This is a genomic window from Bradyrhizobium sp. 35, assembly GCF_023073215.1.
Taxonomy (GTDB): Bacteria; Pseudomonadota; Alphaproteobacteria; order Rhizobiales; family Xanthobacteraceae; genus Bradyrhizobium; species Bradyrhizobium canariense_D.
The window spans coordinates 55,801-169,187 of record NZ_JADPJC010000133.1 but is presented as its reverse complement, the minus strand read 5'-3'; the positions used below and the strand labels follow the sequence as shown (position 1 = coordinate 169,187).

The 113,387-nt window shown below is 64.2% G+C and carries 106 protein-coding genes, 3 tRNA genes, 2 pseudogenes and 1 riboswitch (2 of these 112 only partly in view); of the genes and pseudogenes, 64 read left to right on the top strand and 47 right to left on the bottom strand.

All coding sequences use genetic code 11. The features are described 5' to 3' along the window. Positions 1-167: the 3' end of a hypothetical protein gene (locus tag IVB36_RS27810; RefSeq protein ID WP_247393737.1), read on the top strand. Its footprint begins 343 nt before the window's first position; only the last 167 of its 510 coding nucleotides appear in the window; its start codon lies off the left edge, out of view; it ends in the stop codon at positions 165-167. Here IVB36_RS27810 and IVB36_RS27805 read toward each other — a convergent pair. Then, positions 164-1,024 carry a sulfite exporter TauE/SafE family protein gene (locus IVB36_RS27805; RefSeq protein ID WP_018459779.1) on the bottom strand — a complete coding sequence of 287 codons (861 nt, stop codon included), beginning with the start codon at positions 1,022-1,024 and terminating at the stop codon, positions 164-166. The two genes, IVB36_RS27810 and IVB36_RS27805, sit on opposite strands and share 4 nt — an antisense overlap. Positions 1,025-1,547: 523 nt before the next feature. Between IVB36_RS27805 and sdhC the strand changes: the two genes are divergently transcribed. The 11 genes and pseudogenes from sdhC (at position 1,548) to IVB36_RS40290 (ending at position 13,480) form a co-directional block, all read left to right on the top strand. Further along, positions 1,548-1,946, top strand: a complete 399-nt coding sequence (gene sdhC, locus IVB36_RS27800; RefSeq protein WP_018459778.1) for a succinate dehydrogenase, cytochrome b556 subunit — start codon at positions 1,548-1,550, stop codon at positions 1,944-1,946. Next, the gene (gene sdhD, locus IVB36_RS27795; protein ID WP_007598776.1) at positions 1,943-2,359 is read left to right on the top strand and encodes a succinate dehydrogenase, hydrophobic membrane anchor protein; all 417 of its coding nucleotides are present in this window, start codon (positions 1,943-1,945) and stop codon (positions 2,357-2,359) included. Before sdhC ends, sdhD begins: the two co-directional genes overlap by 4 nt. Positions 2,360-2,363: 4 nt before the next feature. Beyond that, positions 2,364-4,199 (top strand): succinate dehydrogenase flavoprotein subunit, encoded by a 1,836-nt coding sequence (gene sdhA, locus IVB36_RS27790; RefSeq protein ID WP_018459777.1) that lies wholly within the window; start codon positions 2,364-2,366, stop codon positions 4,197-4,199. A 42-nt stretch (positions 4,200-4,241) separates the two neighbouring features. After that, positions 4,242-5,024, top strand: a complete 783-nt coding sequence (locus IVB36_RS27785; protein ID WP_018459776.1) for a succinate dehydrogenase iron-sulfur subunit — start codon at positions 4,242-4,244, stop codon at positions 5,022-5,024. 189 nt (positions 5,025-5,213) lie between these two features. Continuing rightward, positions 5,214-7,123 (top strand): annotated as a pseudogene (locus IVB36_RS27780) (ATP-binding protein). A gap of 53 nt (positions 7,124-7,176) precedes the next feature. Then, complete coding sequence (locus IVB36_RS27775; RefSeq protein WP_026233875.1) at positions 7,177-9,132, top strand: ABC transporter ATP-binding protein/permease; 1,956 nt, start codon at positions 7,177-7,179, stop codon at positions 9,130-9,132. A gap of 127 nt (positions 9,133-9,259) precedes the next feature. After that, entirely contained in the window at positions 9,260-10,084 is an 825-nt protein-coding gene (locus tag IVB36_RS27770) for an FkbM family methyltransferase (protein WP_018459774.1), read from the top strand. Between the two features lie 22 nt (positions 10,085-10,106). Next, a complete protein-coding gene (locus IVB36_RS27765) occupies positions 10,107-10,493 on the top strand; it encodes a VOC family protein (RefSeq protein ID WP_007598770.1) in 387 nt (128 codons plus the stop codon). 72 nt (positions 10,494-10,565) lie between these two features. Then, a complete protein-coding gene (locus IVB36_RS27760) occupies positions 10,566-11,051 on the top strand; it encodes a pyridoxamine 5'-phosphate oxidase family protein (protein ID WP_018459773.1) in 486 nt (161 codons plus the stop codon). Further along, positions 11,051-11,293 carry a hypothetical protein gene (locus tag IVB36_RS27755; RefSeq protein WP_018459772.1) on the top strand — a complete coding sequence of 81 codons (243 nt, stop codon included), beginning with the start codon at positions 11,051-11,053 and terminating at the stop codon, positions 11,291-11,293. The genes IVB36_RS27760 and IVB36_RS27755 overlap by 1 nt, the downstream gene beginning before the upstream one ends. Before the next feature lie 185 nt (positions 11,294-11,478). Further along, positions 11,479-13,480, top strand: a pseudogene (locus IVB36_RS40290) (OmpA family protein). A gap of 77 nt (positions 13,481-13,557) precedes the next feature. Here IVB36_RS40290 and argG read toward each other — a convergent pair. From argG to IVB36_RS27715, 6 genes are all read right to left on the bottom strand, one after another. Continuing rightward, positions 13,558-14,895 (bottom strand): argininosuccinate synthase, encoded by a 1,338-nt coding sequence (gene argG, locus IVB36_RS27740; RefSeq protein ID WP_018459769.1) that lies wholly within the window; start codon positions 14,893-14,895, stop codon positions 13,558-13,560. Positions 14,896-14,988: 93 nt separating this feature from the next. Further along, positions 14,989-15,765 (bottom strand): phosphatase PAP2 family protein, encoded by a 777-nt coding sequence (locus tag IVB36_RS27735; protein ID WP_018459768.1) that lies wholly within the window; start codon positions 15,763-15,765, stop codon positions 14,989-14,991. Between the two features lie 56 nt (positions 15,766-15,821). Beyond that, positions 15,822-16,316, bottom strand: coding sequence for a hypothetical protein (locus IVB36_RS27730; RefSeq protein WP_018459767.1), 495 nt, complete (start codon positions 16,314-16,316; stop codon positions 15,822-15,824). A 157-nt stretch (positions 16,317-16,473) separates the two neighbouring features. Next, positions 16,474-17,676 (bottom strand): 23S rRNA (adenine(2503)-C(2))-methyltransferase RlmN, encoded by a 1,203-nt coding sequence (gene rlmN, locus IVB36_RS27725; RefSeq protein WP_018459766.1) that lies wholly within the window; start codon positions 17,674-17,676, stop codon positions 16,474-16,476. Positions 17,677-17,845: 169 nt separating this feature from the next. Continuing rightward, entirely contained in the window at positions 17,846-18,508 is a 663-nt protein-coding gene (locus IVB36_RS27720; RefSeq protein WP_018459765.1) for an invasion associated locus B family protein, read from the bottom strand. A gap of 117 nt (positions 18,509-18,625) precedes the next feature. Then, positions 18,626-19,465, bottom strand: a complete 840-nt coding sequence (locus IVB36_RS27715; RefSeq protein WP_018459763.1) for an SDR family oxidoreductase — start codon at positions 19,463-19,465, stop codon at positions 18,626-18,628. A gap of 214 nt (positions 19,466-19,679) precedes the next feature. Here IVB36_RS27715 and IVB36_RS27710 point away from each other — a divergent pair, with 214 nt between their 5' ends. From IVB36_RS27710 to IVB36_RS27700, 3 genes are all read left to right on the top strand, one after another. Continuing rightward, a complete protein-coding gene (locus IVB36_RS27710) occupies positions 19,680-20,654 on the top strand; it encodes an NADPH:quinone oxidoreductase family protein (RefSeq protein ID WP_018459762.1) in 975 nt (324 codons plus the stop codon). Between the two features lie 206 nt (positions 20,655-20,860). After that, positions 20,861-21,904 carry a hypothetical protein gene (locus IVB36_RS27705; RefSeq protein WP_247370620.1) on the top strand — a complete coding sequence of 348 codons (1,044 nt, stop codon included), beginning with the start codon at positions 20,861-20,863 and terminating at the stop codon, positions 21,902-21,904. 18 nt (positions 21,905-21,922) lie between these two features. After that, the gene (locus IVB36_RS27700) at positions 21,923-23,089 is read left to right on the top strand and encodes a TAXI family TRAP transporter solute-binding subunit (protein WP_247338184.1); all 1,167 of its coding nucleotides are present in this window, start codon (positions 21,923-21,925) and stop codon (positions 23,087-23,089) included. A 144-nt stretch (positions 23,090-23,233) separates the two neighbouring features. Here IVB36_RS27700 and IVB36_RS27695 read toward each other — a convergent pair whose 3' ends face one another. After that, positions 23,234-23,623, bottom strand: a complete 390-nt coding sequence (locus tag IVB36_RS27695) for a YkvA family protein (RefSeq protein WP_018459760.1) — start codon at positions 23,621-23,623, stop codon at positions 23,234-23,236. Positions 23,624-23,714: 91 nt separating this feature from the next. Continuing rightward, entirely contained in the window at positions 23,715-24,017 is a 303-nt protein-coding gene (locus tag IVB36_RS27690) for a 4a-hydroxytetrahydrobiopterin dehydratase (protein ID WP_018459759.1), read from the bottom strand. 154 nt (positions 24,018-24,171) lie between these two features. Here IVB36_RS27690 and IVB36_RS27685 point away from each other — a divergent pair, with 154 nt between their 5' ends. Further along, the gene (locus IVB36_RS27685; protein ID WP_018459758.1) at positions 24,172-25,617 is read left to right on the top strand and encodes a TAXI family TRAP transporter solute-binding subunit; all 1,446 of its coding nucleotides are present in this window, start codon (positions 24,172-24,174) and stop codon (positions 25,615-25,617) included. 103 nt (positions 25,618-25,720) lie between these two features. Further along, entirely contained in the window at positions 25,721-27,262 is a 1,542-nt protein-coding gene (locus IVB36_RS27680; protein ID WP_018459757.1) for an alkaline phosphatase D family protein, read from the top strand. A 10-nt stretch (positions 27,263-27,272) separates the two neighbouring features. On the opposite strand, the gene IVB36_RS27675 is transcribed toward IVB36_RS27680, so the two are convergent. Then, positions 27,273-27,674 (bottom strand): response regulator, encoded by a 402-nt coding sequence (locus tag IVB36_RS27675; protein ID WP_026233873.1) that lies wholly within the window; start codon positions 27,672-27,674, stop codon positions 27,273-27,275. A 156-nt stretch (positions 27,675-27,830) separates the two neighbouring features. Here IVB36_RS27675 and IVB36_RS27670 point away from each other — a divergent pair, with 156 nt between their 5' ends. The 7 genes from IVB36_RS27670 to IVB36_RS27640 all read left to right on the top strand — a co-directional run bounded on the left by IVB36_RS27670 (position 27,831) and on the right by IVB36_RS27640 (position 35,374). Next, positions 27,831-28,595, top strand: a complete 765-nt coding sequence (locus IVB36_RS27670; RefSeq protein ID WP_018459755.1) for a Crp/Fnr family transcriptional regulator — start codon at positions 27,831-27,833, stop codon at positions 28,593-28,595. A gap of 79 nt (positions 28,596-28,674) precedes the next feature. Beyond that, entirely contained in the window at positions 28,675-29,391 is a 717-nt protein-coding gene (locus tag IVB36_RS27665) for a prolipoprotein diacylglyceryl transferase family protein (RefSeq protein WP_247295794.1), read from the top strand. Beyond that, positions 29,372-30,802: a radical SAM protein gene (locus IVB36_RS27660; RefSeq protein WP_018459753.1), complete on the top strand. Its 1,431-nt coding sequence runs from the start codon at positions 29,372-29,374 to the stop codon at positions 30,800-30,802. Before IVB36_RS27665 ends, IVB36_RS27660 begins: the two co-directional genes overlap by 20 nt. Further along, complete coding sequence (locus IVB36_RS27655) at positions 30,799-31,068, top strand: hypothetical protein (RefSeq protein ID WP_018459752.1); 270 nt, start codon at positions 30,799-30,801, stop codon at positions 31,066-31,068. The genes IVB36_RS27660 and IVB36_RS27655 overlap by 4 nt, the downstream gene beginning before the upstream one ends. Positions 31,069-31,324: 256 nt before the next feature. Then, complete coding sequence (gene typA, locus IVB36_RS27650) at positions 31,325-33,151, top strand: translational GTPase TypA (RefSeq protein ID WP_018459751.1); 1,827 nt, start codon at positions 31,325-31,327, stop codon at positions 33,149-33,151. Positions 33,152-33,276: 125 nt separating this feature from the next. Further along, complete coding sequence (locus IVB36_RS27645; RefSeq protein WP_247393756.1) at positions 33,277-34,533, top strand: NAD(P)/FAD-dependent oxidoreductase; 1,257 nt, start codon at positions 33,277-33,279, stop codon at positions 34,531-34,533. Beyond that, positions 34,505-35,374, top strand: coding sequence for a type II restriction endonuclease (locus IVB36_RS27640; RefSeq protein ID WP_247370613.1), 870 nt, complete (start codon positions 34,505-34,507; stop codon positions 35,372-35,374). Before IVB36_RS27645 ends, IVB36_RS27640 begins: the two co-directional genes overlap by 29 nt. A gap of 7 nt (positions 35,375-35,381) precedes the next feature. On the opposite strand, the gene IVB36_RS27635 is transcribed toward IVB36_RS27640, so the two are convergent. Further along, positions 35,382-35,789, bottom strand: a complete 408-nt coding sequence (locus tag IVB36_RS27635) for a thiol-disulfide oxidoreductase DCC family protein (protein WP_018459748.1) — start codon at positions 35,787-35,789, stop codon at positions 35,382-35,384. A 42-nt stretch (positions 35,790-35,831) separates the two neighbouring features. Continuing rightward, positions 35,832-36,719: an alpha/beta fold hydrolase gene (locus IVB36_RS27630; RefSeq protein ID WP_018459747.1), complete on the bottom strand. Its 888-nt coding sequence runs from the start codon at positions 36,717-36,719 to the stop codon at positions 35,832-35,834. 262 nt (positions 36,720-36,981) lie between these two features. Between IVB36_RS27630 and IVB36_RS27625 the strand changes: the two genes are divergently transcribed. Beyond that, positions 36,982-37,491 carry a GNAT family N-acetyltransferase gene (locus IVB36_RS27625; protein ID WP_007598725.1) on the top strand — a complete coding sequence of 170 codons (510 nt, stop codon included), beginning with the start codon at positions 36,982-36,984 and terminating at the stop codon, positions 37,489-37,491. 175 nt (positions 37,492-37,666) lie between these two features. Next, entirely contained in the window at positions 37,667-38,203 is a 537-nt protein-coding gene (gene ppa, locus IVB36_RS27620) for an inorganic diphosphatase (RefSeq protein WP_007604168.1), read from the top strand. Between the two features lie 37 nt (positions 38,204-38,240). Here the strand turns inward: ppa and folD are convergent, their stop codons facing one another. Genes folD through IVB36_RS27605 form a run of 3 tightly spaced genes read right to left on the bottom strand, consistent with a single transcriptional unit; the run spans position 38,241 to position 39,791 of the window. Further along, positions 38,241-39,125: a bifunctional methylenetetrahydrofolate dehydrogenase/methenyltetrahydrofolate cyclohydrolase FolD gene (gene folD / locus IVB36_RS27615; RefSeq protein ID WP_018459745.1), complete on the bottom strand. Its 885-nt coding sequence runs from the start codon at positions 39,123-39,125 to the stop codon at positions 38,241-38,243. A gap of 10 nt (positions 39,126-39,135) precedes the next feature. Further along, entirely contained in the window at positions 39,136-39,480 is a 345-nt protein-coding gene (locus IVB36_RS27610; RefSeq protein ID WP_247393732.1) for a DUF167 domain-containing protein, read from the bottom strand. A gap of 20 nt (positions 39,481-39,500) precedes the next feature. After that, positions 39,501-39,791, bottom strand: coding sequence for a YggT family protein (locus IVB36_RS27605; protein WP_007598721.1), 291 nt, complete (start codon positions 39,789-39,791; stop codon positions 39,501-39,503). A 204-nt stretch (positions 39,792-39,995) separates the two neighbouring features. On the opposite strand from IVB36_RS27605, the gene IVB36_RS27600 reads away from it, so the two are divergent. Further along, positions 39,996-40,071, top strand: a tRNA-Ala gene (locus IVB36_RS27600). 108 nt (positions 40,072-40,179) lie between these two features. On the opposite strand, the gene IVB36_RS27595 is transcribed toward IVB36_RS27600, so the two are convergent. From IVB36_RS27595 to IVB36_RS27565, 7 genes are all read right to left on the bottom strand, one after another. After that, positions 40,180-40,992 carry an enoyl-CoA hydratase gene (locus IVB36_RS27595; protein ID WP_018459743.1) on the bottom strand — a complete coding sequence of 271 codons (813 nt, stop codon included), beginning with the start codon at positions 40,990-40,992 and terminating at the stop codon, positions 40,180-40,182. Between the two features lie 109 nt (positions 40,993-41,101). Continuing rightward, positions 41,102-41,896 carry a glutamine amidotransferase gene (locus tag IVB36_RS27590; RefSeq protein WP_026233871.1) on the bottom strand — a complete coding sequence of 265 codons (795 nt, stop codon included), beginning with the start codon at positions 41,894-41,896 and terminating at the stop codon, positions 41,102-41,104. A 127-nt stretch (positions 41,897-42,023) separates the two neighbouring features. Next, positions 42,024-42,803 carry an SDR family oxidoreductase gene (locus IVB36_RS27585; RefSeq protein ID WP_026233870.1) on the bottom strand — a complete coding sequence of 260 codons (780 nt, stop codon included), beginning with the start codon at positions 42,801-42,803 and terminating at the stop codon, positions 42,024-42,026. 231 nt (positions 42,804-43,034) lie between these two features. Continuing rightward, positions 43,035-43,523 carry a TerB family tellurite resistance protein gene (locus IVB36_RS27580; protein WP_085359631.1) on the bottom strand — a complete coding sequence of 163 codons (489 nt, stop codon included), beginning with the start codon at positions 43,521-43,523 and terminating at the stop codon, positions 43,035-43,037. A 287-nt stretch (positions 43,524-43,810) separates the two neighbouring features. After that, positions 43,811-45,220 carry an adenylate/guanylate cyclase domain-containing protein gene (locus tag IVB36_RS27575; protein ID WP_018459739.1) on the bottom strand — a complete coding sequence of 470 codons (1,410 nt, stop codon included), beginning with the start codon at positions 45,218-45,220 and terminating at the stop codon, positions 43,811-43,813. 50 nt (positions 45,221-45,270) lie between these two features. Beyond that, on the bottom strand, positions 45,271-46,638 hold the full coding sequence (locus tag IVB36_RS27570; RefSeq protein WP_018459738.1) for a cytochrome P450: 1,368 nt from the start codon (positions 46,636-46,638) through the stop codon (positions 45,271-45,273). A gap of 34 nt (positions 46,639-46,672) precedes the next feature. Then, the gene (locus IVB36_RS27565; protein ID WP_018459737.1) at positions 46,673-48,040 is read right to left on the bottom strand and encodes a twin-arginine translocation pathway signal; all 1,368 of its coding nucleotides are present in this window, start codon (positions 48,038-48,040) and stop codon (positions 46,673-46,675) included. 150 nt (positions 48,041-48,190) lie between these two features. Between IVB36_RS27565 and IVB36_RS27560 the strand changes: the two genes are divergently transcribed. Further along, positions 48,191-49,879, top strand: coding sequence for an MFS transporter (locus tag IVB36_RS27560; protein WP_018459736.1), 1,689 nt, complete (start codon positions 48,191-48,193; stop codon positions 49,877-49,879). 24 nt (positions 49,880-49,903) lie between these two features. Here IVB36_RS27560 and IVB36_RS27555 read toward each other — a convergent pair whose 3' ends face one another. Both IVB36_RS27555 and IVB36_RS27550 read right to left on the bottom strand, forming a co-directional pair. Continuing rightward, a complete protein-coding gene (locus tag IVB36_RS27555; RefSeq protein ID WP_018459735.1) occupies positions 49,904-50,116 on the bottom strand; it encodes a hypothetical protein in 213 nt (70 codons plus the stop codon). 180 nt (positions 50,117-50,296) lie between these two features. Then, positions 50,297-50,608, bottom strand: coding sequence for a hypothetical protein (locus tag IVB36_RS27550; protein ID WP_018459734.1), 312 nt, complete (start codon positions 50,606-50,608; stop codon positions 50,297-50,299). A 255-nt stretch (positions 50,609-50,863) separates the two neighbouring features. On the opposite strand from IVB36_RS27550, the gene IVB36_RS27545 reads away from it, so the two are divergent. After that, complete coding sequence (locus tag IVB36_RS27545; RefSeq protein ID WP_247295801.1) at positions 50,864-51,910, top strand: polysaccharide deacetylase family protein; 1,047 nt, start codon at positions 50,864-50,866, stop codon at positions 51,908-51,910. A gap of 75 nt (positions 51,911-51,985) precedes the next feature. Here IVB36_RS27545 and IVB36_RS27540 read toward each other — a convergent pair whose 3' ends face one another. After that, a complete protein-coding gene (locus tag IVB36_RS27540) occupies positions 51,986-52,369 on the bottom strand; it encodes a hypothetical protein (protein ID WP_018459732.1) in 384 nt (127 codons plus the stop codon). Positions 52,370-52,892: 523 nt separating this feature from the next. Between IVB36_RS27540 and IVB36_RS27535 the strand changes: the two genes are divergently transcribed. Next, positions 52,893-54,911 carry a hypothetical protein gene (locus IVB36_RS27535; protein WP_247393729.1) on the top strand — a complete coding sequence of 673 codons (2,019 nt, stop codon included), beginning with the start codon at positions 52,893-52,895 and terminating at the stop codon, positions 54,909-54,911. Between the two features lie 194 nt (positions 54,912-55,105). On the opposite strand, the gene IVB36_RS27530 is transcribed toward IVB36_RS27535, so the two are convergent. The 4 genes from IVB36_RS27530 to IVB36_RS27515 all read right to left on the bottom strand — a co-directional run bounded on the left by IVB36_RS27530 (position 55,106) and on the right by IVB36_RS27515 (position 59,196). Next, positions 55,106-55,181 (bottom strand) — tRNA-Thr (locus tag IVB36_RS27530). 100 nt (positions 55,182-55,281) lie between these two features. Beyond that, positions 55,282-57,081 carry a heme biosynthesis HemY N-terminal domain-containing protein gene (locus tag IVB36_RS27525; protein WP_018459703.1) on the bottom strand — a complete coding sequence of 600 codons (1,800 nt, stop codon included), beginning with the start codon at positions 57,079-57,081 and terminating at the stop codon, positions 55,282-55,284. 36 nt (positions 57,082-57,117) lie between these two features. Further along, positions 57,118-58,380 carry a hypothetical protein gene (locus IVB36_RS27520; RefSeq protein ID WP_018459702.1) on the bottom strand — a complete coding sequence of 421 codons (1,263 nt, stop codon included), beginning with the start codon at positions 58,378-58,380 and terminating at the stop codon, positions 57,118-57,120. Between the two features lie 69 nt (positions 58,381-58,449). After that, positions 58,450-59,196 carry a uroporphyrinogen-III synthase gene (locus IVB36_RS27515; protein WP_018459701.1) on the bottom strand — a complete coding sequence of 249 codons (747 nt, stop codon included), beginning with the start codon at positions 59,194-59,196 and terminating at the stop codon, positions 58,450-58,452. 163 nt (positions 59,197-59,359) lie between these two features. On the opposite strand from IVB36_RS27515, the gene tsaD reads away from it, so the two are divergent. From tsaD to IVB36_RS27500, 3 genes are read left to right on the top strand one after another with little or no spacing between them, the layout of a single operon-like run. Then, complete coding sequence (tsaD, locus tag IVB36_RS27510; RefSeq protein WP_018459700.1) at positions 59,360-60,433, top strand: tRNA (adenosine(37)-N6)-threonylcarbamoyltransferase complex transferase subunit TsaD; 1,074 nt, start codon at positions 59,360-59,362, stop codon at positions 60,431-60,433. Positions 60,434-60,435: 2 nt separating this feature from the next. Continuing rightward, positions 60,436-61,416, top strand: a complete 981-nt coding sequence (locus IVB36_RS27505; protein ID WP_018459699.1) for an NAD(P)H-dependent glycerol-3-phosphate dehydrogenase — start codon at positions 60,436-60,438, stop codon at positions 61,414-61,416. Positions 61,417-61,418: 2 nt separating this feature from the next. Next, complete coding sequence (locus tag IVB36_RS27500) at positions 61,419-61,832, top strand: EVE domain-containing protein (protein ID WP_026233864.1); 414 nt, start codon at positions 61,419-61,421, stop codon at positions 61,830-61,832. Between the two features lie 81 nt (positions 61,833-61,913). Here IVB36_RS27500 and IVB36_RS27495 read toward each other — a convergent pair whose 3' ends face one another. After that, complete coding sequence (locus IVB36_RS27495) at positions 61,914-63,008, bottom strand: adenylate/guanylate cyclase domain-containing protein (protein ID WP_018459697.1); 1,095 nt, start codon at positions 63,006-63,008, stop codon at positions 61,914-61,916. A 101-nt stretch (positions 63,009-63,109) separates the two neighbouring features. On the opposite strand from IVB36_RS27495, the gene IVB36_RS27490 reads away from it, so the two are divergent. Then, positions 63,110-63,565 carry an SRPBCC family protein gene (locus IVB36_RS27490; RefSeq protein ID WP_018459696.1) on the top strand — a complete coding sequence of 152 codons (456 nt, stop codon included), beginning with the start codon at positions 63,110-63,112 and terminating at the stop codon, positions 63,563-63,565. 11 nt (positions 63,566-63,576) lie between these two features. On the opposite strand, the gene IVB36_RS27485 is transcribed toward IVB36_RS27490, so the two are convergent. Beyond that, positions 63,577-64,746, bottom strand: coding sequence for a DNA topoisomerase IB (locus IVB36_RS27485; RefSeq protein ID WP_018459695.1), 1,170 nt, complete (start codon positions 64,744-64,746; stop codon positions 63,577-63,579). 400 nt (positions 64,747-65,146) lie between these two features. Between IVB36_RS27485 and acs the strand changes: the two genes are divergently transcribed. Then, the gene (gene acs, locus IVB36_RS27480) at positions 65,147-67,093 is read left to right on the top strand and encodes an acetate--CoA ligase (protein ID WP_247295805.1); all 1,947 of its coding nucleotides are present in this window, start codon (positions 65,147-65,149) and stop codon (positions 67,091-67,093) included. Between the two features lie 443 nt (positions 67,094-67,536). Further along, on the top strand, positions 67,537-68,052 hold the full coding sequence (locus IVB36_RS27475) for a L,D-transpeptidase (protein WP_018459693.1): 516 nt from the start codon (positions 67,537-67,539) through the stop codon (positions 68,050-68,052). A 54-nt stretch (positions 68,053-68,106) separates the two neighbouring features. On the opposite strand, the gene IVB36_RS27470 is transcribed toward IVB36_RS27475, so the two are convergent. Beyond that, positions 68,107-68,697, bottom strand: coding sequence for a thermonuclease family protein (locus IVB36_RS27470; protein ID WP_026233862.1), 591 nt, complete (start codon positions 68,695-68,697; stop codon positions 68,107-68,109). A 57-nt stretch (positions 68,698-68,754) separates the two neighbouring features. Then, positions 68,755-68,964, bottom strand: coding sequence for a DUF1674 domain-containing protein (locus tag IVB36_RS27465; RefSeq protein ID WP_018459691.1), 210 nt, complete (start codon positions 68,962-68,964; stop codon positions 68,755-68,757). Positions 68,965-69,150: 186 nt separating this feature from the next. Here IVB36_RS27465 and IVB36_RS27460 point away from each other — a divergent pair, with 186 nt between their 5' ends. From IVB36_RS27460 to purH, 3 genes are all read left to right on the top strand, one after another. Continuing rightward, on the top strand, positions 69,151-70,497 hold the full coding sequence (locus IVB36_RS27460; RefSeq protein ID WP_026233861.1) for an RsmB/NOP family class I SAM-dependent RNA methyltransferase: 1,347 nt from the start codon (positions 69,151-69,153) through the stop codon (positions 70,495-70,497). A gap of 156 nt (positions 70,498-70,653) precedes the next feature. After that, positions 70,654-72,372 (top strand): heparinase II/III family protein, encoded by a 1,719-nt coding sequence (locus IVB36_RS27455; RefSeq protein ID WP_026233860.1) that lies wholly within the window; start codon positions 70,654-70,656, stop codon positions 72,370-72,372. A gap of 59 nt (positions 72,373-72,431) precedes the next feature. Next, positions 72,432-72,513, top strand: a riboswitch (ZMP/ZTP riboswitch). A gap of 22 nt (positions 72,514-72,535) precedes the next feature. Then, on the top strand, positions 72,536-74,128 hold the full coding sequence (purH, locus tag IVB36_RS27450) for a bifunctional phosphoribosylaminoimidazolecarboxamide formyltransferase/IMP cyclohydrolase (protein ID WP_018459688.1): 1,593 nt from the start codon (positions 72,536-72,538) through the stop codon (positions 74,126-74,128). 163 nt (positions 74,129-74,291) lie between these two features. Here purH and IVB36_RS27445 read toward each other — a convergent pair whose 3' ends face one another. Then, complete coding sequence (locus IVB36_RS27445) at positions 74,292-75,680, bottom strand: MFS transporter (RefSeq protein ID WP_018459687.1); 1,389 nt, start codon at positions 75,678-75,680, stop codon at positions 74,292-74,294. A 99-nt stretch (positions 75,681-75,779) separates the two neighbouring features. On the opposite strand from IVB36_RS27445, the gene ggt reads away from it, so the two are divergent. Beyond that, positions 75,780-77,531: a gamma-glutamyltransferase gene (gene ggt, locus IVB36_RS27440; RefSeq protein ID WP_018459686.1), complete on the top strand. Its 1,752-nt coding sequence runs from the start codon at positions 75,780-75,782 to the stop codon at positions 77,529-77,531. A 111-nt stretch (positions 77,532-77,642) separates the two neighbouring features. After that, positions 77,643-78,938 carry an MFS transporter gene (locus IVB36_RS27435; RefSeq protein WP_018459685.1) on the top strand — a complete coding sequence of 432 codons (1,296 nt, stop codon included), beginning with the start codon at positions 77,643-77,645 and terminating at the stop codon, positions 78,936-78,938. A 10-nt stretch (positions 78,939-78,948) separates the two neighbouring features. Here IVB36_RS27435 and IVB36_RS27430 read toward each other — a convergent pair whose 3' ends face one another. After that, entirely contained in the window at positions 78,949-79,614 is a 666-nt protein-coding gene (locus tag IVB36_RS27430) for a glutathione S-transferase (protein WP_018459684.1), read from the bottom strand. Between the two features lie 151 nt (positions 79,615-79,765). Between IVB36_RS27430 and IVB36_RS27425 the strand changes: the two genes are divergently transcribed. The 4 genes from IVB36_RS27425 (at position 79,766) to panE (ending at position 83,612) form a co-directional block, all read left to right on the top strand. Beyond that, positions 79,766-80,362 carry a DUF2239 family protein gene (locus IVB36_RS27425; RefSeq protein ID WP_018459683.1) on the top strand — a complete coding sequence of 199 codons (597 nt, stop codon included), beginning with the start codon at positions 79,766-79,768 and terminating at the stop codon, positions 80,360-80,362. Positions 80,363-80,448: 86 nt separating this feature from the next. Beyond that, entirely contained in the window at positions 80,449-81,798 is a 1,350-nt protein-coding gene (locus IVB36_RS27420) for an MATE family efflux transporter (protein ID WP_026233859.1), read from the top strand. 89 nt (positions 81,799-81,887) lie between these two features. Then, positions 81,888-82,502, top strand: a complete 615-nt coding sequence (locus IVB36_RS27415; protein WP_018459681.1) for a 2-hydroxychromene-2-carboxylate isomerase — start codon at positions 81,888-81,890, stop codon at positions 82,500-82,502. 186 nt (positions 82,503-82,688) lie between these two features. Next, positions 82,689-83,612 carry a 2-dehydropantoate 2-reductase gene (gene panE / locus IVB36_RS27410; RefSeq protein WP_247393726.1) on the top strand — a complete coding sequence of 308 codons (924 nt, stop codon included), beginning with the start codon at positions 82,689-82,691 and terminating at the stop codon, positions 83,610-83,612. Positions 83,613-83,624: 12 nt separating this feature from the next. Here panE and IVB36_RS27405 read toward each other — a convergent pair whose 3' ends face one another. The 4 genes from IVB36_RS27405 to IVB36_RS27390 all read right to left on the bottom strand — a co-directional run bounded on the left by IVB36_RS27405 (position 83,625) and on the right by IVB36_RS27390 (position 87,191). Further along, positions 83,625-84,218, bottom strand: coding sequence for a c-type cytochrome (locus IVB36_RS27405; protein ID WP_018459679.1), 594 nt, complete (start codon positions 84,216-84,218; stop codon positions 83,625-83,627). A gap of 216 nt (positions 84,219-84,434) precedes the next feature. Then, positions 84,435-85,715 (bottom strand): PQQ-dependent sugar dehydrogenase, encoded by a 1,281-nt coding sequence (locus IVB36_RS27400; RefSeq protein ID WP_085349220.1) that lies wholly within the window; start codon positions 85,713-85,715, stop codon positions 84,435-84,437. A 339-nt stretch (positions 85,716-86,054) separates the two neighbouring features. Next, positions 86,055-87,041 (bottom strand): NAD(P)-dependent oxidoreductase, encoded by a 987-nt coding sequence (locus IVB36_RS27395; protein WP_018459677.1) that lies wholly within the window; start codon positions 87,039-87,041, stop codon positions 86,055-86,057. A 75-nt stretch (positions 87,042-87,116) separates the two neighbouring features. Then, positions 87,117-87,191 (bottom strand) — tRNA-Gly (locus tag IVB36_RS27390). A gap of 276 nt (positions 87,192-87,467) precedes the next feature. Here IVB36_RS27390 and trxA point away from each other — a divergent pair. Together trxA and IVB36_RS27380 are read left to right on the top strand one after the other, a co-directional pair. Continuing rightward, on the top strand, positions 87,468-88,391 hold the full coding sequence (gene trxA / locus IVB36_RS27385; RefSeq protein WP_247393723.1) for a thioredoxin: 924 nt from the start codon (positions 87,468-87,470) through the stop codon (positions 88,389-88,391). Between the two features lie 31 nt (positions 88,392-88,422). Then, the gene (locus IVB36_RS27380) at positions 88,423-89,100 is read left to right on the top strand and encodes an LON peptidase substrate-binding domain-containing protein (RefSeq protein WP_247393720.1); all 678 of its coding nucleotides are present in this window, start codon (positions 88,423-88,425) and stop codon (positions 89,098-89,100) included. A 12-nt stretch (positions 89,101-89,112) separates the two neighbouring features. On the opposite strand, the gene IVB36_RS27375 is transcribed toward IVB36_RS27380, so the two are convergent. From IVB36_RS27375 to IVB36_RS27360, 4 genes are all read right to left on the bottom strand, one after another. Then, positions 89,113-91,614, bottom strand: coding sequence for an EAL domain-containing protein (locus IVB36_RS27375; protein ID WP_018459675.1), 2,502 nt, complete (start codon positions 91,612-91,614; stop codon positions 89,113-89,115). Positions 91,615-91,905: 291 nt separating this feature from the next. After that, positions 91,906-92,499: a cytochrome b/b6 domain-containing protein gene (locus tag IVB36_RS27370; RefSeq protein ID WP_018459674.1), complete on the bottom strand. Its 594-nt coding sequence runs from the start codon at positions 92,497-92,499 to the stop codon at positions 91,906-91,908. Between the two features lie 47 nt (positions 92,500-92,546). Then, the gene (locus tag IVB36_RS27365) at positions 92,547-92,825 is read right to left on the bottom strand and encodes a PepSY domain-containing protein (RefSeq protein WP_007598654.1); all 279 of its coding nucleotides are present in this window, start codon (positions 92,823-92,825) and stop codon (positions 92,547-92,549) included. Between the two features lie 221 nt (positions 92,826-93,046). Continuing rightward, positions 93,047-93,397 (bottom strand): hypothetical protein, encoded by a 351-nt coding sequence (locus IVB36_RS27360; protein ID WP_018459672.1) that lies wholly within the window; start codon positions 93,395-93,397, stop codon positions 93,047-93,049. Positions 93,398-93,503: 106 nt separating this feature from the next. Here IVB36_RS27360 and IVB36_RS27355 point away from each other — a divergent pair, with 106 nt between their 5' ends. Both IVB36_RS27355 and IVB36_RS27350 read left to right on the top strand, forming a co-directional pair. After that, the gene (locus IVB36_RS27355; RefSeq protein ID WP_247295815.1) at positions 93,504-94,034 is read left to right on the top strand and encodes a TetR/AcrR family transcriptional regulator; all 531 of its coding nucleotides are present in this window, start codon (positions 93,504-93,506) and stop codon (positions 94,032-94,034) included. Between the two features lie 61 nt (positions 94,035-94,095). Next, complete coding sequence (locus tag IVB36_RS27350; RefSeq protein WP_018459670.1) at positions 94,096-94,293, top strand: Trm112 family protein; 198 nt, start codon at positions 94,096-94,098, stop codon at positions 94,291-94,293. 118 nt (positions 94,294-94,411) lie between these two features. Here the strand turns inward: IVB36_RS27350 and IVB36_RS27345 are convergent, their stop codons facing one another. Continuing rightward, entirely contained in the window at positions 94,412-95,632 is a 1,221-nt protein-coding gene (locus IVB36_RS27345) for a ubiquinone biosynthesis hydroxylase (protein ID WP_018459669.1), read from the bottom strand. Positions 95,633-95,771: 139 nt separating this feature from the next. On the opposite strand from IVB36_RS27345, the gene tesB reads away from it, so the two are divergent. Beyond that, the gene (gene tesB, locus IVB36_RS27340; RefSeq protein ID WP_018459668.1) at positions 95,772-96,635 is read left to right on the top strand and encodes an acyl-CoA thioesterase II; all 864 of its coding nucleotides are present in this window, start codon (positions 95,772-95,774) and stop codon (positions 96,633-96,635) included. A 40-nt stretch (positions 96,636-96,675) separates the two neighbouring features. Here tesB and IVB36_RS27335 read toward each other — a convergent pair whose 3' ends face one another. Beyond that, positions 96,676-97,566, bottom strand: a complete 891-nt coding sequence (locus tag IVB36_RS27335) for a DUF4339 domain-containing protein (RefSeq protein WP_018459667.1) — start codon at positions 97,564-97,566, stop codon at positions 96,676-96,678. Between the two features lie 238 nt (positions 97,567-97,804). Between IVB36_RS27335 and IVB36_RS27330 the strand changes: the two genes are divergently transcribed. From IVB36_RS27330 to xth, 13 genes are all read left to right on the top strand, one after another. Next, entirely contained in the window at positions 97,805-98,143 is a 339-nt protein-coding gene (locus IVB36_RS27330) for a P-II family nitrogen regulator (protein WP_007598647.1), read from the top strand. Positions 98,144-98,268: 125 nt separating this feature from the next. Further along, complete coding sequence (locus IVB36_RS27325) at positions 98,269-99,570, top strand: ammonium transporter (protein ID WP_018459666.1); 1,302 nt, start codon at positions 98,269-98,271, stop codon at positions 99,568-99,570. Between the two features lie 41 nt (positions 99,571-99,611). After that, positions 99,612-99,926 (top strand): metalloregulator ArsR/SmtB family transcription factor, encoded by a 315-nt coding sequence (locus tag IVB36_RS27320; protein WP_018459665.1) that lies wholly within the window; start codon positions 99,612-99,614, stop codon positions 99,924-99,926. After that, positions 99,923-100,297, top strand: coding sequence for an SRPBCC domain-containing protein (locus tag IVB36_RS27315; RefSeq protein WP_018459664.1), 375 nt, complete (start codon positions 99,923-99,925; stop codon positions 100,295-100,297). The genes IVB36_RS27320 and IVB36_RS27315 overlap by 4 nt, the downstream gene beginning before the upstream one ends. Positions 100,298-100,339: 42 nt before the next feature. Further along, entirely contained in the window at positions 100,340-100,942 is a 603-nt protein-coding gene (locus IVB36_RS27310; protein ID WP_018459663.1) for an ATP-dependent Clp protease proteolytic subunit, read from the top strand. A gap of 435 nt (positions 100,943-101,377) precedes the next feature. Continuing rightward, positions 101,378-101,716, top strand: a complete 339-nt coding sequence (locus tag IVB36_RS27305; protein ID WP_007598642.1) for a P-II family nitrogen regulator — start codon at positions 101,378-101,380, stop codon at positions 101,714-101,716. 38 nt (positions 101,717-101,754) lie between these two features. Then, the gene (locus IVB36_RS27300) at positions 101,755-103,203 is read left to right on the top strand and encodes an ammonium transporter (protein WP_018459661.1); all 1,449 of its coding nucleotides are present in this window, start codon (positions 101,755-101,757) and stop codon (positions 103,201-103,203) included. 205 nt (positions 103,204-103,408) lie between these two features. Beyond that, the gene (locus IVB36_RS27295; protein WP_039801002.1) at positions 103,409-105,007 is read left to right on the top strand and encodes a caspase family protein; all 1,599 of its coding nucleotides are present in this window, start codon (positions 103,409-103,411) and stop codon (positions 105,005-105,007) included. 119 nt (positions 105,008-105,126) lie between these two features. Then, complete coding sequence (locus IVB36_RS27290) at positions 105,127-105,531, top strand: GFA family protein (protein ID WP_018459659.1); 405 nt, start codon at positions 105,127-105,129, stop codon at positions 105,529-105,531. A 310-nt stretch (positions 105,532-105,841) separates the two neighbouring features. Next, positions 105,842-107,056 (top strand): aminotransferase class I/II-fold pyridoxal phosphate-dependent enzyme, encoded by a 1,215-nt coding sequence (locus tag IVB36_RS27285; RefSeq protein ID WP_026233857.1) that lies wholly within the window; start codon positions 105,842-105,844, stop codon positions 107,054-107,056. 9 nt (positions 107,057-107,065) lie between these two features. Further along, on the top strand, positions 107,066-109,540 hold the full coding sequence (locus tag IVB36_RS27280; RefSeq protein ID WP_247393717.1) for a DNA translocase FtsK: 2,475 nt from the start codon (positions 107,066-107,068) through the stop codon (positions 109,538-109,540). Between the two features lie 151 nt (positions 109,541-109,691). Continuing rightward, a complete protein-coding gene (locus IVB36_RS27275; protein WP_018459655.1) occupies positions 109,692-110,447 on the top strand; it encodes an outer membrane lipoprotein carrier protein LolA in 756 nt (251 codons plus the stop codon). Positions 110,448-110,590: 143 nt separating this feature from the next. Beyond that, on the top strand, positions 110,591-111,406 hold the full coding sequence (gene xth / locus IVB36_RS27270) for an exodeoxyribonuclease III (RefSeq protein WP_018459654.1): 816 nt from the start codon (positions 110,591-110,593) through the stop codon (positions 111,404-111,406). Positions 111,407-111,526: 120 nt separating this feature from the next. Here the strand turns inward: xth and IVB36_RS27265 are convergent, their stop codons facing one another. Beyond that, positions 111,527-111,970, bottom strand: a complete 444-nt coding sequence (locus IVB36_RS27265) for a cyclic nucleotide-binding domain-containing protein (protein WP_007598631.1) — start codon at positions 111,968-111,970, stop codon at positions 111,527-111,529. A 58-nt stretch (positions 111,971-112,028) separates the two neighbouring features. After that, entirely contained in the window at positions 112,029-112,715 is a 687-nt protein-coding gene (locus IVB36_RS27260) for a response regulator transcription factor (protein ID WP_007598630.1), read from the bottom strand. Positions 112,716-112,917: 202 nt separating this feature from the next. On the opposite strand from IVB36_RS27260, the gene IVB36_RS27255 reads away from it, so the two are divergent. Further along, positions 112,918-113,387 carry the 5' portion of a L,D-transpeptidase family protein gene (locus tag IVB36_RS27255; protein ID WP_026233855.1) on the top strand. Its footprint extends 100 nt past the window's final position, so the window shows 470 of its 570 coding nt (coding positions 1-470); its start codon is at positions 112,918-112,920; the stop codon falls past the right edge of the window.

Below are 113,387 nucleotides of genomic sequence, written 5' to 3'. Positions count from 1 at the left end.
CGGTTGAGAGGGTCGAAAAGGAAGAAGCGCTAGCGGCTCCCGTCGATTTTGAGGTCTTTGCGGCCCGCATTCAGGCGTTGGTTGAGGCCGACCTCCTGGAGGCGCAAGGCAATCTTCAAATGTGGGGCCACAGCGAAGTGAGATTGAAGGACCGGTCCGTCAATTAGTGCCCACCCACCAGGCTCATCACAAACCTGCTGCCGACGATGAACAGATAGCACCCGAACGCGACTTCCAGCGTCCGCTTCGACATTGCATGCGCAGCCTTCACACCGAGCGGTGCCGTCACAAGGCTCATTGGCATCACCAGGACCGCGCCGATCAGCGAGACGTAACCGAGCGCGAACGGGACCTGCAGGGCTGCAACGGCCGGGTAGCTCACCGCCGCAGGCCAACCGGCATAGATGTAGCCGAGCGCGCCGGGGATCGAGATCAAGACCGCGAGCGCCGACGATGTCGCCACTGCCTGGTGGATCGGGCGGCCGTAGAACGTCATCAGCAGGTTCGAGAACAGGCCACCGCCGATGCCCATCAACGTCGACAAAATGCCGACGCAGAAGCCGTAGATCCGCATCAAGGGGCCCTTCGGCAGATCATCGCCGAGCTTCCAGCTCTCGCGCGCGAAGATCAGCCGTACCGCGGCCGACCAAGCGACGGCGACGAACACGATCTTGAACAGTCGCTCCGGCGCGTAACGCGCGACCACGCTGCCGGCGACGACGCCGATCAGGATCGGCAGCCACCAGACCCGGAGGATCGCAAGATCGACGGCGCCGCGCCTGTAGTGCGCCTGGAACGAACGGATCGAGGTCGGAATGATGACAGCGAGCGAAGTGCCGATGCAGAGCGGCATGCGCACCTCGAGCGGCACACCGGCGATGCGGAAGCACTCGTAGAACACCGGCACCAGAATCGCGCCGCCGCCGATGCCGAACACGCCGGCCAAAAATCCGGAGAGCGCGCCGGTTGCGATCAGCAGCAGCGCGAGTTCGGCGATCTCCTTGATATCAAGTCCTGCAATCACCCCTGACCTGCCCCGGCGATGGGTCGCAACTTCTCCGATGCATCGCTCGGAAACGGCTGCCCGCAATGCTCTAGGCGATCTGATTTGTCGGGTCGACCGCCGCATCTCCGGTCCGGGGTGGGATGCGGACTGCGCATATCCGCCCGTCTCGCGAAAAATCGGCGCGCTTCGCGGAACTTGGAGATTGCTTGCCGACCATCCCTACCGGTTCGAACGTCATGAACTGACTGGCTCGAACCCTGGCCGGCCCGCAGCGGCTTGGAGCCGTTCCAATAGTAATTTCAATGCGTCTCGGGTTCTCATTACAAGAGGTGAATTTATATTCTATCTTTAGCCGGTGCGCCACCCCTCTGGTATACCAAGTCTCCGATTGGCCTTGTTACATCAAGGGCCTAGAGCTGAACTCAAGTTCGGTTTATGGCGATTTGGTGATTGCGCAGGTGAAATCGACTCCGTAAATAGAGCCGACCTTTCGCGATCCCCGCGCGCCCCATGCTGGGCCGCAATAAAGCAATTGAAGCCCATGACCGCACGGATCGAACGACCGCTTTCGCCGCACATTCAGACCTACCGCTGGACCCTGACGATGGCGCTTTCCATCGTCCATCGCGCCACCGGAATTGCCCTCTACGCCGGAACGCTGCTGCTGGCCTGGTGGCTGATTGCGGCGGCCTCCGGCCCCGCCGCCTATAGCCACGTCCAAGCCTTCACCGGCAGCATCATCGGCCGCCTGATCGTGTTCGGCTACACCTGGGCGCTGATGCACCACATGCTCAGCGGCATCCGGCATTTCGTCTGGGACCTCGGCTACGGCTTCAAGGCCAATGAGCGCGAAGCGTTGACCTGGGGCGCCCTGATCGGCGGCATCGTGCTCACGGTCCTCATTTGGATCATCGCCTACGCGATCGGAGGCGGACGATGAGTTTCGACGAATCCCACGGCGCCCCGAAGGGCTCCTCCATGCGCACCCCGCTCGGCCGCGTGCGCAATCTCGGCGCGGCGCATTCGGGCACCTCCGATTTCTGGCGCCAGCGCATCACCGGCGTCGCCATGACGCTGCTGATGATCCCCGTGATCGTGATCGTGATGATGCTGCTCGGCCGCAACCAGGCCGGCGCCGCACAGATTCTCGGCTCGCTGCCGATCGCGGTGATCCTGCTGCTCTTCATCTTCGCCAGCGCCTGGCACATGAAGATCGGCATGCAGGTCGTGATCGAGGACTACATCCATAACGAGAAGCTGAAGCTCATCTCGATCATGCTCAACAACTTCTTCTCGTTCGCCGTGGCGCTCGCCTCGACCTACGCGATCCTGAAACTTTCCTCCGGAGTCTAAACCCATGGCCACAGAGACCAATGGCAAGGGCAACGGCGCTCCCGCCACCAACGGCAAAGCCTATCCGATCGAAGATCACACCTATGATGTCGTCGTGGTCGGCGCCGGCGGCGCAGGCCTGCGCGCCGTGGTCGGCTGCAGCGAAGCCGGTCTTCGTACCGCCTGCATCACCAAAGTGTTTCCGACCCGCTCGCACACCGTCGCGGCGCAGGGCGGCATCTCGGCGTCCCTCGGCAACATGCACAAGGACGACTGGCGCTGGCACATGTACGACACCGTGAAGGGGTCGGACTGGCTGGGCGACCAGGACGCGATCGAATACATGGTGCGCAACGCGCCCGAGGCGGTCTACGAGCTCGAGCATTGGGGCGTGCCGTTCTCGCGCACCGAAGACGGCAAGATCTACCAGCGCCCGTTCGGCGGCATGACCATGGACTACGGCAAGGGCCAGGCGCAGCGCACCTGCGCCGCCGCCGACCGCACCGGCCACGCCATGCTGCACACGATGTACGGCCAGTCGCTGCGTCACGCGGCCGAGTTCTTCATCGAGTTCTTTGCCATCGACCTGATCATGGACGACCAGGGCACCTGCCGCGGCGTTATCGCGCTCAAGCTCGATGACGGCACGCTGCACCGCTTCCGCGCCCAGACCGTGATCCTCGCCACCGGCGGCTATGGCCGCGCCTATGCATCCTGCACCTCGGCGCACACCTGCACCGGCGACGGCGGCGGCATGGTGCTGCGCGCCGGTCTGCCGATGCAGGACATGGAGTTCGTGCAGTTCCACCCGACCGGCATCTACGGTTCGGGCTGTCTCGTCACCGAAGGCGCGCGCGGCGAAGGCGGCTATCTCGTCAACTCCGAGGGCGAGCGCTTCATGGAGCGCTATGCGCCCTCCGCCAAGGATCTGGCCTCGCGTGACGTCGTCTCGCGCGCGATGACCATCGAGATTCGCGAAGGTCGCGGTGTCGGCAAGAAGAAGGACCACATCTTCCTTCATCTCGACCATCTCGATCCCGCGGTGCTGGCCGAACGCCTGCCGGGCATCTCGGAATCCGCAAAGATCTTCGCCAATGTCGACGTGACGCGCGAGCCGATCCCAATTGTGCCGACCGTGCATTACAACATGGGCGGCATCCCGACGAACTATCACGGCGAAGTCCTGACCAAGAAGGACGGCGACGACAACGCCATCATCCCCGGCCTGATGGCGATCGGCGAGGCCGCCTGCGTCTCCGTGCACGGCGCCAACCGCCTCGGCTCCAACTCGCTGATCGACCTCGTCGTGTTCGGACGCGCCGCGGCGCTGCGCCTCGCCGAGAAGCTCACGCCGAACGCCAGCCAGCCGGAATTGCCGGCGAATTCGTCCGACCTGGCGCTCGGCCGGCTCGACCACTACCGCTACGCCTCCGGCGGCACGCCGACCGCGAAGCTGCGCGAAGGCATGCAGCACGTGATGCAGAACAATTGCGCGGTGTTCCGCACCGGCGACATCCTGAGCGAAGGCCAGAACCTGATCGAGAAGGTCCATAGCGGCATCATCGACATCGCCGTATCCGACCGCTCGCTGGTGTGGAATTCCGACCTGATCGAGACGCTCGAATTCGACAATCTGATCTCGCAGGCGGTGGTGACGATGAACTCGGCCGCCAACCGCACCGAGAGCCGTGGCGCGCATGCCCGCGAGGACTTCTCCGAGCGCGACGACAAGAACTGGATGAAGCACACGCTGGCCTGGCTGGAAGATTCCGGCAAGGTCAAGATCGAGTACCGCCCCGTTCACGACTACACCATGACCAACGACGTCCAGTACATCCCGCCCAAAGCTCGCGTTTACTAAACGGCGCGCGTGTACTGAGCGAACAGCGAAAGCTTTATCGAAATGGTTGAATTCGCACTTCCGAAGAACTCCAAGATATCAGGCGGCAAGACCTGGCCGAAGCCCGCGGGCGCGACTGAGGTCCGTGAATTCCGCGTCTATCGCTGGAATCCGGACGACGGCAAGACTCCCAGCGTCGACACCTATTACGTCGACACCCATGATTGCGGGCCGATGGTGCTGGACGGCCTGATCTGGATCAAGAACAACATCGACCCGTCGCTGACCTTCCGCCGCTCCTGCCGCGAAGGCGTCTGCGGCTCCTGCGCGATGAACATCGACGGCCAGAACACCCTGGCCTGTACCCGCTCGATGCACGACGTGAAGGACGGCGCGGTGAAGATCAATCCGCTGCCGCACCAGCCTGTCGTGAAGGACCTCATCCCCGACCTCACCAATTTCTATGCACAATACGCTTCGGTCGAGCCGTGGCTAAAGACGACCTCGCCGACGCCGCAGAAGGAATGGAAGCAGAGCCACGAAGACCGCGAGAAGCTCGACGGCCTCTATGAATGCATCCTCTGCGCCTGCTGCTCGACCTCTTGCCCGAGCTATTGGTGGAACAGCGAGCGCTACCTCGGTCCCGCCGCGCTGCTCCAGGCCAACCGCTGGGTATCGGATTCGCGGGATGAGGCGACCGGCGAGCGGCTCGACAATCTCGAGGACCCGTTCCGCCTCTATCGCTGCCACACCATCATGAACTGCGCCAAGGCCTGCCCGAAGGGCCTCAACCCGGCGGAAGCCATCGCCGAGCTCAAGCTCAAGATGGTCGAGCGCCAGATCTAGGCGTCATTCATGCTGCGATCCCCGGCCGGAACGGCCGGGGCATTCTACGACGGGCAGGTGTTCGAGTAGATTTTGCCTGCACCCCTGCGCGCGCAAGCAGGCGGGTTGCAACCTCTGGTTCCCGCCACAAGCCGCTTCCTTCCCGGCGCGAAATTCAAGTAAGCTCTCCGGCGTGGGACCGGAGCGACCGTGCAGGGCGCACAACGCAATTCGCTGAGATTGCTGCAGTGGATGATGGCTGCGTCCCTGGCGCTGCCGATTGCGCTGTTCGCGATCGCCGCCTCGATCTCCTACACCTCGACGAAAGATATCGCCGACCGCGAGATCGAGCGCACCCTCGATGTCGCGCATGAGCATGCGCTCAAGGTGTTCGAGACCATCGACCGCAGCCTCGCCGAGATCAACGAGGTGGTGCGCGGCATGCCCGACGACATCATCCGCTCGCGCGAGCCGGCCCTGCACCGCCGCCTGAAGCAACTCTCCGATTCGCTGCCGCAGCTCAAATCGGCATGGATCTTCGATGCGGACGGAAAGTCGCTGGTCAACAGCCTGGCCTCGCCGCCGCCGGCGCAGAGCTTTGCGGACCGCGACTACTTTGCCGCCCATGTCGACCAGACCATCGGCAGCTACATCGGTGTTCCCCTGACGCCGCGCCAGCCCTATCAGGGCGCGCGCTTCTTCGGGGTCAGCCGCCGCCGCGGCTCCGACGACGGCAGCTTCATCGGCGTGATCCAGGCCTCTGTCCTCCCGGAATATTTCGAGAGCTTTTATGCCCGGATCGGCTCCGACCCTGGCAGCTTCCTCGCCATGGGACGCACCGACGGCGTGGTGCTGGCGCATCTTCCGCGGCTGGATCGCGACCTCAGGCTCGATCCTAACGGGCCGGTCGGCCGCAGCATCGCAGCTCACCCCGAGCATGGCCTCATCACCATTGCCTGGCCATGGGACGAGGTCGAGCGCCGCATCGGCTACCGACGCATCGCCGAATACCCGATCTATGTCAGCGCGGGGTTGGAGACCTCGGCGATCCGCGCGCGCTGGTTCGCCACCATGGGCCAGCATCTGGTGTTCGGCATTCCCGCCACCGCGCTGCTGTTTCTGCTGCTGGCGTTCGCGTTCCGGCGCACCCAGCATCTCCAGGCCGAGGCCGCCGCGCGGCGCGAAGCCGAGGAGGCGCTCAAGCACAGCCAGCGCCTTGAGGCGCTCGGCCAGCTCACCGGCGGCGTCGCGCACGACTTCAACAACCTCCTGACCGTGATTCGCGCCTCCGTTGACCTGCTGAACCGGCCGCAGCTGAGCGAGGAGCGGCGCCAGCGCTACATCACGGCCATCGCAGACGCGGTCGGGCGCGCAGCCAAGCTGACATCGCAGCTGCTCGCCTTCGCGCGCCGCCAGACCTTGAAGCCGGAGGTGTTCGACGTCGGCGCGCGGTTGCAGTCGCTGCACGACATGCTCGCGACGCTGCTCGGACCCGCGATCGAAATCGCGATGCGGCTGCCGGCCGAGCCCTGCCTCGTCAATGCCGATGCAAGCCAGTTCGAGACGGCGTTGATCAACATGGCGACCAATGCGCGCGATGCCATGCACGGCAAGGGCAGGATCGTCTTCAACGTCGAGGCCGCGGCGACCATTGCGGACACGCGGGCTCCCGTCTCGGGCAACCCTGATCTTTCAGGCGGCCGTGACCTTGCTGGCAAACACGGTTTCGTCGGCATTGCCGTCAGCGACACCGGCATCGGCATTCCGGCAACGCGGCTCGAGCGCATCTTCGAACCGTTCTTCACCACCAAGCAGATCGGCCACGGCACCGGTCTCGGCCTATCGCAGGACTCGCCGAGCTGGTCATGGATGCCGATCGCTTCGATGTCGTTTTCTCGGACATCGTGATGCCCGGCATGACCGGGCTCGATCTCGCGCAGGCGGTCCGCGACCGCGGCATCGGCGTGCCGGTCGTGCTGACCACCGGCTACAGCGAGGCGCTGTCCCAGGACGGCAAGGTCGATTTCGAGCTCGTGCAGAAGCCCTACGCGATCGATCAGCTATCGCGCGTGCTGCACCGGGTCGCGCGGCGCCGGGTGCGCGACGGCGCCGCCGAGTGAGCTGACGCCCGGAACCTACGGGAACCTTTTGATTTAGCTTGCGTTATCCGGCCATGCAAAAGCCGGTCAGAAAACGCGAATCGGGCAAGAAGCCGCCCATCGTCGAAATCATCGGCGAGACCGGCGGGGAAGTGGCTCCGCCGCCGCCCGAGCTGGTCGAGCCCGACCCGGAGCTGTCGCCTGAAGAGGCCGAGCAGGCCCGCAAGGACTATCTCCTCACCCGCTTCTGGATCAGCGCGCGCGGCTTCTGGGGCGGCAACGGCGACCGGCTTGCGTGGCTCTACTCCGTCGGCCTCGGCCTGCTGATCGTCCTCACCGTCGGCTTCCAATACGGCATCAATGTCTGGAATCGGGCGATCTTCGACGCGATCGAGAAGCGCGAGGCGTCCACCGTCTTCCATCTCACCGCGGTATTCTTCCCGCTCGCGATCGGCAGCATCGTGCTCGGCGTGGCACAAGTGTTCGCGCGCATGGGCATCCAGCGGCGCTGGCGGGCGTGGCTGACGGCAAGCGTGCTGACGCGCTGGCTTGGCAACGGCCGCTATTACCAGCTCAATCTCGTCAGCGGCGACCACAAGAATCCGGAATACCGGATCGCGGAGGATCTGCGCGTCGCGACCGATTCTCCGGTGGATTTTCTCGCCGGCGTGACGTCCGCGCTGCTGTCGGCCGTGACCTTCATCGTCGTGCTCTGGACGATCGGCGGCGCGCTCACCGTCACCCTTGCGGGATCGTCGGTGACCATTCCCGGCTTCCTGGTGATCGCCGCGATGCTCTATGCGGGAATCGCATCGGGCTCGATCCTGGTGATCGGCCGCCAATTCGTGCAGGTCTCCGAGGACAAGAACCAGGCTGAGGCCGATTTCCGCTACACGCTGACGCGCGTGCGCGAGAACGGCGAGAGCATCGCGCTGCTCGGCGGCGAGGAGGAGGAGCGCGACGGCATCGACCGCAATTTCACCAACGTGCTGCGGCAATGGGCGCGGCTCGCGGGTCAGCACATGCGCACCACGCTGGTGTCGCAGGGATCGAGCCTCGTTGCGCCGGTCGTGCCGCTTCTGCTGTGCGCGCCGAAATTCCTCGACGGCAGCATGACGCTGGGTCAGGTGATGCAGGCGGCTTCCGCCTTCACCATCGTGCAGAGCGCGTTCGGCTGGTTGGTCGACAATTATCCGCGGCTCGCCGACTGGAATGCCTGCGCTCGCCGCATCGCCTCGCTGATGATGTCGCTCGACGGCCTCGAGCGCGCCGAGCTGGGCGACGGCTTCGGCCGCATCAAGCGCGGCGAGACCAGCAATGACGCCATGCTGGAGCTGAAGGATCTCTCCGTCACGCTCGATGACGGCACCGCCGTGGTCGGCGAGACCGAGGTGGTGATCGAGCGTGGCGAGCGGCTGCTGGTGGCCGGCGAATCCGGCACCGGCAAGAGCACGCTGGTGCGCGCCATCGCCGGGCTCTGGCCATGGGGTGGCGGCAGCGTCAATTTCCATCCCGACCGGCGGCTGTTCATGCTGCCACAGCGACCCTACGTGCCGTCGGGCTCCTTGCGTCGTGCCGTCGCCTATCCCGGCGCGGAAGACGACTGGACGGTCGAGGAGATCGGCGAGGCCCTGCACAAGGTCGGCCTCGACCATCTCAAGGAGAAGATCGAGGAAGAAGCACCCTGGGACCAGACGCTGTCCGGCGGCGAGAAGCAGCGCCTCGCCTTCGCGCGGTTGTTGCTGCACAACCCGGATATCGTCGTGCTCGACGAGGCGACCTCGGCGCTCGACGAGAAGAGCCAGGACAAGATGATGAAGATGATCACCGACGAACTGCCGAAGGCCACCATCGTCAGCGTCGCGCATCGTGTCGAGCTGGAAGCCTTCCACAGCCGCAAGATCGTGCTGGAGCGCCGCAAGGGCGGCGCAAAACTCGTCAGCGATATCGACCTGATCCCGCGCAAGGGCAAGCGCAAGCTGCTCGGCCGCTTCCTGCGCCAGCGCAAGGCGCCGAAAAAGGCGGCGTGAGGGGCGGTCTCTTTTCTTCGTCGTCCCGGCGAAGGCCGGGACGACCCAGAGATTGTTGCCCGGATCGAGCGTTGGAGTCCCCGGCAAAACCGGCTATGCATGCGCCGCTTGCAACGAGGACTTTGACTTGGCGACCGATAATGCCCCTTCGTCCGCGCCGTTCGGCGCGTTTGCGCCGAACGCGGCGCAGGCCGCGATCATTCGCCTCGCGACACAATCGGGGCTGAAGCGCGGCGCGTTCCGGCCCTGGCTGTCGCGATTGGTGAACCTGCTGCGCGGTGGTCCCATCGACGTGCAATACCAGGGCGCATCGTTCCGCTTCTATCACCAGGGCAGCGCCACCGAGCGCGGCGCGCTGTTCAATCCCGATTACAATCTCGACGAGCTCGACTTCCTGCGCCAGCACACCCCGGAGGGCGGCGTGTTCGTCGACGTCGGCGCCAATGTCGGCACCTTCGCGCTGGTGATGGCGCGACAGGTCGGGCCATCAGGCAAAGTGATCGCCATCGAGCCGCATCCGATGACGTTTGGACGGCTGTCGTTCAACCAGGCCGCGTCGAAAGCGACGCAGGTGCGCCTGGTGCAGGCGGCCGCCGGCGACAGCGACGGCGAGCTGATGATCGAGAGCGGCGGCGACAATCTCGGTGCCACGCATGTCGTCACCGGCACGGCCAGCGCCGAGGCGATCAAGGTGCCCTCGCTGCGGTTGACGCGCATTCTCGGCGAGGCCGGCGTCACCAAGGTGGACGCGCTGAAGATCGACGTCGAGGGCTTCGAGGATCGCGTTTTGATCGGCTTCTTCCGCGACGCGCCGCAATTGCTATGGCCGCGCGCGGTGGTAATCGAGCATTTGTCGCAAAAGGAATGGCGGGACGATTGTATCGCCGACATGGTCGCGCGCGGTTTCGTGGTTGCGCGCAAGACGCGGAGCAATACGTTCCTGTCGCGCTGACGACGAACAACGGATGTTACGAATGATCGACCATATGGGCTTCCCGGTCTCCGACTATGAGCGCGCCAAGGCGTTCTACGCCAAGGCATTGGCGCCGCTCGGCTACAGCCTGATCATGGAGGTCACGCAGGAGCAGACCGGACACGATCCAGCCGCCGGCTTCGGCGCCGACGGCAAGCCGGATTTCTGGATCGGCGGCGAGGGCGCGCTGAACAAGCCGGTGCATGTCGCGATTCTGGCGAAGGACCGCGCCACGGTGGACGCGTTCTACAAGGCGGCGATTGCAGCGGGCGGGCGCGACAACGGGCCGCCGGGCATCCGGGCGCATTACCATCCGACCTATTACGGCGCCTTCGTGCTCGACCCTGATGGACACAACATCGAGGCGGTTTGCCACGCGCCGGAATAGATAAGTTCCATCCTTCGGCCGGAACCTCGTTCCGCGCGCGCCGTTGTCGTCCCTTGCAAGAAGGAGCACGACATGGCCAACGACAATGCCCGCGACGTCGACCGCGTATGGGATCTGATGAAGACGATCGGATTCGCGATGCTGGTGACGCGCGATGGCGACAAGCTCCGCGCGCGGCCGATGAGCGCCTATCTCGACCGCAACGCGAACACGATTTATTTCCTCACCGACGCGCGGCGTCACAAGGACGAGGAGATCGCGCGCAATCCGTCCATCAACCTGTCGTTCGCAGATGCCGGCAGCCAGAAATACGTGTCGCTGACGGGCACCGCAATGATCTCCAATGACCGTGCCAAGATCAAGGAGCTGTTCTCGACGCCGGCCAAGGCGTGGTGGGACTCTGCGGAAGATCCGAACATCCGCGTGCTCAAGGTCACGCCTGACGATGCCGAGTTCTGGGACTCGCCCGGCACCGTGATTTCCTATGTGAAGATGGCGGCCGCGGCGGTGACGAACACGCGCCCCGATCTCGGCGACAACCGCAAGGTCTCTATGTAATGCCGATCGAGCCGCCCGAGATACCGCCGTCGACGCCCGGTACGCCCACCGAACCGCCGCCGGGGATTCCGCCGAGCAATCCGCAGCCTGAAATCGCACCGCCGGTGCGCGAGCCCGGCTCGCCAGCGCCGCCCGACGAATTGCCGGGCCGCATGCCTGAAGAGATTCCATCACGCGGACCGAACGGACCGCTCACGCCGAATCCCGCGACGGATGCAAGTCCGCCGCGGGATCGCGCATGAGGCGACGCATCAGATCCGAGGCAATTGCAACCTGCGTCTGAATGCGCAATGAACGTCACCATAGTGAGGTGATTTGCGTGCAGAAATAAATCGGGCCGCGTCCGCTTCGTCCGCCACAATCCGGCCTAACGCGTAGCTGTTCATCCGAACACTTCGTCAAAGAACCTTCCGGGGAAGTTCACCACATGACCAACCTTCGTTTCGTGCTGCTTGCCACCACGGCTCTGACCGCGATGCAATTCGCAAGCTCCGCATCGCATGCACAAGGCGCGCCGCCGCTTGTCGTCGCGCAGGCGCAGCCACAAGAGACCGGCCCTGACGGAAAACCGAAGCAGCCGCCGAAGGGACCACCAGCGGCCGCGCCGCCTGCGGCGCCCGCGCGCCCGGCCGCACCGCCGCCCGCAGCTGAAGCAACCTGCGCCGCCCCCGGCTGCGGCTCCGCAACAGCACGCGCCGACACCGCCGCCTCCGGCACCGCCTTCCGCGCGCCCGGCTCCCCCGCCGCCAGCACCGCCGTCCGCCGCGGCTCCGCAGCACGCACCGACGCCGCCTGCGGCAGCAACTCCGCAGGGACGCCCAGCGCCGGCGCCCACGGCAACACCGTCGCCTGCGCCGGCCGCTCCGACCGCGCGACCGGGTGCTCCGGCTGCACCTGCAGCCACACCGTCACCGACGGCGACTCCTGCGCCGACCGCGACGCCGGCTCCAGGCAGCACGCCGGGCACGCCGCCGACTGGCCGCCCCGGTACGCCGCCTCCCGGCGGACGTCCTGGTGCGCCCCCGGCTGCAGGGTCACCTGCTCCAGGCGCCACGCCCGCGCCGACGGCCACGCCGACTCCCGGTGGCACTCCGACGCCGCCGCCCGGCCGTCCAGGTTCGCCTCCTGCGCCTAGTGCAACTCCGGCTCCGACAACGACGCCGGCCCCCGGTGGCGCCGTGACACCGCCCCCTGGACGCCAGGGTGGTGCGCCTCCTGCTGGTGCACCCGCTGCCGGAGCTCCGCCGACCCAGCCGCAGGCAGGCGCCCCGCCCCGGCCGCCGGCTCCCCCCGCCGGCGCCGCTGCACCGAGCACCGTGCCGGGCTCGGCGGCTGCGACCCCGCCGCCCAACAGGGCGCAATACGCGGCGCCCACGGTTGCGCCGGCGTTCCGCGCCGCGCCCACGACGACCACGCCCCTGCCGCCACCGCCGCGTCCGCCGCAGCGTGACCTGACGCCGCTCGCGATCGGTGCAGGTGTCGTCGCCGGTGCCGTGATCGGCGCCACCATCGCCGACTACCGCAACCAGCGCCGCGAGTCGGTCGAAGGCGGCCGCACCGTCTACACCGAGCCGGACCGCATCATCATCCGCGATCCGGGTGGGCAGACCTACGTCCGCGGCAACGATCTCTATCGCTTCCGCTATGGCGCCCGCGACATCCGCACCGAAACTGTCGGCGCCGATACCCGCACCGTGGTGATCCGTCCCGACGGCAGCGAGATCATTACCGTTGTAGGTCAGGACGGTCGGCTGCTGCGGCGAATCCGCAGGGACCCGGCCGGGCGCGAGCTCGTCATCATCGACAACAGCTACCGCGATCCGCAGTCGGTCGGCGGTTTCTATGTCGACGCGCCGCCGCCCGTCGTCAACATGCCCTACGATCGCTATATCGTCGACGCCCAGGAGGCCTCGCCGGACGTGATCTACGAGACGATGGTGGCGCCGCCGGTGCAGCGGATCAACCGTCGCTACACGCTCGACGAGATCCGCTACAGCCCGAATGTTCGCATGCAAATGCCGAGCATCGACCTCAACACGATCAACTTCGAGACCGGATCGTGGACCATCCCACCGGACCAGGCGGCGAAGCTGCAGTCGATCGCGGACGGTCTCAACCGTGCGATCCAGGCCAACCCGCGCGTGGTGTTCCTGATCGAAGGTCACACCGACGCGGTCGGCAACGACGTCGACAATTTGTCATTGTCGGACCGTCGTGCGCAGTCCGCGGCCGAATTGCTGACCCAGCAATTCGGTGTGCCGTCTGAAAACCTGACGTCGCAAGGCTATGGCGAGCAGTACCTGAAGGAGCAGACGCAAGGACCGAGCGCGATCAACCGGCGCGTCACCGTCCGCAACATCACGCCGTTGCTCAACGGCGGCCAGGCCTCGCTGCCGCCGCCCCCGCCCGGCACCGCGCCGCCGCGCTGAGGCGACACACAAATGCAAAATGGCCGGGAGCAATCCCGGCCATTTTTTGTTTTGTTTCGTAGCCCGGATGGAGCGTGTCAGCTCTTGTCGCTCTCCAGCCGGAAGATCTGCGAGCCTTCGCTGCCCGAGAGCAGGCCCGTGTCGCTGTAGAGCTTCAGCTTGGCGCGGGTATCGTTGATGTCGAGGTTGCGCATGGTGAGCTGACCGATGCGATCGGCCGGCGTGAACGCCGCGTCCTCGACCTTCTCCATGCTGAGCCGCTCCGGCGCATAGGTGAGGTTCGGGCTTTCGGTGTTGAGGATCGAGTAGTCGTTGCCACGGCGCAGCTCGAGCGAGACCTCGCCGGTGACGGCGCGCGCGACCCAGCGCTGCGCGGTCTCGCGCAACATCAGGGCCTGCGAATCGAACCAGCGGCCCTGGTAGAGCAGGCGTCCGAGGCGCATGCCGCTGATGCGGTACTGCTCGATGGTGTCTTCGTTGTGGATGCCGGTGACGAGGCGCTCATAGGCGATGTGCAGCAGCGCCATACCGGGCGCTTCATAGATGCCGCGGCTCTTGGCCTCGATGATGCGGTTCTCGATTTGGTCGCTCATGCCGAGGCCGTGGCGGCCGCCGATGGCGTTAGCTTCGAGGAACAGCGCGACGGGATCAGAGAAGGTCTGGCCGTTCAGCGCGACCGGCTGGCCTTCCTCGAAACGCACCACAACCTTCTCGGCCTTGACGTTGCAGTCGTCACGCCAGAACGGCACGCCCATGATCGGGTTGACGATCTTGATGCCGCTGTCGAGACTTTCAAGATCCTTGGCCTCGTGCGTCGCGCCGAGCAGATTGCTGTCGGTCGAATACGCCTTCTCGGCGCTCATCTTGTAGGCAAAGCCCTGCGCCGTCATGAACGCCGACATCTCGGCGCGGCCGCCGAGCTCGTCAATGAACTGCTGGTCGAGCCAGGGCTTGTAGATGCGCAGGCCCGGATTGGTCAGGAGGCCGTAGCGATAGAAGCGCTCGATGTCGTTGCCCTTGAACGTCGAGCCGTCGCCCCAGATGTTGACGCCGTCCTCCTTCATCGCCGCGACCAGCATCGTGCCGGTGACGGCGCGCCCGAGCGGCGTGGTGTTGAAATAGGTGATGCCGCCGGTCGAGATATGAAAGGCGCCGGACTGGATAGCGGCGATGCCTTCGTGGACGAGCTGCGTGCGGCAATCGACCAGCAGCGCTTTCTCCGCGCCGAACTCCATCGCCTTGCGCGGGATCTCGTTGTAATCGGCCTCATCCGGCTGGCCGAGATTGGCGGTATAGGCGTAGCAGCGCGCGCCCTTCTGCTTCATCCAGAGCAGCGCCGCGCTGGTATCGAGGCCGCCCGAAAAAGCGATGCCGACTTTCTCCCCCTTGGGCAGGCTTTTCAGGATCGTGGTCATGGGGCTTCCAATCGGTCTCGAAGGGCTGATGTCGTTTCACGGGTTGACCGCGCGAATATCAAATTTCGCGGGGCTCGGCACCCCTTTAATGGCTCAAACTGACGGCTCGGCACCCGTCTTGCGTCCGAACAGGCGCTGGCGGAGCCGGTAAGCGGGCATGTTCAGCCGAGTCAGGGCGGCATCGACCGCCTCGTCGGAAAACCGGGTCCGCGGCCAGCGGTAAATCAGCGCGTAGGCAAACCAGATCACGACGAAGGTGACGAGGCCGGCGATCGACACGTCGGTGAAGAAATGGCCGCCAAAGGCCATCCGCAGCCCGCTGGTCACGAGGCCGAACACCACGGCTCCGGCATAAGCGAGCGGTCGCCACGCCGGCGGTGCCAGTGCGGCCGGCGCCAGCGTCCAGAACGCGGTCGCGCCCTCGCCCGAGAAGAACGAGCAGTTGCGCGCGCAGCCCCCGCGCGGATCCCACCACGGCACGAATTGCTGGTCGCCGGCGAACTGCGTCACCACCACCGGGCGCGGCCGGCCCCAATAGGACTTGAAGGCGAGATTGGTGAGGATGCCGGCCGACATGATGATCGTGACCAGCAGGAAGACGATCGCGCGACCGGATACCATCAGCGGGCGGTCGGGCCGGACCATCTTGACCACGAGCGCGATCAGCGCAGGCAGCACGAACGCCCAGGCGACCCACATCGCGGCGTCGCGCGCGAAGCCGGCCCAACCGTTCAGCTTGAGCGGAAACGTTTTCGTCTCAGGGTCGAAGAACAGCGCGGCGAGCTTGAGATCAAGCTCGGGATAGAGGCCGAAAACGACGCCGATCACGAGCCACAGCGCCAGGGCGATGAAGAGTCCAGTCCGGTTCATGGCGCGCGGTTTAGCCCAGTGGGAAAGGGATGAAAACCCCGTGACAAGTCAGAAAGTCACCGCGCATCCGGCCGCGAATTCGACGGCAGCGGCGGAGGCGGTTGGCGCGCAGGCGGCGGATTGCGCCAAGCGCCGGCATTGCGGCCGGCGATCAGCCAGTAGACGACGCCGGCGACGATGCCCGCGCCGGTCATGATCTCCAGATGCCGCCGCACAATGCCTTCGAATTGCAGCGTGTCGGAATGAAACGGGACCAGGCCGAGATAGCAGGCGAGCCCCACGACGCCTCCGCCCACGGCATAGGCGAGCGCGCTGCGGATGTAGAGCGCCTCGGTGATCGCCACGATCACCGCCGCCGGCACCAGCGCAAAGCCCGAGACGAAGATGAAGCCGAACCCGAGCAGGATATCGATCGTGCCCTGATCGACGGGACCGGCGCCGAGATCGGCGAACTCCGGAAACAACAGCGCGACGACAACGATCATGCCGCCGACGAAACAGGCGGCGAGGAAGCCGATGAAGATGACGACGAGGCGGCCGATCAGGGACATGATGGGAACGAATTGGTGACTGACGGCGTCGCCACATCCACAATCGTCATGCCCGGGCTTGACCCGGGCATCCACGACTTGCTCTCTCGTGGCTCGACGTGGATGGCCGGGTCAAGCCCGGCCATGACGGGCGTTGAGAGCGTCGCCATCATCAATATCAATCCGTCATCGCCATGGCCCGCAGCGTCTGGCGTTCACGGGCCGAGAGCTTTTCCGTCTCCGACTTGAGCTGGCCGCAGGCGGCGAGGATGTCGCGGCCGCGCGGAGTGCGCACCGGCGAGGAATAGCCGGCGTTGAAGACGTATTCGGAGAATTTTTCGATCTGGTCCCAGTCCGAGCACTCATAGGCGGTGCCGGGCCAGGGGTTGAACGGGATCAGATTGATCTTGGCGTGAATGCCCTTGAGCATCTTCACCAGCAGCTTGGCATCGTCGAGCGAATCGTTGACGCCCTTGAGCATCACATATTCGAAGGTGATGCGGCGCGCGTTCGAGGCGCCGGGATAGTCGCGGCAGGCCTGCAGCAATTCCTTGATCGGATATTTGCGGTTGAGCGGCACCAGCTCGTTACGCAGCTCGTCGCGCACCGCATGCAGCGAGATCGCGAGCATCACTCCAATCTCCTCGCCCGCGCGCACGATATTCGGGACCACACCCGAGGTCGACAGCGTGATGCGGCGGCGGGAGATGCCGATGCCTTCGTTGTCGCCGACGATCAGCAGCGCGTCGCGCACCGCGTCGAAATTGTAGAGCGGCTCGCCCATGCCCATCATCACGATGTTGGTGACGCGGCGCGTACCGTCTTCGCGATCGGCCCAATCATTCAGACGATCGCGCGCCACCATCACCTGTCCGACGATCTCCCCGGCGGTGAGATTGCGCACCAGGCGCTGCGTGCCGGTGTGGCAGAACGAGCAGTTCAGCGTGCAGCCGACCTGGGAGGACACACACAACGTGCCGCGATCGGTTTCGGGGATGTAGACGCACTCGACTTCATGCGCCCGCTCGACATTGTCGCCGCTCGGCAGCCGCAGCAGCCATTTGCGGGTGCCGTCGTTGGAGATCTGCTCGGCCACGACTTCGGGCCGGTCGACGGTGAAATGTTGCGCGAGCTCGGCACGAATGCCCTTCGAGACCGACGTCATCTCTTCGAAATTCTGGGCGCCACGGAAATACATCCAGTGCCACAGCTGCTGCACGCGCATCTTGCGCTGCGCCGGTGCAACGCCGATCTCGCCGAGGCGATCGGCAAGCTCGGTGCGCGACAGGCCGATCAGCGAGGGCCTCGCCGGCGGCACATAGGTCTCGAGCGGAGTCTTCTCCACCAGTGTTGCGTTGTGCGGCTCGGTCGTCGGTTGCATGGAATGGCCTGATTTAGGTGGTCGTTCTGGGATGGTCCAAAGGACTAAACCCGGAACCTCGAGATTCCGAGTTCGATGCTACGCATCGCCCCGGAATGACGGGAGAAAATCTGGAACGCGCCCTATATAGCAACCGGAACGGCCGATTGCGACCTTATCGACCGCAGGCTTAACGCCTGCAATCCTGCGCGATCTTGTCGAGCGCCTGGGCAAGGCCCTTCAGCGAAAAGGTGTCGGTGGTCTCGGTCCCCTTGGACGACATGCCCTTGACCACGAGATCGGCGGATTTGCGCATGGCCTCGACCATCCGCTCTTCCTCGGCCGCGTTCTTGATCCAGAGACCGTCGCCCTGCGAGTACATGGCGAAAGCGGCGCCGCCCACCTCGACCGAGGATTCAGAGCCCGGCTTCAGCGCATAGCCGATCATGACCGAGACTTCGTTGTTGACCTTCTCCGCCGGGCGGGTGGAGACGAAGGCATAGGCAGGATCGCGCGGCCGATTCGGCGGGTTGGTCTTCGACGACGACGGCTTGGCCAGCGCGAAGCAGACCTTTTTGCCGTTGGGCGCGGCCGAATAGGCGCCCCAGGTGCCGAACTGACCGATCAGGGTTGGCTCCGCGCCGCCGGCAACCGCCGCGTGCGGGGCCGCCGGCTTGCTCTCGGGCTTTGCAGCCGTCTTTCCGGTCGTATTGGCCGCCGGCGCGGCCGGTTTCGGCGCGGCCTCTTTCGGTGCAGTCTTGGGCGCAGGCTGCGCCGTCTGCGCCCGCGCGGAATCGATGATTCCACAGGCCGCCACGCCCGTCATCAAAGCTAAAATCAGCACCCGCCACATGCTGGAGTGGTTCCCTCAATATTGTGACTGGAAGATGGCCCGGTCGCGCATTGTCCCCGGGGCAGGGATAGCCGGGAAAGTCCAATTTGGGAAGGCAGTTAGCGAAGGTCGCGGCGACTAGGCCCTGGATCGCGCCGCGCGTTGCTCCGCCCATTGCGCATCGGTCCAGCGCAACAAATCCTCGACGCCGGAGCTGCGCAAATGCGCGCCACCGTCGATCACCACCATCTCGCCGTTGATGTAGCCGGCACGGTCGGAGACTAGGAAGCTGGCGAGGTCGGCAAGCTCGGGGTGCTCGCCGGCTCGTCCCATCGGGTTGCGCGCGGCCCACCCTTCGTCGCGACCCTCGGGGCGGAGCTGGCCCGAGGCGCCGGCGGTCGGGAACGGTCCCGGCGCGATCGCGACGGTGCGGATTCCCTTCGGGCCCCATTCCACGGCGAGACTTTTGGTCATCGCCAACACGGCCGACTTCGCCATCGCCGACGGCACGGTGAAGGCGCGACCGGTGATGGTCGAGGTCGAGAGGATCGAGAGCACGACGCCGCCATGCTTGCCGTCGATCCAGCGCTTGCCGGCGGCAAGCGTGCAATACATCGCACCATGCAGGGTCGGCGCGAGAATCGCATCCGCGGCGCGGAATGAGAGATGCTCACTCTGCGCGATGAAAGTCGCAGCCGCATTGTTGACGAGAATATCGAGCGGCGCCCCGCGCCAGATCGCGTCCATCATGCTCTCGACGGCGGTGCCGTCTCGGATATCGCAGGCGATCGTGGTGACCTTGCCGCCGTTCTCTTCGCGCATCTTGCTCGCCGCCGCCTCGAGCCGATCGAGCTTGCGGCCGCAGATCACGAGCTCGGCGCCGAGCGCGAGGAAACGGTGCGCCATTGCAGCACCGAGGCCCGAACCGCCGCCGGTGACGAGGATGCGCTTGTCCTTGAGCAGGCCTGTTTCAAACATGGTTTGAATCCTTCTTGTTTCGTCGTTGCGCGCGCAGCGGGAAACCGTACCGCGGAAATAGGCTTCGCTACGCTCCCAATGACGGGAGGATAGGCTCCTGCGTTCCAACTGACAAAGAAACCGGATTGTCGCCCGCACCTAAATCCGGCAGAAACGGGCAAACTATAAATCCACTCGAAACGCCCAGTACTTCACTTCTCAAGAAGGTGCCGCCATGAAAGCCATCCTCTGCTCGCAATATTGCCAGCCCGACGATCTCGTTCTGGCCGACGTGCCGGATCCGGTGGCCGGTCCCGGCGAAGCCGTGATCGCGATCAAGGCTGCGGCGCTGAACTTCTTCGACATCCTGATGATTCAAGGCAAGTACCAGATCAAGCCGCCATTCCCGTTCTCGCCGGCCGCCGAAGTGGCTGGGGTGATCGAGAGCATCGGTCCCGGCGTGACTGATCTGAAGATCGGCGATCGCGTCGTCGCCTCCTGCGGCCACAACGGCGCGCGCGAAAAGATCGCGCTGCCGGCGGCATCGATCGTGAAGATCCCCGACAATCTCGATTATGACCGCGCGGCCGGCATCATCATCATCTACGGCACCGCGCTGCATGCGCTGGAAGATCGCGCGAGCCCGAAGCCGGGCGAGACGCTCGCGGTGCTCGGCGCCGCCGGCGGCACCGGACTTGCCGCGTGCGAGCTCGGCAAGCTGATGGGCCTGAAGGTGATCGCCTGCGCCTCGTCGGACGAGAAGCTCGAATTCGCGAAGGCGCACGGCGCAGAACTCGCGCTCAATTACGGCAAGGAAGATTTGAAGGAAGGCCTGCGAAAGCTTACGGGCGGCAAGGGCGTCGACATCATCTTCGATCCGGTTGGTGGCACCTATGCCGAGCAGGCCCTGCGCTCGATTGCCTGGGAAGGCCGCTTCCTCGTGATCGGCTTCGCCGCCGGCGACATTCCGAAGATGCCGCTGAACCTCGCGCTGCTGAAGGGCTGCGATATCCGCGGCGTGTTCTGGGGCGCCTGGACCCGGCTCAACCCGGAAAAGAACCGCGCCAATCTCGAGAAGCTCGTGAAGTGGACAGCGGAAGGAAAGATCTCCTCGCATGTCGATCGCGTCTTCCCGCTGGCGCAGACGGCGGATGCGCTCAAGGTGCTCGCCGGACGCCAGGCGATGGGCAAAGTGATCCTGCATCCGTGAGGCTATGCGGCACGACGTGTGTCGGTACGGCCGCTCGCCACGAGCTCAACTGTCATCGCCCGGCTTGACCGGGCGACCAGTACTCCGAGACGTCAGTCATTGAATCGAGAAGCCGCGGCGTACTGGTTTCCCGCCTTCGCGGGGAATGACCGCGAGCGCGGGACAGGCAGTGTCCGCGCCGCCGCCGGGTCAATCCCCGTCAACCATTGTCGACAAAATTGCGGGGCATTCCTCCGCCTCGCCTCAATCAAACCCAAATATCTCCCGATTCGCGCAAGCCGCCGACGTTTTTTGGGCTGATTCAGACGGCGATTTACCGGCTCCAGTTTGCGGGGCATTTCTGGACAACAACAAAAAGACTGAAGCCGGGATGCCCCAGCGTTGCGTTAGTAGTGGGGAGCATCACCATGGAGACGACGGCGTACCGCCCGTCCAGGGAATCGAGATCGTTCGATTCCGATCAAGCTGCATCACATCCGGCCGTCGCGTCCTATATCCGTGCGCGCGCCGCGCGGCTCGATCTGTCACCGGAAGATCCAATTCCACTGTTCCTGTCCGATCCGCTCGGTGTGCCGGAGTCAGGCGAATATACGGCGCGGGCGTTGGGTCCCCGGCTCAGAATTGTCCCGCGTGTTCTCGCGGCGGTTCTCATCGCATCCACGCTGGCCGTTGCGGCCGCGCTGTATCAGCCCAGTCTCCGCAATCTCTTCGCCGCCGACGCTGCCGGCCCGACGGGTGCCGAGCTGGACCAGGCCATGGCGTCGGCCAACGTGCCGGACAGGCCTCAGACCGCGTACAAGGACCCGGCGCGCTTGAGCAACACAAGGCTGGCGAGCGCTGACGCGCAGGATCTCCCCGCAGCCTCAGCTCCGAGCCGCGAAGCGATTGCGACTGCCTATCAAACCGCGCTGCAAGCCCAGGCGCCCGGGCCAGTCGCGGCGCCGCCTGCGCCCCCACCGCCCGCTAAGACGCTCGATGCCGACACACTGGCTGGGCTGATGGCGCGCGCGAACGGTCTGTTGGCGGTCGGCGACATTGCCGCGGCGCGCCTGCTGCTCGAACGGGCCGCCAATGCACAGGATGCAACGGCTGCATTTCTGCTCGCGCAAACCTATGACCCGGCGGTGCTGGGCACGAGCGACGCGCGGCGCGTTGCTGCCGACGCGACCGCCGCGCGCGACTGGTACCAAAAGGCCGCAGGCCTTGGATCGGCGGAGGCGCGGCAACGCCTCGCCCAGCTTCAGAACTAGAACTCTTTAGGGGATATCATGCGTAATGCTTTGAGAATGGCGCTTGCCGCCATCATGATGATCTATGCCTTCGCGGCACGCGCGGAGCAGACCGAATATGATCCGGCCAAGGTCTCTGACAGCCTGAAAGCCATCTTCCAGTTCGGTTCGACCTCGACCAAGCAGTCGCTGAACGCCAACACCGTGACGTTGATCACCGGCACGATCGGCGGCACCTATGTGCAATTCGGCGCCGACCTCGCCTCCGTGCTCGACGACGGCAACAGGATTCGTGTGTTGCCAATCGTCGGCCGAGGTTCGGTGCAGAGCGTTGCCGACATCCTGTTCCTGCAAGGCGTCGATCTCGGAATCGTCCGCGCGGATACGCTCGACTATCTCGAGCGCAAAGGTTTTGCCAAGGACATCAAGAAGCAATTCACCTATGTGACGAAGCTCTACAACGAAGAGATGCAGGTGATCGCGCCAAAATCGGTCGCGACACTCAAGGATCTGGAAGGCAAAACTGTAAGCGTCGATCTGCCCAACGGCGGCACCTTCGTCACCGCGCTCACCGTGTTCGAGCGGCTCGGGATCAAGGCGAAATTCGTTTATGTCGAGCAGCGCATCGCGATGGAGAAACTGAAGGCCGGCGAGATCGACGCCGTCATCGTGGTCGGCGGCAAACCGTACAAGTCCGTTTCGACCTTCGGCAATGACGGCCGCTTCCACCTTGCGACCGTGGATTATGCAAAGCCCCTCCAGAGCGACTATCTGCCGGCGACGCTGACCGCCAAGGACTATCCGAACCTGGTCAAGGAGGGCGAGAGCGTGGACACCATCGCGGTGCCGGCCGTGCTCGCGGCCTACAACTGGGCGCCCAACACCGAGCGCTACCGCAAGCTTGCACTGTACGTGGACGCGTTCTTCACGAAATTCCCGACGCTGCAGAACCCGCCCTTCCATCCAAAGTGGAAGGAGGTCTCGCTCGCGGCGCCCCTGGCGGGCTGGAACAGATTGCCGGTGGCGCAGCAATGGCTCGACCGCCACGGCGTCGAACCGGTGACGCGGCAACGCTTCGAGGCGTTCCTGCGACAGAGCCCCTCGGCCGCAAAAGTGTCCGACGCGGACAAGGAAACGCTGTTCAAGCAATTCCAGGCGTGGGACGCCGAAAAGGCCCAGGCCCAGGCGCAGGCGGAGAAGAAGTAGCGAGCAGTCATCCACACATACAGCTGTCATCGCCCGCGAAGGCGGCGATCCAGCATTCCGAGACGGTTATGGTTCAATCGGAAGGCCGCGGCGTGCTGGATTCCGCACCATCGCGAGGAATGACAGCGGAGTATGCGGCGACAGCTATTGCGCGGCTTCCGGCTCCACCTCATCCACCCCGCGCTTCAGCGCGGCGCGGGCGGCTTCGCGATGCTCGTTCGTGATGTGGCTGGCAACCATGCGGATCGCGGTGGCGAGTACGGCGGCGTCATCGGTGAAGCCGAGGATCGGCATCACGTCGGGAACGAAATCAAACGGCAGGATGAAATAGGCGATCGCCCCGAGCAGCGAGGCCTGGACATGGCGTGGCGTCTGGCGGTCGAACGCGCAGTAATAGGCCGCGAGCAGATCCTCCGCGAACGGCAGATGCGCGGCGACACGCTTCAGCTTGCGCCAGAAGCGGCGGCGCACGCTCTCACGATCTTCCGCGAGCCGGTCGGCGGGCTCGAAACCGACGCTGTGTTCGGCAGCCATGTTCGACAAACTCCCCGTTCCAGCCTGGGTGGCAGATCGCCGCATCCCGTGCTGATCACAAGATGGGGACGCGGCCTTCCCCTGCAAGACGTCAGCCTGGTGTCAGCTTGGCGATGGCGTTCATCGCCTTGGCGAGCTCGATGTCGAGCGCGGTGACGCCGCCGGCGTCATGGGTCGACAGCACCACCTCCACCGTTTTGTAGACATTGCGCCATTCGGGGTGGTGGTCCATCTTCTCGGCGACCAGTGCCGCGCGGGTCATGAAGCCGAACGCCTCGTTGAAATCCTTGAAGACAAAGGTTTTCCCGATCGCCTCGCGTCCTTGAGCCTCGGTCCAGCCAGGTAGTTCGCCCAGCGCCTGCCTGCGTGCCTCCGCCGAGAGCCGTTCTGTCATCCTCGCCTCCGTCCTTTCAGGGGAACTTTACCCTAACACCGCACTGACGCCCCGGGTTCATACGGGATTGGACCCCATCCGCTAACCATGACGGAGATGTAACCCTGCCGGACAAGAAATTTGCTACACTTGCAGGCGTAAACCGCCGGCCAAGATGAAACTGAGCCTCAAGCGAATGTTCGGGAGATCGATGACCGGGGGATTGGACCTGGCCGAAGCGCCCACCCCGCCCTCGCCGCGATCATCGGCGCGGAAGACGGCGCTCGTGACTCTCGCGCTGGTGCTCGCGATCGTTGGCGCGCTCGCCGGCGGCTATTACTTTGCCATGCGGCCGGTGACGCTGAAGATCGCGGTCGGCCCCGCCAACAGCGATGACGTCAAGGTCGTGCAGGCACTGACCCAGGCCTTCGCGCAGCATAAGAGTTCTGTGCGGTTGCGCCCGATCCAGACCGACGGCGCCACCGCCAGCGCCAATCTGCTCGCGGAAGGCAAGGCCGATCTTGCCATTGTGCGCGGCGACGTCGACGTACCGAAGAACGCGCAAGCGGTTGCGACCCTGCGCAAGAACGTCGTGGCGCTATGGTCCGTGTCCGGCAAGGGCAAGAAGAAGGGCGCGAAGATCACCAAGATCGCGCAGCTCGCCGGACATCGGGTCGGCGTGGTCGGCCGCACCCAGGCCAACGTCAATTTGCTCAAGGTGATCCTGCAGCAATACGGTGTCGATCCCGCCAAGGTCGAGATCGTGCAATACCCGGCAACCGAAGCCGTCGAAGCGATCAAGGCGCAGAGGGCTGATGCCTATCTCGCGGCCGGTCCCGTCAACAGCAAGATCACGGCGGAGGCGATCGCCGCTTCCACCAAGGATTTCGGCACGCCGACCTTTCTCGCGATCGATTCCGCGGATGCGATCGCCCAGAACCATCCGGTCTATGAAGCGGCCGAGATTCCCGCGGGCACTTACGGCGGCTCGCCCGATCGTCCCGATGACGAGGTCAAGACCATCAGCTTCTCGCACCACATCGTGGCGCGCAAAGCAGTGTCCGAAACCACCATCGCGGCGTTCACGCGCCAGCTTTTCTCCGTACGCCAGCAATTGGTGACGGAATTCCCGCTGGCGGCGAAGATCGAAACGCCCGACACCGACAAGGATGCGGTGATTCCCGTGCATCCCGGCGCCGCCGCTTTCGTCGACGGCGAAGAAAAGACCTTCCTCGACAGATACAGCGATTACATCTGGTGGACCCTGATGGCGCTCTCGGCCATGGGCTCGATCGGCGCCTGGTTTGCGGGCTATCTGAAGAAGGACGAGCGCGACAACAACAGCCATCTGCGCGAGCGGCTGCTCGACATGATCACCGCCGCTCGAAAGAGCGAAACGACCGAAGATCTCGATCAGATGCAGACCGAGGCCGACGAGATCCTGCGCGATACGCTGCGCTGCTACGACCACGGCGCGATCGAGGAAGGTGCGCTCACCGCCTTCAACATCGCGCTCGACCAGTTCCATGCGGCGGTTGCCGACCGCAAGGCGGTGCTGTTCAGCCTGCCGCAGAACCTGCAGCGCGCCGGTGCCCAATTCCGGGCCGCTGGCAACGCGTAAGCGCTCGCGCGTTATCGCCGCGTCACATTGTCTCAATATAGCGTCTGCTTCACCATGGCGACCGCCCTGGGCGATCGCCTCACGCGATATCGAGACCGTCTTCATGAACATCAAATTCTCCCGCCGCCGTTTCCTGACGACCAGCGCCGGCGCGCTCGGCGCGGTCGCAATGCCCCATCTCTCCCGCGCGGCCGACCGGCCGGCGGTGACCCATGGCGTGCAGTCGGGCGACGTCACCGTCGACAGCGGCGTGGTCTGGGCGCGCACCGACCGGCCCGCACAGATGCTGGTCGAGGTGGCGACGACGGAGTCGTTCAGGGATGCCCGCGCGCTGCCGCCGATCGCGGCGCTGCCCGACAGCGACTTCACCGCGAAGATGCTGATCGAAAACCTGCCGGGCGGACAGGACATTTTTTATCGCGTCCGCTTCCGCGATCTTTCGCACACCGCGGTGGAGGGCGAGCCGGTGACCGGCCGCTTCCGCACCGCACCCGCCGACCGTCGCGACGTCAGCTTCGTCTGGGGCGGCGACGTCGCAGGACAAGGCTGGGGCATCAACCCTGATGACGGCGGCATGTTCACCTTCTCGGCGATGCGCAAGCACCGTCCGGATTTCTTCCTGCACTCCGGTGACACCATCTATGCCGACGGCCCTATCCAGTCCGAGGTGAAGCTCGCGGACGGCAAGATCTGGAAGAACGTCACGATTCCCGAGAAGGCCAAGGTCGCCGAGACGCTGGACGAGTACCGCGCCGCGCACAAATACAATTTCACCGACGACAATCTTCGCGCCTTCAATGCCGAAGTGCCGATCTTCGTGCAGTGGGACGACCATGAGGTGACCAACAACTGGTCGCTGTCGAAGGAGCTGCCGGCGACCTACAAGGAGCGCGACATCGCACTGCTTGCGGCCCGCGCAAGCCGTGCCTTCCACGAGATGTATCCGATGCGCGAGAGCATCGTCGAGCCCGGCCGCGTCTATCGCCAGATCTCCTATGGTCCCCATCTCGACGTGTTCGTGCTCGACGAGCGCAGCTATCGCGGCCCGAACGGCCCCAACCTCGAAACCGTTTACGACCCGGCCAGCTATTTCCTCGGCCCGGACCAGATCGCCTGGCTCAAGCGCGGCCTGTTGAATTCTCGCGCGACCTGGAAAGTGATCGCCTCCGACATGCCGCTCAGCCTCGTCGTGTCAGACACGCCGAAGGGGGGATCGGAAGCCATTGCGCAGGGCGACGGCCCGGTGCGCGGCCGCGAGTTCGAGATCGCCGACATCCTGCGTTTCATCAAGATGGCGCCGGTCAGCAACACCGTGTGGCTCACGGCGGACGTGCATTACGCGGCCGCGCATTATTACGATCCGAACAAGGCGCAATTCCAGGATTTCGAGCCGTTCTGGGAGTTCGTGTCGGGCCCGCTTCACGCGGGCACATTCGGTCCGAACGCGCTCGACAATACGTTTGGGCCGGAGGTGCGTTTCGTCAAGGCGCCCGGGAAAGACAACCAGAACCTGCCGCCATCCGCCGGCATGCAGTTCTTCGGTCACGTCAAGATCGACGGCGCTTCCGGCCAGATGACGGTGACCTTGCGCGACCGCGCCGACGTCGCGCTGTGGTCAACCACGCTCGATCCGAAGCCGGCCTGACGCCGTATCGCTAGTTCGCCGCGCGGACCTGGAGCGCCGCCTCCAGCGCGTCGCTCGAACACGGCTTCTGCAATCGCGGCTGGCCGGCGAATTCGGGCGGGATGCGCGCGTCAGCGCCGTAGCCGGTGACGAACACAAAGGGAATTTTCAGCGCCGCGAGCCGTTCGGCGACCGCAAAGCTGTTCTCGCGACTCAAACCGACGTCGAGCAAGGCGAATTCGGGGGCGTGCGCCGCGATTGCGGTCAGCGCCTGCGCCACTGAACCTACCGTGCGGACGCTCTTCACGCCAAATCCGAGCAGGCGATCTTCGAAGTCGATCGCGATGATCGGATCGTCCTCGACAATGAGCACATCGGCGGGACAGTTTGAACCATCGGAAACAGCGGGTGCCATCATCGTAACTTGGAGCATGAGGTTTCTCTGACTGGGATACCGCGTCACGACGCCTGTACCCGGCGCGGAGGTTCCCGGAACGAAACCACCACATCACAGTTGTTAGGTCTGTCTACTTGTGCACACAGGACCTCGTCGGAACTCGCTAAATGTGGAGGCGGATGGGAGTTTAAGATGGACGCGCGGACCAGCAACGCCACCGAGATCGATAGCCGGCCGACCAACAATCTGCTGCGGCGCTTGAGCCCGGCCGACTTCGCCCTGCTTGCGCCGCATGTCATGCTCGAAAGCGCCGCAGCGAATGAGCTGCTCTACAACCCCGGCGACGACGTCCAGGTCGTCCACTTCCCCTGCGGACCGTCGCTTGCAACCTTCCTCGTTCCCAATGAGGACGGCCGCGATGTCGAGACCATCCTGGTCGGCCGCGAAGGCGCGGTGGGCGGCATCGTCAGCGAGGGTTATCTGCCGGCCTATACCCGGATCTGCGTGAAATTCGGCGGGCCGTTTGCGCGAATTCACGTCAGCAAGCTGGAGGCCGCCAAGCAGCGCTCGCCCTCGTTGCGCCATGTCTTCGCTCGTTACGCCGACTGCATGCTGGCTCAGATCTTCCAGTCCACCGCCTGCAACGCCATTCACTCGATCGAGCAGCGCACCGCCAAATGGATGCTGGCCGCTATGGAGCGGACCGGCGACGAGAGCAGCGTGCCTCTGACGCACGAGCAACTCGCGACACTGCTCGGCGTCGGCCGCAGCTATGCCAGCCGCGTGCTCCAGTCGTTCAAGGCGGAGGGCGTGCTCGACACGCGACGCGGATCGATCCTGGTCCGCAACCGCGAGGGCCTGCGCCTGCGCTCCTGCCTGTGCAACGAGGCCGTGAAAATGCACTTCGAGGAGGTGCTGCGCGGCGTCTATCCGACCGAGGAGAGGCAGGCCGGCTAGCCGCCTGACTCGCTCCTCTTCGGGGATAAGAAGCGGCCGCACTATCCCGCCGCGGGGGAACCTGGGCTAATGTCCCCGCATGAGCGGGGCTTTCCTTCACACTCTCTTCGACATCGCGGCGTGGCTGACTGCGGCCGTGGCGCTCTACGGGCTGTCGCGACAGGGCTTGCGGTTTCCGGCGCAATCCTTTGAGCGGTCCTACCTCGCCGCTTTGGTGTTCGGCGCGGGGCTCGGCGCCTATCTGTTCGGCTCCGCCAATCTGTGGCTGTCGGGCCAGAGCGGCATCGCGCGCTCCGTGGAAGGAGCGCTGGTCGGCGGCATCTTGGCGATCGAGCTCTACAAATGGTCCGCAGGGATCACGGTCCGAACCGGCGCCCGTTTTGCGCTGCCGCTGGCGCTCGGCATCGCGATCGGCCGGCTCGGCTGCTTTTTCGCGGGCCTCGACGATTTCACCTACGGCACGCCGACGGCATGGCCCTGGGGCCATGATTTCGCCGACGGCATCCCGCGCCATCCCGTGCAGCTCTACGAAAGCGCCGCGATGGGGGTGTTCGCGCTGCTCTACGTGGTGGCGGTCTTGAACCGGAGCGCGTTTGTGATCACCAATGGTTTCTACCTCGTCCTCGTCTACTATGGAGCACAGCGCTTCCTGTGGGAATTCCTCAAGCCCTACGGCACGCTGATCGGCCCCTTCACGCTGTTTCACCTGCTGTCGCTGTCCATCCTGCTCTACGCCGTCGTCATGCTGGCGAGGGCGCCCAATGCGAGACCCATGCATGAACGCGCCGTTGCGTAAGTCGCGTCCCTATATCTTCTGGGGCCAGACCCAATCTCTCTGCGAGACCTGCCTGAAGCTGGTGCCGGCCAAGATCCAGATCCTCGACAACGAGGTTTGGTACGAGAAGCGCTGCAAGGAGCATGGCGTCCAGTCCACGCTCGTGTCGACGGACGCCGCGTATTGGCGCCTGTGCAAGGATTTCATCAAGCCGGGCGACCGGCCGCTGGCCTTTCAACGGCATACCGAATTCGGCTGCCCCTATGATTGCGGCCTGTGCCCCGACCACGAGCAGCATTCCTGCCTCGCGCTGATCGAGATCACCGAGCATTGCAATCTGACCTGCCCGGTGTGCTTTGCCGATTCCTCGCCGGCGCGGACCAGCTTCACGCCGCTGGCCAAGGTCGAGCGAATGCTGGACGCGCTGGTCGCGAGCGAGGGCGAGCCTGATTTGGTGCAGATCTCCGGCGGCGAGCCGACGCTGCATCCCGACTTCTTCGCGATCCTCGATGCGGTGCGCGCCCGCCCGATCCGCCATGTCATGATCAACACCAACGGCCTGCGTATCGCCCGCGAAAAGGATTTCGTGGCGCGGCTCGCCGAGAACAAGCGCGGGCTCGAGGTCTATCTCCAGTTCGACTCGCTCGAACGCGACGCTTTGATCAATCTGCGCGGCGCGGATTTGCGCAAGATCCGTCAGCAGGCGCTGGAGAATCTCGAGCATTACGGCGTATCGACCACGCTGGTAGCGACCATCAAGCGCGGTGTCAACGATGCCGAGATCGGCGACATCGTCCGCCACGCGCTGACCTGGAAGTGCGTTCGCGGCGTCACGCTGCAGCCGGTGCAGGACGCCGGCCGCAACGAAAATTTCGACAAGAACACCGATCGCATCATGCTGTCGGAGATCCGCAAGCGCGTGGTCGAAACCGGCGTGTTCGGCGACAAGGACATGATCCCGCTGCCCTGCAATCCCGAAAGCATCTCGATCGGTTACGGCCTGCGCAACGGCAAGAAAGTGCTGCCGCTGACCTCGCTGATCCCGCAGGAGCAACTCGTCGCATTGTTGCCCAATACGATAAGCCCGGAGAAGCATCCGGCGCTGAGGGAGAAATTCATCGATCTGTTCTCGCTGTCCTCGGGACCGCTGAACACGAGCGAGCGCGTCTGCGAATTGCTGTGCTGCCTGCCGAGCTTCGAGGTGCCGCAGGGAATCACGTACGAGAACGTATTCCGCGTCACCATCGTGCAGTTTCTCGATCGCTTCAATTTCTGCGTCGGCAACGTCAAGCGCAGCTGCATCCATTTCGTCACCGAGAACGGCGCGATCATCCCGTTCGACACCTACAATCTGTTCTACCGAAACGGAAAGATCGACGGCATCCGCGCCGAACTGGCGGCGCAGTCAACCGCAGGAGTCCTGCAGGCATGAGCATCAGCGACACGCCGCCGCCAGCCCCTCCGGGACCGCCTCCTGCCCCGCCGAACAAGCGCGGCGGCTGCCTGACCGCGATCATGGCGATCTTCGGGATCCTCATGCTGCTACCCGGTGCCTGCGCATTGCTGTTCGGCGGAATGTCGGTGATCGAGGGCGGCCGGATGGGTTCCGACGTGGCACCGCTGGTGTTCGTAGGCCTGGTCGTGGGGCTGGGCGGGGTCGCCCTGATCTGGGCCGCGATCAAGGGCCGGCGCGGCTGAGCCCGGCTTTTCGCCTAACCCCCGGGAATTCCCGGACAAAATTCAATCAACCAACGGCCAAAGAACACATTGTTTTTTGGCGGTTTTTGCCTATATTGCGCCGCAACGCGTAGGGTGCCCGGTCGATATGCCGGGCTTTCCCTTTTGGGCGGAAAGCGCCCCGTTTCCAGTCTTCAAGCGTTGTTTCGAGAAGAGGTCCCGGTCTGACCGGCGAGATCGCGCTTAACCCATTGTCCGACCGCAAAGAAGCCCACTCATGAATCTTCGCAACATCGCCATCATCGCCCACGTCGACCACGGCAAGACGACCCTGGTCGACCGCCTCCTCCAGCAATCCGGCACCTATCGCGAGAACCAGAAGGTGACTGAGCGCGCCATGGACTCCAACGATCTGGAGCGCGAGCGCGGCATCACCATTCTGGCCAAGGCGGCCTCGGTGCAGTGGAAGGACACCCGCATCAACATCGTCGATACCCCAGGCCACGCCGATTTCGGCGGCGAGGTCGAGCGCATCCTCAACATGGTGGACGGCGCGCTGGTGCTGGTCGACGCCGCCGAGGGGCCGCTGCCGCAGACCAAATTCGTGGTCTCCAAGGCGCTCAAGGTCGGTTTGAAGCCGATCGTCGTGATCAACAAGGTTGACCGTCCCGACGCGCGGGCAACCGAAGTCATCAACGAGGTGTTCGACCTGTTCGCGGCGCTCGACGCCAGCGAGGAGCAGCTCGACTTCCCGATCCTCTACGGGTCGGCCAAGCAAGGCTGGATGGCCGAGAGCCCGGACGGGTCGCAGGAAGCCGGCATGCAGCCGCTGTTCGACCTGATCGTGCGCCATGTCGCGCCGCCGACCGTCGAGGAAGGCCCGTTCCGCATGATCGGCACCATTCTGGAAGCCAACCCCTATCTCGGCCGCATCATCACCGGCCGTATTTCCTCAGGCTCGATCAAGCCGAACCAGGCCGTGAAGGTGCTGGGCGCCGACGGCAAGACGATCGAGCAGGGCCGCATCACCAAGATCCTCGCCTTCCGCGGCATCGAGCGCACTCCTCTCGACGAAGCCGAGGCAGGCGACATCGTCGCCATCGCCGGCCTGACCAAGGGCACCGTCGCCGACACCTTCTGCGATCCGTCGGTCGACACCCCGCTGGTGGCGCAGCCGATCGACCCCCCGACCGTGTCGATGTCCTTCATCGTCAACAACTCGCCGCTCGCCGGCACCGAAGGCGACAAGGTCACCAGCCGCATGATCCGCGACCGCCTGCTGCGCGAGTCCGAGGGCAACGTTGCGCTGCGGGTCGTCGAAGCCTCCGACAAGGACGCGATGGAAGTTTCAGGCCGTGGCGAATTGCAGCTCGCGATCCTGATCGAGACCATGCGCCGCGAGGGCTTCGAGCTTTCGGTGTCGCGTCCGCGTGTCGTATTTCAGAAGGACGAGGCCACCGGCGCCACCCTCGAGCCGATCGAGGAAGTCGTCATCGACGTCGACGAGGAGCATTCCGGTGTCGTCGTGCAGAAGATGAGCGAGCGCAAGTCCGAGCTGATCGAGATGAAGCCGTCCGGCGGCAACCGTCTGCGGCTGGTGTTCTACGCGCCGACCCGCGGCCTGATCGGCTACCAGGGCGAGCTGCTCACCGATACCCGCGGCACCGCGATCATGAACCGTCTGTTCCACGGCTACGCGCCGTACAAGGGCGAGATCCAGGGCCGCCGCAACGGCGTGCTGATCTCCAACGACCAGGGCGAAGCGGTGGCTTACGCCATGTTCAAGCTGGAAGATCGCGGCCCGATGATGATCGAGCCGGGCTGGAAGGTCTACAAGGGCATGATCGTCGGCGAGCATACCCGCGACAACGACCTCGAGATCAACGTGCTCAAGGGCAAGCAGCTCACCAACATCCGAACCACGTCGAAGGACGAAGCGGTGCGCCTGACCCCGCCGATCCGCATGACGCTGGAAAAGGCGCTGGCCTATATCGAGGACGACGAGCTGGTGGAGATCACGCCGAAGTCGATCCGCCTGCGCAAGCGGCACCTCGACCCGAACGAGCGCAAGCGCGCGGAAAAATCCAAGGAAGCGGTGGCTTAAGGCCACTCGGACACACGACGAATGCGTCATGGCCGGGCTTGTCCCGGCCATCCACGTCTTCGATACTGGTGTCAATGACGTGGATGCCCGGGACAAGCCCGGGCATGACGATGAAATTGACCGCTATGTCCCTCCCCTCCTCCGTCGACGTCGCGATCATCGGTGCGGGCGCCGCCGGTCTCGGCGCGGCGCATGCGCTGGCAGGCTCCGGCCTCTCCGTGATCGTGCTCGAGGCGCGTAACCGGCTCGGTGGCCGGGCCTGGACGGTGCAGGCCTCGCCCGATGTCACCTTCGACGTCGGCTGCGGTTGGCTGCATTCGGCGGACAACAACTCCTTCGTCGCGATTGCAAAGCAGCTCGATTTCGAGGTCAACAAGGACCTCCCGCCCTGGCGCGAGCGCGCCTATGGCGACGCGTTTCCGAAAGCCGAGCGCGATGATTTCATGCACGCCATGGACGCCTTCTATCAGCGGCTGTGGGAGACCGCCCAGAAGGGCCAGGATGTCCCCGCGAGCTTCAGCCTGGAGCCCGGCAATCGCTGGAATCCCATGATCGACGCGATCTCGACCTACATCAACGGCTGCGAACTGAAGGACATGTCGACGCTGGACTGGGACGCGTATGAGGACAGCGACCTCAACTGGCGCGTCCGCCGCGGCTACGGCGCGCTGATCGCGGCCTATGGCGCGCCATGCCCGGTGGCGCTGAACTGCAACGTCACGCTGATCGATCATTCCGACCAGCGCATCCGCATCGAGACATCGCAGGGCACGCTGACCGCGGACAAGGTGATCGTCACCGTGCCGACCAATCTGATCGCCAATGAGGCGATCCGCTTCTCGCCACCTCTCCCCGCCAAGGTCGACGCCGCGGCCGGCCTGCCGCTCGGTGTCGATGACAAGGTGACGCTGGCGCTCGACGATGCCGAAGCCTTCCCGAAGGAAGGTAATTTGCGCGGCGCCACGATGCGCACTGACATGGGCACCTATCATATCCGCCCGTTCGGCCAGCCCTGCATCGAAGGCTTTTTCGGCGGCAGCTTTGCACGCGAACTGGAAGACGCGGGCGACGGCGCCATTGCCGCCCAAAGCATCGAGGAGATCGCAGGCTTCCTCGGCAACGACATCAGGCGAAAGCTGAAGCCGCTCTACGAGTCGCGCTGGGCCCACGACCCCTTCGCGAGAGGCTCCTACTCGCACGCCCTGCCCGGCCACGCCGGTGACCGCGCCGTGCTGGCGGCACCGACCGATGGGCGGCTGTTCTTTGCGGGCGGCTGCCGAAGAAGTCGTTCGGAAGGCGCGCGCTGGCGACACGCTGTTTTTCTGCAAGCCAAAATCTGGTCCACTGCTTGCGATGAGTTGCACCGCGGGCAGCGCAATTGAGCAGCAACTCTTTTGGCTATTCGGTCTGCGTGCAACCGGAGACCGTTTCGACGACAATAAGCGAGACTTTCGCCGAGAGCGCGGTCAGGAACTTTCTTTCACGGCTCGCTATATTCTTGAGCTCATCGAAATCGAAGCTATCGTTACTGAGGATGAGTGGCTCGACGCGCTCCTAAAGAAATTTGGTGCAGAATTCCCCGCAACGGGCATCTTCTCTGAGTTTGCTAGGAAGCATGCTCCCGAGACGAGTGTTAGAGACGATCCTGATCACGCGCTCATGACATGGATCGAATTTGAGGAAAGGTTGTTCCGTACCCTAGAGCGGCACATTGTCTCGAAAAGGCTGGCCGACGGTTTCATGCTCAGCAAGAAGGCTGACGTTGAAGGCTTCATCAAATTTTCGCTGAGCGTCCAGAATCGCCGCAAGTCGCGCGCCGGATCGGCTCTTGAGCATCATCTCGCTGCAATTTTTTCTGCCCGCAAGCTAAGGTTCGAGAGAGGGGCGCGAACCGAAAATAACAATAGACCGGATTTCCTGTTCCCGGGGGCGAAGGAATACAATTCGTCAGCGTTTTCAGAAAATCGCCTTGTAATGCTCGGCGCAAAATCGACCTGCAAGGATCGGTGGCGTCAAGTGTTAGCTGAAGCGAACCGGATCAAGACGAAGCATCTCTTGACGTTAGAGCCCGGAATTTCAGAAAATCAAACATCCGAAATGCGCACCAAATCGTTGCAACTTGTCTTGCCAAAAAAGCTTCACGAAACGTACAAGTCGACTCAACAAAGAGCCCTTTTGGACCTGCAAGAATTTGTGGCTCTTGTAGAGAAAATCCAACGCTGACCACGTCCTACTCGATCACCCGCGCCCGCAAGTCGGCATCCGGTACGAAGCACGAATCATACTTGCCGAAGATGCGGTATCGGTTGCGCGCGACGAGATTGTAGAGCGGGTCCCGTAGCGGCTTGGGCACAGCGAACAACGCGCGCACCCAGCCCCAGCCGGGGAGCTGCGACAGCACCGTCAGCGCAGCGTCCGACTTCATGAACACCGCGCCGCCGTGAACCACGGCATTGGTGTCGGGATCAGCGGGATCGATGCCGAACGTGCGCGCGAGCCGGGCGCCATAGTCAGATTGAATCGGCGTGAAGCGAAACCGCTTCGCCGGGTCCCTTTTGGCGACGAAGCGGACCCAGCGCGAGCAGAAGATGCAGACGCCGTCGAACAGGATGACGTCATCGTCGGGCCATTTGGGCATTAGCGATTGTCCAATATCAGGTGCGTGACCAGGAATACGGCGTCATGGCTTTTTGGCAGCCGCCGGCTTCAACCCACGCGCAAGCTCGGCACTCGCGGCTTTGACGCCTGCCTCGGTTTCGATCATCCAGTGGCCCTCGCTACCGACGGCCGGCGTCGTTCGGAAGTCGACCTTGCCACCGCCGCCGCGAAACGCATCGACCAACGCAAGCGAAAATGCCGGTGCAAAGTAGCTGTCATTGGCGGCAACGAGCCATGTGATGGGGATGCGCGCGGCCTTGCCGAATTCAGCCGCCGCGGCGAGAAGCGTATGCGGCGCGCAGATCCGGTTCGGCTCGTCATTGGCATGGCCGCCGCGGCCCGGCGCAATGGCGATGATGGCGGAGATCGCCTTCGGATCGGCATTCGCGAGCGCCAGCGCGCCCCAACCGCCGGCGGAATGGCCGATCACGATCGCGGCGTCCTTGCGGATAAAATCCTGCTTTCGCACATAGTCCAGCGCGAGCGCGATTTCGTCGGCCGTTGCGCGGCCCGAGCGCACGTAGTCCGCCTCGTCGCAGCCACCCTGGTCCTCGACATAGCGGCCACCGGTCGCACCATGGCCGAGCCGTTCGGGCACCAGCACGGCGAAGCCGCGCGCGATGAGGAATGCCGTGAGTGCGCGGTATTCCGGCTGAGACATTTGCGCGCGCCGCAAGCCATTTTGCGTCGAAGCATGCGCGATCACCGCAAGCCGGAACGGGCCGGCACCCGGCGGGCGAAACAGCCGGGCATGAGCGGCGATGTCGGTATCCGGCGACGGCACGCGCCATTGCTGACGGCGAAACGGATCGCCCTCCGCTCCGGACGAACCAAAAACCTGAGCGCACACCGGCGGCGCAGCCAGCAAGGCCAGCAGAGCCAAAGGCACGAGGATGTTGGGGATCCGCATGAATTGCCGGAGGCGAGAACAGCGACAGTTAGACTAGTAGGAACGAATCAATATCGGCAGACTTTCTGCGTTGCCATTGCCGTTCATTCGTTGCCGCAAAGCAGTTTTGCACCGGCGCAGAGCACCCCGGTGCCATTCGAATCGGCGTCTTGTCTTTTTTCGGTACAACATGGTTCAAATACTGATGCAGAAAGTCCACACGTTAACCGATAATTAACGATAGGTCTTGCCGCCGGCGCGGCGACTTGGTTTGATCACGTCCATGAGCACAACCCTGATCGAGGTCCGGCCGGCCAAAGCCGCAGATGCAACTGCGGTGGCGTCCACCCATGACGAAGCCTGGCGCTCCGCCTATCAGGGCATCATTCCCGGCGCCGAACTGGAGAAGTTGATCAACCGCCGCGGTCCGCAATGGTGGGACAGCGCGATCCGCAAGGGCAGCCGCGTCAGCGTGCTGGTGTTCGGCGACAAGATCGCAGGCTACGCCAATTACGGCCGCAACCGCGCCCGCAGCCTGCATTTCGACGGTGAGGTCTACGAGCTCTATCTGCGTCCCGAATTCCAGGGCCTGGGCTTTGGTCGCCGCCTGTTCACCGCGGCCCGCCGCGACCTGATGCAGAGCGGCCTGAAGAGCATGGTGGTGTGGGCGCTCTCGGACAACGATCCGGCCACCGAGTTCTACCGCGCCTTGGGCGGCCGCATGGTGGCGCGGTCCTCGGAGCGTTTCGGGCCGAAGTCGCTCGACAAGGTTGCCTTCGCTTGGACCAATTGAGCTGCTGAAGTCCCGCCGGCAGCGTTTTCCTTCCGTCGATACCGCTGCCTTGAGCCGGTGATCGCCGGATTCATTATTTCACAAAAACGCGATGGATCAGCGGGCCAAGCCCGCGTATGACAGCGCCAAAATCGCTGCCGGGTGCGATTTAACCTCGGCAACAACGGAGCCTTGAATGCGTATCGATGCGGTCTCGATCGGGAAAAACGTCCCTCACGACGTCAACGTCATCATCGAAGTCCCCGTGGGCGGCGAACCGATCAAGTACGAGATGGACAAGGAAGCCGGCACGCTGGTGGTTGACCGCTTCCTCTACACGCCGATGCGTTACCCCGGGAACTACGGCTTCATTCCGCACACGCTGTCCGACGACGGCGATCCCTGCGACGTCCTCATCATCAACACCCGCGCCATCATTCCCGGCGCGGTCATGAGCGTGCGCCCGGTCGGCGTGCTGTTCATGGAAGACGAAGCCGGCGGCGACGAGAAGATTCTTGCGGTGCCGTCGTCGAAGCTGACGCAGCGCTATGACAAGGTGAAGTCGTATTCCGACCTGCCGGACATCACGCTCCAGCAGATCCAGCACTTCTTCGAGCACTACAAGGATCTCGAACCCGGCAAGTGGGTGAAGATCCTGCGCTGGGGCGGCCCCGAAGATGCGCACAAGCTGATCCTCGAAGGCATCGATCGCGAGAAAAAGAAGAAGGCCTGAGCTCTGCTCCCTCGCCCCGCTTGCGGGGCGAGGTGAACTACACCGCCGGCTTCGGCAGCCCTGCAATCGCGCAGGCCGCGCGCAACGTGTTCACGAGCAGGCAGGCGACTGTCATCTGACCGACGCCGCCCGGTACCGGCGTGATGGCGCCAGCCACGGCGAGCGCTTCCTGATAGGCAACATCGCCGACGAGACGCGTCTTGCCGTCGTCCCTCGGAATCCGGTTGATGCCGACGTCGATCACGGTCGCCCCCGGCTTCAGCCAGTCGCCGCGCACCATCTCGCACTTTCCGACGGCGGCATAGACGAGGTCTGCGCGCCTCACGAGCCCGGGCAGGTCACGCGAGCGCGAATGCGCGATGGTCACCGTGGCGTTCTCGTTCAGCAACAGCTGCACCAGCGGTCGGCCGACGAGGTTGGAGCGGCCGATGACGATGGCGTTCATGCCTTCAAGCGAAGCATGCACGCTCTTGGTCAAAATGATGCAGCCGAGCGGCGTGCAGGGCGACAGCGCCTCGAAACCGCCGGCGAGGCGGCCGGCATTGTTCGGATGCAGCCCGTCGACATCCTTGGCGGGGTCGATGGCATTGACGACCGCCTCGGTATTGAGGCCCTTGGGCAGCGGTAGTTGCACCAGAATACCGTGCACGGCGGGATCGCGGTTGAGTTTTGCGACCAGCGCCAGGAGATCTGCTTGCGAGACGTCGGCCGGCAGCTTGTGCTCGAACGAGGCCATGCCGGCGGCCTGGGTCTGGGTGTGTTTCGACCGGACATAGACCTCGCTCGCCGGGTCGCTTCCGACCAGGACCACCGCAAGGCCCGGAACCAGATTGTGCTCGCGCTTGACGCGTGCGACCTCGTCGGCGACGCGGGCGCGAAGTTCTGCGGCGATGACTTTTCCGTCGATGATCTTGGCGGTCATGTCAGTTCCCTCAGTCTGTCGATTTGGCTGATGCGAGCTGGCGCAGGGCTTCGCCGAGCCGCGCCGGATCGCCGTCGACCGCGATCTGCTTCAGCCGCGAGGTCGCTCCCGACAGGAGTTTGACGCTGGCCTTGGGCACGCCCAACGATTTCGCCAGCAGCACCAGAACGGCCTTGTTGGCCTCGCCGCCATCTGCGATAGCGCGCACCCGCACCTTGAGCACGCTGCGGCCATCGGAGAGCTGCTCGATCCCGTCGATGTCGTCGCGGACGCCGCGCGGCGTCACCCGCAGCGCGATGCCGATACCTGCGGCCCCGTAACGCCAAGGTTCCTTGATGACAAGGTTCTTTGGCAACCCAGGGCGCTCCAGCTTGCTTAGATCACGTTCGGGTAGATGTAATACAGGATCACCCGCTCGATGAACATGATGAGCAGGATCAGGATGATCGGCGAGATGTCGAGGCCGCCGAGGCTGGGCAGGAAATTGCGAATCGGAGCCAGGACCGGCTCGGTGATTCGGTACAGGAACTCCGCCACCGCCGAAACGAACTGGTTGCGGGTGTTCACGACGTTGAAGGCGATCAGCCAGGACAGGATCGCGGACGCGATCAGCAGCCAGACGTAGAGGTCGAGCACGATGATGACGATGTCGAGAACGGCACGCATGGCTTTTGAAGACTCTGACTTTTGAAAATTCTGGCTGCGGTCGGGATTGACGCCTGCTGCTAGATATCGGTTCCCCCCGGTCCAAACAAGGGAAGTCGGTGCCGGGATGGCTAAAACCGGGTTACACCCGTCCTTGACTTGACCTTGGCGGGGACTTAAATGGCGCCCGGTTGTCGGCCGCATTGACCAGAGCGGCCTACAAAAGGGGCCATAGCTCAGCTGGGAGAGCGCGTCGTTCGCAATGACGAGGTCGGCGGTTCGATCCCGCCTGGCTCCACCACGCTTCGCCCTTCGGGCTACGCGTGGCGCAGCCGCGCGGAGCTCGAGGGGCGAAGCGTGGTGTCCGGCGTAGCCCGCAGGGCGAAGACGGACTGCCCCTTAAGCTTCCCTACTTCCCCGTAAACCTCGGCGGCCGCTTCTCCATGAAGCTCGCGACCCCCTCCCGGAAATCGCTGCCGTTCAGCGCCACCATCATGTCCCGGTTGGCTTCGATCGTCGCCTCCGCCAGCGTCTGGAACGGCACCTCGTAGAGCTGCCGCTTGATCACGGCCATCGCGCTCGGCGAGACGAAATCGGCGAGGTCGCGCGCATAGGCATAGGTCTCCTCGCGCAGCTTCTCGGGCGAGCAGAGCCGGTTCACCAGCCCGATCCGCAGCGCCTCGTCACTCGAAACGCGGCGCGCCGAGAGCAACAGATCCATCGCGTTGGCGTGGCCGACGATTCGCGGCAGCATCCAGCTGATGCCGTGCTCGGCGATCAGACCACGCCGGGCGAAGGCGGTGGTGAACACGGTGTTGTCGGCGGCAAAGCGCAGGTCGCAATAGAGCGCGTGGACGAGGCCGATGCCGGCGGTCGCGCCATTGAGCATGGCGATGACAGGCTTTCCGATCGACGGGTAGAAGCCATGGCGCGTCTGCCAGTCCGGCCGCCGGTTCATGTCGAAGGGCGGCAGGTTCGACGCGCGCCTGACATCATCGGGGTCGAGCCCCTTCAATGCGTCCATGTCGGCACCGGCGCAGAAGGCGCGGCCCGCGCCGGTGATCACGATGACGCGGACATTGTCATCGGCGCTCGATGCTTCCATCGCATGGCGCACGTCGCGCTCCATGATCGGCGTCCACGCATTCATGCGATCGGGACGGTTGAGCGTGATGGTCGCGACCTTGTCGCTGACCTCATAGAGAATGTGTTCGTAAGCCATGGTGCTCTCCCTTTGTTTGCCGGCGCAGTTTCGCGCGCGCTCGTTGACATGAGCCTAGCATATCAAGGGATGAGACAAGGGCTTGTGCCAACGGCCTGGGAGGGCGCGATCACTCGGCGGCTTGCGCCAGCAACGGCCGACGCGCCAGCCAGCCGTCGATGAATTGATCAAGCCAGGCCCGTTCCGCGGCATCGTAGACGGCACGGTCCGCGAAGTGATGATGCCGCTGCCGCGCGCCGGGCGCGCTGAGACCGTCATAGCCGCGCGTGGTCCAGCAATGCATCATGGCGTAGGTCACGTCAGGATGAAACTGCACGCCGAAAGCGTTGCCGGTGCGGAACGCCTGCACCGGAAAATCATCGCCTTCGGCAAGCAGTTCAGCGCCAACCGGCAGCTCGAAGCCTTCGCGATGCCAGTGATAGACCCGTGCCGGCCAATTCGGGCAGAGCCCGTGTCCCGCGGGTGTCGGGCGGATCGGGTAGTAGCCGATCTGGGTCAGCGCATCGGCATGCGGCGCGACGCGGGCTCCTAACTGCTTCGCGAGCATCTGCGCGCCGAGGCAGATGCCGAGGAACGGCCGCTGTTCGCGGAGCGGAATTTCGATCCAGTCGATCTCGCGGCGGATGTAGTCGTCGGGATCATTGGCGCTCATCGGACCGCCGAAGACCACAGCGCCGGCATGCTGGTCGAGGGTCTCAGGCAGCGGATCGCCGAGGCGGGGACGGCGGATGTCGAGGCGGTGGCCAAGGGCGCGCAGCGCATTGCCGACGCGGCCGGGCGTCGAGGATTCCTGATGCAGGATGATCAGAACCGGCAACCGGGTTTCGAAGGCGGCGACATCAGGCGTCCTTCTGGGGAAGGGCACCACATCTGCGCCACCAAATCTGTCCGTCCGGAACGACATGGTCTTTGCGACTGCTATCGGTTCTGACCGCCAGCATAACTAAGCGATCGTTAATTTCGTGTGAGTTTGCGCACACACACTCCCGATAGAAAGCAAGCTCCGGGCCACGACCGACCGAGAGCTCCCTCTAGCGTCTTTGTCTCTGAAACCGGCTGGTGGCGGACAGGATGAAGCCGCGCGGGAAGAAGCGCAGCGCGAATGGCACAATCTTGATGCCCAGACCGGGGAGCACGGCCCGCTTGTTGGCCATCAGGCCGCGATAGGCCTGTCGTGCGACCTCAGCGGCAGGAACATTGAGAAGGGCCGTATCATGTCCGGACCCAACGCCGGCGCGCGCCTGGAATTCGGTGGGCACCGGGCCCGGGCAAAGTACGGTGACGCGAACGCCGTGCGGTGCAAGCTCCGCCCGCAAGGCCTCGGTGAAGGAAATGACATAGGCCTTGGACGCGTAATAGACCGCCATGCCGGGGCCGGGCAGATAGCCGGCGACCGATCCGACGTTGAGAAGGCCACCCTTGTTCCTGATCAGCTGATCGGCAAAGCGCAGCGACAGATCCGTCAGAGCCCGGACATTGACATCCACTATGCCGACCTGCTCGACGCGGTCGCGCTCAATTGCGTCGCCGAACACGCCGAAGCCGGCATTGTTGACGAGATGATCGAGCTCGACGCCTTCGGCAGCGAGTGCGGCGGCGATCTTCTCGCCGGCATCCGCATCCTCAAGATCGCAGGCGATCACGATCGGCTTTTTGCCACCCTTGGCAGCGAGCTCGTTTGCGAGCGCCTCGAGCCGGTCCGCGCGTCGCGCCGTCAGCGCAAGACGGTGTCCGTTCGCGGCGAACACACGCGCTAGCTCCGTGCCGATGCCCGCCGAGGCACCGGTGATCAACGTTACCCGCTCAGTCACGATCGAGATCTCTTGAATTGAAGTTTTTTTGGCGCCGCAATGCTGGAACGAGAGCATAGGCCGTGCGCGACAGGCAAGCGGCGTCCACCGCATAGCCACCTGAGCGGGAAACGGGGGAAGCAGGAAAACCCCGTTTTTACAGGGGAAAACCGGAACCAGGGCAGCCCCGAGGCTACATTAAAGTTTCGTCATGTGGTCCGCACAACCGCCAATTGGCGGTATTGGCAGTGATCACCCGCCGACCGCGCTGTCCTTGACCTGACCACCGGCACGATCTGCGACCGCGTGCTTCAGGTCGATCCGGTCGCGTTGCGAAATCCCGAGCAGGTCGGAGGCACGCCAGACCACATTATCCTCGAACTCGGTAACCTGGCCATCGGCATAGACCAGCTCCCACATCATCTGGACGACCCGCTTGCGGCCCTCTTCGTCGAGCGAGCGCATCATGATGCTGGTGAAGTGATAGAGGTCGACCGCCTCGCCCTCGACCTCCGTCGCATCCGCGATCAGACGATCCGCGGTGCCGCGATCGAGCCCAAAGTGGCTTTCGATCAGGCTGTGCAATTTGCGCTGCTCGGCAGCCGTCGGCTGGCCGTCCAGCGAGATCACGTGAACCAGCAGCGCGGTCGCCGCCAGCCGGTAATCACCGTCACCGAAAGCGCGGTCCTGGGCATGGGGAGCAACAATGTCGGCGATGAATTGGCGCAGGCCGTCGAGCATAAGGTCCTACCGAAATCGATGAAGCCGCGGAGCGCGACCGCTACCAGCATTATATGAGTAGGAAATTCAACCGGCGCAACGTGCGTCAGTTCCGCGCGTCGCATTACGTTTCGGCAATCTGAGTCTGTGATTTTGGAGTAGGGCAAGGCAAGTGCGCACATGTGGTCCCGGCGAAGGCCGGGACCCATAACCACAGGCTGCGGTTTGGCGAAGGCTTTGGTAACGACCATCCAGCCTGTTTCGGAAATCACGCGGTATGGTCCCGGCCTTCGCCGGGACGACACCAGTCACGGTATCTCGTACACCACCATCTTGTCGGCGATGCCGCGCAGTGCGGCCTGCTTCTGGATCGGCCTGATTTCGCGCTGCTTGAGGACTTCGGCAACCGCCGGCGCATCCAGCACCGGGCCGGTGATGTGAATCTCCTGCGCGGTCGAGAGGCTCTGCACGCGGGCGGCGATGTTGACGGTCTGGCCGAAATAATCCTGCCGCTCGTTCAGCATCACCGCGAGGCACGGACCTTCGTGGATGCCGATCTTGACGATGAGATCGGCAGTACCGCGCTTTTTGTTGAGCTCGTCCATCGCCGCGCGCATCCGCAAACCCGCTGCGATCGCATGCTCGGGACGGACGAAGGTCGCCATCACGGCGTCGCCGATGGTCTTCACCACCGCGCCTTTCTCGGAGGAGATGATCTCGAGCAGCGCATGGAAATGCGCGCGCACGAGGTCGAAGGCGGCAAGATCGCCGACGCGCTCATAGAGCGCGGTCGATCCCTTCAGATCGGTGAACAGGAAGGTCAGCGAGGTGATCTGGAGCCGCTGGTCGAGACTGAGATTGTCCGCCTTGAACACATCACGAAACGTCTGGTTCGACAGCATCCGCTTGGCGGTCAGGAACGGCTTGCGCTTGCCGATGAGGTGATGGAGCGCCTCGGCCGCGATGAACACCGACGGCAGCACGCGTACGCCGGCCTGGTTCTCCAGCGACAGCCGCAGCGGGCCCGGCCGCATGGTCGTGGTTCCCGTCGGCGCCTGCACCCTGTTGTACATGATGGCGAGCTGCTGACGGTCCTTGGTGGGCTCGCCCTGCACGTCGATGAAATGCGCCGCGTGCGTCACCGGTTCGAAGATGATGATGAAATCGTCCGGCAGTTGCAGCGACATGGTCGCCTTCTCGCCGGCCGGGAGCTCCATCGTGTCCAGCGTCACCTCGTTGGCGAGCGTCGCAAACGATTCCTTGTTGAAGTCGACGCCGGAACTCCAGAACACCTGCTTGAAGTACTCCCACACCGGAAGCGTATCGGGATCATGCGCCGCAATGCGCCGGACACGTGAATTGACGGTGAAGGAGACTTCGACCTGATCATCGACGGAGGCCTTGTAGCCGCAGGCGCACAGCGCACAATGATAATTGTCTGGCTTGAGCGCCTTCAGGGTCGAGTGCGCACCCAACACGCCGCCGCAGCCCGGGCACAGCACATTCCAGCCCAGATCGAACAGGCCGAGCCGCGCCGAATGCAGGAATGCCGAGATCGCGTGCTCTTCATCGAGACCGTGCTGCTTCGCGAAATCGAGTACATTGACGCGGTTGAGCTCGTGATCTTCGCCGTCCTCGATGAGGCGCGCGATCGCGTCGACCACTTTCGCATCGGCGGTCTGCTTCAGAACGGAAAACTGGGCCTGGATATCGCTCATGGCGCAACTCTATCTGGAGTGGATCACGCCGTCGGCCAGGCGAACGCCTGTCACCGACGCGTGATGCGGAACAGCGGCGACCGGTCCGGCTGGGTCGTGACGACGCCGAGCGGAATGACAGGGCTGGTATCGGCAAGCTCGACACGGAACGCACCGATCAGCCGGGCCAGCGCCAGCACGGATTCGGCTTGCGCGAAGGGGGCGCCGACGCAGACGCGCGGACCCGCGCCAAAGGGCAGATACGCGAATCGATCGGGCGCTTCCGTGGACATGAAGCGTTTTGGAATGAACGCGTTCGGCTGATCCCACAGCTTCTCGTGCCGGTGCAGCAGCCACGGTGCGATCATGATGATGTCGCCCTTGCCGATGGCGACGCCGGCCGCGTTGTCCTTCTCGCGCGCGGCCCGGGCGATCAGGAAGGCCGGCGGATAAAGCCGCATGGTCTCCTCGATCACGGCGCGGGTGAACTTCTGCCGATCGATGTCGGCCATGCTGTCGAGGTGCTCGCCGCGGGTCTCGGAGGCGATCTCCTCCTGCGTATCGGGATCGAGCGCGAGCAGATAGAGCGCCCAGAACAGCGCGGTCGCCGTGGTCTCGTGACCCGCGAGGATCATAGTCGCGACTTCGTCGACCAGTTGTTCGTCCGAAAAGCCCTTGCCGGTTTCAGGGTCACGCGCCTCGTCCATGAGATCGAAAAGATCGCGCGGCGGCGCGCCGTCTTTCTTGCCCATCTCACGCCGCTCGGCGATCAGCATCGCGACGAATTCGGTCCAGCGCTTGCGGAAACGGGCGCGGGCAAAATCCATCGGACTCGGCCAGGACAGCGGCAGCACCATGTCGAGCAAGTACGGCCGTCCGAGTCGGGCTCCATACTCCATGACGAAGTTGCGCAAGGTCAGACCATGCCGGTCCATGCCGAACGAGAACATGGTGCGGCCGGCGATCTCCAGCGTCATGCGCTGCATGATCTCGCGCAGATCGACCGGCTCGCTCGTTCGCCCGTCGAGCTTTGCGATGGTCTCGTCGAGCACCGCCGTCATGTGCGGAACGAGATTTGCTGTCGCACGCGGCGTGAACGCCGGCGCGAGGGTGCGGCGCTGAAACGTCCACGAATGGCCCTCCGCAATCAGAAGACCGTCGCCGAGCACGGGACGAAGCATGCGGATGCCCGCCGGAGTACGCGAATAATTCTCGTAATTGCTGAGCAGGACATGCCGGATCGCATCCGGCCGGTTCAGGATGAAGCTGTTGCGGAAGAAGAAGCGGCCTTCAATGACGTCTTCCTCATAGGCGCGCTGCCCCCAGGTCGCGATCATATTCCGCTTGATCACGGCAAGCCGGCCGAGGAACGACATGTCGTCGGGCGCTCGCGGCGGCGTCGGAGGGACGATGGGCCGACGCACGCTGGCGATGTTCATGGCTCTCTCCCGGAGGGGTGGCGCAGGCAGTTAGCTAGTAAGTCAGCTCGGCAATCGCAATCCTGTTCTCGGAGGCAGGCCAGGCGCGTGCCACAATTCGTTCTTCGTTGAATTCGGCCACGATGTTACGCCCGACCTCGCCGGCCGGAAGGCGCAGTGTTGCTGTCGAATCCGTGGGCACACCCGATTTGACGTCCGCCGGCTCCTTGCCGTCGAGCAGCACCACGTCCCGCGGCAGGCCGAAATAGCCGCGCGGACGCGACATGATCACGACGGCCCCGGCGTCCTTGTCCGCGGGACCGAGCGGGCGCGCGGCGCGCAGGTGAACGACGTCGGACGAGCGCGGGAAGGGCGAGCGGTAGATGTGCGTCGTCGGCGCATCCGGCGCTGCGAGGGCGAATTCGAGCGACCAGGAAGGTTCGACCTGCGCCGGTCCCCAGCGGCCGTCGGCACCGGTCTTCGCGCTGTGCACGGCGCTGCCCTTGCGCTCACCGGTTTCAGGATCAACCCGAAAGATATCGACGGTTGCACCGGCCACCGGCCGATTGGTCGGCGCACCGCCCGGTGTGCCCGTCACGAGGCCGCTCAGCCTGACGCTCTGCTCCGGCACAATCGAGATTCGCGCGGGCTCGCGGCCGGCAATGAACTTATAGATCTCGCGGAAGGCTCGGGGGTGAAACGCCACCTCGCGATGATCGAGTGCGCCCAGCACGAGGTTGGTGGCCCCCTTCAACTCCGGACCTTCGACGCTGACGCCGGTCGGCGTGCCGGGCTTGCCGATGAAGCGGCCATCGGCCTGCGCGTATTTGTCCATGCCGTCGCTGCGCAAGGTCAGGAAGGCAACACCCGGCGTCACCTCACTCTCGCCCTCGTTCAGGCCGAGCAGGAACGCGCCGCGGCCGTTGAACTCGCTGTTGGGCTGGTCGTCAGTCGCGAACACGCCGTGATTGGGCGTGCCGCACAGCACGGCGTGGCTGACATCGCCGGCGCCGCCGTTCTTGATGACGTTGCGGATGGCATAGCCGCCGCGCGAGCTGCCGACCAGCGCCACGCGGGCGGCGCCGGTGCTGCGCTTCAATTCGGCTATGGCGGCGGCGAGCTCGCGGCGCTGGTCCTCGGTCGAGGAGCGGCCCGCCTGCTCGACCTTGTCGTCACTTCGCGCATTGGGATCGTTGAAATTGATCGCATGCATGCGATCGCGCGCAATGCCGTTGGATTCCATCCGCCACAAGGTCGTCATCCAGAGCGCGTCGTAGTCGCCATTGCCGTGGACGAACAGGATTGGCGGCACCTCGCTCGGCGCAGTGGGTGCGGATTGAGCCAATGCGCCCGTGCGCAAGCTCGCAATTGCGAAGGGCAAGCTGCCGGCACCTTGCAAGATCATCCGTCGTGACAGCTTCATCTGTTCCTCCCCGGCAAAAGCATCTCTGTGCACCGCTTATACCGGCCTAACCACTGGACAGCGAAGGACTTTCGCGGGCATCACTGAACTTGCCGAAATCGCCCAAAGACCACGCCGACGCCACTTCTGCCAGCCCATTTGGAAGGGGATATGACCGAGCAGACGAACCGTCAGAAAATTGACGCCGACGGCATCATGGCGCCGCTACGGTACACCGTGTTCCGGCGCATCTGGCTCGCCAGCCTGCTCTCCAATCTCGGCCTGCTGATCCAGGGCGTGGGCGCCGCCTGGGCGATGACGCAGATGGCGGCCTCGGCGGACAAGGTGGCGCTGGTACAGACCGCCCTGATGCTGCCGATCATGCTGATCTCGATGCCGGCGGGCGCCATCGCCGACATGTATGACCGCCGTATCGTCACCCTGATCGCGCTCATGATCGCGCTGACTGGCGCGACCGCACTCACGGTCCTGGCCTGGCTCAACTTCATTTCCCCGGAAACGCTGCTCGCCTTCTGCTTCGTGGTTGGCAGCGGCAACGCACTGTTCGGTCCGGCCTGGCAGTCCTCGGTCAGCGAGCAGGTGCCGCCCGATGCACTGCCGTCAGCCGTCGCGCTGAACGGCATCAGCTACAACATCGCCCGCAGCTTCGGCCCTGCGGTCGGCGGTGTCATCGTCGCCGCACTCGGTGCTGTCGCGGCGTTCGCGTGTAACGCGATCCTCTATTTGCCGCTGTTGGTGGTGCTGCTGCTCTGGCGGCGCAACACCGAACCCTCGCGCCTGCCGCGGGAGAAGCTCAACCGCGCCATGGTATCGGGCTTCCGCTACATCACCAATTCGCCGCCGATCAAGATCGTGCTGTTGCGCACGCTGGTGATGGGCCTGATTGGCGGTGCCATCATGGCGTTGATGCCGCTGGTCGCACGTGATCTGCTGCATGGCGGCGCGCAAACCTACGGCATCATGCTCGGCGCCTTCGGAATGGGCGCTGTGATCGGCGCGCTCAACATCCACGAATTGCGCAAGCGCATGAGCGGCGAAGCCGCGATCCGCGCCTGCACCATCTCGATGGCGTTTGCGATGGCCGCTCTCGCCGTGAGCACCGAGCCGGTGCTGACCGCGGCTGCGCTGGTGCTCGCCGGCGCGGTCTGGATGGCCGCCATCGCGCTGTTCAATATCGGCGTGCAGCTCTCGGCGCCGCGCTGGGTCGCCGGCCGCTCGCTCGCGGCGTTTCAGGCTTCGATTTCCGGCGGCATCGCGATCGGCGCCTGGGGCTGGGGCCATCTCACCGACTATGCCGGCGTCGAGGTAGCGCTGCTGACGGCCGCCGGCCTGATGCTGATCTCGCCGGTGCTCGGAATCTGGCTCACGATGCCGCGCGTCGGCGCCCGCAACGAAGACGCCGATCTGCTGGCCGATCCGGAAGTCAAATTGTCGCTCACGGCGCGCAGCGGGCCGCTGGTGGTCGAGATCGAATACCGCGTCGCCCAAGAGAACGCCCGCGCCTTTCACAACGTGATGCAGGACGTGCAGCTCTCTCGCCAGCGCAACGGCGCCTATGGCTGGTCGATCGCGCGCGACATCGCCGATCCCGAATTGTGGACCGAGCGCTATCATTGCCCGACCTGGCTCGACTATCTGCGCCAGCGCAACCGCTCGACCCAGTCCGAACGCGCGCTGCATCAGGAGGCGATCGATTTCCACATCGGCCCGGATCCGGTGCGGATCCGCCGCATGCTCGAGCGTCCGTTCGGCTCGGTGCGCTGGAAAGAGGAGACGCCGGACCAGGCAGCAAGTGAGGTGCTGCCCGTGGTCGCCACTGCGGCGGGAAGCAGCACTTAGGTTTTGCGAGTCCGTAGCGACGTCTTACTGCCCGTGATCCGTCAGCACCTTGTCGCAGCCCTTGGTGAGCCGCGTACGGTTCTGCTTGAGGCAGGCGAGCACGGCGCCATCGCCATTGTTCATCACCGGACGGCAGAAGCGCGTGACGTCGCGCGCGCAGGCGTCGTGACCGGGCTGCTGCGCTGACGCAGTCGATGCAAACAGGATCAATGGAATGATGCAAAGAAATCTGGTCATCGCGTAATGCCTCTTACCCGGAAGATGTGCGGGCGAAGCTAGAGCGACGATCCCGAAGCCGCAACGGCTTTATTGGCAGACGGGCTTGCGCCGCCGCGGCGCTCCGGCATCACGCCGGGGCACATCGCGAGGGGAGCTAACCGACGCAACGACGCTATCGTTGCTGTTACTGATCGACTCTTATTGACTGTCCTGGGCGTCAGCGACCTTGCGTGACGCGCCGCCCTTGGCGAGATCCTTGTCCATCACCGCACGGCAACCGGCGCTCAGATCCGAACGATGCTTCATCATGCACGCCGTGATCTTCGGGATGTTCGGGATTTCCGACGAGCACAGGCGGAAAGCGTCGCCGGTGCACTGCTGCTGCGCTTCGGACGAGAAGGCGAAGCTCGAGCCGGTCGAGGCGATCGAGAGGATGGCGGCAAAGCCCAGAGCCAGGCTGACGTCGCGGATCTTGCTACTTAAGGACTTGATGTTCAGCGAGTTGGTCATTTGAAGCTCCCATTGGCACCGCGGAAGCGGGCCCGCCGTTGTTGATGGGATTGACCATGCTCCAGCAAAACAGTTCCGACTGTGATGACGGTCACGGGAGGCTCACCCTCTGTGACCTCGGTCACGCTGGCGCACCTCGCTGAAATTCCTCCATATCCGCTGTCGTGTTGGTGTCACGTTAACTGTTCCTTCGCATTAATGGCTCGTCGAGCGGGAAATTCCGCCGGTTTGGTTGCGTAATTGGAAAGAATGGCGATGCGTAATGCGTTGGGCCTGATGCTGGCCAGTGTAGTTGCGGCGGTCGTGATTGCCGCCGGCGGTTGGTTTTATTATTCCTCGCGCGCCGACCAGGCCGCTCCCAAGACGATTGCCGCCCGTGCCGCCGATCCATTGCCGGCACAGGCGAAGCTCGCCGCCAAGGACGACGTCGCGATCACGGCCGCGATTGCGGCCAAGCCGGCGGCAGCCGCCTCGGCGCCCGCACCCGCGCCGATGCCGGTTCAGCAGAAATCGACCTGCGCCAATCCCAACGCGCTCGGCGTCTCCCGCGTGGTCGAGATCGACACCACCGGCGGTCCGGGCTTCGGCTTCGATCATTTCAAGCAGTTCGACTTCCTCACCGACAAGGAGGTCGTGCTGACGTTCGACGACGGCCCCTGGCCGGTCAACACGCCCGCCGTACTGAAGGCGCTCGCGGACGAATGCGCCAAGGGCCTGTTCTTCTCGGTCGGCAAGCATGCGACCTACCACCCGGAGATCCTGCGCCAGGTGCTGGCCCAGGGCCATACGGTCGGCACGCACACCTGGTCGCACGTCAATCTGAACGGCAAGAAGATGACCGAGCAGATGGCCAAGGACGAGGTCGAAAAGGGCATTAGCGCGGTGAAATACGCGCTCGGCACCAACCCGGCGCCGTTCTTCCGCTTCCCGCAGCTCCAGCACAATCCGGCGATCGTGAGCTATTTCGGCACCCGAAACGTCGCGATGTTCTCGACCGACATCGACTCCTTCGATTTCAGGAAGGGCGCCACGCCGGAGAAGATCATCGAGACCGTGATGACCAGGCTCGACAAGCTCGGCAAGGGCATCATCCTGATGCACGACTTCCAGAAGCACACCGGCGAAGCCATGCCCGCGCTGCTCGCGCGGCTGAAGGCCGGCGGCTACAAGATCGTGCAGATGAAGGCCAAGACGACCCTCCAGTCGCTGCCGGAATATGACGAGGCGCTGCTGAAGGACCTAAAGGTGCCGACCTCGAGCGCGCGTCCGATCGGGAGCGTGGTGCAGACGGTTTCGCAGTAACGCGCCCGATCAGATTCAAAACTCTCGCGTGATGGCCGGGCTTGTCCCGGCCATATCCTTTTGAGAGCGGGCATCTTACCAGTAGATGCCATGGCGATGCAGCTCGCTGATGATGCGGCCTTCGGTCCAGCTGCGCTTGTGCTTCGGCTTGTCTGCCTTGGCCGTTGTCTTCGCGGCGGGTTGCGTCGTCGTCGCGGGCGCTGAGGCCGTCGTGGTCGTGGGTGTGGCAACCGCCGCGGGCGCATTGAGCGACACCGCCGGCGGGCGATCGAGATATTTCGGAGCTTCGGCGGCAGGCGCTGCTTCGCTCACCTGCGTCGGCGCGGCGGCAAGCGCCGGCGTCGTTTGCTGAACCGAAGCCGGCTCGCTCACCGCGGACAGCGACAGGCTGCGCGGGCCTCCGGCCTGGGCAGAGGCAGAGACCAGCACCATGGCGGTCACCAAAATGATCTTGCGCATATGAAATCTCCCCGTGTTTGGCGTGAGCTGGACACTAGGGGAGCCGATTGCGAGTTTATGTGATCACGATCACTCAGGGTGGCGCTCGATCCCGAACGCGTCCGTTGCGATGGAACGGCAGCTCTCTGTGCGATAGTTGTGGACGCTGCGAACGACAACTATAGTTGGCCGTCCTCGCTGATCTTCGAATTGTCTAATGTATAAGGTCTTTCCACATATGAAGGAAGGCGAGTCTACACCGTCTCGCCCGCAGTCAACTGCCGCTCGGGATGGTCATCGTGCGGAAGCACCCCGCTCTAGTCCGCTAGGGCGAACCTCTGAACCACCCACAAAGCTGAGCGACCCAATTAGCGAGTCGCGATGGCACAAATTCGGCCGCGTCGCCCTTGGGTACCGCCGTCGCGCCCATGCGACGTACATCAAAGCGCTACTGTCTACAGACCTGCGCCTGCAACGAACGATCCAGCAAGTCGCCTCCAAAGGATCAACGCTCCTCGCGACAATTGTGTCCGTGATAATCTCGGTGCTCTTCTACACCATCGCTGACAGCACGGATATCAAAGCAAGTGAGATGCACTTAGCCGCCGCCCAAATAATTGGCGCTGCGCTTGCGCTAGTTTTGTCTCTTTCAATTATTCCTGCGCAACGCGCCGCCGAATTATTTTCTATCTCTGTTTTGCAGCAGTTCGCTAAGGATCGTGCTCTTCTCGGCGTTTTTTTGATTTTGGTGGCGACTACGATGCTCTCGCTCTTGGTGGGGACGCGGTGGTCCGTCCGGCTCGATCCGAAGATGTCCCTGGTGCTGCAATTCCTTCTTCTTGGAATATCATTCGATGCTCTGCGCCGCTTCTACGTTTCAACACTTAACCTGCTTGCACCAGAGTCGGCCATCCGACAAATCGTACGGGTCAGCAGCGCGCAGATTCGCAGGATAGGACGAGCTGCTGAGAAGGTGGTCGCAATTCAAGTCGTTGCTAACGGCGCGCCGAGTAAGATGGATCAGACACTCCACGCACAAACAATTGTGCGCACGCGCTTACCTCAAGGACTCCAACACTCGATTGCGCAACTTGAGGAATTTGCGCACCGTTTCATTGCTCGCCGCGACTCGAATGCGACCATCGAAACCCTCGGCGCGCTTGAAACTATCGCTACCGAATACTCAGACCTACGAAAGAAGAGCATAACGCTTCATGTAGATCCCAAATTTCCATTTGCTGGATACCTGAGCGACGTATCGGACGTATTGAATCCCATCTACGAGAGCATACTGCACATCATAGAGGACGCGATTGCCGCCAAGAACGAGCGAGTTGTGCAACATTCAATCTCGTCAATGGGCCGGATGACATTGCAGGCTATGTCTGTTGTCGCGCCCGGCGCGGCAGAGCAGAGAGTAGCGCCGCTGGCCTATAGTGCTTGCTTTTACCTTCACCGCGCGGCGCGTTTGGTGCTTGCGGCCAACATGCCCGACGCAAAATTGCGTGCTATTTCCAGTTTCGGAGCCGTGCTTCAAAACCGCTCGACTGATGTGGGCTCTACGGAAACAACAATGGAGGCGAACGAGGCGCTCTTTGACATTGCTGTGGATGGATACGGTAAGTCGGATCAGATTTCGGTGTTCCGCTCGTTTGAAGCCATTCTTTTCGCGGTCCGTTTTGAAATCGAGAACGACTTGTTCGAAGTAGGGTCGCTAAAATCGACGTTAGACCAAATTTCCGAACTAATTCCGTCCGAGATATTGGCTGACGCCGCAGGTAAACGCCGTTTACACGTTTTCCCGGCTTACGCACTCGGCTTTGAAGCTAGCATCCCGGCGCTGGTCGAAAGCATCGCGGCAAAGATCAAGGTTGATCCAGAGCGGCCATGGAACGATCCCTTCGCCGATCTATCTGAGGCCGCGGAAGAAGTCCGCGGGCATTACCGACGCCTGTCGAGTATCGATTTTCAAGGCACCCTATTGGCCAAATGGGTGCTGGACTCCCTCGATGCGATTCTGAAAGTGCTCATGCGCCAGATCGCGCATCCACCTTCAGGTGCAGAGGAATTTATCTCGACGGTTGTGGATGACCTAAAGCCACTCATAACTTGGGTGGGAGGATTTTTTCCTGCTGATCGTCCTGCAAAGGGACACCACTTGTCCGACGCGACGGCCAATCTTGCGGTCTTTGGACTCGATGCGCTCGACAAAGGCCGGCCCGACATCGCGCAGACCTGCGCAGAAACAATCGAAAGAATTGCTGATAACGTCGGGGGAAAGATCAGCGCCTATAACTTGGCCGACATACATGTCGATCTAGAAGTTATTGCCCGAGCCGGTGAAAGGACAGCCGGAAAAGCGTTTGCTGCAAACGTTCGATCCATGATCTCTCTGCCCGCAAATCTCGACCAAGATAGTCAAAAGCATCACCTTGAAGCGCGGGCAACACGGTTTGCCCAATTGGACGAAGCTGTATCAAAGGCAGGCCGTCGGCCGTACTCAATGAAAGCCGATCCTGCCGAGCGCCTGCACGCGTTCTTTGAAATTCATCCGCAGCGATAGTGCATGCCCGGCGGTGATAGCGAGGATCGATGCAATGGCGACGGATGATGACCGCAAGCTAATAACCGCCGCGCGAGACGCGCTGCACCTGAAGCAGACGCCTGCAACCTCTCGACACCCGTTCGGCGCGAGGCTGTCACCCATGTCTTAGGTACGTTCCGTTACCCATGTCTTCGGGCCGGACACTGGGGCGCTGGTGCCGCAAGAGGGATTCGAACCCCCGACCCCGTCATTACGAATGACGTGCTCTACCAACTGAGCTATTGCGGCGAACCTTGCCGGGGCCCGCGCGAGGCCGGTCCCGTTACGCGCGCTCCTGATATCGGGCATGGCCCGAATTGGCAAGGTGGCGCCGGCTCCCAAATGCCGCTCACCCGCCCCAGCGAGACCAGAATCCGCGCCAGCCGCCGGCCTGGGCCTTTGCGTGGTCCCTGGGCGTGCCGATTTGTTCCGTAAATTCATCGCTCGGACCCTCGTCATCGATCCCGGGATCATCAGGCGCGCGGACGATCGGGATGACGGCGGGAATAGGCGCTGGTGCCGGCTTGCCAAGGTCGGCGCGGGTCCGGAACACCGGCGTTGCCGCCGCGGACGATGATTCGGCGATCTCAGGGGCCGGTTTGAGCGGCTCGGCAGGCGTGACGACCGGCTCTTCCTTGACGGTTTCTTTGGCGGTCTCCTCGACGGCTTCCTTTAAGATTTCCTGGGCTTCAAGGGGCGGCGAATTGTCCTGCGGAGCGGGCACCGGATCCGGCGCCATGACAGCCGGTTCCACCGGGCTCTCGCTCGGGGCCGCCGTCACCCGCTTCGGCGGCGGAGCCGCCAGCATCGCTTCCTCGAAGGCCGAGGATTCGATCATGGCGCCTTTGTCGGAAGGAAGACTCGCGACTGGCGTTTGCCACTGGAAGGCGTCAAGACGGCCGGTGACCGGGGAAACCGGACGCCAGCGGTCGCTGACATAACCGTCCGCAGTCCAGGCCGGATCATGGCGGGCGCGCACCGCGCGCAAGGTCCAGGCGCGGGCCCGGCCGCCGTCACCATGCTCGGTCCGCTCGATCTCGGCCATCAGCATCGCCACGCGCTGGGTGGGATCGTTGACGTAAGGCGCCAGCACCGCGCGCGCACGGGCAAACTCGGACGCATCGATCGCGGCGCGCGCGATCGCCAGCTGGCCCTCGATATAGCCAGCATTGTCGGCAGAAATCTTGGCCGCAAGCGTCTCGACCCGCTGCAGGCGCTGCCGCGCGGAATCGCCGAGCTTCACATGCGCATAGGCATCCGCAAGATCAGGATGCGGATTGGCGAGCCAGGCGGTTTCCACCAGCTTCATGGCGCGGCGCACCTGATGCGCCTCGCTCTCGAATTTTGCAGCGAGCACTGCGGCCGGAACCAGGGTCGGCGCGAGCTTGACCGCCTGCATCACGCTCTCGCGCGCGACGTCGCGGTCCATTGTTTCCAATTCCAGCGCGCGGGCGGCGAGCAGCACGCCGCGCTGGCGGCGATAGGCCTGCTTGTCGATCAGGCCCGCGGACAGATTCGAATCGAGGATCGCGAGCGCGCCGCTCCAGTCGCCGCGCGCGCAGCGGAAGCCGAGCACCGCATGCGAGGCCCAGGTCGAGGACGGCGACAGCTTGATCGCTTCCTCGGCGATCATCACGGCGCCGACCGCATCGTCGGCGCGCTGCGCCTCGATGAACAGGCCGCGCAGGCCGAGCAGGCGCGTGTCCTCGCGCTCGGCCATGGCACGGAAGACGCGCTGGGCCTCGTCGCGATTGCCCTCGAGCTGCGCCGATTGCGCATGCAAGAGAAGCGCGAGCGGATCGTTTGCAGCCAGCCGCCGCGCGGTATCGGCGTGGCGACGGGCAAGCGCGGTGTCGCCATGGCCGATCGCAAGCAGGCCGTGGGTGATGGCGTGGCGGCCGCGAGCATGGCGCTTTTCGTGACGACGGCGGCGCAGACGCCCCGGAGCGCGCCAGGCCATCGTCAGCAGGCTCCAGACCAGCACGACTGCCGCGGCAAAGAGACCAAGCAAGAACACGAAGCGGGGAAGCGTCGTTGTGGCGCGGAAAGCGCCCGCAGTCAGGACGAGGTCGCCGGGCTGATCGGCAACCCAGGCCGCGCCGGCCGCCGCCAGTGCGATCAGAACGAGGAAGAGGACGATGCGAAGCATGACGATCCCTATACGCGCTGATTGTTGCGCGAACCTTTATTGACCAGGCTTGACGAGATCCGCCATGGCGGCGTCGGCGAATTTGCGTGACGCGGCGAGCGCGGCGTCACGGGCATCGGTCTTGTCGAGCCAAGCTTGCGCCGGTGCACGATCGGCCTCGGGCAGCGTTTTCAACTCGCGCCGCGCCTCGACGAAATCGTTGCGCAACGCAGCCGCCGTCACCCGCGCGACGATCGCGCCGCGATCGTTGCCGACCCCGTCGGTACGCTCGATGCGGACGAGTTTCGACGCCCCCGCCTGAAGGCGCTCGACGATTCCGGTGCCGCTGGCCGGAGCTTCCGCCGGCGGCGACAATTTTGGCACGATGTTGAGGAGCTCGCGACTCAAGGCGACCGGCGTCGGAATGCCTGACGACGCAAAGGTGTCGAGCGGCTTCAGCATCTCCGGCTTTGCTGCCAGCGACCGCGCGGCGGCGAGCTGCGACTCGTAGGCATCGCCATGGCGAACGGCGACGTCGAGCAGGGCCGCCGCCACCACATGGCGCAGCGGCTTGTCGTCCATCGTTTTCGCGTCGGCGATCTTCTCGCTTTGCTGTGCGAGTTCCGCACGTTCGGTCTTGCTGGCACGTTCGAGCTGAGCGAGGCGGTCGTTGAGAGCGGCAAGATCGGGCGCGGCAGCGCGCGGCGCCGATGTCGCGTCGTTTAGGGCGCTGGCAGTCTTGTCGGATTGTGCGCGCAGATTGGCGATCTCGCTGCGCAGGCTCGTTGCGGATTTCTCCAGCGCATCGATCCGCGCCACCATGGCCGGATCGGCGGCCGGCTTGCCCGTCTTGGCTTCGACCGCGGCCACGCGCCCGCTCAGCGCCTCGACGGTTGCGCCCGTCACTTGCGGAGCAGCCGGCGGCGCCTGCACGGCAGGCCAGCCCAGCATCCAGCCGACCGCGATCACGATTGCGGCTGCGACGGCGCCGGAGAACGCAGCGATAACCCAGGGTGAAATCGACGGCGATACCGACGCGGACGCAACGGAAGACTCTTCTTCGGCAGGTTCGGGCTGCGGCGCGGCAATAGCTTCTTCGGACCTTACCTCTTGAGACTTTTCCTCTTGAGACTTGCCCTCTTCAGATTTGGCTTGCTCATGCGCGGCCTGTTCGGTCGCTGCCCCAGCCTCAGGCTCGCCCGTCACCTGCTGCGGCTGAGTCGAGACTTCCGTCGCCTCGAGGTCGATGGTGGGCGGGATGCGCTTGGCGCGGCCGGACTCGGGAGCCAATCCTGCGTCTTCAGGCTTGTCGTCGGCCATCGTGACGGTTCCTCACACTTACCTGCCCTGAACGAACGGACCCGATTGCGTCGGATTCGGCCCGACCTCTTACGCCAAACGGGTGCGCAAAGCACGCTCCAAGGTGTCAAATAAGGCATTTTCGTCCGGCGTCGCCGCAACCAGAACCTGCGAGGCACCGGCCTCGCGCAGTACGCCGGCGACCGGCTCGGACAGGCAGCACTGCGGGATCGCCAGAGCCGAGATTTCGACACCTTCCGCCCGCGCGGCCTCCAGGAAAGCCCGCGCGCTGCGCCGGGAGTAGTGCAGCACCGCCTCGATCCCATGGGCGGCAAAGCCTTCACAGACATCGCGCGGCAACAGCTTGACTGGCGCCATGCGATAGGTCGTCTGCGTGATGACGATGAAGCCTTCGGCGCCCAGCTCCCCGCCGAGGTCGCGCGACAGATCCGCGCCCGCGAGATAGAGCAACGTGCTCTTTTTCTTCAGCCGCTTGTCGCGCGCGCTCTGCATCACCTTGTCGCGCAGGGCAGCGGCATCGCCACCGGCGACGATCACCTCGGCAAAACCGGCATCGCGCCCGGCGGCAGCCGTGTGCTCGCCGACCGCGAACAGCGGCAGCTGCAGGAGACCAAGGTCCGGTAATTGCGATGCGACGCCACGGATCGCATTGGCCGATGTGACAATGACGGCGCTGTAGCTCGTTTCACTCTCGTCATGGAAGGCGACCGGCTCGAACTTGAGCACCGGCGCGAGCAGCACCACATGACCCCGTGCACGCAGATTTTCCGACGTCGCCTCATTGTCGGGATGCGGCCGTGTGACAAGAATGGACATCGCTTGTGTTCCCGAACCACGTGGCGGTGGCGCTTTCACGAGGAACGGCAGCGCGTGACGATTGCGTTGGCCGACCCCGGAATGCTACCGGACGTACCAGAACTCTGCTTTGCGGATGAGCGCAAGGGGGCGGGAAGGGCGCAAATTGGATAACAATTCGCCAATGCTGGTACTGGGCATCGAAACCACCTGCGACGAGACCGCCGCGGCGGTGATCGAGCGTGCGCCTGACGGCAGCGGCAAGATCCTGTCCAATATCGTGTGGTCGCAGGTCGAGGAGCATGCCCGTTTCGGCGGCGTGGTACCGGAGATCGCGGCCCGCGCCCATGTCGACCTGCTCGACGGCATCATCGACCGCGCCATGACTGAGGCCGGCATCGACTTCGCCCAGCTCGACGGTGTCGCGGCCGCCGCGGGCCCGGGACTGATCGGCGGCGTCATCGTCGGGCTCACCACCGCGAAGGCGATCGCGATGGTGCACGACACGCCGCTGGTCGCGGTGAACCATCTGGAAGCGCATGCGCTGACACCGCGCCTGACCGACGCACTCGAATTTCCCTATTGCCTGTTTCTCGCCTCGGGCGGCCATACCCAGATCGTTGCCGTCACCGGCGTCGGACAGTATGTGCGGCTCGGCACCACCGTCGACGATGCGATCGGCGAAGCCTTCGACAAGGTGGCGAAGATGCTGGGGCTGCCCTATCCGGGCGGCCCGCAGGTCGAGCGCGCGGCAGCCAACGGCGATGCCGCGCGATTTGCGTTTCCGCGGCCGCTGCAGGGACGCCCCGACGCCAACTTCTCACTCTCGGGATTGAAGACAGCGGTGCGCAACGAAGCAAGCCGGTTGGCCGAGATCACACCGCAGGACGTCAACGATCTCTGCGCGAGCTTCCAGGCCGCCGTGCTCGACTCCACCGCCGACCGGCTGAGCGTCGGCCTGAAACTCTTCCGCGAGCAGTTCGGTGCACCGCGTGCGCTGGTGGCGGCCGGCGGTGTCGCCGCCAATCAGGCGATCCGCGGCGCGCTGCATGACGTTGCGAGGAAAGCCGGAACACAATTGATCATGCCGCCGCCGGCGCTCTGCACCGACAATGGTGCAATGATCGCCTGGGCCGGCGCGGAACGTCTCGCGCTCGGCATGACCGACACGATGGAAGCACAGCCTCGCGCGCGCTGGCTGCTCGATGCGAACGCGACGGCACCGGCCGGATACGGCAAGACACGCGCGGGATTCTAGCAATGACAGCGTTCCGATCTGTCGCGGTGATCGGCGCGGGCGCCTGGGGCACGGCGCTGGCGATGGTGGCGGCGCGGGCCGGACGGAACGTGACGCTGTGTGCGCGCAATTCCGAGCACGCGACGCGAATCGCATCGAGCCGCGACAATCCGCGGCTGCCGGGCGTGCGGCTTGCGCCGGAGATCATCGTCACGAGCGACCTGGCCCTCGCCGCACGCGCGGACATGCTGCTGATCGCAGTGCCCGCGCAGCATCTGCGCGGTGCTGTCAACATGCTCGCCTCGCACCTGGAAAAGCCGGTGCCGATCATTGCCTGCGCCAAGGGCATCGAGCACGGCACCCATAAATTCATGACCGACGTGATCGCCGAGGCCGCGCCTCACGCGCAGCCGGCGATCCTGTCGGGCCCGAGCTTTGCCGACGATGTCGCGCGTGGCCTGCCGACGGCGGTGACGCTGGCCGCAAAGGACGACGCCTTGGCGAGCCACCTGGTGCAGGCGCTGGGCTCGCCGACGTTCCGGCCCTATCACTCCACCGATGTCCGCGGCGTCGAGATCGGCGGCGCCGCCAAGAACGTGCTGGCGATCGCGGTCGGCATCGCGGTCGGGCGCAAGCTCGGCGCTTCCGCCCAGGCCGCACTTACCACCCGCGCCTTTGCCGAGCTGACACGCCTCGGCCGCGCGCTCGGCGCACGCAGCGAAACACTCACGGGCTTGTCTGGCCTCGGCGATCTGATCCTGACCTGCTCGAGCCCACAATCGCGCAATTTTGCGCTCGGCCTGTCGCTTGGCCGCAGCGAGCAGCCGCCCGCCGGCAAGCTTGCCGAAGGCGAATTCACCGCGCCGGTACTGATCGAGCTCGCGGCTTCGCAAAACATCGAAATGCCAGTATCGGAAGCCGTCGCATCGATCCTGACCGGCAGAAGCACGATCGACGCCGCGATCTCGGGGCTCATGACGCGACCTTTCAAGGCGGAGGAATGAACATGGCGTACTGGCTGGTGAAATCCGAACCATCGGTGTGGTCCTGGGACCAGCAGGTGGCGAAAGGCGCCAAGGGCGAAGCCTGGACCGGCGTGCGCAATTACACCGCGCGCCAGAACCTCGTCGCCATGAAGAAGGGCGACAAGGCGTTCTTCTATCATTCCAACGAGGGCAAGGAGATCGTCGGCATCGCGGAGATTATCAAGGAAGCCTACCCCGATCCGACCGACAAGACCGAGAAATTCGTCTGCGTCGACATCAAGGCCGACAAGCCGTTGAAGATTCCGGTGACGATGGCCGCGATCAAGGCCGAGAAGAAACTCGCCGACATGGCGCTGGTGAAATATTCGCGCCTTTCGGTGCAGCCGGTGACGGCCGAGGAATGGAAGCTCGTCTGCAAGATGGGCGGGATGTAGGCTTGGGTGCTGTAGCCCGGATGAGCGAAGCGATATCCGGGACTACTGCTGCGATCCCGCATGTCGCTACGCTCATCCGGGCTACGACATCGGAGCTTGTTTCTCCGGCAGCGCAAATATCTCGCATGGCGCGGCGATGCCCCGCAGCGAATGCGATCCGAGCGCGATCAGAGGCATGTCGGTTTCCGCGGCGAGCGCGCCCGACACCAGCACGGTTCTGCCGAGCGGCTTGCACAATCCTTCGAGCCGGCTGGCGAGATTGACGGCGGGACCGATTGCGGTGAAATCCAGCCGATTGGCGGCACCGATATTGCCCCATAGCATCTCGCCGAGATGCAGCGCCGCGCCGAACGCGAGCGGCGGCAGACCTTGAGCACGGCGCTCCGCGTTGAGATACACCATCCCGGCTTCGGCTGCGCGCGCGGCACGCAGAGCTGCATCGGACGCTTGGCGCGGTGACGGCCTGACCACCGGAAAGATCGCGAGCACACCGTCGCCGATGAATTTCAGCACCTCGCCGCCGAAGGCGTGGACCGCGCCGGCGATGCGATCGAACCAGGCATCGAGCGCCGCGATGACCTCGGCAGGCGGATTGGTTTCCGACAGGAGCGTGAAGTTGCGCAAATCGGCATAGAGCAGCGCGGCCTGTATGGTCTCGCCGAGGTCGCGCCGCAGGGGTGCCGCCAGCACCCGCTCCGCACTGCGCTTGCCGAGATAGGCATCCAGCGTCGCGCGCAACGTTGCACGCGCGGCAAGTACGGCAAGGGGTGTGGCGGCAAAGCGCGCGGCCTGGCGCAATTGCTCGGTCTCGTCCGCGGTGAACGGACGCGGCCCGATCCAGCCGAGCAACGGCCCGTCGGGCCGTCCGACCAAATCTTCGTGCACTTCACCCTCCGCGATGTCGCGCAGCCAGCGGCGGCCGGCATCGTTGGGCGGGTCGGGCGCGAGGCCGCCTGGTGCGAAGCCGAGCGCTTCGATCACCCGGCCGTTCTCCGCGCGCCACAACCAGGTCCGTTTCGCGATCAGCGGATGTGGCACCTCCAGCGTCAGGCTGCCCGCCGCAAGCGGCACGCCATCGGCGACCAGATGTGCGCCAAGGTCCGCGAGCAGGCGGTCGGCGCCGGCGCTATCGGCGGCGGCATCGACAAGCCAGGCGAGTGTCGGCGAGAGGTGCATGGCCCGATCATGACGAAGGCAGGCGGTCTTTGTCACGGGCAATCCTTGACGGGCCGCTCGAGCGCCGCCATGTCCCAGTGTCAGCCCAGGGGTGATCGTCGATGACCGAACCGTTCATAGTGCGACGCGAGACCCAGATCGCGGCCCCACGCGCCACCGTTTTCGCCTACCTGACCGACCCCGAGAAGATTTTGAGCTGGATGGGTTCCGACGCGACCACGGAGCCACATCCCGGCGGGCTGTATCTGCTCAAAGGCATCGGCCCCCGCGGCGGCGTTGCCCGCGGCGCATTCCGCGAAGTCGTGCCGGTGCATCGGCTCGCCTACACGTTTGGATGGGAGGGCGGCCAGGAAGTGCCGCCCGGCTCAAGCCTGATCGAGATCGACCTGATCGAACGCGACGGCGGCACATTGCTGCGCATGACCCATAGCGGGCTGCCGACCGAGGAACAGGCGGCCGCCCACGCGACGGGATGGGCGCACTATCTGGGACGGCTCACGGCGGCAGCCGCGGGCGGCGATCCCGGTCCCGACAACGGCGTTTCCAACAAGGCGTAACGACGCCGAGGTCAGACCGCCGCGGTCGCCACCACCTGCTGCAAAAGCTGCTCGCGCCTGGCCTGCGAGCGCTGGCCCTTCATGGTCGCGGCGAAGCGTTCCAGGATGCCGTCCTCGAACGCGGTGACGATGGTATCGTGAACATAGCTCTTGCGGCAGATCGCCGGCGTGTTGGAGAGCTGGTCGGCAGCGCCGCGGATCGCCTCCAGCACCTGCTTCTTGCGGCCGCGCTGGCTGGTCGCCGGCGTGATCCGCGACAGCGATTCCACGACGACGGCAGAGGCCATCAGCGTGCGGAAATCCTTCAGCGAGATCTTGATGCCGGCGATCTCGCGCAGAAACGCGTTCACCTGCGTGGTGCTGACCGCGCGCACGATGCCATAGGGATCGCGATACTGGAACATGCGCTTGCCGGGAACGCCCTGCAAGATCCCGATGGCGCGCACGAGCTTGGCCGCGTCGCACTCCTTGCGCACCGCCTTGCCGCCCTTCGCCTTGAAGGTCAGCACGAAGCTGTCGTCTTCCAGCGAGACGTTGGACTTCAGCAGCGTGGTGGCGCCGCGGGTGCCGTTGAGACGGGCATAGGATTCGTTGCCGGGGCGGATCGCGGTGCGCGCGATCAATTCGATGACGGCGGAGAGCGCGAACTCGCGGGTCGGCTCGTCGCCCGACAGGAACGCCGAGACCTTGCGCCGGATCTTGGGCAGCGCGCCGACGAGCTTTTCCAGGCGATGCGCCTTGCGTTGCTCGCGGACCTTCTCCCAATCGGCGTGATAGCGATATTGCAGCCGGCCCGCGGCATCGCGTCCCACTGCCTGGAGATGCGTGCTCGGATCGGCCGAGTAGCGCACCTCGCGATAGGCCGGCGGCACCGCCATCGAATGCAGCCGCCGAATGGTGCGGGCATCGCGGATGTGGACGCCGTTAGGCCGCACGAACGAATAGCCCTTGCCGCGCCTGACGCGGCGGATGGTCAGCTCGTTCTGGTCGCCGAGCCGCAGGCCCAGTTCCTTGGCGAGGGCCTCGACCGTCGTCGACGGCGCCGCGTCGAACACTTTCTTCGGGCTGGGACGGCCGGAACCGGCCGGTTTCGGCCATTGTCCGAGGGCTTTGGCCAGCGCGATGGCTGCAGGATCGGCTGAAGCGGGCCGTATCGTCCCGAGATTCTGCTGATCCATCATAGTCTTATGCCTTAGCCCTGTCTGTTGTCGGTCAATGCCGCTGTTCTGATTTTTGTTCCAAGGGGTCTCGTTGGACCCGGGTTGGCCATTTAGGGTGTTCCGAACCGCATTGCGAGTCCCGAATCAGTGAGAGGCGGTTTCTAAATACCTCTGCTGAATGCATGGCGCTCTGCGCGGGCCCATTCCGAGCATCTGGGTGAAGACCCCAAAGCCGCCCGTCGCCCTGTTTCAAAACTGCGACAGTCGCACGAAACGGCTTGATCCTCCGCATGGCAGGCTGCTCGCCGAAGGTCCAGCTTGTGCACCTTGTCGGGTCCGGTTAGCCCGACGCATAATCGGTTCAACGATCAAGTCGGCTCGCCAGTGGTCCGTGCTCGGCTCGCCGTATGTGGAGGGAAACATGTCCGAGAAGATCTACGACGTCCCCGCAGAATGGGCGAAGCGCGCCTGGGTCGACCAGGCCAAGTACAAGGACATGTACGCCCGCTCGATCTCGGACCCGAACGGTTTCTGGGCGGAGCAGGCCAAGCGCATCGACTGGATGCACGCGCCGACCAGGATCGAGAACGTCTCCTTCGCGCCCGGCAACATCTCCATCAAATGGTTCGAGGACGGCGTTCTCAACGTCGCCCATAATTGCATCGACCGGCATCTCCACAATCGCGCCAACCAGACCGCGATCATCTGGGAAGGCGACGATCCCTCCCAATCCCGGCACATCACCTACAAGGAGCTGCACGACGAGGTCTGCCGGATGGCCAACATCCTGCGCACCCGGAACGTCAAGAAGGGCGACCGCGTCACCATCTACCTGCCGATGATTCCGGAGGCGGCCTACGCGATGCTGGCCTGCGCGCGGATCGGCGCGATTCACTCCGTGGTGTTCGCCGGCTTCTCGCCCGACAGCCTCGCCCAGCGCATCAACGACTGCCAGTCCAAGGTGATCATCACCGCCGATGAGGGCCTGCGCGGCGGCAAGAAGGTGCCGCTGAAGGCCAATGTCGACGCGGCGCTCGCCAAGGCAGACGGCGTCGACTGGGTCGTCGTGGTCAAGCGCACCGGCGGCGCGGTCGAAATGAATCCCTCGCGCGACCTCTGGTACCACGACGCCGCCAAGATGGTGACGACCGAGTGCCCGGTCGAGCACATGCACGCCGAGGATCCGCTGTTCATCCTCTACACCTCGGGCTCGACCGGCCAACCCAAGGGCGTGCTGCACACCTCCGCCGGCTATCTCGTGTTCGCCGCGATGACGCATCAATACGTCTTCGACTATCACGACGGCGACATCTACTGGTGCACCGCCGACGTCGGCTGGGTCACCGGCCACAGCTACATTCTCTACGGACCGCTCGCCAACGGCGCGACCACGCTGATGTTCGAAGGCGTGCCGAATTACCCGGATAATTCGCGATTCTGGAACGTCATCGACAAGCACAAGGTCAACATCTTCTACACCGCGCCGACCGCGATCCGCGCGCTGATGCGGAGCGGCGACGCGCCCGTGAAGAAGACCTCGCGCGCCAGCCTGCGCCTGCTCGGCTCGGTAGGCGAGCCGATCAATCCGGAAGCCTGGGAGTGGTATCACCGCGTCGTCGGCGACGACCGCTGCCCGATCGTCGATACGTGGTGGCAGACCGAGACCGGCGGCATTTTGATCACGCCGCTGCCCGGCGCCACGAAGCTCAAGCCGGGCTCGGCGACGCAGCCGTTCTTCGGCGTGGTGCCTGAGATCGTCGACGCCGACGGCAACGTGCTGGACGGCGAGACATCAGGCAATCTGTGCCTGACGCGGTCATGGCCGGGCCAGATGCGCACGGTCTATGGCGACCACGCCCGCTTCGAGCAGACTTATTTCTCGACCTACAAGGGCAAGTACTTCACCGGCGACGGCTGCCGGCGCGATGCGGACGGTTATTACTGGATCACCGGCCGCGTCGACGACGTCATCAACGTCTCCGGCCACCGCATGGGTACCGCCGAAGTCGAAAGCGCGCTGGTGGCGCATGAGAAGGTCTCGGAAGCCGCCGTGGTCGGTTACCCGCACGACATCAAGGGTCAGGGCATTTACGCATATGTGACCCTGATGGCCGGCATCGAGCCAACCGAGGATCTACGCAAGGAGCTCGTCACCTGGGTGCGCAAGGAGATCGGCCCGATCGCTGCGCCCGACCAGATCCAGTTCTCGCCCGGCCTGCCCAAGACCCGATCCGGCAAGATCATGCGCCGCATCCTACGCAAGATCGCCGAGGACGAACCGGGCAGCCTGGGCGACACCTCGACCCTGGCCGATCCCGGCGTGGTCGACGACCTCGTCAAGAACCGTCAGAACAAAAAGGCGGTCTGAGCCACATCGTCCTGTGCCCCGGACGCAGCGTAGCGCGCACTTCGCGGTGCGCTGCAGAGTCGGGGCCGATGCAACGGCAGACTCTGTGGCCTTCTAGATCCCGGCTCTGCGTCGCACCGCTTCGCGCTGCGCCGCGTCCGGGACACGAGATCGCATCCCCGCGTTAGCGCTCCCCCGAACAACGGCCGTTCACATCCTCACGCACTTGTCAGGCCGCGCCCCGGCGCCCGGGCATCTTTCCCGCCAAGTGTTGTTTTCAGGTCATTTACTTTGTTTCGAACATTTCCTTTGTTCCCCCTGCTGGCTGGCCCTTGGCGGCCGTGCGTGGAAACCATCCGGTTAACAGGCGCGGTTAAGAATGTCCCCTAACAAGGACTTGGCGAGCCGGCGATTGCCGGTTTTGCGTAATCTTGGACGGTCCGTTCGGGGCAAGGGGAAAATCGATGTCGATGAGGATTGCTGTGGCGCTGGCCGCCACCGTCGTGACTGGGGTCTTAACGTTGACGGCGGCGCAGGCGCGGCCGGAAATGGTGGGGACGAACCTGGCTGACTATTCGCCGGGCACCATCGTGGTCAAAACCAACGAGCGTCGGCTCTATCTCGTCCTCGATAGCGGCCACGCCGTGCGCTACCCGGTCGGCGTCGGCAAGTCCGGCAAGCAGTGGGCCGGCACCACCCGCATCGACGGCAAGTACCGCAATCCGGCCTGGGCGCCGCCCGCCGAGGTGAAGCGCGACAAGCCCAGCATCCCGGACGTCATCCCGGGCGGCTCGCCCCGCAATCCGATGGGCGTCGCGGCGATGACGCTGTCCGGCGGTGAATACGCGATCCACGGCACCAACGTGCCGGGCTCGATCGGCGGCTTCGTCTCCTATGGCTGCATCCGCATGCTCAACGACGACATCACCGATCTCTACAGCCGCGTCTCGGTCGGCACGACGGTGGTCGTGACGCGCTGATCGCCGGCATCAGGACGACACGGCAATAGCCGCGTCGTTCGACGCGGCTTTTTGTCACCAGAAGCGCCAGCTCCGCGCGCACCAGCCGTCGCGATGGCCGCCATTGTAGCTCCGCGCGTAACCGCCCGCGAGCAACGCCGCCGAGACATTGGTCGTGCGTTTGGTCGCGACGTCGGCGAGAACGCGACCATATTTGTCGGCACCGAGGTTGGTGATCGTCACGCCACCCTGTGCGAGCAGATCGCGCAATGCGCGGGCCGCGGCTTCGGCCTTGTCCAGTTCCTCCTGGCAGGATGCTTTCATCTCGGGTGCGTCGATGCCGCGCAGGCGAACGCGCACGATGAGATCGCGGCCGTCGCGCTGACGAACGCGTGCGAGAAAGGTGTCGCCGTCAATGGTGCGAACGACATCGACCGGCTCGCGACGATCGGGATGGCCGCCTTGCTGGAGCACAATCTCGGCGTCTCGTGATTGACCGTCGGTCACGTGAGGGAACTGCCAGTTCATCCCATGCCGGGACGTGAACACCACGGCCACCACGATTCCAACCACGAACATCCACGGCAACAGCCCTGAGAACCGGCGACCAAATGGCGAGCCGCTGTATGAAGGCCGATATGGATGGCTTGGATCGAAACGCGACATCCGCGCACGCTAGGGCTGAGTCGGGCAGTCCGGCAAGCGAGCCTCAAAAGACAAGCTTCAGAAGTCGGAAGCGATGCCCTTGCGCTCCCAATCGCCATAGCGGGTCGGTTCGGGTCCTTTTGGGCCCTGCAACTCCTTTGGCGCCGCCTCGCCGTCGTTCTTGGCTCGGGCTGCCGCAGCCTGACGGCGCGCTTCGGCCTCGGCCAGCGCGCGCTGGGCGGCCGGCGTAAGCTGCTTGCGGTCGGGAACGGGAGGCTGGTCACTCATAGGCGGCTTTCTAGCGCGGGACGGCCCGCGGCGCGACGCCCAATAACGCATTCCTGAAATTGCTCCGAAAGGGCTGAAAAACCCGGAAGCGATTCTTACATTTGGCATATTCGCGTGCCAGAGATCGCCTTCTCAAGGCATGCGCCCATTACGGCGAACTGCCGCTGCTCAGAACCTTGTTTCCGCATGCCTTCTCAACGTTTCGCTCCTCCATCCGAAGTGCCCGGTCTCGCGGCGCGGCGGATTGCCGCCGACATCGTCGACGGCGTGCTGCACAAGCACCGCACACTTGACGAGCAGCTCGACGGCAGCGGCGCCCATCCCGGACTGAAGACGCTCCCCGACCGCGACCGCGCGCTGATGCGCCGCCTGGTCGCCACCGTGCTGCGCCGGCTCGGCACGCTCGGCCATGTGCTGTCCCGCCTGCTCGACAAGGGCATTCCCTCCGACGCGCCGCGCGCGCAGAGCGCGCTGTTGATCGGCGCCGCCCAGATCCTCTGGATGGACGTGCCCGATCACGCGGCCGTCGATCTCTCCGTTCGCCTCGTGCAATCCGACCGGCGCGCCGCGCGCTATGCCGGCCTCGTCAACGCCGTGCTGCGCCGCTGCGCCCGCGAGGGCAAGGCGCTGGTGGACGAGGTTGCCGCGCAGTCGCTGGACCTGCCGCCCTGGATGGTCGCGCGCTGGAGCGCGCATTATGGCGAGACGGTCGCAAGGGACATGGCGCTCGCGCTCAGCCATGATCCGTCGCTGGATCTGACCGTGAAGTCGGACGCCGCGCAATGGGCGAGCCGGCTCCATGGCGAAGTGCTACCGACCGGATCGGTGCGCACGGTGCTGCACGGCGCGGTGACCATGCTTCCCGGCTTCGCCGAAGGACAATGGTGGGTGCAGGACGCCGCCGCTGCGTTGCCAGCCCGGCTGTTCGGCGACATCAAGGGCAAATCCATCGCCGATCTCTGCGCCGCTCCCGGCGGCAAGACCGCGCAACTGGCGCAGGCCGGCGCGCACGTCACCGCCATCGACCGCTCGCCTGCCCGGGTGGCACGGCTGCGCGAGAATCTGACGCGGTTGTCGCTGCAGGCCGAGACCGTCGTCGCCGACGCCGCGGAATGGGCCGGCCCTGCCGATGGCTTCGACGGCATCCTCATTGATGCGCCTTGCACATCGACCGGGACGATCCGCCGCCACCCCGATGTATCCTGGCTCCGGCAGGAATCCGACATCGCCGCAATGACCGCGCTCCAGCGGCGGCTGCTGCAAAAATCGGTCTCGCTACTCAAGCCCGGTGGGACGCTAGTTTATTGCACCTGTTCGCTGGAACCTGAAGAGGGCGAGCATGCGGTCGCCGCGCTGCTGACCGCGGAGCCCGGTCTTCGCCGGGTTCCGATCGATGCGTCCGAGGTGTCGGGGCTCAGCGAGATCATTACCGCCGAGGGCGATCTGCGCACCCTGCCCAGCCATCTGCCGAACGCCGATCCCAAGCTCGGCGGGCTCGACGGATTTTTCGCGGCCCGGCTCGTTAAATCCTGATTTTGCACTGGATTTTGCAAACACGGCACTGATTCGCGTCGTTCAAGGTGGTGTCGGCCGTCCGATTTTGGGATTAATAAGGATTCGTCGGAATCCTCTCCCCCATCAAGGCAAGGCGTGTCGGTCGCTCAACGCAGACGTATCTCGACGCTGGTGATGAACCGCTTCGCGCGGAACATGCTCGCGCGCGCGAGCGGCGGTTCCGTCGCCCTGTCGCGGGTTTGGCCCGGCCGCGCCGACCGGCTGATCATCGCGCCGCATGATCTACGCACCGCGGATGCGACCCGCGCCGCCGAGATCTATGCCGGCCGCTTCGTCTTCGCCGGCAAGATCGTCAATTGCCACGGCCGCTCGATCTTCGATCTCGAGCCGCCGTCGGAAGATTGGGAAGTTGCGCTGCTCGGCTTCGGCTGGCTGCGCCATTTGCGCGCCGCCGACACCGCGCTGACGCGCGCAAATGCGCGCTCGCTGATCGAGGACTGGATCGGCAACCCCGCCAGCAAGCGCCGTCCCGTCGCGCGACGCGCCGACGTGCTGGCGCGCCGCGTGATCTCCCTGCTGTCGCAGGCGCCGCTGGTGCTGAACGATACCGACAACAAATTCTATCGTCGGTATCTGCGCGCGCTGGCGCGCGAAATCCGCTTGCTGCGCTACACCATGGTCAACATCCCCGACGGAGTGCCGAAGCTCCAGGTGCTGATCGCGCTGTGCTATGCGGCGTTGTGCCTTGCCAACCAGGCAAGTCACATCCGCAGCACCTCGAAAAAGCTCTCGGATGAATTGCAGCGGCAGATCCTGCCCGACGGCGGCCATGTCTCGCGCAACCCGGGCGCGCTGATCGAGCTCTTGATCGACCTGTTGCCGCTGCGGCAGACCTTTGCCGCGCGCAACATCGCGCCGCCGCCCGCGCTGCTCAACGCGATCGACCGCATGATGCCGATGCTGCGCTTCTTCCGCCACGGCGACGGCAATTTCGCGCTGTTCAACGGCATGAGCGCGACCCCGTCGGACCTGCTCGCGACGCTGCTTGCCTATGACGACACCCACGGCGCGCCGATGTCGAACATGCCGCATACCGGTTTCCAGCGCCTCGATGCCGGCCAGACCACTTTGATCATCGACACGGGCCCGCCGCCGGCGGCCAGCGTCAGCCACGACGCCCATGCCGGCTGCCTGTCGTTCGAACTCTCCTCCGGCATCAGCCGCATCGTCACCAATTGCGGCATGCCGGCCACGGGCCGCGACAATTGGCGGCCGTTCGCACGCGGCACGGCGGCGCATTCGACGCTGACCTATCACGACACCTCGTCATGCCAGTTCGTGGAGATGTCGGCTATGAAGCGGCTCTTGCACGGCGCTCCGGTCACCAGCGGCCCCGTCGAGGTTGAGAGCTATCGCGAAATCGTGCAGAACGGCACCCTGCTCACGACGTCGCATGACGGTTACCTGACAAAATTCGGCGCGATCCACCGCCGCGTACTGATGATCGCCAATGACGGCGCGCGCATCGACGGCGAGGACACGTTGTCGCCGCCGCAAGGCGGGCGCTTCAAGGGTCCGGATGCCGATTTCGCGCTGCGATTCCATCTGCACCCGGCGGTGAAGGCGAGCCGGCTGTCCGACGCCCGCGGCGTCATGCTGGTGCTCCCGAATCGCGACGTCTGGACCTTCGAGGCGCTCGACGACAAGGTGGAGCTGGAGGACAGCGTATCCCTGGCCGGCAATGACGGCCCGCGCCGCACCGCGCAGATCGTGATCCGCCAGGACGCGCGGCAGGCGCCCTCGATCCGCTGGAGTTTTGTGCGCTCCACCGCCTCGCCGGCGGTCACGAATGCCCGCAGAAATGCACGGCGGGAGCCGGAACTTCCGCTGTAGACGCATGCGATTCGGCACCATCTGGTCGTTGTGATAGCGACCGAAAACTGCTATCGAGCCCTCGCTCGCGCGACTGGCGACCTTGGATGGAGCACCATCGGGAAGCGCGGGACACAGCTGCCGCGCGCCTGGGCATTACTCCTTCAGACAGAGGATCTTGCTCATGACTGACCATCCCCGCCGCGTCACCCGCGCACTTCTCTCCGTTTCCGACAAGACCGGCCTGATCGACTTCGCAAAGGCGCTTGCCGCGCACGATGTCGAGCTGATCTCGACCGGCGGCACCGCGAAGGCGATCGCCGCGGCCGGCCTCGAGGTGAAGGACGTGTCCGAGCTGACCGGCTTCCCCGAGATGATGGATGGCCGCGTGAAGACGCTGCATCCGAAGGTGCACGGCGGTCTGCTCGCGATCCGCGACAACAAGGACCATGCGGATGCGATGACGGCGCATGGGATCGCGCCGATCGATCTCCTCGTCGTCAATCTCTATCCGTTCGAGGCGACCGTCGACAAAGGCGCGGGCTTCGAGGATTGCATCGAGAACATCGACATCGGCGGCCCCGCGATGATCCGCGCCGCCGCGAAGAATCATGACGACGTCGCCGTCGTGGTCGAGGCGCAGGACTATCAGGCCGTGCTCGATGAGCTCGCCGCCAACAGCGGTGCAACCACGCTGAAGTTGCGCCGGCGCCTTGCCGCCAAGGCTTACGCGCGCACTGCCGCCTATGACGCCGCGATCTCGAACTGGTTCAATCGCCAGCTCGAGATCGACGCGCCCGATTTCCGTGCCTTCGGCGGCCGGCTGATCCAGTCACTGCGCTATGGCGAGAATCCGCACCAGACCGCGGCGTTCTATGCGACGCCCGACAAGCGGCCGGGCGTCTCGACCGCGCGGCAGCTCCAGGGCAAGGAGCTCTCCTACAACAACATCAACGACACGGATGCGGCCTATGAATGCATCGGCGAGTTCGACGCCAAGCGCACCGCAGCCTGCGTCATCGTCAAGCATGCCAATCCCTGCGGCGTCGCGGAGGGCTCCGACCTCGTCGGCGCCTACAGCAAGGCGCTGGCCTGCGATTCCACCTCGGCGTTCGGCGGCATCATCGCGATGAACCGCGCACTCGATGCTGACACCGCGCGCGAGATCACGAAAATCTTCACCGAGGTGATCATCGCGCCTGACGCTAGCGAGGAAGCGATCGCCATCATCGGCGCGCGCAAGAACCTTCGGCTTCTGCTCGCCGGCAGCCTGCCCGACCCGCGCGCGCCGGGCCTCACCGCCAAGACGGTGGCGGGCGGTCTCCTCGTGCAGAGCCGCGACAACGCCGTCGTCGACGACATGACCTTCAAGGTTGTCACGAAGCGCGCGCCCACTGATGCCGAGATGCGCGACCTGAAGTTTGCTTTCCGTGTCGCAAAACACGTCAAGTCCAACACCATCATCTACGCCAAGGATCTCGCGACCGTCGGCATCGGCGCCGGCCAGATGAGCCGGGTCGATTCAGCGCGGATCGCGGCACGCAAGGCTCAGGATGCGGCCGCCGAGCTGAAGCTCGCCGAACCGCTCACCAAGGGCTCGGTGGTGGCGTCGGATGCGTTCTTCCCGTTCGCCGACGGCATGCTCGCCTGCATCGAGGCCGGCGCCACCGCCGTGGTGCAGCCCGGCGGCTCCATGCGCGACGACGAAGTGATCAAGGCCGCCGACGAGCATGGCATCGCCATGGTGTTCACCGGCACGCGGCACTTCAGGCACTAGATCTGTCGTGTACTAAACTCTCGACGGGTCGTCCCGGCGAAGGTCGGGACCCATAGCCCAGGAAGTAGTTTGGTGTGCGGTACTGGCCGTGTCGCGGCAACGAGCAATCACGCGGTATGGGTCCCGGTCCCCGTGCGCAATTGCGCACTAGGCCGGGACGACGCTAATTTTCCCGCACCCGCATCAACAGCGCCAGACCCGCGACGAAGAACACCACCAGCACGGCCATGCCGGCCTTCTGGCTCGCCGTCACCGCGGTGATCACGCCGATCAGCAGCGGGCCGATGAAGGACGTCACTTTCCCCGTCAGTGCGAACAGACCGAAATACTGCGCGATGCGGTCCTTCGGTGCGAGACGGATCAGAAGCGTACGTGAGGCCGCTTGCAGCGGACCACCGGCCGCACCGATCAGGCAGCCCAGCACCAGATAAGCGCGCTCTGACGCGGCGGCGAACAATCCGCCGCCGGGCGCGGGCGGCGCGACCTTGATGAAGAGGATCGAATCCTTGTCGACCAGCAGGATCGCCGCCAGCGCCAGCAGCAGGACCAGCATGCTGCCGGCGATCACGCGCTTCGGCCCGAAGCGATCGTCCAGCTTGCCACCAAACCACGCGCCAAACGCGCCGGCGATCGCGAGCATGATGCCAAACGTGCCGATCTGGATCGTGTGCCAGCCGAACGTACCCGCGGCATAGATGCCGCCGAAGGCAAACAGCGACACCAGACCGTCGGTGTAGATCATGTTGGCGAGTAGAAACGCCGCAAGCGATTTCTGCTGCGGCAGCCCCTTGATCGATTGCTTCAGCTCCGACAGCCCCTCGTGCAGCGCCTCGCGCACCGGACGCTTCGCCGGATAGTCCGGCGTGAACAGGAACATCGGCGTCACGAAAACGATGAACCAAAGCCCGGTCAACGGTCCGGCGGCGCGGTCGCCCTGATGACTGACGGGATCGAGCCCGAACAGAGGCGTGAGACCGAGCAGCGTGCGACCGGTCTCGGGGTTCGCGGCGAGCAGGCCGAGCACGATGATCAGGCTGACGATGCCGCCGACATACCCCGTCGCCCAGCCGGTGCCGGAGAGCCGCCCGATGCGCTCCGGCGGCACCAGCGTCGGCATCATCGCATTGTTGAAGAGAGTGGCGAATTCCGCGCCAACGCTGGCGAGCGCGACCGCGGTGAGCAGCGGCGGAATGATCGAGGGATCGCCGGGCTTGCCGATCCACAGCGTGCAGGATGCCAGCACCAGCACTGCGCCGAATCCGGCGATCCACGGCTTCCTGCGGCCCGACGCATCGGCGATAGCCCCCAGCACCGGCGACATCAAGGCAATCGCGAGGCCCGCGGCAGCCATCGCAAAGCCCCACAACGATTGCCCGGTGGCGGGATTCGGCGCAATGCCGGTGGCGAAATAGGGCGCGAACACGAAGGTCGTGATCAGCGTAAAATAAGGCTGCGCGGCCCAGTCGAAGAAGATCCAGCTGACGACGGCGCTGCGCGGCGGATAGGTCCGCTGCGCGCCGGCGATCCGCGCATCCCGGGCGATCGTCGTCACTCCATAATCCTCATCACGAACAGTTTTGCCTCTGTCGGGGCAAACCGTATAGCATTGCAGCGCTGCATGTGAACTGCCCATGGCCATTGCGGAAGTTTGATGATGTCGTCTTTTTCGACACGGCGGACATTTTTCGCCTTCCTTGCCACTCTGGCGTTCGGACTTCCGACCGCGACCGCGCAGGATGCGCGGCGGGCCTATGTGCCGCCCGCGCTCGACACCGTGCACGCCGTTCCCGCCGAACACGGCATGGTAGTAGCGCAGGAGAAAATCTCCGCGCAGGTCGGCGCCGATATCCTGCGGCGCGGCGGCAATGCCGTCGATGCCGCGGTCGCGACCGGCTTTGCGATGGCCGTGACCTATCCGCGGGCCGGCAATATCGGCGGCGGCGGCTTCATGGTGATTCATTCCACCGAGCGCAACGAAGACATCACGATCGATTATCGCGAGACCGCGCCGGCTGCGACCACGCCGCAGATTTTCCTCGGCGCCGACGGCAAGCCCGATGCGGCGAAGTCGCGGGATTCTGCGCTCGGCGTCGGCGTGCCCGGCACCGTCGCGGGTCTTGCGCTCGCCCTGGAAAAATGTGGCTCGGGCCGGTTCACGCTGGCGCAACTGCTCGAGCCCGCGATCGTGCTCGCCCGCGACGGCTTCCTCGTCGGCGACGACATTGCCGACACGCTGCCGGGCTGGCACAAGCGGCTGGTGCGCTGGCCCTCCTCGGCCCGGATATTCTCGCGGCCTGATGGCACGCCGCTCAGCCAAGGCGACAGGCTGGTGCAGAGCGATCTCGCCGAAACGCTGTCGACTGTCGCCGTACAGGGCCCGCGCGGTTTTTATGAAGGGCCGGTCGCGGAAAAACTCGCCAAGGCCGTGACTGATGCGGGCGGCATCATGACGCCAGCGGATTTGAAATCCTATCAAGCGGTGATCCGCGCGCCGGTGCGCGGCACCTATCGCGGCTATGACATCGTGTCGATGCCGCTGCCGTCGTCGGGCGGCGTGGTGCTGGTGGAGACGCTCAATATTCTCGAAGGTTTTCAGCTCGCCGATCTGAAGCAGGGATCGCCGGCCTCGCTGCATCTGTTGATCGAGGCCATGAAGCGCGCCTATGCGGACCGGGCGCGCTATCTCGGCGATCCCGCCTTCGTCAACGCGCCGATCGGGACGCTCACCGGCAAGGACTATGCGGCCAAGCTGCGGGCAACCATCTCCGCGGATCGCGCCACGCCGTCGGAACAGCTCGTTTCCACTGCGACCTCACCGCATGAGGGCAGCAACACCACGCATTTTTCCGTCGTCGACGGCAGCGGCAACGCGGTCAGCAACACCTATACGCTGAACTTCAGCTACGGCGTCGGCCTCGTCGCCGACGGCACCGGCGTGCTGCTCAACAACGAGCTCGACGATTTCACCGCAGCGGTCGGCGCTTCCAATGCCTACGGCCTCGTCGGCTTCGAGGCCAATTTGCCCGGGCCGGGCAAGCGGCCGCTGTCCTCGATGTCGCCGACCATCGTCCTGAAGGGCGGCAAGCCGGTGCTGGTGACGGGCTCGCCGGGCGGCAGCCGCATCATCTCGGCCGTGCTCCAGGTGATCGTCAACGTCCTCGATTACAAGATGGACGTCGCGGCTGCCGTGGCCGCGCCGCGGCTGCATCACCAATGGTTGCCCGACGAGGTCCGGGTCGAGAGCGGCTTTCCCGATGATGTGCTGCTCGAGCTGAAGGCGATGGATCATCTCATCGTCACGCCGATGGGGCAGACATCGGCGAATTCGATCGCGGTGACCGCCAACGGGCCGCTCGGCGCGCCCGATCCACGCACCCGGGGCGCGGAAGCAGCGGGGCAGTAACTCTGTACTTGCATGGCGCGAAGGCCGGCGGCCGGCTTGCGCGCGCCCCCGCGCGTGCTACCACCGCCAGGCCAGAGAAACTGCCAAAGAAAACACTGTCGGGAATCGCGCATGACCACCGTTGATCCGAACCAGCGCATCGAACGCGCCGAGATCGAGGACACCAGCCTTCTTGCCTTCTATCGCGACATGAACGCGCCGGAGCGGCGGACGTTCTGGGCGTGCGCCGCAGGCTGGGCGCTCGACGGCATGGACTTCATGATCTATCCGCTGGTGATCGGCACCATCATCGCGCTGTGGAAGGTCGATGCGGGGTCGGCCGGGCTCGCCGGCACCGTGACGCTGCTGGCCTCCGCGATCGGCGGCTGGCTCGGCGGCTATCTCTCCGACCATATCGGCCGGGTCAGAACGCTCCAGATCACCATCATCTGGTTCTCGTTCTTCTCGCTGGTCTGCGCGGTCGTGCAGAATTTCGAACAGCTCCTGATCGCACGCGCGGTGCTGGGCCTCGGCTTCGGCGGGGAGTGGGCGGCGGGCGCCGTGCTGATGGGTGAAGCGATCCGGCCGCAATATCGCGGGCGTGCAGTCGGCTCGGTGCAGTCGGGCTGGGCCGTCGGCTGGGGCCTCGCGGTGCTGTCGCAGGCGATCCTGTTCTCGGCTTTGCCGGCGGAGACAGCGTGGCGCTGGATGTTCGTGATCGGCGCGTTGCCCGCGCTGCTGGTGTTCTACATCCGCCGCTCGGTGACCGAGCCGGAGATCGCGGCTGAGGCCCGCGCCAAGCAGGCCGCGAGCGGCAATCGCCCGGCGCTCTGGGAGATTTTCTCGGGCCCGATCCTGAAGACCACGATCCTGGCGTCGCTGATGGCCACGGGCTGCCAGGGCGGTTATTACGCCGTCACCTTCTGGGTGCCGCAGTTCTTGACCAAGGAGCGGCATCTGTCGATCGTCGGCTCGACCGGCTATCTCTCGACGCTGATCATCGGCTCCTTCATCGGCTATCTCACCGGCGCGTGGCTCGCCGACCGGATCGGACGGCGCAATCTCTTTCTGACCTTCTCGATCGGCGCGATAGCGGTTGTGCTGCTCTACACGCAGCTGCCGCTCACCAACGAGGTCCTGTGGGTGCTCGGCTTCCCGCTCGGCTTTTTCGCCTCGGGCTATTTCTCCGGCGTCGGCGCGTTCCTGACCGAGCTTTATCCAACGCGACTGCGCGGCTCGGGCCAGGGCTTTTGCTACAATTTCGGCCGCGGCATCGGCGCGCTGTTTCCGTTCCTGGTCGGAGCGCTATCGGCGACGACGTCGCTTGCGAATGCGATCGCCATCTTCGCGGTGGTGGCTTACGCGCTGTTCTTCATCGCCGCCTTCGCGCTCCCGGAGACGCGCGGGCGCGTGCTGCACGCGGACTGATGAAAGCTAACTATCGACCGACCTGATACGGCCCGCCCTTTTCGAGGGCGCGGCTGTACGCCGGCCGTGCATGAATGCGCTCCAGGAACGCCATCGCGTTGGGATGGCCGAGCTCCAGCCCGCCGCGCGCCTGGGCTGCCTCAAGCGGAAAGCTCATCTGAATGTCGGCGGCGGTGAACTCGTTGCCGGCGAACCACTCGCTCTTGCCGAGCTCGCCTTCCCAATAGTCCATGTGCTGCTTCAGCTGCGGATTGACCAGCGCAGTAAGCGCCTGGTTCGAGACCTTGCGCACCAGCGGGCGGAGCAACGCCGGCGCGCGCTTCGGCATCAGCGTGAACAGCAGCTTGAGCAGCAGCGGCTGCATCGCCGAGCCTTCCGCATAGTGCAGCCAGTAGGTGAAGCGCAGCCGCTCCGGCGTGTTCGGCGGCGGGACCAGCCGGCCGTTGCCATAGGTGGCGATGAGATATTCGATGATCGCGCCGGATTCGGCGATGGTGTTGCCGTTGTCCGTGATAACGGGCGACTTGCCGAGTGGATGGATGGCGCGGAGCTCCTTCGGCGCGCGCATGTCCGGCTGGCGCTGATAGCGCACGATCTCGTAAGGCACGCCCAACTCTTCGAGCAGCCACAGCACGCGCTGCGAGCGGGAATTGTTGAGGTGATGAACGGTCAGCATCGCGTGGTCCCCGGGGCTAGGCATGGTTCGATCGGCCGCGCGTTCGTGCCAGCCCGGGAACGCAATGTCGAGCCATCCGGTCGAGTATTTTAACCCGGGTATATTGACCTTAGCAATTTACCCGGGTATTAAAGCTGCCATCGCGACCAATATGGCAATGATTCCAATGCAGAAGACTTTCACCGCTTTCCAAGGGCATCGCCGTCTGGTCTCCGGGCCAGCAGGAGAGGTCGCGCTGGTCATCAAGAGGATGACGGAGCGGCCGGACGAGCCCATCATCATCTTCGAGGACGCCACGGGCAGATCGATCGACTTCGATCTGCGCGGCGGAGACCGGGAGGTGCTGGCGCGGCTGGCGAAGCTTGTGCCGCCCCCGGTTGAGGACACCGCATCGCCGAGCGAGCCGCGCGGTCGCGGCCGGCCGAAGCTCGGCGTGGTCGCGCGCGAGGTGACGCTGCTGCCGCGGCACTGGGAGTGGCTCAGCGCGCAAGCAGGCGGCGCCTCGGTCGCACTACGGAAACTTGTCGAAGAGGCGCGGCGTGCCAGCGGCGACAAGGACCGCGAGCGGCAGGCGCGCGATGCGGCCTATCACTTCATGTCGACCATGGCCGGCAATCTGCCGCAGTTCGAGGAAGCATCGCGCGCGCTGTTTGCGGATGACCGGCGGCGTTTCACCGGACTGATCGCAGATTGGCCCGCCGACATCCGCGACCACATTGTCAAGCTCGCCTACAGCGACCGCGCTTAGGTGCGCGCCTTCTCACAACCCCATCGACGGCCAGGCCACGCGCATTGCGCGTGGCGACGGTTTCGCAGGCCCTGAAAGGCCAATCCATGTCCGCAGCCAAGCCGCTCTGGAAAAGTTTTCTGCGCTTCCTCGCGCCGTTGATGCTGAGCAACGCGCTGCAATCACTGTTCGGCACCGTCAGCAACGTCTATCTCGGCCAGATGATCGGGATCGACGCGCTTGCATCGGTCTCGGTGTTCTTTCCGGTGATGTTCTTCCTTTTCGCCTTCGTCATGGGGCTGAGCACCGGCGCCACGGTGCTGATCGGCCAGGCCTATGGTGCGGGCGAGCAGGGCCGGATCAAGCTCATCGTCGGCACGACGCTCGCAATCGGCCTGCTGCTCTCGATTGCAATTGCACTGATCGGCGGCATCTTCAGCCGGCAATTGATGATGATGCTCGCAACGCCCGCAGACATTCTCGACCAGGCTAGCGCCTATGCCCGCATCATGCTGCTCACCATGCCGCTCGGCTTCGTCTTCCTGCTGATGACGGCGATGATCCGCGGCGTCGGTGACGCGCTGACGCCTTTGCTGGCGCTGGCCTTGTCGACCGCGATCGGCTTGATCCTGACGCCGATGCTGATCCGCGGGTCGTTCGGATTGCCGGCGGCCGGCATCACCAGCCCGGCCTGGGCGGCAGCGATCGCCAACGCGCTGACGCTGGTCGCGCTGGCGGCCTATCTGCTGCGGAGAAAACATGCCTTGGCACCGGACGCTGCACTGCTGCGCCATCTGCGGCTCAATCGTGTGGTGCTGGGACAGATCCTCGGCATTGGACTGCCGAGCGCGATCGGCATGGTGGTGATGGCGATCGCCGAGCTGGTGCTGCTCGGCCTCGTCAACGGCTTCGGCTCGAACGCCACCGCAGCCTATGGCGCGGTCAACCAGGTGATGGGCTACACGCAGTTCACGGCGATGTCGATTTCGATAGCAGTCTCCATCCTCGGCGCCCAAGCGGTCGGCCGCGGCGACAGAGCGGGGCTCGACGGCATCGTGCGCACCGGACTTGCGTTCAACATCGTCCTGACGGGCGGACTGGTGGCGCTGATCTATCTCGCGCCGCGCGCCGTGCTCGGCATCTTCATCACTGATGACACCGTGCTCGAGCTGGCGAAGAGCTTGCTCAACATCGCACTGTGGAGCTCGGTGCCGTTCGGCCTGGCGACGGTATTTTCCGGCGCGATGCGCGCTGCCGGCGTGGCACTGACGCCAATGCTGCTCGCGGTCTTCGCCATTATGGCGATCGAGCTGCCATCCGCAGTGATCCTGAGCCGCACGATTGGCCTTCAGGGTGTGTGGGCCGCCTATCCGATCGTGTTCTGCGCCATGTTCCTTTTGCAGATGGGCTATTACCTTCTGGTGTGGCGCAAGCGGACGATCCGGCGCCTGACCTGACCAAATCATCAAGAGATTATGACCGCCATTAAACGGTAGACCCGCGGCGCGCGCTGCGCCACAATGCGAAAAAAGCGACGTCAGGGAGCATGATTTTGACCCGCACAGCCCCGCAATTCCTGTTCGATTTCGGCAGTCCGAACGCCTATCTCAGCCATCTCGCGATCCCCGCCATCGAGCAGCGCATCGGCGTCAAATTCGAATATGTGCCGATCCTGCTCGGCGGCATCTTCAAATCGACCAACAACAAGTCCCCCGCCGAGACGCTTGCCGGCATCAAGAACAAGCGCGAATTCCACGCGGTCGAGACCGAGCGCTTCGTCAAGCGCTTCCAGGTGCAGCCCTATGTCATGAATCCGTTCTTCCCCGTCAACACGCTGAACCTGATGCGCGCAGCGATCGCGGCGCAGCTCGAGGGCGTGTTCGAAGCATATGTCGAAGCCGCCTTCCATCACATGTGGGGCGAGCCGAAGAAGATGGACGATCCGGAAATCGCCGCGAAGGCGCTGGCGTCCTCCGGCCTCGACGCGCAAAAGCTGTTCGCTCGCGCCGGGGAACCGGAGGTGAAGGGCAGACTGATCAAGAACACCGAGGAAGCTGTCGCGCGGGGCGCGTTCGGCTCGCCGACCTTCTTCGTCGGCAACGAGATGTTCTTCGGCAAGGAGCAGTTGCGCGAGGTCGAGGAGATGGTGTCGGGGAAGTGATTTTCTCGAAGCAGGGAAACCGAACAATGTCCTCGACGTCATCTTGGCGAAAGCCAGGACCCATAACCACCGGATCGCGTTTGGCGATAGGCGGGGGCTCCGACTTGTCCGACAAGAGGCAGTCGGGGTAATGGGTCCTGGCTTTCGCCAAGACGACGAAAAAGAACCAACAACAAGGACAATCCCATGCGTATCCTCGTGGTCGGCGCTGGCGCCATCGGCGGCTATTTTGGTGGCAGGCTGTTGCAGGCCGGCCGCGACGTCACCTTCCTGGTCCGGCCGCGGCGCGCCAGCGAGCTCGCGAGCGCCGGCCTCGTCATCAAAAGCCCGAACGGCGACGTGACCTTGAAAAATCCGCCGACCATTCAGGCCGACGCGCTCAAGGACAAGTTCGACGTCGTGCTGCTGAGCTGCAAGGCCTTCGACCTCGACGACGCCATCAAGTCGTTCGCGGCAGCAGTCGGGCCCAATAGGGCGATCATCCCGATGCTCAACGGCATGAAGCATCTCGATATCCTCGACGACAAGTTCGGCAAGGAGCGCGTGCTCGGTGGCCTCTGCGCCATCGCCGCGACGCTCAACGAGAAGCGCGAGGTGGTGCAGCTCCAGCCGATGCAGTCGATCAATTACGGCGAGCGCGACGGCGAGCTGTCGGATCGCGTCAAGGCGATCGACGAGGCCTTCAAGAGCGGCATCGCTGGGGCCACCGCCAGCCAGAACATCATGCAAGACATGTGGGAAAAGTGGGTGTTCCTGTCCTCGCTGGCCGCGTCCACCAGCCTGATGCGCACCTCCGTCGGCAATATTCTCGCCGCTCCCGGCGGCAGGGATTTCCTGCTCGGCATGCTGGACGAGACCAGCGCGATCGCCACCGCGTCGGGCTACACGCCGGGCGGGCCGTTCTTCGAGCGCGTGAAGGGCAACCTCACCACCGAGGGTTCACCGATGACGGCCTCGATGTTCCGCGACGTCAAGGCGGGCCTGCCGGTCGAGGCCGATCACGTCATCGGCGACCTCATCGCTCGCGCCGATGCCGCCAAGGTGCCGGTGCCGAAGCTGCGCATCGCCTACACGCATTTGAAAGCGTATGAGAAGCAGCGGGTGGGGTAGCCGCAGCTTCCGCTATTTGAAATACGCGAGATAGTGCGAGACGGCGGTGATTTCCTCATCGCTCATGTGATAGGCGACATCGGCCATCGCAGCGCCACCGCCGCCGACGCGCTGGCTGCTCTTGTAGTCGTGCAGCGCCTTGACCAGGTATTCCTCGCGCTGGCCCGCCAGCCGCGCGACGGCCTTGGTGCCGGCAAAGCTATCCGTATGACATGAGGCGCAGCGGCGGCCGGCGGCAACTTGGGCGCCCTTTTTCGACAGGTCCGGATCCTTGTCCTCCGCCGCTGTGGGCGGCGTCAGCGCGGCGAAATAGGCGCCGAGATTGCGGACGTCCTCGTTGGTGATTTCCTCGGCGATGGGTTGCATCTGGTCGTTCTTGCGCGAGCCGGCGCGGAAAAACACGAGCTGCCATTGCAGAAATTGATCGGGCTGGCCCGCGAGCGAAGGAATGTTCTCGGTCTGCGAGATGCCGTTCTCGCCGTGACAGCCGGCGCAGACGGCGGCCTTCTCCTTGATCGCGGCATTGTCGGCGGCGCTCGTGGGGAGAGAACCGAGCGCGAGGAGCGCGACCGCGCTGATTGCGTGCGAGATGAACTGCCGGCGCATGATTGGAATTCCGATCTATCGAACGCGTCATTCCGGGGCGAAGAAGCGCGAGCTATGATGCGCAATGACGCATCTGAGAATTCGATAACCCGCGTTCGTGGCCAAGGGTTCCGGACTTGCGCGCAAGCGGTGCGCGATCGGAAACGACAGCGTGCGAAATTGAAATGAGAAAGGCTGCGGCGCCCTCTCGGCACCGCAGCCTCGCGTCGTCTTACGCTACTTCTTGCTGTAGCTGATGCGGTAGATCGCGCCGGCCCAGTCGTCGGCGACCAGGATCGAGCCGTCCTTGGCGAGAATGATGTCGTCGGGACGGCCGAGATAGCCTTGGTCGCCCTCGATCCAGCCGGAGGCGAACACCTCCTGCTTGGCGTTCTTGCCGTCGGGACCGACGATCACGCGCATGATGCGGCCGCCCTGGTACTTGTGACGATTCCAGGAGCCGTGCTCGGCGATCAAGATGTTGTTCTTGTACTCGGCCGGGAATTGGTCGCCGGTATAGAACTTCATGCCCAGCGGAGCGACGTGAGCGCCGAGGTTCAGCACGGGCGGCGTGAACTCGGAGCATTTGTGGCCCATCGCGAACTTGGTATCCGGCAGATCACCCTGGTGACAGTAGGGATAACCGAAGTGCTCGCCGATCTTGCTGATCATGTTCAGCTTGTCTGAGGGCAGATCGTCGCTGATCCAGTCGCGGGCATTCTCGGTGAACCAGAACTTGCCGGTGCGCGGATCGACGTCGCCCCCGACCGAGTTGCGAACGCCGAGCGCATAGATTTCCGCATTGCCGGTCTTGGGATCGACCCGGCGGATCTGCGACACGCTGGTCGGGGGAATGCCGATGTTGAAGGGCGGTCCGAACGGAATGTAGAACCAGCCTTCCTTGTCGACCGCGATGTATTTCCAGCCATGCGCGGCATAGGACGGCATGTCGTCATAGACGACCTTGCCCTCGCCGGGATTGTCGAGCTTGTTTTCGATGTCGTCGTAGCGGATCAGCTTGTCGACCGCGATGACGTAGAGGGCACCGTCCTTGACGGCCAGACCCGTGGGCATGTTCAGGCCCTTGAGGATCGTCTTGACCTCTTTCTTTCCGTTGTTGTCCTTAATCGCATAGACGTTGCCGAGGCCGAATGAGCCGACGAACAGCGTGCCCTTGTCACCCCAGGCCATCTGCCGCGCGGCCAGCACGCCGGAGGCGTAGACCTCCATCTTGAAGCCCGGCGGCAGCTTGACCTTCTTGACGATATTGGCGAGCTCGGCGTCGGACGCGCCGGTGGGCGGACCCGACGGCGGCGCCAGGCCCTTCTGCGCCTCGGTCTCGTCGCCGAGAAACCAGTCGTCCGGCGGATGGGTCCAGAACTCCTTGGTGCCGGATTCGTATTTCTTCAGCGGCTTGTTCTTGTCCTGCTGCTGCGCGTGACCGACGCTTGTCCCCGCGAGAAGGGCAACCGCTGCAAGCGCCAGGACGGATTGAAAGACGGATCGATGGAATTTCATCGCGTCACTCCCCTAAGGCAGCCATCAGGGCTGCACATTTATTTTAATTTGCTATCGAGAGGCGAAGTTCGGACTCTGTCGAGAGGACAGACGCAGAAGGTTAGCACATCTGCGAGCGGTGAGAAGCGCGCCGCGTGCGCTGCGATAGCGCTCAGTAAAAATTGAGACGGAAAGGCAATGATCGCGAATGCCGCGACGACAACGCTCTCGCTGCAGCGCAGAATCGAGATCATGCGCGGCTAATTTGCAGGCAGCAGGAGGTCTGGAACAAAAAAAGCGAAAACGCCGGTGACTCCGGGTAGACATCTGACGAATCGAGCGAATTAGCAAAGGTGGCGGCTACGGGGCGACGGGGTAAGGACCATCGTCGAAAATCGTCTCATGATAGCCTTTCGACCCGACATCGCGCGCCAGCGTGCTGCGAAAATCGCGGTCATCGCGAAGGCATTTCAGGACATGCGCAAAGTCGAATTCGGGCCGCCAGCCGAGTTCGTGCCGCGCGCGCTCGTTGACATAGACGCGGTCAATCGCGGGGAACAGCCGCCAGTCTCGCGCCGCATAGAGCTCCGCACAATCCGGACAGAGCTCGTGCACCACACCGGCCGCGTCGCGCGCCAGTGCGGCGAGATGGCGCTGCTCGAACGGGCTCGTGGCCGACAGGATGTAGCGGGCAAACCCGATGTCCGGCGCGCGCTCGGCGGCGAGCAGATGGGCGCTCACCGCGTCCGCGATATCCAGCCGGCGATAGAGCAGCTCGTTGGCCTGCGCATTCTCCGGCGCGTAAGCCGACCGCATCGCCGGATCGTCATCGTCTTCCAGGAAGAAGCGCGAGGTCCTCAAGACCACGACAGGCAGGCCGCGCTCGCGACAGAACAGCTCGCAGAGATTTTCGGCCATCAGCTTGGTCGTGCCGTAGATGTTCTTCGGAATCGGCGGCAGGTCCTCGGTGACCCACACCGCGGCTTGGCCCGCCTCGGGGCGAAGCTGCGAGCCAAACGCGCTGGTGGTACTGGTGAAGACAAAACTGCGCACGCCGGCGGCCACGGCCGCTTCAAGCAGGTTGAGCGTGCCGGTGACGTTGGTGTCGACAAAGTCTTGCTTGCTGTGGGTCGCCACATGCGGCTTGTGCAGGGTCGCGGTGTGGATCACCGCGGTGACGCCGTCCATCTGGGCCCGGACGAAGTCGGAATCGACGATCGAGCCCACGGCATCGGTGAAGGGCGATGGCTTCAGGTCGATCCCACGCACAGACGAATCGCGCCCGCGGAGCGTGCGGAGAAGACCCTCGCCGAGATGGCCCGCGCTGCCTGTGACCAGAATTGTCATTCGAGACCCAAACGGCCGCCAGAGGCGTGGAAAACCACGTGCCCATCCGGCTCACTGGATGCTTTGGGAGAAAATTGGAGCGGGCGAAGGGGCTCGAACCCTCGACCCCGACCTTGGCAAGGTCGTGCTCTACCACTGAGCTACACCCGCATCCTGTGTCGGTCGCATGACTGCGCCGGCAACGGCTGTCGTATGCCAAAAGCGGGAGGGGAATGCAACAGCTACCGGCGGCATAGATGCGCAATCGGAGGCCCGATATGGACCCGAACGCGGCCAAATGCCCCAAAAAAGGCTCCGGAACCGGCGAATCGGCCCACACGGATTGAAATTCGGCCGTCCCGGCCCAATTTAGGGCCAACAGCGAAGCATATGAATTGGCGACGTGCTAAAGACCCGCCAATTCCAGACATCAGACGAGGGGATCCCGTGACGATCATCGACCAGGGTAACGGAGCAGCGGGCCCGGCTGCCGCCGATCTGATCAAGGACACGACTACCCAGACCTTCGTGAAGGACGTCATCGAGGAATCGAAGCGCCAGCCGGTGCTGATCGACTTCTGGGCGGAGTGGTGTGGCCCCTGCAAGCAGCTCACGCCCTTGCTGGAAAAAGCGGTCAAGGCCGCCGAGGGCAAGGTCAAGCTGGTCAAGATGAACATCGACCAGCACCCGGCGATCCCGGGCCAGATGGGCATCCAGTCGATTCCGGCGGTGATCGCCTTCGTCAACGGCCAGCCGGCCGACGGCTTCATGGGTGCGGTCCCGGAGAGCCAGCTCAACGCCTTCATCGAGAAGCTGACCAAGGGCGTGACCGCGCCGGGTGAGCCGAAAATCGCGGAGATCCTCCAGGAAGCCGAGGCCGTGCTCGCAGAGGGCGATGCCGCCGCGGCCGCCCAGATCTACGCGGAGGTGTTGCAGCTCGAATCGACCAACATTGCGGCCCTCGCCGGGCTCGCGAAATGCTACGCCGTCTCCGGCGCGATGGAGCAGGCCAAGCAGACGCTCGCCATGGTCCCGGAATCCAAGCGCAACGACCCGGCTGTGAAAGCCGTGCAGACCGCGATCGATCTGGCCGAGCAGGCGGAACAGCTCGGGCCCGTCGCCGAGCTGGAACAGAAAGTCGCCGCAAACCCGCTCGATCATCAGGCCCGATTCGACCTCGCGATCGCGCTCAACGCGCAAGGCAACCGGGCAGCGGCCACCGAGCAGCTGCTCGCGATCGTCAAGCGCGACCGCAAATGGAACGACGACGGCGCCCGCAAGCAGCTGGTACAGTTCTTCGAGGCCTGGGGCGGCACGGACGATGCAACCGTCGAGGGACGCAAGCGCTTGTCGATCATCCTGTTTTCCTGACGCGCGCTGGCAAGGCCAGGGGACCCGGCAGATGCCGATCAACGTCGAATATCGCGGGCCGGCCGACCTTCCGGAGATCCTTCCGGTGTTTCCGCTGCCGGGCGCGCTGCTGCTGCCGCGCGGGCAGATGCCGCTCAACATCTTCGAGCCGCGCTACCTCGCGATGATCGACGATGCCTTTCGCGACGGCCATCGCTTGATCGGCATGATCCAGCCCGACATCGCGCATTCGCCCAAGAATTCCGACAAGCCGGCGCTGTTCCGTGTCGGCTGTGTCGGCCGCATCACCCAGCTCGCGGAATCCGGCGACGGCCGCTACATCCTCGAGCTCACCGGTGTCTCGCGCTTCAAGGTCGTCGAGGAGCTTGAGGTTCTCACCGCCTACCGGCAGTGCAAGGTGGATTTCTTTGCCTTCGTCGACGACTTCACGCCGCGCATGGGCGAGGAGGAGGTCGATCGCGAAGCACTGCTGACGGTGCTGGCGGACTTTCTGAAGGCCAACAACCTCAAGGTTGACTGGGAGGGCGTCGAGACCGCTCCCAACGAAGCACTCGTCAACGCGCTGGCGATGATGTCGCCCTATGGCGTGGCCGAGAAGCAGGCGATGCTGGAAGCGCCCGACCTGAAGACCCGCGCCGAAATTTTGATCGCGGTGACCGAGATGGACCTCGCGAAGAAGCGCACCAGCGGCGATCCGCCGCTGCAGTGAGGGTAGGAATGCTCATGCAGCGTGGTAGGCCGCTTCGGCACCTCGCCGCAGCATGCTGGTGATGCTGGATGCAGGCATCGGCCGGCTGAAATAGTAGCCTTGTGTTTCGACGCAGCCTTCCTCACGGAGGATGTCCAGCTGCTCTTTCGTTTCGACGCCTTCGGCGGTCGTTATCTTGCCGAGGCTGACAGCAAAACGAACCACTGCCCGCGCAAGATGGTGCGCCTCTGCGCTCGGGCTGGATAGTTCGCTGACGAAACTGCGGTCGATCTTGATTTTGTCGAACGGGAATCTCTGCAGAAAGCTCAGAGACGAATAGCCGGTGCCGAAATCGTCCAGGGCAACTCGCACGCCAAGCTCGCGCAATTGTCCGAGCACCGCGAAAGCAGCCTCGCTATCGTGCATGATCACCGTCTCGGTGACCTCGAGCTCGAGCCTGTGTGGCGCCACTCCCGAACTCGCCAGCGCGCCGACAATGACAGCAACGAGTTCCTTGCTCCTGAATTGAGCGGGAGATAGGTTGATAGCGATCCTGACATGCGCAGGCCAATTGGCGGCTTCCGCACAGGCGGTCCGCAAGACCCATTCTCCCAGCGGCACGATAAGGCCTGTCTCCTCCGCAAGCGGGATGAATTCGCTCGGCGTGACCAGTCCTCGCTGTGGGTGATGCCAGCGGAGCAGGGCCTCGAAGCCGCGGGTCTCGCCGGTAGCGGCGCTGACGAACGGCTGATAGTGGAGCTCGAACTGACGATCGGCAAGGGCATCCCGCATATCGTGCTCCAGGTTGCGTCGCGCGTGCATGAGCTCGTCGAGTTCCGGCTCGAAGAAGCGGTATGCGCCACGTCCGCCACTTTTGGCGGAGTAGAGGGCGAGATCCGCGCTCTTCATGATCACGTCGGAATCGCTGCCATCGCGCGGCGCGATGGCGATTCCGATGCTGGTGCCGACCGTGACCCGGTGATCGCCGAGATCGAAGGGCTCGCAAAGCGCCCTTCCGATGCTCTCGGCCAGGCCGGCAGCCTCCACGGCTGGATTGGTGACGTAATCGATCACTGCGAACTCGTCGCCGCCCAGTCGAGCGATCAACGCGGTTTCGGTGGTGCATTCGCGCAGGCGCGCGGCGACGGCGCGGAGCAGGGAATCCCCCGCCGGATGTCCAAGCGTGTCGTTGACTTCCTTGAAGCGGTCGAGGTCGAGCATGAGCACGGCCAAGTCGACGCCACCGTTGCGAGTAACTGCGATGGCATGCTCCATCCGCTCCCTGAGCAGCACGCGGTTGGGCAGATCGGTCAACGCGTCATGTTGCGCCATATGAGTGATTTTGGCCTCAGACCGGCGCTGCTCGGTCACATCGAGATGTGTGGCAACCCATCCGCCACCGGCCATTGGCTGCCGCGTCACGCAGATCAACCGACCGTCGGCAAACTCGTCGATCCTGCTTGAGACCGCATCGAACGGCAGCGCGGCCAGCTTCGAGATGAATTGCTCGGCAGCCCCCTCGCTGAGATCGCCCTTGAGGATTCCGTTCACGATGCGATGCCTGATGATGTCGGTGTGCGACGTCCCCGTCCGCAGCAGTTCCGGCGGCAGCCGATAGAGTCGGGCGTAGCGCTCGTTGCAGACGACAAGCCGCTTCTTGGCGTCAAACATGCAAAGGCCCTCAACCATGTGGTTGATCGCGGTGTCCAGCCTGAGCGTCTGATCCTGCAACTCTCTCTGCGAGCCTTCGAGCTGCTGCCGGGCGATCGAAAGCTGGCTGATGATCTCCTCGAATTTGCTGGTTCTACTTGCCAGGCGGCGGTCGGCGAGTACGCCGATCAGGCTCATCCCAAGTACAGATAGTGCCACGCCGGCGATGGCGAGAGCGAGGAAAGTCGGCGAAAGCGACAGACTGTCGGTTGAACGCGTCGGATCTGGAACGATCTGCACGGCACCCATCGCCGTGAAGTGATGCGAGACGATAGCAAGGGTCAGCAGGACTGCCGCCAACAGTGCGCCCCAGGAGTTCTTGTACCTGACTGCAACAACGAGGGCGGCACAGCCGAGGCACATGCCCAGAATGACCGAGGCAAACACCAGATCCAGCGACCAGGTGACGCGGCCCGGCACTTCAAGTGCCCACATTCCGAGATAGTGCATGCTGGCGATGCCGCCGCCAATGACGACACCGCCTGCCGCGGCGCGCCACCGGCCGGAATAGCCGGCCGCAATGCCGAAGCCGCCCGACGTCAACAGCATTGCCGTAGCAAGCGAAAGCGCCGTCAGTACGATGCCGTAACCGGTCGTAACGCCGGGTTCGTAGGCGAGCATCGCGACGAAATGCGTTGCCCAGATCCCATATCCGATGGCAGCGCCGGCAATCCCGATCCAGATCAACCGCGTTCTTGCGGGCGCCACGATCGCACGATGAAAGATACTGACCGCGACGCTACTCGCGAGCAAGCAGACCAGACCGGCGAGCAGGACAAGCCGCCAATCGTGCTCGACGGCAAGGCAAGCGAAAACCCGAAACATCCCAGCCGCTCCATCGAGGATATTGCCGATAGTGTCCGTGCTAATCCGCCTTCGCGTTAATTTTGTGCAACGCCTGATTGCATGCTTATTGGTTGCTTAACGTGGTCAGTGCAATTTGAAATCTGGCGGGCGCCCGCGCAGGACAATGCGCGCCACCGGTCGTAGAGCCAACCGAGAGCACTCTGGAACCGGCAGCGAGGCCTGGAGCGGAGGAAGGCGACACCGATTGGCGGGGGAGGAGACGCGCCGAACCGAAGCTTCGGTTCTGACACAATCAGAACCAATAGTGCTCTAGAGGTGATGACGGATGCGCTTACGTCCAGTGATCATCGCGCTGATCAGATTCTCGCGCTGAAGACGCCCCATCATCAGCACGCCCAAGACGTGCAGCACGATCAGGACGATGACCGCGTCGGATGAATAATGGTGAGTGTCCTCGACCCACCAGACACCGAAAAAGGTCACGGTCACCGACATCGCGCCCGTGATCGTCGAGACCGCCAGCGAGACCAGCAGCGCCACCAGCATCAACGTGCCGGCTGGATTGAGACCGATATAGCGGCCGGTGATGCCGCGGCGCAGATTCCAGAGATAACCCGGCGCGGCCCGAAGCCTGACGCCGACCATGCGAAAGCGCGAATAGCGGCTTCCCCAAAAACCCCAGACCAGACGGAACGCAAGAAGGCCGAGTACGGCATAACCGACGATGCGGTGAAGTCGGTCATAGACGGTCGGCGTGAACCACGCGGCCAGAACGCAAGCCGCGAGCGCCCAGTGCCAGAGCCGCAGCGGGAGGTCCCAGACCGCGACTGTCCGCGCGGCGGTTCGATCCGCGGGGGTCCGGTCGGACCCCCCGCGAGCGTGCGGCACCGTTTCTTCGATCAAGCGAGGACCACCCTCAGGCGTAGCATTGCGCAGACACTTCGCGCGGTCTACTTCGCAATCGTGTGCTTCAGGCTGAGATCTTCTGGGCTGTAGAACAGCTCGTAAAGCTTGCCTTCCTTGACGCCGTAGACCTCGTAGCACGAGCCTTCGATCTTGGAGCGCCGCACCTCGTAGCCGAGCGCCTTGGCCTTGGCTTCGGCGTCGCTCGCCGGCTTCCACGACGCCTTGTCGAGCTTGGTGCAGTCCTTGAAACCATCGGCCAAGGCTGCCGATCCCATGCCAATCCCGATCGTCAATGCAACGGCAACAACACGAATAACCTTCACGAACGTCTCCTCTTCTGTCGTGGGCGCTGCGCCGGCAGGCGAAGCGGGACCGAAGGAAGCAAAGCACATGATGAAGTCAATGCGGTTCGCGGCCAGTTCGCTTTAGAGTTATTCTAACGATCCGAAAAAGTTCAGCGCTCTCCGTATGCAGCGCGCATTTGAGACGACACTGCGGCCTTACGTCTCACGGTTTGACAGCAGGCTGATCCCGACGCGCAAGCTCAGTAGCCAGCAACCGCCATGACGACGACGGCGGTGAGCGCCATCCATCCAAAATGCCGGCCGCTTGTGGCCCATGCGTTGGCGAGAGCGGAGAAGCCGAACACACCGGCCATGGTGACGACGATCCAGTGACGCGCTGGCTCCGATTGCATCCAGGGCGCCGCGATCAGGAGCACACCGCCGCCGATCCAGGCGACGGTCGAGGCCTGCCAGACCAGGCGGATCAGGGTGCGGAGCCGCTCCGGCTCGATGCGGGCGCGGGCAAAGACCTTGGTCTCGCCGAGAATGCCATGAATGAGGGCCACGGCAATGGTCAAGACCCCGGCGCACTGGAGCAAGAGATCACGCATCGTCAAAGCTCCCTGCAAATATGGTCCATACAGTTATGTATGGTGGGATAGGCGCTGGCCTGCCGGCTGTCAATACACTAGTGTATGTTTGCATCCGGAACCCGACATGGCCGAACAGCTGACCGCCGACGACTGGATCAAACAGGGACTGAAGGCGCTCGCGCGAGACGGCTTCACCGCGCTGAAGGCCGATCCGCTGGCAAAAGCCATGGGGGTCTCGCGCGGCAGCTTCTATTGGCATTTCGCCGATCTCGGCGCATTCCATGCTGCTCTCTTGAAGCGCTGGCGCGAGATCGCGGCCGAGCAGATCATCGCCGATGTCGAGGCGGACAGCGACGAGCCGCTGAAAGCGCTGCTGCGCAGGACTTTTGGCGCGCGGCTCGACCTCGAGCGCGCGGTGCGGAACTGGACGGCCTTCGATGCGGCGGCACAAACGGCGGTGCGTGCCATCGACCGGCGCAGGCTCGACTATATCGAGGAGCTGCTGAGGAAGCGCGGGTTCGAGGCGGCGACAGCGCGAGCCCGCGCGCAAATCCTGTACTGGACGTTTCTCGGCTTCGCCCTGTCGGGCCCGCCAGCGCCGGCCGCGCGGCTTGAGGGCCTGCTCGACGAGATTCTGCGGATGGTTGCCGCTTGAGGCGACGCGATGGGCTGCTACGATTTTTTATGCTAGAGGCAACCGACCGTCGGAGACCCCCATGAACGCGCCCACCGAACGCCCCGAAGCCAGCGTCGATCCCAAATTGCTGGAGATTCTGGTCTGCCCGCTGACCAAGGGTCCGCTGGAGTTCGATGCTGCAAAGCAGGAGCTGATTTCGCGCAGCGCCAAGCTCGCCTATCCGATCCGCGATGGCATCCCGATCATGCTGCCGGAAGAGGCCCGCAAGATCGATTGAGGGACTTGTGGCCCGATGAGAGACTTGTAGCCCGGATGGAGCGCAGCGAAATCCGGGGTTCCTCGTATGACGCAGCGGCCCCGGAATACGCTGCGCTCCATCCGGGCTACCGAAAATCCTACAGCGCCTCGCCCTTCAACAGCCGCGGTATCTCACCGGTCAAACCCGCGGCTTGGCGGATAAAAAGATTCTTCAGCGGCGGGGCGCGATCGACGAGGCCGAGGCCGATGTCGCGGACGGTGCGCAGCAAGGTGGACTGGTTGGAGAACAGGAAGTTCAGCGAGTTGGTGGCAACGCCCATGGCCATGGTGTCGAAGCGGCGCCAGCGCTGATAACGTTCGAGCACGTCGACGCCGCCGATATCCATGCCGAGCCGCGCGGCATCGACCACGACCTCGGCCAGCGCGGCGACGTCCTTCAGCCCCATGTTGAGACCCTGGCCCGCGATTGGGTGGATGACGTGGGCGGAATCGCCGACCAGCGCGAGGCGCTGGGCAATGAAGGAGCGTGCGACGAAATAGGACAGCGGAAACGCGCGCGGCTTGTCGAGCGCCTTCACCTCGCCGAGATGCAGGCCGAAGCGCTGCTCGAGCTCGCCGTGAAATTCCCCATCGCTCAACGCAACGATACGCGCGGCTTCGCTGCGGCGCTCGGTCCATACCAGCGAGGAGCGCTTGCCCGAAAGCGGCAGGATAGCAAACGGACCCGCCGGCAGAAAATGCTCTTCGGCGCGGCCTTCGTGATCGCGCTCATGGCCGACAGTGACGACGATGCCGGATTGATCATATTCCCAGCCGTGGGTGGCGATGCCGGCGCGCTCGCGCAGTTTCGACTTCGCACCGTCGGCCGCAACCAGGAGGCTCGCTGCAATCACGCTGCCATCACCGAGCGTCACGTCGATACCTTCGGCCCGCGCGTCGTAAGACGACACTGTGGTCGCGCGGAGATCGATGCCCTCGGCCTCGGCGCGCACCACCAGCGCATCAATGAGGCGGCGGTTCTCGACCATATGCGCGAAGGGCTCACCCGGCGCGACGTCGCCGGCAAAGTTGAGGAACGCCGGACGGGTGGCGTCTTCCAGCTTGGAATCGGTGACAATCATGTCGAGGATCGGCTGCGCCTCGCCCCTGACGTCGTCCCAGGCGCCGATCGCCTCGAACAGGCGGCGGCAGGCGGCCACGATCGCGGTCGCGCGCGGGTCCCGGCTCGGACGTGTGGAGAGCGCGGGGTCGGCGACGATGACGGGGATCTCGGGGCCGAGCCCCTGGCGCAGCGCCAGGGCCAGCGCCAGGCCCGCAAACGCGCCGCCACCGATGACAATGCTACCCTGTACCGACATACCCAATTCCCGGCTAAATCCTGGCCTTGCTAGCAGACTTGAGGTGGGCGAAACAGTGCGGTGAAACAAGGGCGGATAGCCCCCATTGTGTCGATCCGGAGCAGCGAACCCCGGGGCGGCAAGGCGAAAGCTGAAATCCATGTCCAAGAGCCTGATCGACCTCATCTCGATCCTCGACCTCGAACAACTCGAGGTGAATCTGTTCCGCGGCAACAGTCCGAAGACCAGCTGGCAGCGGGTGTTCGGCGGCCAGGTGATCGGACAGGCGATGGTTGCAGCGTGCCGCACCGTCGAGGGCAGGCTGCCGCATTCGCTGCATTGCTATTTCATCCTGCCGGGCGATCCGCAGATCCCGATCATCTATCAGGTCGAGCGCCTGCGCGACGGCAAGAGCTACTCGACGCGACGCGTCACCGCGATCCAGCATGGCAACGCGATCTTCTCGATCATGGTGTCGTTCCACGCGGAGGAAGAGAGCGCGTTCGATCATCAGGACAAGATGCCCGACGTGCCGCCGCCGGAAAAGCTGACGGCGGAGGAAGTCGCGAAGCAGCCGATGTTCAAGGAGATGCCGGAGTTCATCCGCCGCTATTATGAATCCGACCGTCCGATCGAGCTGCGCCCGGTCGAGCTCGGCCGTTATTTCGGTGAGAGGATCGAGGACGGCCGCATCCATGTCTGGATCAAGACCGCGGCAACGCTGCCGGACGATCCGGCGCTGCACATGTGCGCGCTGGCCTATGCGTCGGACTTCTCGCTGCTCGATGCGATTATGGCGCGCTACGGCCGCACCCTGTTCGACAAGCGCATGATGCCCGCGAGCCTCGACCACGCGATGTGGTTTCACCGCCCGTTCCGCGCCGACGAATGGCTGCTCTACGCACAGGATTCGCCGAGCGCGCGAAGCGGCCGCGGCTTGACCCGCGGCTCGATCTTCAAGCCTGACGGCACGCTGGTGGCCTCCGTCGCGCAGGAAGGCTCGGTGCGCGAACGGAGAGCCTAAGAGGCACAAGCACGATCGATCGCGCTTGTGCCTTTCGAGGTCAGGCCCGGAGCGATCCCCGCGGAGCCAGAACCGTCTCCGACGCGAACCAGTTCATGATCCAGCGATAGACCCACGGGATCGGGATGATGAAGCCGCACAGGAATGCGGCCACGATGCCCCGCCAGAGAATCCCGAGACCGCTGCCGTTGAACACGATCTCGCGCCGCGTGCCTTCGATGCTGCGGCAGAACCAGCGCATCTGAGCCGCGGCGACCCAGGCCCAGCCGATGATGGTGATGATGGAAATCGCGAACAGCAGGCTCCAGCCGACATAGGCCCAAACCGTGCCGGTGAAGCTCAGGCCGAGCGGCTGCCCATTGGAGGCGAGATTCGCGACCATCCATTTGATCAGGAGCCAGTACAGAACGAGCTGGGCGATGAACAGCAAATTGCTCAGCAAGGGAACGCCGATGTAGCCGATCACGACCGCCAGAACGATGAAGCCGAAATACCAGGGCACCAGCGCCATCGCATTGCCGGTGAAGCTGAGATTGGGCCGCCCGGGGACCTTCACGCAGGACACGATCCATTTCGTGTACCAGACGAACACCCACGGCACCGGGATGATGAAGCACATGCCGATCAGCATCACGATGCTGCGCCAGGTGAACTCGAGGATGCCGAAATCGACCGCCAGCGATCCTCCGGCGCCACCGCCGCCGTAGCCCCCGGAGCCCATCATCGGCGGGCCGCCAGCCGGCATCATCGGGGGCGCACCGCCCCCGCCGATCAGGCCGGGGATTTCGGCCGCCTTCTGCCAGCCGGCCATGCCGTCCGACCACACCAGCGTATCCGGACGCACGACTCCCTGGGCGACGAGGTCACGGAATTGCCCTTCCGGATAGGGCCCCTGCTGCTTGCCCTCGGATGCGTAGAACCAACTCGCCATGAAGCGTCCCCCTCGAACATAGTTTTGTACCGGCCGCGACGCTTGGGTTCATCGCATCCATGCCAAAAACGCATTGTGGAGGATGAACGGCTGCCCTGTACAGAGGCGGCCGTTCACATGGCCCAACGATTTTCCGCTTCAATCTGCAAGTTTTTTATGCCATTTGCCCGGAAAGATGCCAGATTGACGCTGCGCCGGGGACATACGGCGCGGCGCATCCCGGGGAATAGGCCTGACCATGAAACTCGTCGTCGCGATCATCAAACCCTTCAAGCTCGATGAGGTCCGTCAGGCCCTGACGGCGATCGGCGTCCACGGCATGACCGTGACCGAAGTGAAGGGCTATGGCCGCCAAAAGGGCCACACCGAGATCTATCGCGGCGCCGAATATGTCGTGAATTTCCTGCCGAAGCTGCGGATCGAGATCGCGGTTGCCTCCGATATCGCCGAGAAGGCCGTCGCGGTCATCACCGCGACCGCGCGCACCGGCCAGATCGGCGACGGCAAGATCTTCGTCACGCCGATCGATCACGCGACCCGCATTCGCACCGGCGAGACCGACAGCGACGCGCTCTAGATTTTTGCTTTGACGCGTTTTCTTTTCGCGAACCGGTAACCGCTTCGCTCGACAACGCTCTTCTTCGATCGCACCGGGCAACGGCGCCACGGCGTGCGACACAATCAATAGCTGGGGGAAACGACATGGCGGGATTGTTGCGCCGCGCGGCTGCTATCGCCGCGCCGATCGGGCTTGGGTCGATCATGGCTTCGCCGGCGCGTGCCGCGGGCTCCGAGATCAACACTGCCGACACCGCCTGGATGATCGTCGCCACCGCGCTGGTGCTGATGATGACGATCCCGGGGCTCGCGCTGTTCTATTCCGGCATGGTGCGCAAGAAGAACGTCCTCGCCACCATGGCGCAGAGCCTCGCCGCAGTGACGATCATCTCCATTCTCTGGGTCGCGTTCGGCTATTCGTTGTGCTTCGTCGGCGACGGCCCGTGGATCGGCACGCTCGACCGCTGGTTTCTCTCCGGTATGACCATGGACAGCGTCAACCCGGCGGCGAAGACGATCCCGGAAGCGCTGTTCATGCTGTACCAGATGACGTTTGCGATCATCACGGTGGCGCTGGTCGCGGGCGCGGTGGCCGACCGGATGCGGTTCTCCGCTTATCTCCTCTTTTCCGTGGCCTGGTTCATCTTCGTCTACATTCCACTCGCGCATTGGGTGTGGGGCGGCGGCTTCCTCGCCGGAATGGGCGTGCTGGATTTCGCCGGCGGCCTCGTGGTGCATCTGTCGGCCGGCACCGCCGGCCTCGTCGCGGCGAAGGTGATGGGACGCCGTCATGGCTACGGCACGGAAAATCTCTCGCCATTCGATCTGTCGCTCGCGGTGATGGGCACCGGCCTGTTGTGGGTCGGCTGGTTCGGCTTCAACGGCGGCTCGGCGGGCGCAGCCAATTCTCGCGCGGTGATGGCGATCATCGCGACCCATCTCGCAGCCTGCTCCGGCGCGCTGACCTGGGGCGCGATCGAATGGTCGACGCGGCGCAAGCCGTCCGTGCTCGGCATGATCTCCGGCGCGGTGGCCGGCCTCGGCACCATCACGCCGGCCTCGGGATTCGTGGCGCCCTGGCACGGCATCGTCATCGGCGTGATCGCAGGCCTCGTCTGCTACTGGGCCTGCACCTGGCTGAAGCACCGCTTCGACTATGACGATTCGCTCGACGTGTTCGGCGTCCACGGCATCGGCGGGATGACCGGGACCCTGCTGGCCGGCGTGTTCGCAACGAGCGCGATCGGCGGCACCGCCGGCCTGCTCGAAGGCCATCCGCAGCAGCTTCTTATCCAGCTCTACGGGGTCGCCGTCACCTTCGTCTGGTCGGCAGGCATGAGCTTCGTCCTGCTCAAGCTGGTCGGTCTGTTCGTGCCGTTGCGGGTCTCCCGCGAGCACGAACTCGAGGGGCTGGATATTTCGCAGCACGGCGAGGCGCTGCAGTAATTGGGCTTGCGCAACACATAAGCGTATGCTTATGTGTCGCCATGATCGAAGCCGACATCTTCAAAGCGCTGGCCGACCCGACCCGCCGCAAGGTCTTTGAGAAGCTTGCCGGCGGAAGCCTGAATGCCAGCGCCTTGCGCGACGGATTGGAGATCAGCCAACCGGCGATGTCGCAGCATCTCGCGGTGCTGCGCGGCGCGGGCCTGGTGCGCGAACAGCGGCAGGGCCGCTTTGTGAATTACGAAGTCGATCCCGAAGGAATCTCCGCGATCGGGGCCTGGCTTGCGCGCTACCGCGCCTATTGGCCGAAACGCATGGATGCCCTCGCCGATCTCTTGAAGGAGATGGATCAATGAGCGACGCCGTGAAGCCTGATCCCTCCGACGCAGACTTGGCGCTCAAAACAGACCTGGTGCTCGAATATGAATTCGATGCGCCGCCGGCCAAGGTCTGGCGCGCGGTGACCATTCCGGCTTTGCGCGAACGCTGGTTGCCGGATTGCGATCTTGCGGGCGCCGAGCCGGAATCAGCGATCCCGGGCCAGGAGGTGCGCTACCGGCTGCGCGATTCCGAACCGCCGTTTCGCGAAAGCCATGTCATCTTCCGGATCGAGCCGAACGAGGATGGCGGCACCCGCTTTCGCATCATCCAGCAAGCCTGCGAGATCCGTATGAAGCTGCCGCAGCCGGCCAACAGCAATGGCTGCCTGATGCGCGCGGCCGCCTGACACCAACACCACTTCATCACCCGCAGAAAATGGAGGTCGCCGATGCGCGACATGCTTCAGCTCGTCCCTATGGTCGTCGAACAATCCGCCCGCGGCGAGCGATCCTTCGACATCTATTCGCGCCTGTTGCGCGAGCGCATCATCTTCCTCAATGGCGAGGTCAATGATGCGATGTCCGGACTGGTCTGCGCGCAGCTCCTGTTTCTGGAGGCGGAGAATCCGAACAAGCCGATCAATCTCTACATCAATTCCTATGGCGGCGTGGTCACCAGCGGCCTTGCGATGTACGACACCATGCAATTCATCAAGGCGCCGGTGCATACGCTGTGCATGGGCACCGCGCGCTCGATGGGCTCGTTTCTGCTGATGGCCGGCGAGCCCGGTCACCGCGCCGCCCTGCCCAATGCGAGCCTTCACGTGCATCAGCCGCTCGGCGGCTTTCAGGGCCAGGCGTCCGACATCCTGATCCACGCCACCGAAATGCAGGAAACCAAGCGGCGCATCATCCGGCTCTATGCCCAGCATTGCGGGCGCCCCGAACCGGACGTGGAACGGACCTTGGACCGCGACCATTTCATGACCGCGCAGCAGGCGGTCGACTGGGGCCTGATCGACCGGGTCTTCGCGGAACGCAGCGCCGCCTGACGGTCCCTGCCGGGGACCCGTCCGGCAAGCCTCGCCCGCTCAAGCAGGTTGGCCGGTTGCGCGCATTCCGTGAGCACAAGTGCGACGGGCCCGATATTTCGCGGCACGACAAGCCCTGCAATAGGCGCGCGCCTTACGGAAATACCTTTCTGCTGCCCTACGTGTGAGCACCAATGTGTCGACAGCCTGTCGTGCCTGTATTTTAATCAGGCATGGTCAGGTATTGAGCGCGGCGTAATGGCGCACTGCACGGCACTACGCGTCAAACGCGAAAACACCCGTTTTCATAGTCCGTTAGGCAACACGCCCGATCTGGCACGGCATTTGATTCTAAGGGTCCTGGCTGTGCCCGCGTAGTGAACTTTCTCCCTCGTGGCGAACCAGTCGAGAAGCGCCCGGCCACGTCCGGACCGGGCCCAAGCGGGGATAGGACCCATGAAAATTGTTATGGCGATTATTAAGCCATTCAAGCTGGAAGAAGTCCGTGACGCCCTGACCGCCATCGGCGTTCACGGTCTCACGGTGACGGAAGTCAAGGGATATGGCCGCCAGAAGGGCCATACGGAAATCTATCGCGGCGCCGAATATGCCGTGAGCTTCCTGCCCAAGATCAAGATCGAGGTCGCTGTCGCCTCCGACCAGGTCGACAAGACCATCGACGCCATCACGACCGCCGCGAAAACCGGACAGATCGGCGACGGCAAGATCTTCGTCATCAATCTCGACCATGCGGTTCGCATCCGCACCGGCGAGGCCGATGCTGCGGCCCTTTGATTTCGCGCTCAATCAAAATTCAATCAGGAGTAAATGAAATGACGTTTAAGCGTCCCTATGGCGCGGGATTGGCGGCTCTCGCAGTCGGCCTGTTCGCTGCGACCGCAGCCTACGCCGAGCCAACGGTCAACAAGGGAGACAACGCCTGGATGCTGACATCGACAGTGCTCGTGCTGTTGATGACGATCCCCGGCCTCGCGCTGTTCTACGGCGGCCTCGTCCGTTCCAAGAACATGCTCTCCGTCCTGATGCAGGTGTTCTACACCGTCTGCGTCGTCACCGTGATCTGGGCCGTGTACGGCTACAGCCTCACCTTCACCGGCGGTTCCGACTTCATCGGCGGCTTCTCCAAGGCCTTCATGATGGGCGTCACCACCGACTCGAAGGCCGCGACCTTCTCGGTCGACGCCAACATCTCGGAGCTCATCTATATGTGCTTCCAGATGACCTTCGCGGCGATCACGCCCGCCCTCATCGTCGGCGCCTTCGCCGAACGCATGAAGTTCGCGGCGCTCGCGCTCTTCGTCCCGCTCTGGGTCACGCTGATCTACTTCCCGATCGCGCACATGGTCTGGTACTGGCCCGGCCCGGACATGATCCAGGACGCAGCCAAGGCTCTGGCTGCTGCGGCTGATGGCGCGGCGAAGACCGCAGCGCAGGCCAAGCTCGATGAGATCAACGCCGACGCAGGCTGGATCTTCAAGAAGGGCGCGATCGACTTTGCGGGCGGCACCGTGGTGCACATCAACGCCGGCATCGCAGGCCTCGTCGGCGCCCTGCTGATCGGCAAGCGCGTCGGCTACGGCAAGGAGCTGATGGCTCCGCACTCGCTGACGATGTCGATGATCGGCGCCTCGCTGCTCTGGGTCGGCTGGTTCGGCTTCAACGCCGGCTCCAACCTCGAAGCCAACGGCGGCGCAGCCCTCGCCATGACCAACTCCTTCGTCGCCACCGCAGCCGCCGCGCTGTCGTGGATGTTCGCGGAGTGGATCATCAAGGGTCACCCGTCGGTGCTCGGCGTCATCTCCGGCGCTGTCGCGGGCCTCGTGGCCGTCACGCCTGCCGCCGGCTTCTCCGGCGTGATGGGTGCGATCGTCCTCGGCCTCGTGGTCGGCGTGGTCTGCCTGTTCTTCTGCACCGTCGTGAAGAACGCGCTCGGCTACGACGACTCCCTCGATGTGTTCGGCGTGCACTGCGTCGGCGGCATCATCGGCGCCCTCGGCACCGGCATCCTCGTCAATCCGGCGCTGGGTGGTGCGGGCATCATCGACTACACCGCGATCCCGCCGAAGGTTGCCGATTACGACTTCGCGGCGCAGATGATCTCCCAGGTCTGGGGCGTCGGCACCACGCTGGTGTGGTCGGGCATCGGTTCGGCGATTCTCTACAAGGTCGTCGATGTGATCGTTGGCCTCCGCGCCAATGTCGAGAGCGAGCGTGAAGGCCTCGACATCACCGAGCACACAGAGCGCGCCTACAACATGTAAGTCTCCTCCCGGGCGCGGCCTCCTCGGAGGTCGCGCTCACAACTACGGTTTGGGGCACATACCCGGCAATGTCCCGACCGTTGAGGGGCTCCAGCGCAAGTTGGAGCCCCTTTCTTTTTGGTCCCGTGCCGCTGGGCCGTCATAAGTTAAATTGCATTGCTGCGAGCTTGCTGAATATCATGCTCCCCGTTTGGAGCAGGATTTCATGCGTCTGCCCTATTGCCTAGTCTGGTGTTTCCTGTTGCTCGCTTTGTCGAGCCTCGATGCCCGCGCGGACAAGCGCGTCGCGCTGGTGATTGGCAACGGCGCTTACCGAAACGTTCCCCCGCTCGCCAATCCGACCAACGATGCGGCCGATGTCGGCGCGGCCCTCAAGCGATCGGGGTTCGATCCTGTTGTCACGACCGACCTCGACCAGTCCGCCATGCAGGACACCATTCTTCGCTTCGCGCGTGAGGCCCGCGGCGCCGATGTCGCCCTGTTCTATTACAGTGGGCACGCGCTCCAGTTCGCCGGCGTCAACTATCTGGTGCCTGTCGATGCCGTCGTTCGCGACGAGGTCGATCTGCGCCGTCTGGTGCGCGCCGACGAGATCCTGGCGGATCTGCAGCAGGCCAAGAACCTGCGCATCCTCGTGCTCGACGCCTGCCGCGACAATCCATTTGCCGACGAGTTGCGGCGAAACGTCGGACAGGGCCGTGGCGTCACCGTCTCACGCGGCCTTGCCAAGATGGAAAGTCCCGAGGGCACCATCATTTCCTACGCGACACAGGCCGGCCGGACCGCCGACGACGGCAGCGGCCGCAACAGCCCCTACACCAGCGCGTTCCTGGAGCACATCGGCGACAAGGGCAACGTCAACACGGTATTTCAGACGATCAGCGCCGGCGTCTACCAGCGCTCCAAAGGCTCGCAAGTACCGGAGCTGTCGCTGTCGTTCTTCGGCGAGTTCTACCTGAACGGCAAGCCCGAGACGGCGGCGTTGTCGCCTGCGACGCCTCAGGTCGATCCCTGCGCGGAGGCCGGAGACCATTGGCGTAGCGCGGAAGCGCTGGGAACGCTCGCGGCATTCAAGGATCACCTCGCACGCTTCCCGGCCTGCGCGTTCGCAGATCTGGCGAAATCGCGCGTCGAGACCTTGGCGAAACCATCAGACACCGCCAAGCGCGTAACCGCATTCGATGGAACCTGGATCGCGAAGGAGACTTGCGAGAACAAGCCCCCATTTCCCGAGGCCTATTTCCAGTATGCCCTGCGCGTCAAGGATGGCGTGCTGCACACTCTCTCCGGGGAAGAGGGCAAGCCCGGTGCCACAATCTATGACGGGAAGATCGAAGCGGATGGCAGCGCGACTGTCACCGTCAACGGGCTGATTGGCGAGAAGGATCCGCTGCGCCGCACAGCCGGCGCGCCCTATCAGTACAAGCTCGCACTCGAGCTGAAAGGAACCACCGGCGCCGGCGTCCGCACCGATACCAGCCGACCGTGTCGGATGGAACTCTCCAAGCTGACGACACAGAGCCCCGCTGCAAGTCCGGGCCAACCTGATTCGAAGCGGGCGCCCAAGCGCGAGGACAAGACGGCCGTGCTGCCGCCAGATCAGGCCGGAGCAGGGCAACCGCGGCAGACCGGAAGCGGCATGAGCTGTTCGTTCATGCGAAGCAGGTGCGCCACGGCATGCGTCGGTATGGGTGGCCGCGCGGATTGCGCTTCAACCGCTTGTCCACGGCTGGAAGCCGAGTGCATGAGCAGCGGGTGCTGGCGCGGCCGGGGATTCAACGGCTGCGGACTTGCCAAGAGATAGATGCACGAACCGGCTGCAGGAGGTCTGTCTTGGTCCGTCCAGGCGAAAGAAAAAGATTGCCATTCCACACCGCCCGCGCAGAAATATCGACCACAAGAAACAACAATCGGGAGGTCGTCATGCGTTTGGAAGGCGGATGCTATTGCGGCGAAGTGCGCTATGTCGCCGAGGGCGACCCGATGATGCAGGCGCAGTGTCATTGCCGCGAGTGCCAGTACATCTCGGGCGGCGCGCCCAACACCTTCATCGCGATGCCGGCGGCTGGCTTCAGCTACATCACCGGGCAACCCAAGCAATTCGCGCGCAAGGACCTCGAACGCGCCGTCACGCGCGAATTCTGCGCTCAATGCGGGACCCATCTGGTGACCAAGGTTCCCGGCCTGCCGGCGGCGATCCTGAAGGTCGGCACGCTGGACGAACCTGCGCAGTTCCATCCGCAGATGGCGATCTACACCTGCGACAAGCAGGACTTCCACGCGATCCCCGCGGGCATGGCGACATTCGAGAAGCTGCCGGGGCATTAGGGCGCCTATCCGCCAAAGCCGTCATAAGCCGTCATGCCCGGGCTTGTCCCGGCATCCACGTTCTTGGACGCCGTCGGAAAGGCCGTGGGTGGCCGGGACAGGCCCGGCCATGACATCGCCAAGACGTCCACCCCCTCGCAATGGCATGACCAGCTCCGAGAGCCGCCCGTGGCCTCATTATTCCTGCTCTGGACCGAGGCGGCGACCGATGGTTAATCGCGTCTTAACCTCGCCCTATCTATGGTGAACTGAACCGCTTCCCGTCGGCGCCGTGCTGCGACCGGCTGTTCCAAGAGTGCTGGCGTCCAGAATGGCTATGACCGCTTCATCCCGTGCGCCGCAGGACAGTGGAAGCTCCGATAGCGAACGCTCTCCCTTCGTCCGGCTGAACGAGCTGCTGGCACCGCATCAGCCCGGCAAGCCTTTGATTTCGCTTGCCGTCGGCGAGCCGCAGCATCCGGTGCCTGATTTCGTCGGCCCGGTACTGGCCAAGCACATCGCCGATTTCGGCCGTTACCCCGCGAACAAGGGCACCGACCCGTTCCGCTTGGCCGCGGGCGCCTGGCTGTCGTCGCGTTTCAAGCTGCCGCGACCGCTCAATCCCGAGAGCGAGATTCTCGTCCTCAATGGCAGCCGAGAGGGGCTGTTCCTCGCCGCCATCGCGGCTGCGCGCTATGTCGGCCCGCGTCCCGGCAAGCCCGCGATCCTGATGCCGAACCCGTTCTATCCGGTCTATGGCGCCGGCGCCCGCGCCGCTGCTTGCGAGCCGGTCTACCTGCCGACCACCGCCGAGAACGGCTTCCTGCCCGATCTCGACGCCATCGACGAGGCGACGCTGGCGCGCACGGTGGCGTTCTATCTGGCCTCGCCCGCCAACCCGCAGGGATCGGTGGCCTCGCGCGATTATTTCATTCGCCTGAAGCAGCTCGCCGACCGCTACGGCTTCGTGATCCTCAGCGACGAGTGCTATTCGGAGATCTACACCCGCGAAGCGCCCGGCAGCGCGCTCGAATGCGCTGGCCCTGATTTCACCCGCGTGGTCGCGTTCCAGTCGCTGTCCAAGCGCTCGAACCTGCCGGGCCTGCGCGTCGGCTTCGCCGCCGGCGACAAAAAACTCATCGGCATGTTCCTCGAATTGCGCAACATCGCGGCGCCGCAGGTGCCGGTCCCGTTGCAGCATGTCGCGACCGTTGCTTACGGCGACGAGGCGCATGTCGAGGAGAACCGCAGGCTCTACCGCATCAAGTTCGATCTCGCCGACCAGATCATCGGCAATCGTTACGGCTATCGCCGGCCCGATGCCGGCTTCTGCGTCTGGCTCAACACGTCCGAAATCGGCGACGATGTGTCTGTGTGCCTGAAACTCTTCAAGGAAGCAGGCGTGCGCGTGGTGCCCGGCAGCTATCTGGCGCGGCTCCAGCCCGACGGCTTCAATCCCGGCGCAGGCTACATTCGCCTTGCGCTTGTGCAGGATGGCGAGACCACGGCGCAGGCGCTGCACCGCCTGGTCGAGACTCTGGGTTAGGCGGGGCCCATGAGCATGTCGACAATCGAACGTGTCATTCCCTTGGTCAGCCATCTGCCGCCCTCGATCCGCGAGGGGCTGGCGCGGCGCGTGCGCGAGCTCAGCGGTCTCGGCCTGATCGCATTGTCGGGCGCCGCCTCGGCGGCGCTGATGACCTGGTCAGTGCAGGATCCCAGCCTCAGCCACGCAACGTCGCGGCCGATCCGCAATATTCTCGGCTATGCCGGCGCGATCGGCGCCGACCTTGCGATGCAGATCCTCGGGCTCGGCGCGATCATGCTGGTCCTGACCGTCGCGGTCTGGGGCTGGCGCATGCTGACCCATCGCCCGTTCGACCGCGAGGCGCTGCGGCTCGGCTGCTGGATTCTCTGCACGGTGATCGCGGCGGGCTTCGTCAGCTGCTGGCCACATGGCGGCGCCTGGCCGCTGCCGACAGGCCTCGGAGGCGTGGTCGGCGATGCCCTGGTTCGCGCGCCCGCGGTGATCTTCGGACCGCCGGGCATGATCTATCGCATCGTGCTCGGCACGATCCTGTTCGCCGCGATGGCGGCGACCTTCCTGATCGCCTGCGGCCTCGGCGCACGCGAGCATGACGACGAACTCGCTGAGATCGAGGACGATGACAAGCCGCTCGACCTGGACGAGGAGAGCGATCGCGGTTCGGTATCGCTGGGCTGGCTGTTCCACGCCTTGATGAGCACGAAGGCACGACTGATCTGGTTGCTTGGCGCGGCCTACCGCTCGCTGGTCTCGAGCGGACCGAAGACCAAGGCCGTTGCCTTCAGCCGTCAGGAGCCGAAGCTCGGTGGCGGCCGCGCCGCGCCGCCGATCTCGCCGCAGTCCGAAGACGAGCACGACGAGGACGAGCACGAAGAAGACCACGAGGAGGAAGAGGAGGAGGAGCCCGCCGCGCGCGCGCCGCGCAAGAAGGCTGCTCCAAAGGCTGCTTCCAAGAAATCTTCCGACAAGTTCGAGCTTCCGTCCGTGTCGGTGCTGGCCGCGCCCAAGGCCGGCGATCGCCAGCCGCTCAGCAAGGCCGAGCTGGAAACCAATTCGCGCGCGCTCGAAGGCGTGCTGCAGGATTTCGGCGTTCGCGGCGAGATCGTGAAGGCCCATCCGGGTCCCGTGGTCACGCTGTACGAGCTGGAGCCGGCGCCGGGGATCAAATCGTCGCGCGTGATCGGACTTTCCGACGACATCGCCCGTTCGATGAGCGCGCTCTCGGCGCGCGTCGCCGTCGTGCCGGGCCGCAACGCCATCGGCATCGAGCTGCCGAACGCGCATCGCGAAAAGGTCTATCTGCGCGAGCTGCTGGTCGCCAAGGAGACTGTCGATTCGGTTGCGAAACTGCCGCTCTGCCTCGGCAAGACCATCGGCGGTGATCCCGTCATCATCGACCTCGCACGCACGCCGCACATGCTGATCGCCGGTACCACCGGCTCCGGCAAGTCGGTCGCCATCAACACCATGATCCTCAGCTTGGTCTATCGGCTGCGCCCGGACCAGTGCCGCCTGATCATGGTCGATCCGAAGATGCTCGAACTCTCCGTCTATGACGGCATTCCCCATCTGCTCACGCCCGTCGTGACCGACCCGAAGAAGGCGGTGGTCGCGCTGAAATGGGCCGTGCGCGAGATGGAAGAGCGCTACAAGAACATGGCCAAGCTCGGTGTGCGCAACATCGACGGTTACAACACGCGCTTGCTCGAATTGAAGGCCAAGGGCGAAGAGCCGACGCGCACGGTGCACACCGGCTTCGACAAGGAAACCGGCAAGGCGATCTACGAGGAAGAGAAGCTCTCGCTCGACCCGCTGCCCTACATCGTCATCATCGTCGACGAAATGGCCGACCTGATGATGGTTGCCGGCAAGGACATCGAAGGCGCGGTGCAGCGCCTCGCGCAGATGGCGCGCGCCGCCGGCCTGCACGTGATCCTCGCAACGCAGCGTCCATCGGTCGACGTCATCACCGGTACCATCAAGGCGAACTTCCCAACCCGCATCGCCTTCCAGGTGACGTCCAAGATCGACAGCCGCACGATTCTCGGCGAGATGGGTGCCGAGCAGCTGCTCGGCCAGGGCGACATGCTCTACATGGCCGGGGGCGGTCGCATCAGCCGCGTGCACGGACCTTTCGCGTCGGACGAGGAAGTCGAGAAGGTGGTGCGCCACCTCAAGACGCAGGGACAGCCGGAATATCTCGAAGCCGTCACGGCCGAAGAACCCAGCGAAGACGAGGACGGCGCGGTGTTCGACGCGTCCGCCATGGGCGCGGATGGCGGCGGCGATTTGTTCTTGCAGGCTGTTGCGATCGTCAAACGCGACCGTAAGGCCTCTACCAGCTATATCCAGCGCCGCCTGCAGATCGGCTATAACCGCGCCGCATCGCTGATGGAGCGCATGGAACTGGAGGGCATCGTCGGACCCGCCAACCACGCCGGCAAGCGCGAGATCCTGGTCGAGGAAGAAGACAGCCATATGTGAGGCGAGCCGCCTCAAACCATCATTCACGCAAAAACGTTATCTGCTTTTGGCCGAAATCACGCTAAAAGGGCGCCCAGCCACACAGGACGACGCGTTGATCAGACATCCGGACATTCGATTCGCTGCCATTGTCGCCGCGCGGAGCGCGCGCATGGCCGGCGTAATTCTCGTCACCGCCGCGATGGTGATCACGGCGTCGTTCGCGCAGACCGTTCCCGTGCCGAAGCCTGCACCGAAGGGCCGCGACGGCGGTCCGGCCGTTGGAGGGCCCGCGGTCACCGGCGCGACCCAGACGCCGCCCAATCCGGTGATTCCGGATCCACGCCGCAACGTGCCGAGCAGCATCTTCCAGACCTTCGATGCGAACCAGAAGGCCCAGGCCGCCAAGGTCAGCGCCTATTTGTCGTCATTGTCGACGCTGGTCGGGAATTTCGTCCAGGTCGGCCCCGACGGCAGCAAGACGCAAGGCGACTTCTACATCCAGAAGCCGGGCAAGGTGCGCTTCGAATATGACGCGCCGAGCCCGATCGACATCGTCGCCGACGGATCGTCGCTGGTGGTGCGCGACCGCAAGCTCGCGACGCAGGACGTCTATCCGCTGTCACAGACACCGCTGCGTTTCCTGCTGTCCGACCGCATCGACCTGATGAAGGACACCAACGTCGTCAACGTCTCGGCCGACGACGTCTTCGTCAGCGTCACCATCGAGGAGAAGCAGGCGCTGGTCGGCACCAGTCGCCTCTTGCTGATGTTCGGCGCCAAGGACGGCCAGTTGAAGCAGTGGACCGTCACCGACCCGCAGGGCTACGACACCACGATCGCGGTCTATAATCTGGATACGAGCAAGAAGCTCGATCCCGGCATGTTCAAGATCGATTTTACCAATTACGGCCCGTCGCCGGGCTGAGACTTACTCGCTGCTGCGATGATCGACATGCCCGGGCTTGTCCCGGGCATCCACGTTCTGGACCTACAATCTGGACCTACAAAAAGGCGTGGATGGCCGGGTCAAGCCCGGCCATGACGGATGGAGTTTGTTAGATCAATCTCATGCGTTTTTCCCTGACAACCTGGAACATCAATTCGGTGCGGCTGCGCATCGATCTGGTCGCAAAATTTCTCAAGAGCGCGCGGCCGGACGTGCTGTGTCTCCAGGAGACCAAGTGCATCGACGACGCTTTTCCGCTGAAGCGCTTCAAGCGGCTCGGCTACGAGCATGTCGCGTTGAACGGCCAGAAGGGTTATCACGGCGTCGCCATCGTCTCGAAGATTCCGTTCGAGTCGAAGGACATCCGCACCTTCTGCGACAAGGTGGATTCACGCCACATCTCGGTGTCGTTCGGTGAGAGGGCCGGGATCGCGAAACCCCTGGTGGTGCATAATTTCTACGTGCCCGCCGGCGGCGACATTCCCGATCCCGCGCTGAACGAGAAATTCGATCACAAGCTCCGCTTCCTCGACGAGATGAAGGCGTGCGAGCCGTTGCATCCGCGCGGCGAGGATCGCCACATCCTGGTCGGCGATCTCAACGTTGCCCCGCATGAGAATGACGTCTGGTCGCACAAGCAGCTTCTGAAAGTGGTGTCGCACACGCCCATCGAAACCGAGAAGCTGCAAGCCGCGCTCGCCGCCGGCGAATGGGTCGATGTCGCGCGCGATCGCATTCCGATGTCGGAAAAGGTCTACACGTGGTGGAGCTACCGCTCCGCCGATTGGACTGTCGGCGACCGCGGCCGCAGGCTCGACCACATCTGGGTCTCGCGCGCGCTGAAAGATGCGGTGAGTGATTTCAAGATTTTGCGCGATGCGCGGAGCTGGGAGCGTCCGTCGGATCATGTGCCGGTGACGGTGACGCTCGAGGTTTAATGTCGCTCTGGCGAAAGCCAGGCCCATTACACCAATCTTCGTTGTTGCGCGAGGACATCGGCAATCGCACCAAGCCAGAAACATTTGGGATGACGGGTCCTGGCCTTCGCCAGGACGACATCACGACGTCAGCTTCGCACCCGCCATCAATATATCGCTGGCGATCTGGCTGGAGCGCACCGCGAATTCGTCGCGCAGGCGGACGGCGGCGGCGGGGTCGCTTTCGAGCACACGCTGAAACAGGCTGCGCGCGACGCGGATGACGGAGGCGTGCTCGATCGCGATCGCGCTCGACGGCCGCTTCATCGGCACGATCAGCGCGAGCTCGCCGATCAACGCACCGGGACTTGCGATCATCTCCGCACCGGCGCCGTCGTCGACCCGGAAGGCGCCGCGCTGGACCACGAAGCCGGCATCGGCATCGTCGCCGAGATTGAACAAGACGTCGCCGCGGACGAAGTCACGCTGCTCGGAGCCGATCGCCAGCATGCGCAACGAAGCGTCTCCCAACAGGCGCAGTGTCGGGACACGCTCGAGAAGCGCTACATCATCGTCGATTGACATTCAGGTCCGGGGCTCAAGGGCACGCAATCTAAAACGATTCGCACGCCCCTGAAGCGTATCACGGCACCAGCTTGTAGCCACCGGCTTCCGTGACCAGGATTTCCGGGTTCGCGGCGTCCTTCTCGATCTTCTGGCGAAGCCGGTAAATGTGGGTTTCCAGCGTGTGGGTGGTGACGCCGGAATTGTAGCCCCAGACCTCCTGGAGCAGGGTCTCGCGCGAGACCGGCATCTGGCCGGCCCGGTAGAGGAAGCGGAGGATGGCGGTTTCCTTCTCCGTCAGCCGGACCTTGCGCGCATTGGCGGCGGTCAGCATCTTGGAGCCGGGCCGGAAAGAGTAGGGGCCGACCGAGAACACTGCGTCCTCGCTGGCTTCGTGCTGCCGGAGCTGGGCGCGGATGCGCGCCAGCAGTACGGCGAAGCGGAAGGGTTTTGCGACATAGTCGTTGGCGCCGGATTCCAGCCCCAAAATCGTGTCGGAATCGGTGTCATGCCCGGTGAGCATGATGATCGGAGCCTTGAACCCGCCCTTGCGTAAGGAACGGACCACTTCGCGGCCATCGGTGTCGGGCAGGCCAACATCCATCAGGACGAGATCGGGGGCATTGGCCTTCGCGGCGCTCGCGCCCTTGGCGCCGGTATCGACCGCGGAGGCTTCAAATTCTTCGTGCAGCGACAATTGCTCCACCAACGTATCGCGCAGATCGGTATCGTCATCCACGATCAGGATCTTGCGGGCATTGGCCATAGGGGGTCATCCTTTTGGGGTCCGGCGCGGCGCGCATCCATGCTGCACCCGGCCGAGAGGGAAGTTTAGGGGTCGCCGTTATTATTGTTGTTCGTCTTGAAGTAGTGGGCTGTTACCGATTCACAAGCCAGAACCACTCTAACCTAGAATAGCAGGCCGTTTTGATGAATGTCCTGTAATGAATTCGACATCGCACGTTCACATGAAAAATAAAGCTGCTTCAGCTAGTTACACCATGAACCGGAGCGCCGGGCCGCTCTCGGTGATCCGCGTTAAGCCTGCCGCCGGGAAGCCGCGCCGGGGCTGGCTGACCGCCGGAGCGCTGACGATTCCGGTGGCGCTCGGACGCGGCGGCATTCTGGCGAACAAGCGCGAGGGCGATGGCGGCACCCCGCGGGGCAGCTTCCGTCCGAGGCGATTGTGGTGGCGGGGCGACCGGCACAGCCGCCCGCAGACCTTCCTGCCGGCCCGGATCATCACCGGCGAGGACGCCTGGTGCGAGGATCCCAAGGACCGTCATTACAATCAGGGAATCCGCCTCCGCCAGGGGCAGGGCGGCGACCGGCTCAAGCGGGCCGACCATCTCTATGACTTCATCATCGAAATCGACCACAATACGAGGCCGCGGATCGCCGGCCGGGGCAGCGCGGTGTTCTTGCATCTGGCCCGCGA

Coding starts and splice junctions, on each gene's coding strand:
- IVB36_RS27730 (WP_018459767.1), bottom strand. CDS start 16,316: ATGTCCCTGATCGGCCGCCTCGTCGTCATCTTCATCGGCTTCCTCGCC.
- IVB36_RS27550 (WP_018459734.1), bottom strand. CDS start 50,608: ATGACCAACTCGCTGAACATCAAGTCCTTAAGTAGCAAGATCCGCGAC.
- IVB36_RS27305 (WP_007598642.1), top strand. CDS start 101,378: ATGAAAATTGTTATGGCGATTATTAAGCCATTCAAGCTGGAAGAAGTC.
- IVB36_RS27690 (WP_018459759.1), bottom strand. CDS start 24,017: ATGACAGAACGGCTCTCGGCGGAGGCACGCAGGCAGGCGCTGGGCGAA.
- IVB36_RS27375 (WP_018459675.1), bottom strand. CDS start 91,614: ATGTTTCGGGTTTTCGCTTGCCTTGCCGTCGAGCACGATTGGCGGCTT.
- IVB36_RS27475 (WP_018459693.1), top strand. CDS start 67,537: ATGTCGATGAGGATTGCTGTGGCGCTGGCCGCCACCGTCGTGACTGGG.
- IVB36_RS27420 (WP_026233859.1), top strand. CDS start 80,449: ATGTCCGCAGCCAAGCCGCTCTGGAAAAGTTTTCTGCGCTTCCTCGCG.
- IVB36_RS27710 (WP_018459762.1), top strand. CDS start 19,680: ATGAAAGCCATCCTCTGCTCGCAATATTGCCAGCCCGACGATCTCGTT.
- IVB36_RS27575 (WP_018459739.1), bottom strand. CDS start 45,220: ATGAGCGATATCCAGGCCCAGTTTTCCGTTCTGAAGCAGACCGCCGAT.
- IVB36_RS27565 (WP_018459737.1), bottom strand. CDS start 48,040: ATGAAGCTGTCACGACGGATGATCTTGCAAGGTGCCGGCAGCTTGCCC.
- IVB36_RS27275 (WP_018459655.1), top strand. CDS start 109,692: ATGGCCGGCGTAATTCTCGTCACCGCCGCGATGGTGATCACGGCGTCG.
- argG (WP_018459769.1), bottom strand. CDS start 14,895: ATGACCACGATCCTGAAAAGCCTGCCCAAGGGGGAGAAAGTCGGCATC.
- IVB36_RS27415 (WP_018459681.1), top strand. CDS start 81,888: ATGATTTTGACCCGCACAGCCCCGCAATTCCTGTTCGATTTCGGCAGT.
- IVB36_RS27665 (WP_247295794.1), top strand. CDS start 28,675: ATGAGCGGGGCTTTCCTTCACACTCTCTTCGACATCGCGGCGTGGCTG.
- typA (WP_018459751.1), top strand. CDS start 31,325: ATGAATCTTCGCAACATCGCCATCATCGCCCACGTCGACCACGGCAAG.
- IVB36_RS27265 (WP_007598631.1), bottom strand. CDS start 111,970: ATGTCAATCGACGATGATGTAGCGCTTCTCGAGCGTGTCCCGACACTG.
- IVB36_RS27570 (WP_018459738.1), bottom strand. CDS start 46,638: ATGAACATCGCCAGCGTGCGTCGGCCCATCGTCCCTCCGACGCCGCCG.
- IVB36_RS27685 (WP_018459758.1), top strand. CDS start 24,172: ATGAAACTGAGCCTCAAGCGAATGTTCGGGAGATCGATGACCGGGGGA.
- IVB36_RS27345 (WP_018459669.1), bottom strand. CDS start 95,632: ATGTCGGTACAGGGTAGCATTGTCATCGGTGGCGGCGCGTTTGCGGGC.
- IVB36_RS27765 (WP_007598770.1), top strand. CDS start 10,107: ATGATCGACCATATGGGCTTCCCGGTCTCCGACTATGAGCGCGCCAAG.
- IVB36_RS27295 (WP_039801002.1), top strand. CDS start 103,409: ATGCGTCTGCCCTATTGCCTAGTCTGGTGTTTCCTGTTGCTCGCTTTG.
- IVB36_RS27400 (WP_085349220.1), bottom strand. CDS start 85,715: ATGAAATTCCATCGATCCGTCTTTCAATCCGTCCTGGCGCTTGCAGCG.
- tesB (WP_018459668.1), top strand. CDS start 95,772: ATGTCCAAGAGCCTGATCGACCTCATCTCGATCCTCGACCTCGAACAA.
- IVB36_RS27395 (WP_018459677.1), bottom strand. CDS start 87,041: ATGACAATTCTGGTCACAGGCAGCGCGGGCCATCTCGGCGAGGGTCTT.
- IVB36_RS27430 (WP_018459684.1), bottom strand. CDS start 79,614: ATGCTGACCGTTCATCACCTCAACAATTCCCGCTCGCAGCGCGTGCTG.
- IVB36_RS27320 (WP_018459665.1), top strand. CDS start 99,612: ATGATCGAAGCCGACATCTTCAAAGCGCTGGCCGACCCGACCCGCCGC.
- IVB36_RS27580 (WP_085359631.1), bottom strand. CDS start 43,523: ATGCTCGACGGCCTGCGCCAATTCATCGCCGACATTGTTGCTCCCCAT.
- IVB36_RS27595 (WP_018459743.1), bottom strand. CDS start 40,992: ATGGCTTACGAACACATTCTCTATGAGGTCAGCGACAAGGTCGCGACC.
- IVB36_RS27695 (WP_018459760.1), bottom strand. CDS start 23,623: ATGGCTGCCGAACACAGCGTCGGTTTCGAGCCCGCCGACCGGCTCGCG.
- IVB36_RS27720 (WP_018459765.1), bottom strand. CDS start 18,508: ATGTGGCGGGTGCTGATTTTAGCTTTGATGACGGGCGTGGCGGCCTGT.
- IVB36_RS27655 (WP_018459752.1), top strand. CDS start 30,799: ATGAGCATCAGCGACACGCCGCCGCCAGCCCCTCCGGGACCGCCTCCT.
- IVB36_RS27290 (WP_018459659.1), top strand. CDS start 105,127: ATGCGTTTGGAAGGCGGATGCTATTGCGGCGAAGTGCGCTATGTCGCC.
- acs (WP_247295805.1), top strand. CDS start 65,147: ATGTCCGAGAAGATCTACGACGTCCCCGCAGAATGGGCGAAGCGCGCC.
- IVB36_RS27460 (WP_026233861.1), top strand. CDS start 69,151: ATGCCTTCTCAACGTTTCGCTCCTCCATCCGAAGTGCCCGGTCTCGCG.
- IVB36_RS27380 (WP_247393720.1), top strand. CDS start 88,423: ATGCCGATCAACGTCGAATATCGCGGGCCGGCCGACCTTCCGGAGATC.
- IVB36_RS27325 (WP_018459666.1), top strand. CDS start 98,269: ATGGCGGGATTGTTGCGCCGCGCGGCTGCTATCGCCGCGCCGATCGGG.
- IVB36_RS27605 (WP_007598721.1), bottom strand. CDS start 39,791: ATGCGTGCCGTTCTCGACATCGTCATCATCGTGCTCGACCTCTACGTC.
- IVB36_RS27715 (WP_018459763.1), bottom strand. CDS start 19,465: ATGTTTGAAACAGGCCTGCTCAAGGACAAGCGCATCCTCGTCACCGGC.
- panE (WP_247393726.1), top strand. CDS start 82,689: ATGCGTATCCTCGTGGTCGGCGCTGGCGCCATCGGCGGCTATTTTGGT.
- sdhC (WP_018459778.1), top strand. CDS start 1,548: ATGACCGCACGGATCGAACGACCGCTTTCGCCGCACATTCAGACCTAC.
- IVB36_RS27660 (WP_018459753.1), top strand. CDS start 29,372: ATGAACGCGCCGTTGCGTAAGTCGCGTCCCTATATCTTCTGGGGCCAG.
- IVB36_RS27360 (WP_018459672.1), bottom strand. CDS start 93,397: ATGCGTGATCTCTTGCTCCAGTGCGCCGGGGTCTTGACCATTGCCGTG.
- IVB36_RS27310 (WP_018459663.1), top strand. CDS start 100,340: ATGCGCGACATGCTTCAGCTCGTCCCTATGGTCGTCGAACAATCCGCC.
- IVB36_RS27280 (WP_247393717.1), top strand. CDS start 107,066: ATGAGCATGTCGACAATCGAACGTGTCATTCCCTTGGTCAGCCATCTG.
- IVB36_RS27425 (WP_018459683.1), top strand. CDS start 79,766: ATGGCAATGATTCCAATGCAGAAGACTTTCACCGCTTTCCAAGGGCAT.
- IVB36_RS27700 (WP_247338184.1), top strand. CDS start 21,923: ATGCGTAATGCTTTGAGAATGGCGCTTGCCGCCATCATGATGATCTAT.
- rlmN (WP_018459766.1), bottom strand. CDS start 17,676: ATGCAACCGACGACCGAGCCGCACAACGCAACACTGGTGGAGAAGACT.
- IVB36_RS27675 (WP_026233873.1), bottom strand. CDS start 27,674: ATGCTCCAAGTTACGATGATGGCACCCGCTGTTTCCGATGGTTCAAAC.
- IVB36_RS27355 (WP_247295815.1), top strand. CDS start 93,504: ATGGCCGAACAGCTGACCGCCGACGACTGGATCAAACAGGGACTGAAG.
- IVB36_RS27625 (WP_007598725.1), top strand. CDS start 36,982: ATGAGCACAACCCTGATCGAGGTCCGGCCGGCCAAAGCCGCAGATGCA.
- xth (WP_018459654.1), top strand. CDS start 110,591: ATGCGTTTTTCCCTGACAACCTGGAACATCAATTCGGTGCGGCTGCGC.
- IVB36_RS27635 (WP_018459748.1), bottom strand. CDS start 35,789: ATGCCCAAATGGCCCGACGATGACGTCATCCTGTTCGACGGCGTCTGC.
- IVB36_RS27520 (WP_018459702.1), bottom strand. CDS start 58,380: ATGGCCGACGACAAGCCTGAAGACGCAGGATTGGCTCCCGAGTCCGGC.
- IVB36_RS27560 (WP_018459736.1), top strand. CDS start 48,191: ATGACCGAGCAGACGAACCGTCAGAAAATTGACGCCGACGGCATCATG.
- IVB36_RS27505 (WP_018459699.1), top strand. CDS start 60,436: ATGACAGCGTTCCGATCTGTCGCGGTGATCGGCGCGGGCGCCTGGGGC.
- IVB36_RS27670 (WP_018459755.1), top strand. CDS start 27,831: ATGGACGCGCGGACCAGCAACGCCACCGAGATCGATAGCCGGCCGACC.
- IVB36_RS27555 (WP_018459735.1), bottom strand. CDS start 50,116: ATGACCAGATTTCTTTGCATCATTCCATTGATCCTGTTTGCATCGACT.
- IVB36_RS27545 (WP_247295801.1), top strand. CDS start 50,864: ATGCGTAATGCGTTGGGCCTGATGCTGGCCAGTGTAGTTGCGGCGGTC.
- tsaD (WP_018459700.1), top strand. CDS start 59,360: ATGCTGGTACTGGGCATCGAAACCACCTGCGACGAGACCGCCGCGGCG.
- IVB36_RS27485 (WP_018459695.1), bottom strand. CDS start 64,746: ATGATGGATCAGCAGAATCTCGGGACGATACGGCCCGCTTCAGCCGAT.
- IVB36_RS27285 (WP_026233857.1), top strand. CDS start 105,842: ATGGCTATGACCGCTTCATCCCGTGCGCCGCAGGACAGTGGAAGCTCC.
- IVB36_RS27640 (WP_247370613.1), top strand. CDS start 34,505: ATGAGTTGCACCGCGGGCAGCGCAATTGAGCAGCAACTCTTTTGGCTA.
- IVB36_RS27490 (WP_018459696.1), top strand. CDS start 63,110: ATGACCGAACCGTTCATAGTGCGACGCGAGACCCAGATCGCGGCCCCA.
- IVB36_RS27735 (WP_018459768.1), bottom strand. CDS start 15,765: ATGAACCGGACTGGACTCTTCATCGCCCTGGCGCTGTGGCTCGTGATC.
- IVB36_RS27260 (WP_007598630.1), bottom strand. CDS start 112,715: ATGGCCAATGCCCGCAAGATCCTGATCGTGGATGACGATACCGATCTG.
- folD (WP_018459745.1), bottom strand. CDS start 39,125: ATGACCGCCAAGATCATCGACGGAAAAGTCATCGCCGCAGAACTTCGC.
- IVB36_RS27495 (WP_018459697.1), bottom strand. CDS start 63,008: ATGCACCTCTCGCCGACACTCGCCTGGCTTGTCGATGCCGCCGCCGAT.
- IVB36_RS27500 (WP_026233864.1), top strand. CDS start 61,419: ATGGCGTACTGGCTGGTGAAATCCGAACCATCGGTGTGGTCCTGGGAC.
- IVB36_RS27435 (WP_018459685.1), top strand. CDS start 77,643: ATGACCACCGTTGATCCGAACCAGCGCATCGAACGCGCCGAGATCGAG.
- IVB36_RS27525 (WP_018459703.1), bottom strand. CDS start 57,081: ATGCTTCGCATCGTCCTCTTCCTCGTTCTGATCGCACTGGCGGCGGCC.
- IVB36_RS27465 (WP_018459691.1), bottom strand. CDS start 68,964: ATGAGTGACCAGCCTCCCGTTCCCGACCGCAAGCAGCTTACGCCGGCC.
- IVB36_RS27775 (WP_026233875.1), top strand. CDS start 7,177: ATGCAAAAGCCGGTCAGAAAACGCGAATCGGGCAAGAAGCCGCCCATC.
- ggt (WP_018459686.1), top strand. CDS start 75,780: ATGATGTCGTCTTTTTCGACACGGCGGACATTTTTCGCCTTCCTTGCC.
- IVB36_RS27315 (WP_018459664.1), top strand. CDS start 99,923: ATGAGCGACGCCGTGAAGCCTGATCCCTCCGACGCAGACTTGGCGCTC.
- IVB36_RS27785 (WP_018459776.1), top strand. CDS start 4,242: ATGGTTGAATTCGCACTTCCGAAGAACTCCAAGATATCAGGCGGCAAG.
- IVB36_RS27405 (WP_018459679.1), bottom strand. CDS start 84,218: ATGCGCCGGCAGTTCATCTCGCACGCAATCAGCGCGGTCGCGCTCCTC.
- IVB36_RS27470 (WP_026233862.1), bottom strand. CDS start 68,697: ATGTCGCGTTTCGATCCAAGCCATCCATATCGGCCTTCATACAGCGGC.
- IVB36_RS27760 (WP_018459773.1), top strand. CDS start 10,566: ATGGCCAACGACAATGCCCGCGACGTCGACCGCGTATGGGATCTGATG.
- sdhA (WP_018459777.1), top strand. CDS start 2,364: ATGGCCACAGAGACCAATGGCAAGGGCAACGGCGCTCCCGCCACCAAC.
- sdhD (WP_007598776.1), top strand. CDS start 1,943: ATGAGTTTCGACGAATCCCACGGCGCCCCGAAGGGCTCCTCCATGCGC.
- IVB36_RS27645 (WP_247393756.1), top strand. CDS start 33,277: ATGTCCCTCCCCTCCTCCGTCGACGTCGCGATCATCGGTGCGGGCGCC.
- ppa (WP_007604168.1), top strand. CDS start 37,667: ATGCGTATCGATGCGGTCTCGATCGGGAAAAACGTCCCTCACGACGTC.
- IVB36_RS27755 (WP_018459772.1), top strand. CDS start 11,051: ATGCCGATCGAGCCGCCCGAGATACCGCCGTCGACGCCCGGTACGCCC.
- IVB36_RS27350 (WP_018459670.1), top strand. CDS start 94,096: ATGAACGCGCCCACCGAACGCCCCGAAGCCAGCGTCGATCCCAAATTG.
- IVB36_RS27455 (WP_026233860.1), top strand. CDS start 70,654: ATGAACCGCTTCGCGCGGAACATGCTCGCGCGCGCGAGCGGCGGTTCC.
- IVB36_RS27300 (WP_018459661.1), top strand. CDS start 101,755: ATGACGTTTAAGCGTCCCTATGGCGCGGGATTGGCGGCTCTCGCAGTC.
- IVB36_RS27515 (WP_018459701.1), bottom strand. CDS start 59,196: ATGTCCATTCTTGTCACACGGCCGCATCCCGACAATGAGGCGACGTCG.
- IVB36_RS27540 (WP_018459732.1), bottom strand. CDS start 52,369: ATGCGCAAGATCATTTTGGTGACCGCCATGGTGCTGGTCTCTGCCTCT.
- IVB36_RS27335 (WP_018459667.1), bottom strand. CDS start 97,566: ATGGCGAGTTGGTTCTACGCATCCGAGGGCAAGCAGCAGGGGCCCTAT.
- IVB36_RS27680 (WP_018459757.1), top strand. CDS start 25,721: ATGAACATCAAATTCTCCCGCCGCCGTTTCCTGACGACCAGCGCCGGC.
- IVB36_RS27590 (WP_026233871.1), bottom strand. CDS start 41,896: ATGTCGTTCCGGACGGACAGATTTGGTGGCGCAGATGTGGTGCCCTTC.
- IVB36_RS27330 (WP_007598647.1), top strand. CDS start 97,805: ATGAAACTCGTCGTCGCGATCATCAAACCCTTCAAGCTCGATGAGGTC.
- IVB36_RS27630 (WP_018459747.1), bottom strand. CDS start 36,719: ATGCGGATCCCCAACATCCTCGTGCCTTTGGCTCTGCTGGCCTTGCTG.
- purH (WP_018459688.1), top strand. CDS start 72,536: ATGACTGACCATCCCCGCCGCGTCACCCGCGCACTTCTCTCCGTTTCC.